Raw genomic sequence first — 115,343 nt, 5'->3', positions numbered from 1 at the left:
AGAAAATTTGTGGGACGAGGAATATGAAGAGGTTAGCGGTTATCCTGCGCCTCGAAGAGCTTATTATGTTAAAACAGAATTTCGTTTTTAACGTGCGACAATAGCAGGGGAAACTTTTTTGGAGGAAAGTTCCATAGTTAAAACAAATAAGCCAGTGAATAAAAGATCGCTAATTAAAGAATTTTTGAAAAATAAATAAGTTGGCGGATAAGTGGGTAATCCCATTGTTAGGGCTTGCCACCAACCTGCTGCGGTTTTGGCGTAGAGAGGTTCTGCAAACCAGGATATCGAGTTGGTGATAAGATAAAAGAGAGAGGATCCTAGTAAGCTTCCAGTAAAAATGGTGGCAAAAGATTTATGATATTTTACCCAGCGACCTAGCCCCCAAGCCATAACGTAGCAAAAATAAGCGGGCAACATGCTCCATGCTAAAAGTGAGGCGTGATAATAATGATTGAGCCAAAGATCAGAAATGAATAAAGCGCCGATAGGGATCATCATGGCTAAGAAACCAGGCCAATAAATCGCAGCGCAAAAACTTAGCGCCATTAAAGGAGCGAAATTAGGCCAGCCATTGAGCAAAGGCATAAAAATGCGATAAAGAGCCACAAAAAGAATTAGGAGAAAGCTAAAAGGCATAATTTAAAAAATAGCAGATTCAAGAATAGGGAGCAAGTGGGTAGTGCAGGAATGCAGAAAATGGGCGGGGAAAAAACGCTTTATCATTTGCTAAACCGGTTTAATAAAAAAACTGTTAATTTTTGAAAATTGAGCAACATTGAATTCATGAGTGATTGGACTATTGAAAAAGCGGTAGAACATTATCGAGTTCCGCGATGGGGTGGCGATTATTTTTCGATCAATGGAAAAGGAAATGTGACCGTGTCGCCATTGCGCGCTAAAGGGGCGACTTTGGATATGGTTCAGGTGATTGAAGCAGCCAAGCAAAGAGGGTTGCATTTTCCGATGGTGTTACGGTTTCAGGATTTGTTGCGGGATCGCGTGGTGGCGATTAATGAGGCGTTTCAACAGGTGATGCGGGAGCAAAAATATCCAGGTATTTATCGCGGAGTGTTCCCGATCAAGGTGAATCAGCTGTGTGAAGTCGTAGAAGAAATTTTGGAGGCGGGAAAAACGTTTCATTATGGTTTGGAAGCTGGCAGTAAACCGGAATTGGTAGCGGCGCTGGCCTTGCATCGTGATCCGGAAAGCTTGATCATTTGCAATGGCTACAAGGATGAAAGTTTTATTCGTCTGGCGTTGCTTGGGAAAAAACTGGGCAAGCAAGTGATTATTGTGATTGAGAAGCTAGAGGAGCTGGCTTTGGTGCTGAAAGTTTCTGAAAAGTTTGGGGTTAAACCGCAGCTGGGATTTCGCATTAAGTTGCAAGTCAAAGGCGCTGGCAAATGGGCTGCGTCTTCTGGAGATGATGCCAAATTCGGTTTAACCGCGCGTGATTTGGTGGAAGCTTGTGAAATTTTAAAACAGCATCAGGCCGAAGATATGTTTCAGCTATTGCATTTTCACATGGGATCACAGATGCCCGATATTCAAATCATTCGACGCGCAGTGAGCGAAGCAGCCCGCTATTACGCGAAAGTTCGACAGTTAAATTTTCCAGTAAAATTTGTCGATGTCGGTGGTGGATTGGGCATTGATTATGATGGCACGCGTAGCACTTCCGAAAGTTCGATGAATTACACGCTGGAAGAATATTGTCGAACGGTGGTTCAACAAATTGCCGAAATTTGTGAGGAGGAGAAAGTGCCTTGTCCCGATCTGGTCAGTGAAAGTGGCCGCGCAGTGGTGTCGCCACATTCAGTGTTGGTGGTGGAAGTGTTTGGCGTTTCTGAAAAGAAAGGGAGGCTAAAGAACGTCAAAAAAATTGCTAAAGATAAATTGGCACAAAATTTGGAAGTTTTATTGAAACAACTAAATCGTCGCACAAGACGCGAAGTTTGGCATGAAGCGCTTCGCATTCGCGAACAGGCTGAGACGATGTTTAGTTTGGGTTTATTGGATTTGGAAACCAAGGCGATAGTGGAAGAAAGGTTTTGGACAGTTGCGGAAGGAGTGACCGAGGCTTATCGCAACTCCCGAGTGGTGCCGGAGGAGATTCGAGAACTGCAATTTTCTTTGAGCGATCAGTACTGGTGCAATTTTTCGGTGTTTCAATCGCTTGTCGATCACTGGGCTTTAGGACAATTATTTCCCGTCATGCCGCTTCATCATTTAGAGAAAGAACCGGATCGTTGGGGAACTTTGGTGGATATTACCTGCGATTCGGATGGTAAAGTGTCTCGTTTCATCGGTAAAAATAAAGGGCAACAAACGTTGCGTTTGCATCGCTTCCAAAACCAGTCTTATTGGATCGGATTTTTTTTGGTGGGCGCTTATCAGGATGTGATGGGTGATATTCATAACCTTTTTGGTAGGGTGAATGAAGCGCACGTTTTTTTAGACGGAGACGAAGAATCCGGTTTTTATATTGAAGAAACGATCGAAGGCCGAAAAATTGGCCAGGTGCTTCAGGATGTCCAATACGATAAGCACGAGTTGGCCAGCGAATTCAAGGAGCAAGTTACCACGGCCATTCGCGAGGACCGTTTAAAACCTAGCGAAGGAATGAATTTACTGGAAATTTATGAAAAAGAGTTGGAAGAACCGACTTACTTGAAGTTTTAATATCAATTAGAATTTTTAATTGTTTCAAGCTTGCTTTATCTCATCAATAATCAAGAGTCGACCTCGTAAAAGACCTCGTAAAACACCCCGTAAAATTTTTAATTTAATAACTTCCAACGGTTAGCACTTTGAAAAAGTTAGGGTTTTTGCGGTTGTGCTGGCACAGAATTTGTCATGGGAGGAGTGTATAGCTTTCTATATTGCCTTTCCATTTCAGGGTAAATGCTTTCAAGGGCATTTTTTAATAAGTCAGGCATATTTTTTAGCGCAAGTTTTTCCTGATATTTTTTAGTAGCGGGCAAAAGCTGAATTTCCTTAGAGTCAGTATCATCAAAAGAGTTTATGAAAAGCGTTAATGCTAAATCGAACTTCTTTGAGGGATCGCTTACATTGGCGATAAGAGCTGCTCCTCCCGGTCCAAAACCTAAAGGTTGAATAAATCCAGTAGCTCCATTACTAAGTTTAATTGACCTTAATAACTGATTTTCAATTCGTTCAGTCCGCCATTTTTCATAATTTGCGAGTAATTCTTTCTGCTTATTAGGGTCTTTTGTTTGTTTAATTTTTTCTTCCTTTTCAGCTGCTTTCTTTAAAAATTTCTCTTGAGATTCTTTTTCGAGTAAAGCTAATTTCTTAACATTTTCTACAGACAAAATTGATTTATACTGATAAAGCACAGTGCAATAAGCAAAAGCACGGTCTTTTGCTTCGTAGGATCTTCCCCATAAGAAATCTCCCATTTTTTTATAATCATTACCGATTTCGTCAGAAATTTTTAACTCATCTTCATAATTAAAAAAATCTTTAGCTTGCGAAGCTGGTAAAAGAAATATTGATGTCTGGGCGCTTAAAGAAAAAATAAAATTTAAAAGCAAGAACGGAAGTAAAAGTGATTTCATAAGATTATTTAAAATTAAATTCTCTTGGCCAAAGAGAATCAACTAGTTGAATTTCAGATTTATAGACTCGGCCAGCTTCACCTAAAGTATTATAACCTGATTGAGTGCGAGCAGCTAATGTCGACCAATATGAAGGGAAAGCCCCATAAGAAAAATCATAAAGGTCAGTTAATATTCCGGTCATTTTTACCTCAATCGTTTTACCAGATAAAACCTCTACTTTAACTTTAACATGCATTGGTTTTTCATTGCTTCTTGCGTGTCCTAATGCCACTGCCAAATTAAAATCTTGAATCTTATCAAAGTTAATATCCATTGATGGCAATTGCCAGTTAAATTCAGCAACATTATTTGTGGTATTGTTAAGCGTTTGTTGCACATAACCTTTCTTCAAAATAAATTGCTCGCTCAACCAATCCTCTAATAGTTGTTCTTGGCTACATATCGCACAGAGAATTAAGGAGTTAAGCAAAAGCTTAAAAACAATTATCAAGCCTTTCATCACCTTCGACCTCTGGTTTCCTATCATCCTCAGGCTTGACCTGAGGATCCGGGGGAATAAAGAATGGATTCCCGATCGAGTCGGGAATGGCAAGAGGTTTTTTCTTAGCTATATAAAAGATAATTAAAGAACTTCGGACAGTTGTAGAGCTAGCCAGAGGATAACAGGGAAATGGAGGATGGGTAGCTTAGATTGAGTCTTAGGATGACAATATTATAAATGTTGCCCTGAGTTGATTTCTGACTATTGACTGCTGGAGTTTTCTAAAGAGTTCGTTAATCCAAGCTAATTTTAGCGAGAAAAAAGCGTGTGAAAAAATTTCTTAAGGAAAGTTAAAATTTCATTTGCCCTTCTGGGTGGCTGAGTTAAAGAAGAGGGATGGTGGAAGCGGTTTTTAGAGAGCGAAGTGTAAAATTGCGGCCTGAGATGAATGGGGCGACGCTTAATGCGGATAAATGGCCGGTTCCTTATAGTTTAGAAGCGGAGCGGGGGGTTTTAGGTTCGATGTTGCTTTCGCCCAAGGAGGCAACGGATGAAGCGTTGGAGCGTTTGGTGGAGGAGGCGTTTTATGATCCTCGGCATCAGGCGATGTTTCGCGCGATGCAGGAGATGGTGGATGCGAATGAGCCATTGGATTTGATGTTGTTGCGGGAGCGGTTAAAGAATCGGGGGCTTTTGGACGAGATTGGTGGAGATGGTTATTTGGCGCAGTTGGTGGCGGATGTGCCGACGCCGGCGAATATTTTTAGTTATATTAATTTGGTTCGAAGCAAATTTTTATTGCGTCAGGTGGTTTGTTCGTGTGCGGAATTGGTGCAAGCGGTGCAAGAGGCTCCAGATGATCCCGGACCGGTTTTGGATCAGGCGCAGGCAGCTTTTTTTAAGATTTCGGAAGATTCTACTGCTAGGGACACTCAACCTGCTAAGGATTTAGTAATGCCGGTTTTGAAGCTCATCGAGCATATGAGCACGAACAAAGGCAAGGTGATCGGGGTGCCTACGGGTTTTTATGATTTGGATTCGTTAACGGGCGGTTTGCATGGTGGGGATATGATTGTTTTTGCAGCGCGTCCTGGTGTGGGTAAAACTTCGTTTGCGTTAAATATTGCGGAGCATGCAACTTTGGAAGGTGGCAAGGCGGTTGGCATTTTTTCTTTGGAAATGTCGAGTGAGCAGCTTTTGCTTCGTATGCTGGCTTCGCGTGCTCGGGTGAATCAAAAAACGATTCGTGATGGGTTTATTTCTGACACAGAATTTAAACGAATTGCTCATGCGGCGAGTGAGATTCAAAATGCTAAGTTGTATTTAGATGAGACGGCGGGGATTTCTCTGCAGCAACTTCGCACGAAGGCGCGTCGACTCAAAAAGCGTTACGATGTTGATCTGATTATTATTGATTATTTGCAGTTGATTCAGGCGGGTGGTATTCGTCGCAATGATTCGCGTCAGGCCGATGTGGCAGAAATTTCTGGTGGCATTAAGGCGATTGCTAAAGAGTTGAAAATTCCGGTAGTGGTTTTGTGTCAGTTGAATCGTGAGCCGGAAAAACGGGGAGGGGGACAGCCCAGATTGTCCGATTTGAGGGAGTCGGGTGCGATTGAGCAGGATGCGGATATTGTCGGATTGTTGTATCGACCCGAGTTGTATCGTGATAGTGATGAGGTCGGAGGCAATGGATTGGAAGGTGAGGCTTGTCTTGATATTCAGAAGCATCGAAATGGGCCGACTCAAAAAATTGATTTAACTTTCTTGAAAGCGTTGACGCGATTTGAAAGTCGTGTTCGCAAAAAAGATGTCATGGAACCTGGAATGTGATTTTTCTCGACGAGCCGACTCACCGGGCACTGAACTTTACCCTGTCTAAAATAGAGAAAATCCTTGCAGTGTAGCCCATAACCACTTATGAAACCAACTTTCCAATTATGAGGTTACCGAAGATTTCTTGGCTAATGATTGTAGGATTGCTGTTTTTGGGGGGTATTACCCCTTTTGGAGTTTATGGCCAAGAGTCGACTAATCGTCCGCCTGCTACGATTGATGAAATAGAGGACAGTTCAGCTTCTTCTCCGACGGATTTACCAGAAGAGTCTTCCTTGCCGGAGCCAGTGTTGGATGATGCTGATGTGGACGCTGCGGCTTCTGATGCTGCAACGTCTTCGGAATCGACTGGGGATGAAGTGGTTTATCCTCCTTCTCAATCGGATGAAGAGGTATTCGGACCGCCAATTAAGGAGATTGAGATTGAATATGCTGGGCCTAAATCGGTTAGTAAGGCAGTGATTTTATCGAATATGCGGACGACGGTGGGTCAGCCTTATAGTCAAGCGGCTATTGAAGAAGATGTGCACAATCTTTATGAGACGGGCCTTTTTGTGAATTTACGTGTTTATGATGAGCCATTGGCCGATGGCGTGAAAATTATTGTCATTGTTCAACCCAAACCTTTAGTGCGCCAGGTTACTTTGGTGGGGTGGTCGGAAGTGCCTGAGGGACGGTTATTAAAAGAAGTCAAAACCAAAGCAGGCGAAGTACTCAATGAGCAACAGGTGGCTAAGGATGCGATGGCGATGCAGGCTTATTATCAAAAAAAGGGTTTTAAAGATGCGCAGGTAACTTATCAGGTCGAAACTTCGGAGGAGACAGGGCGTTGTTCCGTGACGTTTAACATCAGTGAAAGTGGACGACAATATTTGCATGGCATTCAATTTGTTGGGAATGATTCCTTTCCCGCTTCGCGTTTGAGAAAAGAATTCAAAACTAAAAAACGTGGATTGTTATCTTGGCTAACAGGAACAGGGGTGGTGAAGGAAGAGCAATTTCAGGATGATTTGATTGCGTTGAAACAGTTTTATCAAAATCAAGGTTATATCGATATGGAAATTCAAGGCGTGGAATTTCGTCGTGTAGGAGATGAAGATGTGGATGCGGTGATTAAAGTTTCTGAAGGCACTCCTTACAAAGTGGGTTCTGTTACGTTGGAAGGTTATGTGGTTTATTCCAAAGAAAAAATTCGCAATCGTATGAGCATGTTAGAGGGCTCTGTTTATTCGCCTCTCGGTTTAGAAACGGATTTGAAAGCAGTTCGCGATCTTTACGGAGAGCAAGGTTACATTGATGCCGAAGTTGTGCCGACGCGACGTCCGAGTATTGAATCGGGGCGCATGGATTTAGCCTATAATATCACCGAAGGACCTCAAGGGTTTGTGGAGCGCATTATTATTCAGGGTAACAACAAGACGAAAGATAAGGTAATTCGACGCGAATTAGCTGTTGCGCCCGGTGATGTTTATAATAGTGTGCGCGTGGATGCGAGCAAGAAGCGTTTGGAAAATTTAAATTATTTTTCGAAAGTGGATATTAGTCCGCAAGAAACAGCAATCCCAAGCCGCAAGAATATGGTGGTTACGGTGGAAGAAGAGCGCACGGGGTCGTTTACTTTTGGTGCAGGTTATAGTTCGATTGATAGCTTTATTGGTTTTGCTGAATTTAGTCAGGGGAATTTTGATATTGCGAATTGGCCTTCGTTTATTGGTGGCGGTCAAAAATTTAGGACGCGTTTGCAATATGGTGATAAACGGCAGGATTTTACTATCTCTTTTGTGGAACCGTGGTTTATGAATCAACGGCTTTCTTTTGGGGTCGATCTTTTTTATCGTAACGCCAGTTATTTTAGTTCGTATTACGATGAGCAACGGGTTGGCGGTCATTTTAAATTTGCCAAAGCTCTTAACGATTTTCTCACGGCGCGAGCGATTTATAAGATCGAAAGTATTAATTTAGATGTCAAAGGTGATGCGCCACTGTTTTTGGAGCCAGAAAACGGTTCGCGCATTCGTAATGCGATTGAGTTTGGTTTAACGCATGACACGCGTGATAGCGTTTTTCTAACGCGTAAGGGTCATCGCATTGACGGTTCATTAGAAGTTGCTGCCGGAGGCGATGTCGAACTTTATAAAATTGGGTTTGAAGCAGAACAATATTTCAGTTTGCCTTTGGATATGATTTTAAGTTTGCAAGGCAATGTTGCGGTAGTGGATAGTTTTGGTGGGGATGACGTGCCTATTTTTGATCGACTGTTTGCTGGAGGCTCGAACAGCATTCGTGGGTTTAAGTTTCGTGATGTGGGGCCTAAATATGAACCGGACAATTTCCCCGGCTTAGATGATGAGCGAGATCGTATTGATGAAATTAATCGTGAGCTAGACAAGGACAATCTTTCTGAAGAGGAAGAAGACGATCTAAATGATGAAAAAGACGATTTAAAAGATAAGATTGATGATGAAAAAGATTTTGAAGGAACACCAGTGGGTGGCAAGACCATGGCTTATGGAACGGTGGAATTAACTTTCCCCATTTTCAGTCGAGTTCGAGGAGCTGTTTTTGTGGATGCAGGTTTTGTCAATAAGGCAGCATTCGATTTTTCACCTAATAATTTTAATGTTGGCGCAGGTGTCGGGTTACGCTTAAATTTGCCCATTGGCCCATTACGTTTAGATTTAGGTATGCCGCTGGTTACCGACAAGTATAACGATGATGGACCTCAATTTCACTTTAACGTCGGCTATCAATTCTAATAGATCAAATAGGTTAATAAAATAGGTTAAAAAGATGATGAAAAAAATATTATTGGCAATAATAGGATTAGGAATGATCACTTCTTTGAGTCAGGCTCAAATGAAAGTGGGAATGGTTGATTTAAATCGCGCATTTGATGCTTATTATAAAACAGCAGAATCTAAAGCCCGTGTTAGCGAATTGGAAGCGTCTTACAAAAAAGAGCGCCAGTTAAAGATGACCGATTATCAAAAACTAGCCGATGAATATGATAAATTAAAAGATGATGCGCAAAATCCGGCTTTAGCCGAATCCGTGCAGGAAGCGAAACGTAAAGCTACTATGGAAAAAGCGAAAGAATTGCAATTGCGCGAAAAAGAAATCACGCAATTTAATAATGAACGACAAAACGAAATTCAAACCACGATGATGCGTTTGCGTGATGGAATTGTAAAAGAAATTACTAAAGTGGTACAGGATTATGCTTCGAAAAATGGTTACACATTAGTGTTCGATAAGACTGCCCAATCGATGGCTGCAGCTCCTATTATCGTTTATTCATCCGATAGTATGGATTTTACGGATTCGATTATTAAAATTTTGAATGCGAATAAGCCTTCTTCTTCCTCGAATAGTGGCGAGAAGAAAGACCAGTAGTTTGTTGTGCAAAATACAGTTTTAGAACTGGCAAAACTGGTTGAAGCGACTCTGGAAGGTGATGGCGCTCGTTTGATAACAGGTGTGGGAGGATTGGACGATGCGATGCCCGATCAACTTTCTTTTTTGGCCAATCCTAAATATAAACGCAGCGCACAAAAATCCCGTGCAGGCGCTATTTTGTTAGGTCTTAAAGAACCTTGTCCCAATGATCAGGTTTCGCTTTTGCGAGTGGAAAATCCGTCGAAAGCTTTTGCTAAAATTTGTGCCTTATACTTTCCGCTCCGACCCAAGCCCAAGGCAGAACTTCATCCGCAAGCTATCATTTCTCCTGAAGCTAAACTTGCAGCGAGTGTGACAATTCAAGCTGGTGCTGTGATTGAAGAGAATGTGGAAATTGGTGAGGGAACAGTAATCGGCGCGAATGTTTATCTTGGGCGCGAGGTAAAAATTGGGAAAAATAGTTTGATTCATCCAAATGTTACGATTTTGGAGCGTTGTCAAGTTGGTGACGAAGTAGTGATTCACAGCGGAGCTGTAATTGGTGCGGATGGATTTGGTTTTGATCTTTCACAAGGTGGTGCAGAAAAGATTCCGCAAGTGGGGATAGTTCAAATTGATAATCGGGTAGAGATCGGAGCGAATACCACAATTGATCGCGCGCGTTTTGGTAAGACTTGGATTCAAGAAGGGGTGAAAATTGATAACTTGGTTCAAATCGCTCACAACGTGGTTGTGGGTAAGCATACGATTATTGTGGCACAGGCTGGCATTTCGGGCAGCACAACATTGGGACAGCAAGTGATTGTTGCCGGACAAGTAGGAATGGTGGGGCATATTCATATTGGCGATGGGGCTGTGGTAACGGCACAAGCTGGGGTTTCCAAGGATGTGCCGGCCAAATCAATTGTTTCAGGTTATCATGCACAACCGATTCGTGAAGAGCAACGAATTGAAGCAGCAATGCGGCGTTTGCCGGAACTATTAAAACGAGTCAAAGAATTAGAAGGACTCGTTGCTCAGCTACAGAAAAAAAATTAATTTTATTAAGCTGCTGCTTCTCGTTCTGGACGATAATGCAGTTTGGGTTTAGCTTTGCCTTCCACCGCAGCACGCGTGATGACAATTTCCATAACCTCTCGATGTGAGGAGGGAATTTCAAACATGGCATCTAGCATGAGATGCTCAAAAATCGAGCGTAATGCTCGCGCGCCTGTGCCTTTCTTCAAAGCTTGTTGTGCCATACTTGCAAGCGCTTCTTTTTCGATCGTTAATTTTACCTCTTCCATCGCAAAAAGCTTAGTAAACTGTTTGACGAGAGCATTTTTAGTTTCGGTCATAATGCGAACCAGTTCTGCTTCGACCAATTCGTCCAACACCGCTGTGACAGGAAGACGGCCAATAAATTCAGGAATTAAACCGAAAGTGATTAAATCTTCAGGTTCGACTTGTTGTAATAAAGAAAGTTCTGAGGAAAAAGCAGATTGGGTATCGGGTGAGTGGTAACCTAACACTTTAGCGCCAAGACGACGGTTAACCATTTTATCTAACCCTACAAATGCGCCACCACAAATGAACAAAATATTTTCCGTGTTTACCTGAATATATTCTTGATGAGGATGTTTGCGACCGCCTTGAGGTGGAACGTTGCAAATCGTGCCTTCAAGAATTTTTAATAATCCTTGTTGCACACCCTCTCCAGAAACATCGCGGGTGATGGAAACATTTTCTGTTTTACGACCAATTTTATCAATTTCATCAATATAAACGATGCCGATCTCAGCCCTTTTCACATCGTAATTAGCATTTTGTAGGAGTCTTAAAACAATCGTCTCCACATCTTCACCTACATAGCCAGCTTCCGTAATAGCTGTGGCATCGGCAATACAAAAAGGCACATCCAAAATTTTTGCCAAAGTTTTTGCCAGTAAAGTTTTGCCCGAGCCTGTCGGGCCAATTAACAGAATATTGCTTTTTTCAATTTCCACTTCGTGATGCGCTAGAAAAGGAGAACTTTGATTTTGCGAAAAAAAGATGCGTTTATAATGGTTGTGAACCGCTACAGAAAGCACACGTTTTGCCATTTCTTGACCGATTACGTAATGATCCAGTTGTTCTTTAATTTCGATGGGCTTGGGAATATGTAGTGATGGTGTGGAAGAAACCGTTTCTTCACTTAATTCTTTGTCCAAAATATTTTTGCAAACGTGAATGCAGCTATCGCAAATGTAGACTCCAGGTCCTGCAATTAAACGCCTGACTTCGGCATGATTTTTGCCGCAAAAAGAGCAAATGGTATTGTGAGAAGCCCGGGACATTATTTCAATATAGTGGATTTTAAGCCAATTCGCAAAGGGAATCGGTAAGCACTATTAATACTAAAAGCTGATTGCTGAAAACAGAAGGCTGATCAATTAATGTCGAAAATGTCTTTCGCTAGTAAGAATCATGGCGAGGTTATGATGATTGCAAGCTTCGATAACTTCTTTGTCGCGTAGGCTGCCGCCAGGTTGGATGACAGCGGTGGCACCGGCTTTGGCGGCGGCTAGGACGCCATCGGCAAAAGGGAAGAATGCGTCGGAAGCAATGATACTATTTTTTAAGCTTAAGCCAGCATCATGTGCTTTTTGTATGGCAATTTGCGAGGCGTCGATGCGTGACATTTGGCCAGCGCCAATGCCTAGGGTGCGGTCGGTGTTGGTGTAGACGATGGCATTGGATTTGACGTGTTTTACGACGCGCCACCCAAAGTGTAATGCTTGCCATTCTTCTTCGGTGGGTTGACGACGTGTGACGACTTGCCCTTTTTCTGCGGGCAGCAATTGATTGTCGGGTTGTTGAAGCAAGAGACCGCCCAAAGTTGATTTAATTTCCCAAGGAATAGTTGGGAAAGATGAAAATTGGAGGATGCGTAGGTTTTTCTTTTCTTTTAATAGGTCAAGCGCTTCGGGTTCAAAATGGTGTGCTAGTAAGATTTCGCAAAAGATGGTGTGTATTTTTTGAGCGAGATCGCGCGTGATGGTGCGATTGAAAATGAGAATGCCGCCGAAAGGAGAAAAGGGATCTGTGGCATAGGCTTTGTCCCAAGCGTCGATGAGTTGATGAGCGCTGCCAACGCCGCAAGGGTTGGTGTGTTTCAGGATGGCGGCAGTGGGTTCGGTAAATTCGTGAATGAGTTGAAGGGCTGCATGGGTATCGAGCAGGTTGTTGTAGGAAAGTTCTTTGCCATGAAGTTGTTGAAAAGGAAATTTTCCGTAAAAAGCGGCTTTTTGATGAGGATTTTCGCCATAGCGTAAGGAGCAGGTTTGAGATAGGGCCAGATGCAGTTGGTCTGGAGGTGAGGCGGGATTGGGGGTTAAATAATTAGCGATTAGGGCGTCGTAAGCGCTTGTGTGTTGAAAAACTTTTTGTGCGAGATTTTTTCGGTATTCCAAAGTGGTGTTGCCATGAGTTTTGAGTTGGGCGGTAAGGGTAAGGTAATCTTGCGGATTGCAAATTGCGGTGACGTGTTGGAAGTTTTTTGCTGCGCTTCGTAAAAGTGCGACTCCACCGATATCAATATTTTCAATAGCTTGTTTTACGTTTTCTGGGGTGTTATGGATAATTTTTTCGAAGGGGTAAAGATTGACGATGATCAAGTCGATGGGAAGGATGTTGTGTTGTTGAGTTTGTTGTTGGTGAGTGGGATTGTCGCGTTGAAAAAGGAGGGCGGCGTGAATTTGTGGATGCAGGGTTTTGACTCGTCCATCTAACATTTCAGGAAAGCCGGTAAGAGTGGTGATTTCGATGACAGGGATGTTTTCTTTTTTTAGATATTGAGCGGTTCCGTCTGTGGCGATGAGTTCGATATTGTGTTGGACGAGCGTTTGGGCGAGCGGCAAAAGGTCGGTTTTGTCGGAAACGGAAAGAAGTGCACGTTTGACTTTCATACTTTTAATAGATTCTTTATTGTAATTTATGCAAGTTGAAGTTTATACGGGAGGTTTATTAGAAACCAATGCCTATTATTTGCCAGAAGCAGCGGTGTTGATCGATGCTCCGCAGGGAATCGTGCAGGTAGTGAAGGATCGGCAATGGAAAGTGGATTGGCTGTTTTTTACTCATGGTCATTTTGATCATAACTGGGATGGCGCTCAGGTGCAGAGGTTGACGCAATGTCGTGTGGGTTATCATCGTGCGGATGAGTCGATGTTTTTGGAGCCCGATCTTTGGAAACGTTTTGGAATCGAGGAAAAGTTTGAGACGCTTAAAGCGGATCATTATTGGCAAGAAGGAGAAAAAATTAACGCGGGCCAGTATGAATTTTCTGTTTTGCATGTGCCAGGACATTCGCCGGGGAGTGTTTGTTTTTATGAGCCGAAAAATCAAGTTTTGTTTGGTGGCGATGTTTTGTTTCGCGGCGGTGTGGGGCGATGGGATTTACCCGGAGGATCGCAAGAAATTTTGTTGTCAGGCATTCGTGAAAAGCTTTTGAGTTTGCCAGACGAGGTCAAAGTGTTTCCGGGTCATGGTCCAGAAACAACGATTGGATATGAGCGAGTGACTAATATGTATTTGCAATGAAAACCATTATCCATTGGTTTCGGCGTGATCTTCGTTTGTCAGACAATAGTTCGCTTTATCATGCGATGCAAGAAGCGGATCGGGTGATCCCTGTTTTTTGTTTAGATCGACAGGTTTTAGCTCGTGATGAATTTGGGGCAGCGAGTGTGCAATTTATGCTTGATGCTTTGGTTTCTTTGCAAAAAAATTTAGAGGCGGTGGGATCCCGTTTGATTGTGAGAAAAGGAGATTCTTTAACGGAATTAGTGAAGTTAGCCAAGGAAGTGGGAGCATCGGCGATTTATTGGAATCGTAAATATGATCCTTATACTTTGCCGCGGGATGCGGCAATTGAACGGGCATGTCACGAGCAAGGAGTTGAAACAAAAACTTTTCCTGATTTTTTAATGCAGGAACCGGGCGCTTTGAAAACCGAGCAAAATAAGCCTTATACGGTTTTTACGCCTTTTTCTAAAAAATGGTTAACGTTGCCTCGACCTAAGGTGTGGGCCAGATTTCAGGGGCAAGGAGAGGGTTTGAAATCTTTTTTTTCACAGCCTTTGCCTTTGCTGAAAGAGCTTAATTTTTCTTTGGATTATGCGATTGCGAAATCGGGCGAGCGCGAAGCACATGAAGTGTTGCGACAATTTTTAGATAAAAGGGCTTCGCATTATAGTGAAAAAAGAGATTTTCCCGCTTTAAATGCAACATCTCATCTTTCGCCTCATTTACGATTTGGCACAATCAGCGCAAGGACTGTTTATGAGTCAGTGGTGAACGAGCAAAAAAAAGTGGGTTCCGCAGCGCGTCGAAATATGGATGTTTTTTTGAAGGAGTTGATTTGGCGTGAATTTTATGTGCATGTGCTTTATTATTTTCCTCATGTGGTCAAAGGCGCATTTCGATCGGAATATGATCAGTTAAAATGGTCTGAAAATCAGGAACATTTTCAAGCGTGGTGCGATGGTAAAACGGGTTATCCGATTGTGGATGCGGCCATGCGACAACTTAATACAACGGGTTGGATGCATAATCGTTTGCGGATGATTGTGGCGATGTTTTTGACTAAAGATTTGCATATTTCTTGGCAGTGGGGCGAAAAATATTTTTTAAAAAAATTAATGGACGGCGAGTTGGCGGCTAATAATGGAGGTTGGCAATGGAGCGCCAGCACGGGAACGGATGCTGCTCCTTATTTCCGCATTTTTTCTCCTATTAGCCAAAGTCAAAAATTTGATCCGCAGGGAGAGTTTATTAAGAAGTTTGTGCCAGAGTTGGGTTCGTTATCTGCGGAAGAGATTCATGCTTCTGGAAAGAATATCAAAGATTATCCTGCTCCATTAGTAGACCATGCAGCGGAACGGGTTAAAACTTTGGAATTATTTAAGAGAATAAAATGAAATAATTCATGAATTCAGACTTTTCCTAAAGAATTTTCTATTTAAGCTGTTGACATGAGTATGCAAAATTTTGCGGCAAACTATTTTTTAATTTTTGGCATATTAACCGCGTTGGGAGGGCTTTACGGTTATCTCAAAGTAAAATCGCAAGCTTCTTTGATTGCTGGTTTAATTAGTGGTTTCATATTGTTTTTTAGTTTTTATTGGATGAGTCGCAATGCGATTGTGGCAACTGGGATTGGTTGTTTTATTAGTTTACTTTTGTTTTCCCGTTTTTTTCATGTTTGGCAACGCACTCGCAAACCCATGCCTCAAGTGCCGATGATGATTTTGAGTTTGGGTGGTCTTGGAGTTGGAGTTTTTTTGTTGTTGCGAATTGTCTGACGAAGTTGTTTTGAGTTAATGAAAGATTCATCATCTCCTGCTCCTTGTATTTTTGTTACTAATCATGTAACAGCGGATCGTTTACTATGGTTGCATCAAACGTTTAAATTGCCTATTCGCGCTTTTTTATCGGAAAGCACGGTTGTTTTAACGGCGGAGATTTGGAGGAAAAAATTAAAAACGTTTGCGACTGGTGAAAAGGGATTTGAAGAGGCTGTTCAATATTTGGATCAAGGCAGTCTTTCTTTGCCGCCTCAAGGTGCTTTAACTGATTGGAGTGGTTTATTGCGATTGCATGAAGGGCTAGAGCCATTGGTAAAACGAGCAAAATGTTCGGTGATTCCAGTCTGGATTGCCGAACAGGAAATAGAGATGGGAGAGGCGATTGCAGCAGAAATTTTTTCGGTGGCGAAGGTTCGAGAGGCGCTTTATGAATTAGGCGCGAAAGCTTACGAGAATCGTGAGGTGTTGCAGCAGTCGTTAGCACAAGCGTGTGTGCGCGGTTTGAAAAGAAAACAGTTTAAGCCGGTTGTGACTGATGCTTTTCAACAAGGTCGTCAATTGAATGGCGGTTTGTTGTTGGCATCGGCTTTGGCGTTAGCGAGTTGGATTCGCTGTCATGTTTCAGGACCGAGAGTTGGAATTGTATTGCCGCCTGGTTTGGGGGCTGTGCTGATTAATTTGGCGACTGTTTTAGCAGGTAAAGTGCCAGTAAATTTAAATTTTACTGCGGGTATGGCGAGTAATGAAATGGCCATGCGTATTGCGAATTTAAATTCCGTTTTTACAGTTGAGGCATTGGTGGAGAAGATGAAAGATTTTCCTTGGCCGGTGCAACGTTGGGATTTGTCGACGGTATTGAAAGAGATTGGAAGAGGGAGAGTGTTGTGGCGTTGGATGGTTATCATGAGCTTGGGGTGGAAGGGGGTCATGAAATTTTTTAAACTTCCTACGGAGGGCGGAGATCGGGAGGCGGCTTTGTTGTTTACGAGCGGTAGTTCGGGTGAGCCGAAAGGGGTGATATTGACGCATCGTAATTTATTGGGAAATGCGTTGCAGGTCGGAGAAATTTTGGAATTAACGTCAGAAAGTAAACTCCTCGGGTGTTTACCTATTTTTCATTCTTTTGGATTTACTGTGACACTTTGGTATCCACTTTGTTTTGGACCAGAGGTCGTGACATATGTGAGTCCTTTGGAGGTGGTGAAATTAGGCCAAGTGATTGAGCATTATGGCGTGACATTGGCGATTAGCACGCCAACTTTTTTGAGAAGTTATTTACGTCGGGTAAAGCCAGAACAGCTTAAAACGGTAAAAGTTGTTTTGACGGGAGCTGAAAAATTGCCTGTAGAGTTAGCGGAACAGTTTGAAGAGCGGTTTCATGTGCCGGTTCGAGAGGGTTACGGGTTGACGGAAACTTCGCCGGTCATTAGCACGAATTTTGTGGAGTCGGAAATGTGGAAGGAACAGTTTCTAGGGCAGACTCGCAATCGTCGTGGTAGTGTTGGACCCATGGTAGGAGGTGTCGCTGTGCGGATTCGACATCCTGAAACGGACGCGCCGATGTCTTTATTTGAGAAGGGCATGATTTGGTTTAAGGGGGTTAATATTTTCAAGGGTTACTTGAATGATCCCAAGCGAACGAATGAAGTGTTACAAGAAGGATGGCTAAAAACAGGAGATTTGGGGAGAATGGATGAAGACGGTTTTCTTTATATTGAAGGTCGATTGTCGCGCTTTTCTAAAATTGGTGGTGAAATGGTTCCCCATGGAGTGGTAGAACAACATTTGAATGAGTGTTATCACGCTAAGGAGCATGATCACCCGATTTTTACAGTCGTGGGTAGACCTCATGCGGAAAAAGGTGAGGAGTTGGTGGTGTTGAGTGTATTGGATTTGTCCGGTGCGGATTTGATCAAAAAAATGCATGAAAAAGGTTTGCCTAATTTATGGATTCCTAAAGTGGTGAAACGTGTTGAAGCGATTCCAGTTTTGGGTAGTGGGAAGCTGGATTTGAAAAAGTGCGCAGAATTGGCAAAATAAGTTTAAATTAAAAATGTCTATGATCTTAATAACAGGCGGTAGCGGTTTTGTTGGGCGTTTTGTTGTGAGGGAGCTGTTAAAGCATGGTCATTCCGTCCGAGTCGTCTCGAGAAATGCAAAAAGGTTGCAGAAACTTCCTGAATTTCGTGATGTAGATTGTTTTGAAGCGAATGTGTCGGAAAAAGATGCTTTGTTGCCTGCCATGAAAGATATCAGAGCCGTGATTCATTTGATCGGCATTATTGCGCCTAGTAAGAAAAATCGTTTTCGAACTGCTCATGTGGAAGCCACACGTGAAGTCGTAAAAGCGATGCAAGCTTCTGGTGTGAAACGCCTGATTCATATGAGCGCTTTGGGCACACGACCGCATGCGGCTTCTTGTTATCATCAGACGAAATGGGCAGGGGAAGAAGTGGTGCGTGCCAGCGGTTTAGATTGGACGATTTTTCGTCCTTCTTTAATTTATGGATCGGAAAGTGAATTCATTAAGATATTCGTTCGAATGATGAGTTTTCCGATGAATGTTTTGCAGTTGGGATGTGTGCCATGTTTTGGTGAAGGGAAAAATTTATTTCAACCGATTGCGGTTGAAAACGTGGCCCATTGTTTTGTGAGAGCTTTGACAAGGGAATTCGCAATAGGAAAAGTTTATGATCTTTGTGGTCCGACGGCCATTGCTTTTAAAGATTTGTTGATAGAAATAGCTTTGGCGAAAGGCCTCAAACCAACCTGGGTAAAATCGTTTCCCGGTTTATATCCTGTGTTGATTCCGTGGAAATGGATAACGTGTTCGAAACCGCTCATTGTTGCGACTCCTTTTGAATTGGCTTATTTCGTGGCAGGCATTGCAGAAAAAATTTTGCCCAAATCGCCAATTAGTGTGGATGCAGTGAAGATGTTGGAGGAAGATAACGTGGGTAATACGGAGAAAGCGATGAACGAATTGGGGTTGGAAGCAGAAGATTTTAAAATGGGTATTCATAGAATTTTAAAAAGCGAATGAGATCGTTTTTTTGTGGGGTGATATTGGGATTTTGTTTTTTAGCGCAAGGCGCTATGGAACCTTATACCGAACGAGGTGTTATTGATTTTGATCAGTTTTTAGAAATTTTAGCGCCTTACGGGGAATGGGAAAAAGTTGAAACCATTGGTTGGATTTACTTCCCGAAGTCAAATCAAGAAGAGAGCTGGGTTCCTTATCAGCAAGGACAATGGGTTTATACGGATTGGGGATGGTTGTGGCGAGGGCGAGAACCTTTTGCTGATATTTGCTATGAGTATGGAGGGTGGCGGCGAATTGGTGAAAGATGGGGTTGGATTCCTGATGGAAATTGGGATCCAGCTCGTGTTGAATGGCGCGCTACGGAACAATTCTGCGGTTGGAATCAGCAAGTCGAAGCAACAGGAAAAGATTGGTTTTTTATTTCAAAAACAAAATTGATTCAATCTCTTAAAAAAGAAGATTTTTTAGGATGTGAAGAGTTGGAGAAGATTTTGCCAAAAGCTCAGCCAAGTCAGCATATTTTAAAAATTGCTAATTATCGTGATTTTGTTCGAGCAGGTCTTGCGCCTAAAGAAATGGTTGCATTAACAGGACAAAATATTGTTCGTCATACGATTATGAATTTGCCTGAATGGAATGCACCTCGACCTGAACGCTATGAAGAACGTTATCTTTTTATTTATCGCCCTAAAATTGCTCAGGATAAGGACGGTATTCAGCGTCGCATTGAAAGTTGGCTGACTACAGGCGCTTCGAAAAAGAAGCGTGATTTGGATGTCATTAGTTCTACTATTATAGAGGAATCAATACAACAAACGGTGGAAGAAGTTAAAAAGAAGCGTCGCTGATATCATTGAACTACTTATTTGTTTTTAGAACGATTTTTCCAAATTGTTCACTGCGTTCCATTCGTTGAAAGGCATTATTAATTTCATCTAACGAATGTGTGCTGTCAAGAATGGGTTTGATTTGGTGTGCCGCTACGAAATGGAGCATTTCGCCAAATTCTTCTAAGTTGCCCATGGTTGTTCCGAAAAGAGATAGCTGTTTCCAGAAAATTTTTCGCATAGGAAGTTCGAGAGGGTTGCCTTGAGTGGCGCCCATGAAAACAAGTCGTCCTCCCGGGCGAAGGAGATCGATTAAATGAAGAAATGAAGCGCCACCTGTGCTGTCTAAAATAACATCGAAGCCTCGCGCCATTTCTTGTTGGAGTTGTTCATGCCAGTTGTCGTGATGGTAATTCACACCATGTGTTGCGCCGAGTTGAAGGGCGCGCTGGATTTTTTGATCGGACCCTGATGTGACATAGACATTGGCATGGGTTGCTAAAGCAAATTGAAGCGCAAATAACGCAACTCCACCTCCGACACCGGTGATTAAGATATTTTCCTGTGATTGAAGACGCGCACGGGAAAAAAGAGCGCGATAAGCGGTCAGACCGGCTAAGGGTAAAGCAGCAGCCTCTTCCCAAGAAAGATGGGGTGGTTTAAGGAAAAGATTGTCTGTAGGAATCGTGAGCCATTCGGCAAATGTGCCATTACGTGGCAAACCAAGAATTTCAAAAATACTGGATTGGGCTTGAGGATGTTTTCCCCAGTTCAGGCTGGGACAAATAATGACTTCTTGGTTGAGCCATAATGAAGCGTTTTCCGTGCGACATTCTTTGACGATTCCAGCGCCATCGGATCCTAAAATAATTGGAAATTTCAAGTTGGCATATTGACCTTTTTGAATCCAAAGATCGCGATGATTAAGAGCAGCGGTTTTGAGTTGAACGAGCGTTTCGTTGGATTGTAGTTGAGGTTCAGCGACAGATTTTATGTGAAAAGGTTGGTTGACGCCTTCGAGAACAGCAGATTTCATAGATTATAGAGTGATAAGTTGACGTTGATGTTTTTCGTAAATGGCAATTTCTTGAATGCCCAGTTCGGTCAATAGTTGAGCAAGTCGATCGTAATGTTCCGCAATTTGAAAATGGGAATGGGCATCGGAAGCTAGGGTGAAAGGAATTTTTAATTCAAGTGCTAGTCGAATAATGGTTTGATCGGGATATGGTATATTCACCGGCTTTCGCCAGCCTGCCGTGCTGACTTCCATGGCTAAATTTGCTTTTTTTATTTGTTCTAAAATCGGGCGAAAAAGTTGATCGAACGGTTGTGTAGGGAAAAACTTAAAGATTTTAATGAGGTCAAGGTGAGCTAGACAATCGATGTGGCCTTGACTAATTAAGTGATCCAAATTTTTAATATAGTAAGCGTAGACTTCATCGATGTTGCGTCGTTGAAACTCTTTTTCCTGACCAGCATGATCAAAAGCCCAGTTATCAAGAAAATGAACCGAACCTAAAACAAAATCTAAGCGATCCCAATTTTTTTCAACCCATTTTCTTCCGGCTGCGGAGTTGACAGGGTCGTTGTCTAATTCAATTCCAGCTCGGATTTTGAGATCAGGATTTTTTTCTCGAACCGTTTCGATAACGTTAAAATCTACGGCTTGATGATAGCGATCGTGATCCGTAAATGCGATATCCGTAATGCCTTTTTTTCGGCATGTTTCTGCCCAAGGTTGGAGTAAAGCCTCAGTATAAGGTTGGAGTTGATGGGCTTGAGGATGGGTATGGTAGTCGCTAAAAATTTTCATAAATCGGCTTAAAGGTAAGTGGAATTTTAAGAAAAGAAAGTTTTTCCCGTTGCCTTCTTGCAAAAGAACTTGCAGAATAGCCGCCCGTGAATTCAAGGAAATCATCTGTTAAGGGGAAGAGAGTAAAAAAAATTCATCGCGTGGTATTGAAATTAAGCGGAGAAGCTCTTCAAAGTGATGTGGAGGCGATTTGCCCTGACATTGTCAAAGCGTTGGCGGCGGAAATTAAACAAGCGCGTCAGGTTGGAGTGCAAATGGCTATTGTGGTTGGGGGTGGTAATATTTGGCGCGGTCAATTGGCTGAACAGGCTGGAATGGATCGTGTGGCGGGCGATTATATGGGCATGCTGGCAACAGTCATTAATGGTTTGGCCTTGCAAGACGCTTTGGAAAAGCAAAATGTGCAAACCCGTGTGATGTCATCGATTGATATGAAAAATGTGGCAGAGCCATTTATTCGGCGTCGCGCGATGCGTCACTTGGAAAAAGGTAGGGTCGTGATTTTTGTTGCAGGCACAGGCAATCCTTATTTTACTACTGATACGACTGCAGCTTTACGCGCTTCTGAGATTGGTGCCGATGTTTTATTGAAAGCTACAAAGGTTAACGGGGTTTATGATAAAGATCCTAAAAAATTTCCTAAAGCAAAACATTTTAGTTATATTAGTTATCAAGAAGCCTTGCAGCGGCGATTAAAAGTGATGGATTCCGCTGCTTTTTCTTTGTGTATGGACAATAAAATTCCTATTGTCATTTTTGATATGTTTAAGTCTGGCAATATTCGTCGTGCTCTTTTGGGAGAGTCGGTTGGAACATTGGTGGGCGAATAAAAATCAGGAGTAAAACGATGAAAATTCATTATTCAGTGCGACACATTACCTTAACGGGTGCGATTCGCGATTATGTAGAAGAAAAAATTGCAAGCTTGGATCGTTTTGATGAAAAAGCTCTAGGCGCGCATGTGGTTTTGTATCATGACGAAAATCATGGTGCCAAACAGTATCAGGTCAAAGTGCATGTGGGTGTTCCAGGAAATGATTTGCATGCAGAAGTGCATAGTCACGATCTTTATAGCGCGATTGATCTGGTTGTGGATAAGCTTGAGGTTCAGTTGCGTCGGCATAAGACCAAATTGCGTTCCAAACGCACGCGTGCTCAACAAAAGGCCAGACGATCAGTTCGAGGTTAATTATGAGTGTCGACGACGTGTTGTTGCAAACAGAAGAGCAGATGGAAAAGACCGTCAATTTTTTGCATCAAGAACTTGCGACAGTAAGAACGGGCAAAGCATCGCCTTCGCTAGTGGAAAATTTAGCGGTGGAAGCTTATCCGGGCACTGTTTTGAAGATGCGAGAGTTAGCGGGGTTAACGACTCCGGAACCTCGTTTATTGATGATTCAACCGTGGGACGCTGCTACAGTAGAACCGATTCGCAAGGCATTGGAAACTTCTTCTTTAGGAATCACTCCACAAGTCGATGGTAAAATTATTCGTATTCCTTTTCCTGAACTTTCCCAGCAACGACGTGAGGAGTTAGTGAAAGCAGTTCGCAAAATGACTGAAGAACAGCGCGTGGCGATTCGTCATGAGCGTCGTGAGGGATTGGACGCCTTAAAAAAATTGCAAAAGGACGGAAAAATTTCCGAGGACGACCTGGAGCAAGGCGAAAAAGAAATACAAAAATTGACCGATCAATACATTGCAAAGTTGGATCAGCAACTGGAAGTGAAAGAAAAAGATTTAATGAAGGTTTAGGTCGAGATCGGTGGGGGGAGTTGACCCGGAGATCCAATTTTTGCCCTATTTTCTTAATGAAATAGTTTTAAACACGAAAGGAAAATGTCGTTAAACGACGGATTTGCTCTTTTAAGAAAAAACACAATCAACCAAATAACCCTATGACTTAAGCTTTCTTGCCATTGTTTTGGGTCATGACTTCTTGATAAATTTTATCGCGCAATTCAGGTTTGCCTTTTAATTCTTCACGCGCTGCTTCGCGACCTTGAGCGAGTTGTTCGCCACCATAGGAGAGCCATGCTCCGCGCTTTTCGATAACACCTTTTTCAATTGCATAATCAATGAGTGCGCCTTCACGAGAAATGCCTTCGTTGTAAAGAATATCGAATTCTGCTTCGGTGAAAGGAGGGGCCACTTTGTTTTTGACCACTTTCAGTTTGGTACGATTTCCAACTACGGAGCCGTCATTGGCTTTAATTTGGCCAATGCGACGAATGTCCAGGCGCATCGAAGCATAAAACTTTAATGCTTTACCGCCAGTCGTTGTTTCGGGGCTGCCAAACATAACGCCAATTTTATCGCGAATTTGATTGGTAAAAATGCAGATGGTTTTAGCTTTGGCAATTACGGAAGTTAATTTCCGCATGGCTTGACTCATGAGTCGTGCTTGCGCGCCCATTTGCGCGTCGCCAATGGAGCCTTCCAATTCTGATTTAGGCACGAGCGCCGCTACAGAATCGATCACGAGAACATCCAGCGCATTCGATTTTAATAAAGTTTCTGCAATGGTAAGCGCTTCCTCACCCGAATCAGGTTGTGAAATAAGAAGTTCATCGGTTTTGACTCCGAGTCTTCGCGCATACGCTGTGTCAAGTGCGTGTTCCGCATCAATAAAAGCAGCAATGCCACCAGCCTTTTGAGCTTCCGCAACGACGGTGAGGGTTAACGTGGTTTTACCGGAAGATTCAGGACCATAAATTTCAATGATGCGTCCGCGAGGCAATCCACCCACGCCTAAGGCTTTATCAATCACGATGCAGCCGGTTGGAATCGTATCGACTTTCATGCGTGTATCGGTATCGCCTAAAACCATGATGGAGCCTTCGCCAAATTGTTTGGCAATGGCTTGAAGTGCTAAATCAAGATTTTTATCGCGCGCGGCTATTACTTTATTTTCGCTCGCGCCATTTTTTTCGGATGCTTTGGCCATAAAATTTCTTTCTTATTATAATTGCATTAACCCTTTTCTCAACAACTCCAACGCTTGTTGGGATGCCATATATTTAAAGGTTTCTCGTTCGGTGGCCAATAGTTTTTTCAAAATCTTTTTTTCCGTCCGGGATTGATAGCCAAAATAGCAAAGACCAACGGGTTTTTCCGGGCTACCTCCAGTAGGGCCCGCGATGCCCGTGGTGACGACTACAAAATCGGCTTGAGTCATTTGCAAAAGGTTGGCAGCCATAATTTCAGCCGTTTCTGGGCTAACAGCGCCAAATTTTTCTAAAATTTCTTTAGGCACATTAAGTTGACGTTCTTTTTCTTCGTTCGCGTAAACCACGCAACCTCCTAAAAAACATGCAGAACTTCCTGGCACATTAGTCAATCGGTGAGCGATTAAGCCGCCGGTGCACGATTCGGCTACCGCAATTCGCTTTTTTTTCTGAGTGGCAAGGGTGATGACAACTTGCTCTAAACTTTCTTGATTATAAGCATAAATGTGATCGGCGAGTTCTGTTTGGGCAGCTGCTTTCGCTCGTATGAAAGTTTCGGAATTGGGCTCACCAATTAACCTAAAATCAACTTCGCCAGGGCGCGCACAATAGCCAATTTCGATGGTGGGATCAATTTTGCGAATTTTATTTTCCAAACGCAACTGCACAGCTGATTCGCTCAGGCCCAAGGTTCGAAAAATGACGCATTCACGTTTGCTAACATGGGGAGTGAGATTTTTTAATCGAGGAATCGCATAATTTTCAAACATGGGCTTTAGTTCAGAAGGTGGGCCGGGCAAAATAAAAAGATGTTTCTCTTGATAATGTAAATAAAAACCGGGCGCGGTTCCCGTTTCATTCGGAAATACTTCCGCTTTTTCTGGCACGCGTGCCTGAGTTTTGACCAGATCGGGTAAGGGTAATTTTCGTTCAGAATAACGTTTTTTAATCGCATCCAACGTGGGTTGATGCATGAGTAATTTTTGACCAACAATTTCTGCCACAATATCCCGCGTCAAATCATCTGAAGTCGGCCCCAAACCGCCTGTAATCAAAATAATTTCTGCTCGCGCCAAACTTTCTTCAATCGCCTCTCGAATCGGCCGCCCATCTGGCACAGTCGTTTGCCGCTGAATCGACAATCCCAATTCCGCCAATTTTTGCGCCAGGTAGGGTAGGTGGGTATTCAGTATTTGTCCCAAAAGCAGTTCGGAACCAGTGTTAATGAGTTCGAGGGTCATTTATGAGGCTTATTAATCCTTAATCGCTTCAATTTTGTCAGCAAAAACATTGATTAATTTGTGGTCGGGAAGGAGAGCTTCAATATGAGGCCATAGCCGTGCAAGAAGTGAATGAAACTCTTTTTTTCTCATATTATTAAAGCGCAAGTGAACAACCCAAGGTGGAGGAAAGGAGAATATCATTCGATTAGAAAAATCAGTGTCTTTGGATACAATGACCAGTTGATGATGTTTGGCGTGCTGCCAAATTACTGTGTCTGATAGACTAGCTCCCAAGTCTGTTGAGTGAAAAACGGGTAGAGTCGGAGTAAAGGTAATTTGTTTAGGAATATTTTCATCAAGAAGAATTCCCTTCAATTGACCTCCTGTAAAGAAAAATGGTGTTTCATTAAATCTGAGGAAAGTGCGATACAAGCTAAAACATCCTCTTTGGTCAAAGAAGGATATTCTTCGAGAACATCTTCAATCGAATCACCCGAGGCCAAAAATCCTAGCACAGTTTGGACGGTAATGCGCGTGCCACGAATAGTTGGTTGGCCGTTACAAATATCTGGTTCAATAACAATCCGATCCATAATAAAAAGGTAGCAAGAAAATTTTTGTTAGGCAATACACTAGTATATCATTCATAAATGCAAATTATGGTCATTTATTTTTAAAATTTTAATAGACTAATTTTAGTCTGCCTTGTGAAATATTTTTTCAAAACTGATTCAAAAATCGCAAATCGTTTTGTTCGTAGAGTCGTAGGTCGGGGACGCCTTGAAGGATCATAGCGATGCGTTCGATGCCCATGCCAAAGGCAAAGCCGGTGTAGCGTTCGGAATCGTAGCCTACGGATTGGAAGACGTTAGGATCGACCATGCCGCAGCCGGCAATTTCTAGCCATTTTTTGCCTTTGGGATTGAGTGTGGGATGGTTGAGATCGACTTCAAAACTGGGTTCAGTGAAAGGGAAAAAGTGTGGGCGAAGTCGCATGCGTGTTTCGGGACCGAGCAGTTCTTTGAAGAAAAATTCTAAAGTGCCTTTGAGGTCTGCTAGAGATATATTTTCATTAACGACGAGACCTTCAATTTGATGAAAGCTGGTGGAGTGCGTGGCATCAATTTCGTCGCGACGATAGCAGCGGCCTGGGCAGATGATGCGCAGGGGTGGTTTTTGGTTTTGCATGACACGAATTTGCACGGGCGAAGTTTGGGTGCGAAGAAGATAACGACCTTCTTTAGGATGAGGCGGTTGGTTAATATAAAAGGTGTCTTTTTCATTACGAGCGGGATGATCAGCAGGCGTGTTTAAAGCGTCAAAATTGTTAAATTCGGTTTCGATATCGGGACCTTCTGCAAGGGCAAAACCCATGCGACGAAAGATGGCGATAACTTGATCGGTAATTTGAGTGAGTGGATGAAGTTTTCCCATGGGATAAGGGCGACCGGGTAAGGTAAGGTCTTGTTCGCCCAGGTTGGTCTGGGATTCCATTTCTTCTTTGCGATTGGCAAATAGGGTTTCGAGTTGAGTTTTGACTTCGTTGAGTTTTTTGCCAATGAGAGGTTTTTGATCGGCAGGAACGGTTTTTAGTTTTTCTAAAAGTTGAGGCAAAGCGCCTTTCTTAGATAAGTAAGTCAAACGAGCATTTTCTAAGTCGGCTGAAGTTTTGGCTTTTTGAATGGTTTCACTGGCCGTTTGTTGCAAATTATCAATTTCTTGGAGCATAATTTTTTACTGGGTTAGAGCTTGCGAGATGCTAAAGAATTAAAAATTAATTTCAATCTTATGCGAAAAAATCAACGAAAATCTTGGCAGGAAAAATTAACGGGCAATAAGCAACTCCCTAAAATTATTACTTTAACCCAAAAGCTAGAGAAACGATGGGGAAAAGGCAGGATGGTGGTGCCTTCTCCTAAAGAAGTGGATGCGGTGATGAGGCGAGTTCCTAAGGGTAAGCTCATTACCATTAATGAAATTCGTCAGAAATTAGCAAAGCAACATCGTGTCGCGCTTTGTTGTCCGGTGACAACGGGCATTTTTGCTTGGATTGCAGCTCATGCGGCGAAAGAGGCCATGGATGAGGGAAGGCAGTCGGTTACACCTTATTGGCGCACCTTGAAGACGGGCAGGTTTTTAAATGAAAAGTTTCCAGGTGGCATTCCTTTTTTGAAAAAGAAGTTGAAGGAAGAGGGACATCAAATTTTGTCCCATGGGAAAAAATGGGTGGTGGAGTAGTGAGTGGTAAATAATTGAGATTTCTAAATCCATTTGTTTTATGAATTAAAGTGGGCTAAGGTGTTGAGTGGCATGGATAGGATTGAAAATTTAAAACAGGCATTGTCGGTTTCTCCAGATAATGCGCCTTTGCTTTTGGTTTTAGGAGAGGCGGCACTGGAAGAGCTGCAGTTGGACGAAGCTCAACAAGCTTTTGAAAAGCTTTTGCAATTTGATTCTCATCGCGCGGAAGCACAATTTGGATTAGCGCGTTATATGCATTTGAGCGGCAAAATTTCGGAGGCAATTGTTCGGATGGAATCTTTAGTGCAGTCGCATCCGAACCAGGCGAAATTTCATCATTTTTTAAGTCGATTGCTTTTGATGGAAAATCAAAAGGATGTAGCCAGGGAATATTATAAAAAAGCCCGTCAATTAAATGCCCAGTTGCGGGATGAAGCATTGGAAAAGGCCTTGTCGGTTCACGAAGAGGCGATTCCTCCAGTTATCTCAAAAATTGCTCAATCGGTTGCAGCAGAAGACGAGACAGAAGAAGTCGATTTGCCTACTGAAATGGAAACACCAAAAATTGATTTTTCTCATGTGGGCGGCATGGAAACGGTAAAGGAAGAGATTCGGATGAAGATTCTTTATCCGTTAAAAAATCCTGCCTTATTCAAAGCTTATGGCAAAACGGCGGGAGGCGGTGTTTTGCTTTATGGACCGCCGGGTTGTGGCAAGACTTTGATTAGTCGCGCCACAGCTGGTGAAATTCATGCTAATTTTCTTTCGATCGGGATTCATCAAATTTTGGACATGTGGATTGGCAATAGCGAAAAAAATTTGCATCAACTCTTTGAACTCGCACGCGATCATGCGCCAACGATTTTGTTTTTTGATGAGGTCGATGCTTTAGCAGCAGATCGAGTCGATTTGAAACGAAGCGCTGGCAAAACCCTCATTAACCAATTCCTAGCAGAAATGGACGGAAGCCAAGCGAGCAACGAAGGAGTTCTCGTTTTAGGTGCGACCAATGCACCTTGGCATATTGATCCAGCGTTTCGTCGCCCGGGTCGCTTCGATCGCATTTTATTTGTACCGCCGCCTGATGAAGTCGCCCGCCAATCGATCATTGAGGTCTTGGCCCAAGGAAAACCGATTGAAGATTTGGATGCCAAAGCGCTCGCAAAAAAGACGAAAGATTTTTCGGGAGCTGATTTGAAATCTGTATTTGATGTCGCAATTGAACGCTCTTTAGCGCGCGCGATGAAAGAAAATCGTTTGGTGCCGTTGAGCACGAAAGATTTGTTGGAGACTGTCAAAACCATTAAACCCTCGACAAAAGCTTGGTTTGAAAGCGCTAAAAATTACGCGCTTTATTCGAATCAGAGCGGATTTTATGACGACGTGCTGACTTTTCTTGGCATCAAAAAGTAAATTGTGGAATTAGAAGCGCAAAAAGAATTTGAACGAAGTTTAGTTTTAATTGATCAAAAACGTTATGCTGATGCTGAAAAATATTTGCGTTTTGCTTTAGAAAAGGATTTTAATAATTCTAAAATTTACCACAATCTTGCTTATTGTCTTTTGCAACAACCGGAAAAAACCGCTGAAGCTTTTGCTGCAATTGTAAAAGCATTAGAGTTAGAACCCAATGATTTTGAGAGTCACGCTTTGGCGGCTTTAATTCTGGTGGCTCGTTATAGAAGTCTTCATTTTAAAACCGATTTTCATTCCATTCGGCTTAAAATTCGAATGAGTAATGAAGCTAAAAAAGAGGCTCAGATAGCTATCCAGCTTAATCCCCAATCTAGTTTTGCATTTTTCGCTTTAGCTTCAGTTTGCTTCGCGACCTCACACTGGACTAAGGCTGAAGAAGCAGCGCGACAGGCGCTTTTCCTTAATGCCGATTCATTGGGCGCTGCTATCAGATTAATATGGGCGTTGCGCAAGCAAAAAAAATATTCAGAAGCCAGAATATTATTGGAACATTGGTTAAGTCGATATCCTAATGATGCTAGCTTGCTCGAGGAAAAAGGACGACTTAATCTTTGTGATGAAAAGTTTTCAGAAGCTAAACATTCTTTTTTGGACGCCTTGCGTTTCAATCCTCAAAGTATTTCAGCTAAAATAGGCTTGAAACATTCTTTTTTAGTGAGATTTTTCCTATTTCAATTACTTTTTAAATGGCATAACTGGTTTTGGAGTCTCACTTTTTGGCCAAGACTTATAATGGGGATTGGAATTCTAATTTTTATTTATGTTTTGGGCGGACTTATTATTGGAATAATATTTGGCAAATTTTTTAATGGAACGCTTTAAATAATCAGTTAATTTTTTTCTCCATGTCACATCCCAATCCCAGCTATCAACGCGCTAGAGTTTTTTATGAACAAAAGCGCTATGCTGAAGCTGAGAAGTATTTTCATGAGGCGTTAAGTGTTTCTCCGCGTGATGCGACCATGCTTTATGAGTTGGCATTTTCGCAATATATGCAAAAGGGTCGTGAAAAGATTGCATTGGAAACGATTCAACGCGCAATTGCGATTGAACCGAATGAAAGTTATCATCACGCCCTGGCGGCACTTATTTTTTCGGTTTTAGGCAGGTCAAAAGAATCATTGCAAAGCGCCCAACGTGCGGTGGAGTTGGAGCCTGATAATCGTTTATCATTTGTGGCTTTGGCTTCATCTTATCTTTCATCAGAGAATTGGAAAGAGGCCGAAAAAGCGGCGCGAGAGGCATTGAGGTTGGATCCGAACAGTCCTTCGGCTTCTAGTCAATTAATTCATGCCTTACGTATGCAAGGCAAAAAAGAAGAAGCAAAATTGGTGATAGACCAGGCTTTAGCCAAAGATCCCGAGCGTATTCCGACGCGTCATAATGCTGGTTGGGCTGCTTTGCAGCGGGGAGATGTGCAAGAGGCTAAAGAGCATTTTGGGGAAACGTTGCGATTGGATCCCGAGAATCAATACGGAACCGGTGCGCGCGAAGGCTTTTTGCAAGCAATGAGGGCTCAATCCTTGCTTTACCGGATTCATCTTAAAATTAGTTTTTGGGCAGAGCGATTTAGTCAGGGACAACGAACTTGGTTGTTTATTGTTTTACCGATTATTTTAATTAAATTATTGCCTATTTTATCAGTGAATCGGTGGTCATTAACTGTTGCAGGATCTTTGATCGGACTTTATTGGCTATTTTTTTTGTGGAGGCATATTGCCGAAAGTATGGGTAATTTAATTTTATTAAAAGACCCTTCCGTCAGAAGAATTTTAAGTATTTCAGAAAAACGGATTGCAGTTTTAACAGGAACGGGATTTTTAATAGGGCCTATTTTAATTGGATTTGGGGCTTGGTTAAGTAAAGACACTTTAATCGTGAGTGGAGCTTGGCTTTTTGGATTGATTATTCCTTTAAACTTTTATTCGAATAGCGATTCGAGGATAGAAAAAGTTTTCTTAGCGATTCTTTCTATTTTTTATCTTTCGATAATTTTTGCAAGCTTGGGAGGAGTTTTTTATCGACCTAATTTAGGAACCACTGAATTAATTGCCTCGATTATTCCCATTTTTATTTTACCGGCAATTTGGAGTTGGGTAAGGCTAATCTTTTTTAGAACAAGAATTTAAAAATATTTAGCAGAGATTTTCTTAAAGCGGCTTAATTTTATTATCCGCTAATCGCACGAATTACGCGAAAAAAAAGGAAATAAAATTTAACTTTTAAAAATTTTAGTGTCCATTCGCGTCATTAGCGGGCCAAAAGCCGTTGATGATTTAGCTTAAAAGCTAAACCCCAATCGGGTGCCAGGCGGTTTTGACTTCAATGGTGTCTAAAATCCAATAAGGATTTTCGCCTTTTTCGGAATACCATTTTTCTGTGGTAAGATCATGATGAGCATAGCGTTTGAGATTAAATACGCTGCCTTCATGTAAAGTTTTATGTAGTTCCGAAACGCCAGAAACATTAACGATGGCGTTGACGTCCATGTGACTGGCTGCGTGAGAAACCAGTTCGGATCGTTTGCCGGTTAAAATATTGACGACACCACCTGGAATATCGCTGGTGCTGATAATTTCAGCAAAGGTAACGATTGGTAAAGGATAGCGCTCTGAGCCGATGAGAATGATTGTGTTGCCGCTAAGAATAGCGGTGGCCATTAGCGTAATAGCAGGCAATAGGGCGGGTAAATCTGGCAAAAATGTTGCTACGATGCCAGTGGGTTCTAAGGTGGAAAAATTAAAATGAGAAGAGGCTACCGGATTTACGGAGCCAAAGATTTGTGTGTATTTATCAGCCCATCCTGCAAAGTAGACCAAGCGATCAATACTCAGTGTGACTTCTTTTTCCGCATGGCTTCGTGTTACGCCTGTGGAACGAATCAATTCTTGAATTAATTCTTCGCGACGATTTTGCAACATTTCTGCTGTGCGATAAAGAATTTGGCTGCGTAAATAGGCGCTGTTTTTTGCCCACCCACCAAAGGCAGAGCGCGCGGCTACGACGGCGTCGCGAAAATCTTTGCGAGTTGCGCGGCAGACATTATCTAGCACTTTACCTTTTTCAGAAAGAGCGGGAATACTGTGACCACTTTCGCTGCGGACATATTTGCCGCCGATAAAAAGTTTATAAGTTTTGTGAACGTCGAGACGTTTGGGTGAAGATAATAGAGTTGCCATAAATTTTAATCTAAAGTTAAGTAGGGTAATAAACCTTGTAGGCCGCCTTCACGACCGAAACCGGATTCTTTATAACCGCCAAATGGACTGGTAGGGTCGAATTTATTATAAGTGTTTGCCCAGACTACACCGGCGCGCATTTTGTTTACGATTTTAAATATTTTACTGCCTTTATCGGTCCAGACGCCTGCGCTTAGACCATACGGAGTATTGTTAGCGCGTTCGATGGCTTCCTCTGGAGTGCGGAAGGTCATGACGCTGAGAACGGGGCCGAAGACTTCTTCGCGTGCGATGCGATGAGAAGCGGTCACATCTGTTAAAAAGGTGGGGGGATAGAAATAGCCGCGTCGTGGTAAGGGGCAAGAAGATTGCTCCAATTTTGCGCCTTCTTCCACTCCGCTTTGCACCAACTCGCGAATTTTTTCCAGTTGCGGTTTGGAATTAATCGCGCCGACATCGGTATTTTTATCGAGGGGATCTCCCACGCGCAATGTGGCGATACGATCGCGTAATTTTCGGATTACAGTAGAGTAAACGCCTTCTTGCACGAGCAAACGAGAGCCAGCACAACAAACATGGCCTTGATTAAAATAAATTCCGCCGATGATTCCTTCAACAGCTTGATCGATCGGCGCATCTTCAAAAATGATATGCGCGGCTTTTCCACCAAGCTCGAGGGTTAATTTTTTCTTTGTGCCCGCAACTTGTTTCGCAATGAGTTTACCGACTTCGGTTGAACCGGTGAAGGCTAGCTTGTTGATATCGGGATGTTCCACGATTGCTCGCCCTGTTTCGCCTGCGCCGGTGACGATGTTGACCACGCCTTCCGGTAATTCTGCTTCTTGCAGAATTTGCGCTAGATGCATCGCGGTAATCGAAGTGGTTTCAGCAGGTTTCAGGACGACGGTGTTTCCGCAAGCTAAAGCAGGCGCTAATTTCCAAGCTGCCATGAGCAGTGGAAAGTTCCAGGGAATAATTTGACCCGCAACGCCAATCGCACGGGGTGTGCGACCTGGGAAAGCGTAATTTAATTTATCGGCCCACCCAGCATAATAAAAGAAATGTGCCGCGACGAGGGGAATGTCTACATCGCGACTTTCTTTGATAGTTTTTCCGCCATCCATGGATTCCATAATGGCGAGTTCGCGCGATTTTTCCTGAACGATTCGAGCGATGCGGTAAAGATATTTGGCGCGTTCGCGTGGAGAAATTTTGCTCCAAACTTTTTCGTAAGCGCGCCGCGCGGCTATGACAGCTTGGTTCACGTCGTGGGCGTTAGCAGCGGCAATTTCGGCCAATTTATTTTCATTAGCCGGATTGATGGATTCAAAATATTTTTTGGAAGTAGGCGCAACGAATTTTCCGTTGATAAAAAGATCGTAACGTTTTTGAAGCTGAATAAAAGCGTTGGACTCGGGCGCAGGCGCGTAAGACCATTTGGCGTTAAATCGCAGTTGACGTTGATTGGGTGGCACCGGTTTAGCATCACGATGGGTAAGATGACCATTGGTCACAATCGTTGTTGCTAACGCGCGTGAACCGTTGTTAGAAGATTTTTTAGAGAGTCTACTGTTTTTCATTTTTTTATTTCGTCATTAAAATTAAGGCAAGGAGAAGTAATCGGCGCTTTGGTAGTTGCCGTCCACCACTTTGGCGATTTGCATAAGCACATCATTTAATAATGTGCTGGCGCCGAAACGGAAGAGATCAGGGGTTAACCAATCGTCGCCCAGAGTTTCATGAACCATTACGAGGTAAGCTAGAGCTTGTTTTGCATTGCGAATGCCTCCAGCCGGTTTCATGCCGATGCGAATACCTGTAGCATAAAAATAATCGCGAATGGTTTCCAGCATGACTAAGGTGACAGGAAGTGTCGCGGCAGGTGTCACTTTGCCAGTGGAAGTTTTAATAAAATCGCCACCAGCTTCAATCGCGATTTGACTGGCGAGTCGTACATTGTCATAAGTTAGAAGTTCGCCGGTTTCCAAAATGACTTTTAAATGGGTTTCACCGCAAACTTCTTTCACCGCAGCAATTTCATCAAAAACTTTTTGATGTTCGCCTGCAAGGAAAGCGCCGCGATCAATGACCATATCAATTTCGTCTGCGCCTTCTTCTTTTGCGCGACGGGTATCATCTAGTTTAATTTTGAGTGGAACTTGGCCGCTAGGAAATGAAGTGGCAACGGATGCGACATGTACACCCGAGTTGCCAAGAAAACGTTTGGCGTAACGAACTAAATTAGGATAAACGCAAACTGCAGCGCAGGAAGGCACATCATATTGCGGGTCGGCGGGTTGCATGGCTTTGCGACAAAGATAAGCCACTTTGCCTGGGGTGTCTTTGCCTTCCAGGGTGGTGAGATCCATCATGGAAACGGCCATTTTTAGTCCAGAAAGTTTTGCGGTTGTTTTAATGCTGCGTTTTGTCAAAGCAGATGCTCTTTCTTCTACCATGACTTGGTCTACGGTAGGAACAGCATATTTTAATCCTGCGGAACTAAATTGTCCGGCGTATTCAAGCAATGTCTTAGCCATAGTTTTAACGTAACGTTGCTTGGGGATAGCGTCAATATTTTTCAAAAATTAGATTTCTGAAGCGGGTTTTACTAAAAGTTGCTCGGCTTTTTTTAAGGCATCGTCTAGATCGGCAGCAACGAAATCGTGGCCCAATTTTTCGATGAAGCCTGCCTGGGTCATCATGAAATAAGGTTGCGTGTGAGGCGCACTGAGGATGACGTGATTATGTTGCGCTTTCATTTTTTCGACGAGCACTTCAAGGGCATAAAGAGCGGTGGCGTCCATCACAGTGACACGGTGCATCCGTAAAATTAATACTTTGGGGAGTTGATTTAAAGTTTGTAGCGTGTGCTCCATTTTTTCTGCGGCGCCAAAGAAAAAAGTGCCGTAGATATCATAAATCATTACACCTTCAGGAATGGTTTTGCCATGAATGGAGTGATGAGCACCTTCGGCTTCGGTTTCCGAAGTAATGTGAACAATTTGTGTGTTATCTGAAACTTTTTTAATAAAAAGCACCGCTGCCAGGATCATTCCGATTTCTACGGCAATCGTAAGGTCAAAAATAACCGTCAGAATAAACGTGGTGAGGAAAACTGCAGCATCGCTTTTCGGAATACGATGTAGGCGTTTGAATTCTTCCCATTCGCCCATGTTGTAAGCCACGCGCAAAAGAATAGCGCTCAATACTGCTAATGGCACGAATTTTGCCAAAGGCGCAGCGATTAGCATGATGAGAAGCAGGGTTAAAGCATGGATGATGCCCGCAACGGGAGATTGAGCATTGTTTTCAATGTTTGCTACGGTTCGGGCAATGGCACCTGTGGCCGGAATGCCGCCAAAGAACGGAACGGTGATGTTAGCGATGCCTTGGGCGATGAGTTCCGTGTTAGAATCATGACGATCTTGAATGATGCCATCGGCTACGACTGCTGATAGTAAGGATTCAATGGCTGCAAGTATGGCGATGGTAAAAGCTGGAGAAATAAGATTGGCCAAATGATTGAGCGACAAGTCTGGCATAGCAAATTGTGGAAAGGTGTTGGGCACTTCTCCGAAGCGCGTGCCGATGGTTTCTAAAGGAATTTTTAAAAAAACCACCGCAAAAGTTCCTAAAATCATAATAAGTAGTGAAGCAGGAATTTTGTAGGAAACGAATCGGGGGAGGATAAAAAGTAATGCAAGAGACAAGATGCCTGCGCATATCGTTGGAAGATGAGCGGTAGAAATATTTTCTGAGAGTGCTTGGATTTTTTCAAAAAAATCGGCAGGCATAGCTCCCATTTTTAGTCCAAGAAAATCTTTCACTTGAACCAGAGCAATAATGACAGCAATGCCACTAGTGAAACCGGATGTAACGGGTTGAGGAATATATTTGATGAGAGTGCCCATTTTAAGCAACCCCATGCCTACTAAGATGATGCCGGCCATAATTGTGCAGATGACAAGGTTGGCATAACCATATTTTTGGATGATGCCATAAACAATTACTACAAAGGCGCCAGTAGGTCCGCCAATTTGAACACGTGAGCCGCCAAAAAATGAGATGAGAAATCCGGCAATAATAGCGGTATAAAGCCCTTGTTCCGGTTTAACGCCTGATGCAATGCCAAAGGCAATGGCTAATGGCAAAGCGATAATGCCAACGCTTAATCCAGCTATAATATCAGTGACGAATTTTTTGAAAGAGTAGTGTTCTAGTGATTTCCATAGCGCGGGATAAAATAAATGAGTTAAAGATTTCATGGAATGATTTGCAAAATGCTAGAAGGTGTGGTTTAAAGAGGCGACCTGTGATTGAATAATTTTCATGAGGAATAGGTCAAAGTTATAGCATTAAAGATAGTATTCCATGACAGAAGACGATTTTCAATACGCAATCGAAAATACGCGTGTGATTATACCGCCGCAAAAACGGTTGGAAACGTTTGGCACGTCGGTGCTGAATTATTATTTGGTAACTGAGCCGATGGATTTAGTCAACGAGTCGCGGGTCCGCGAAGGAAAAATTGTTGCGGAACAACCTCAAATTATTACGCCCCAACATATGGCGGAGCTTTTTGTCGAAGGATTTGGCGAATGGGGCGAAAATTACGCTCGATGGATTAGTAAAAATACTAAACAAATTGCTTTTTTGAAATATGGGTTTCGCATTCGTAAATCGGAGGTGCAATTCTACGAAGTGCAAGAATCAGCTGAAAAAGTAATCGGACGATTAAAAGAGCAAGTCGAAGAAAAGAATGATCCGTTAAGCACGCTTTTAAGTGGCGTAGATGACGCTTGGGAGGTCTGCTTATTGAAATTTATGATCGATATGATTAGCTCTTCCAGTTCAGGCAATCTGGACGATTTTCGGAAGAAGGGATTTTTGTAATAACCACCGATAACACGGAGTAAAAAGTAAAAAACAGCATTGATTTATTGTCCAATAATCGCTTGGATCATGTTATGTCTGTCGCTAGACAAGAAAGTGAAGTTTGGAATTTGCTCAGTCGCTCAATTTTACCTCATGAAAAAACACTAAGGGGTAGCGTTTGGGATCAAATTGTTCCGCAGCGAAACGTTGGTTCCACTTTACCACTTACTGGCGAATTAAAGTTTTTAGGGGCGGATGGAAAACCAACCACTGAACTAAAAGTGGCTAAGATGGAGGGCGCTATCAGTGAAAAGTTTTTCAAAACAGTTTTAGATCCAGAGAAAGATAACGATAAGTTTTATGTTCAATTAACGGATCCTTCCTTAAAAGGAAAGGGAATCGTTACAGTAAAATTATCGACTGATAATGAAAATGATAAATACGATGATGACGCAACAGAAATAGAGCTTATTGAAGATAAAAATAATCCAGGAGTTTTTAAATCAAAGGCTCAAATTTTGACAAGCGATGATGTAGACGATAATTTTAAAGTAAATGGCATTAAAGATGATCAGAAAAATGATCAAACTCACAAAGTGGCTTTAGGTAGTCAAGTTAAAGTAAATTATAACGATGGTGAGTTAACAGCAGAGGCCAAGGCGCCAATCAAAAAGACTGTAGAAATTGATTTTATTATTTTAAGAGATAAGCCTGAAAGTGAGGGAGGAAAGCCCGTTATTGGGGTAGAAGAGGTTGAAAAAGATTTTGTTATAGCTCAGGAAAGATATGCTCAGCTAGGTATTGAGTTAAAAATAAAAGGAGGAGAACCTCGTATAGTCGATCCCCCTCAAGGTCTTTCCCTTAAAGGTGATAAAAATGATCTGGCAAGGATTATGACGGATTTAGGCACGAGTGACCCAAATGACTTGGAGGTTTTTTATGTTAATAGCCTTAATCCCGGTGGTTTGAATACAACAAATGGTGTAAGTGGTGGAGTGTCGCTTACTAAGCAATTCATAGAAGAAAGTATAGCTGAAGATCCAAGTTTATCGGGATCTGTTCGTTATATTAATAATTCTTTTATTAACGCTAATTTTAAAAAAGAATTTACTTTGGCTCATGAATTAGGTCACCTGCTTACCAATAACAAACACTTTGGTGAAGATTACGCAACTGATGTTTCACAAGATAAAATTACTAGAAACTTAATGAAAGACGAAACGAGTGAAACAAATAGCATAGGAGCGTCCAAACGTTTTACTACCGATCAACAAAACGTTGTTTATCAAAATTTAGGGATGCGGCCTTAATTTTTTAAACTTCGCCACAACGACGAATAAACTCCATTTTTAGCTAGTAGTTCAGGTCCGTTGCCACTTTCTACGATTTGGCCTTTTTCTAAAACATAAATATGATCGACTTGATGGATAGTCGCTAAGCGATGGGTGACGATTAAAGTGGTGCGACCTTGCATGAGACGAGTTAAAGCATCCATGATTTCTGATTCGGTTTTGGCGTCCAAAGCGCTGGTAGGCTCATCCAATAAAAGAATCGGAGCATCTTTTAAGAAGGCGCGTGCGATCCCGATGCGTTGACGTTGCCCGCCGGAAAGCCGCACGCCACGCTCTCCAACAGGGGTATCATAGCCTTGGGGGAGAGACATGATAAAGTCGTGAGCTTGAGCGGCTTGAGCGGCTTCGATGATCTGTTCCTGGGTCGCACGCAATTTTCCGTAGGCGATATTTTCGCGAACTGTGGTGCTTAAGAGAAGTGTGTCTTGCAGAACAAGGCTGATTTGTGCGCGGAGAGAGCGTTTGGTAACATCCCGAATATTATGAGCATCAATTTCAATCGTGCCTTGTTGTGGTTCATAAAAACGGGGTATGAGAGAAAGCAGAGTTGATTTTCCGGCGCCTGTGCCGCCGACGAAAGCCACTGTTTTTCCTGCTTCGATTTTGAAAGTAACATTTTGAAGCACGGGATGATTTGGCTCATAACCAAAAGCGACGTTTTCCATTTTAATATGACCTTTGATAGAAGGCAGAGGGCGTGCTTGTGGTGCATCGGGAATATCATCTTGCATATCGAGAATTTCAAAAACGCGTTGTAATCCGGCCGTAGCTCCCGCCACTGCCCAACCGGTGTAAGAAAGTTGTTCGAGCGGTTGATAAAGCATCACCAGATAAGAAGTGAAAAGCACAAAAGTGCCTATACTAATTTCGCCTGATAAAACTTGGTGGCTGCCAACATAAAAGAGACAAGCGGTGCCCAGAGCGGTGATGAATCCGACGACAAACGAAGAGCTCACATTCGTAAAAGTGAGACGCAAATTAGCGGAAAGACTCTGTTCACATTCGTGAATAAATTGTCGAACCTCATGGCGTTGGCGACCGAACGCTTGAACAATGCGCACGCTCGTTAGGCCTTCTTGCGCTTTAGCCAACACGTTGCTTTCACCTTGTTGCACGTCGATAGATTCTTGACGAATACGATTAGCAAAATAATAAATAGTCCAGATTAAGAGAGGTGTGACGGCTAATGAAACAAGCGTCAGTTTCCAGGAGCATCGCCACATGATCAGGAACATGAGAATTAAAGAAATCGCCGCGCTCAGGATAGTAATAAAACCGCGGTTATAGAGCGTTTGAATAGATTGCGTGTCGTAAGTGACGCGAAAAGTGGAATCGCCACTGCGTCGCGCGTCATGAAATTTTAAGGAAAGGTTCTGTAGTGCGCTGTAAAGATCAGCACGCAATTTTAGCAAAACGCGTAGACCGATTTTTACGAGAATCCAGGTATGAAAAAATTGAAAAAATCCCCAAATGGCTTGCAAAGCGATGACAGCAATAGCGAGCCAAAGAATAATTTGTTGCGTGTCGAATTGTGTAATATAATGAGTCAAGAAAGAAGAAACGGTGACAGAGGATTTTGTGCCGAGAACTTGATCGAGCAATAAAGCTAGAGGCCAAGGGCGTAGCAGGCTCAACGCGTTTGCGATCAACATGAGAAAGAGAGCCATGCAAGTGCCTGCCCAATGAGGACGAAAATAATTCGCGCAGCGACGTAAGAGGTTCATGTTTTCTTGGATTTGTAGGGCAACTGCTTCGGTTGCCAATTATTTATTTTGTTAGCAACCCCGAAAGTATTCGGGGTTGCCCTACAAGGGTCTTTGCTTACCAAGAAAATATTATATCATTTCTTTCGATTTAACAACAAACGAAGGCTTAAGTTTTGCCCGCGAAACATTCGCACACGGGACGAACTCGTCATTGGGCGAGCGCGAATGGACGCGAATACGGCACGAAAATTATATCGGTATGATTAGTGTGATTGAGGGGGCACCAGTATGAGGATCTTAAGCCGAGCTTTAAGGACTCAGGCTGACACCACCTCGATAGCCTGTTGTGATTGAAGGGGCTGGTGGAGGAGGATCGACCAAAACGTCAGACTTTTGAAAATTATCGATATCTTCACGGCTAAGATATTGTGCGGTATGAAATATGTCATTTTTATCGCCCTTTATCACAACCTGAGTCATAAGATGCAAAGGAAAGTCATGATGTTCGCCATTCTTAAAAATAACGTGCCCCAACTCATGGGCCAACGTAAAAGGAGTGGAATCGGGTCGAATGATAACGGCATGGGCGGCCGGTGAACCTGGCTCTTCGGTTTTGGCAAAAGATCTTCCATCGCGCGGTGTTCTTCCCTGTGCTAACCCAATATCTTTAGCTATGATGACCATGATTCCGGGTTGAGGAGCATAGTGGCTGGTAAGTCGCACAATTGAATCCATTTCTGCTTCATCCAGTCCATCTTTAAGATCGATGGAATCAGGCACTTGAAAATACTTTACGTCACCCACGTTTTTCATTTGAGTGTGAGTCTGATTCAGGCCGTCTTGCGCAAAAGCGATCTGTTTTTTGACATCTTTCTCGGTGCCCATCGGCTTTCCGTCGTGATCCAATAAAATAACAAATTGAAGCGGTAACACTTTTTTGATCGGCACTTCAGCGGCGGCGGTATAAGTTTCTCCGTTTTTTCCTCGGTAAGAGACTTCTGCTCTATCGCCGACTCCAGCCACAATCGTTTGATGGGTTTTAGGATTGGTATCAACTCTTTTATTGGGAACTAAAAGGAGTTCCTCGGAATAAAAATAACCTTCTCCTTTTGTAAGGGAATTTGTTAAGCGATTAAGCCTCACTTTTTGTAAACCTTGCCCCGTTTCAATTTCGACTTCAATAAACTCTTTATCTTTAAAAGCGGGATCGTTAGGGCCTACTTTTAATTCGACACGAAATTTATCCACAGATTTTGAAGGGTCAAATTTCCCGGCGCTGTAGATGAGTTTATCAGCGCTGACATAACCAAAATCGGCATAATCTTTAGGCATTGGGGTTCGTAAAGATGCATCAGCAAAAATTGCTTCATAAATTTCATCTTCAGACTTTCTCTGGCTTTTTAATTCGTTTATTTTTTTAGCTGCCTTTTCTAGAATAAATAAATATTTGACTCCATTAACTTCAAGACCTATTTGTTCGCGCATTTCCAAAGTTTCACGCAAATCTGCAAAAACCAGGGAAGTGAGGGTCTCATCTTTATTGTTTACGAAACGAAGCGTTGGTTTTTCGTAAGAAGTCAGTGCCTCAGTTAATTTATCTCTTGCAGCCATAAAATCGAGGAAAGTTATTCAGCTAAACGGAAAAATCAACCGATTTTTTGTAGGGAAAGGGCTGCTTTTACCACTGATTCATTGTTTTTTTGTTTAAAGAGAAAAATTGGCATTGTTCAGCGGCGGCTTCGGTAAGGGCAGCGATTCTTTTTTGGAAACGACGGCCGCGGTAGAGAAGAAAAACCATAACGAGAGCAGTGCCCGCAAAAACGTAAGCGGATTTTTCAACCAGAACCAGGAGAAGACTTAAAATAAAAATAAGAATAATGAAGCTGAAGGCAGTTAATTTGGGTTGGTAAATCACGCGCGTTAGAACTTTAGGGCCGCCATGAAATTCGTTAGCGGTTTTTATTTTTAAATGCCACCAGCGATTGCCAAAGATCAATAAATCCCAATTGCTCCAACCTACGTCGATGGAGTATTTCCAGCCTTCATCTTCGAGTAGAGTCAACATTTTATCCAGTAGCGTTTGGCGAGTTTTTCCTTGTTCATTCCAAAATGCTTGTTGACTGGGCGTGATCCAGATGACTTTGCCTTGGAGTGAGGTTTCTTTGGATGCGATAACTTTTCGAGGTGTGCATTTATGTTTGAGCCAGGTGAAATAGCGCGCCCAGGAGCGAACCCAGGGTTGGGTGAGTGCGAGATAGAGTAGTAGTAGGCGACTTAAAATGGAATCATGTTTCGGTTCTAATCTTGCACGGGCCATCCAGGAAGCACTGGCGGCTAAAGTTAATCCTAACATAATTAAGGGCAACAAACGCAGCGGCTCAATTTTCCATGAGAGTAAGAAGATGAAAAGAGTAAAGAGCATCCACTCTAAACTGCTTACGATGCCTATCCAAGCGGCTTCTTGACGCGGGTAGATGCATTGGAAAAGACCCATGCCAAATGTGCCGTGATAGATGATGGGACCCGAAAAAATATGTTCAAAACGGGGTGTGCCATAAACCGTGCCTCGCCATTTTGCTCCACCCGTAGTGCCAAAATAAATCAGATGTTTGAATCGCAACAACGCCTCGGCCTCACCATAGCCGGATTGTTGTTTGAAATAAGCTTTTACCGTAAAACGACGGTGATGCCACACTACAGCCGAAGGGCTGAAACCGATTTGGTAACCGCGTTGGATGAGGCGCCAGCAAACGTCGACATCGTCACCCGCTTTGCGATATTCTATGTCGAAACCGTCGATTTCCAAAAGTGCCCATTTCCAATACGCCATGTTACAGCCTGGAACATGTTCTGCGACGGTGTCTGAAGTCAGAACGTGACTAGGTGACCCGGGTGCCGCAGCGACGCAGGCTTGCACCCAATTGTGAGCAGGTGGAGAAATGTTGGGGCCGCCCACTGCAGCAAAATCTCCTTGGAGTAGCGTGTTCACTAAATAATAAATCCATTCACGATCTGCTATGCAGTCGGAATCGGTAAAGGCTATGATTTCACCGATTGCTGCGTGAATGCCATTGTTGCGAGCCGCGCTGAGACCGAGATTGGGTTGAATAATGTTTTTAAAATCAGGTTTATTAGCGCGTTGAGCGCGATCTGTTTCAAATTCTTGAACGAGTTGTTGCGAGTTGTCGGTGGAGCCGTCATCCACAAGAATGATTTCGTAGTTAGGGTAAGTGAGTCGATCGAGAGATTCCAAAGCGCCTTTTAGCGTTTTTCCGCCATTATAAGAGCAAACGACAATGGAAACTTTAGGCGTTTGCGGTAATGGAACGAGAGAGCTGGAATTTTTCCAAAGTTTTTGAACGGTATGATAAGCAAGTTTAGGCGAACGATCGCGAGTGACTAAACCAAATTCCCAATCGGTGATATCATGACCTCCTGTAAACCATTCGTCGGTGAAAGAAAAAAGAATCGTGCCAGCTAGACCGGAGCGAATTACGGTTTCGATGTGCCAGGTTAACATTTCGGCTTGCTCTGCTTGAGTATGGCGTTGGGTGTCCATGCCAAACTCGCCTAAGATGAGAGGTTTTTCTTCTGCGAGATTTTGTAAGCGCGCTAGATAGTTTTGAAAATCGGTTTGGCGATGGAGATAAACGTTGTAGGTTAAAAAATCGGCAAAACGCGGAATTAAATATTCTGTGGTCGGGTAGGCAGCGTAAGAAACTAGTGTGTTAGCGTCTTGATTTTTGACAATCGCGATGAGTTCATCCAGGAAATTTCGGATTTTTTTCGCTCCATACCATCGCACCATGTCGCTGGGAATTTCGTTGCCAATTAATAGTGCCATGAGAGCAGGATGATTGGCGCATTGTTCCGCGGCGCGACGAATGCGATGTTGGATGTCATGTCGCGTTTTGCGATGATCTAAAAAGGTTAAGTGTTGTTGCCAAGGAACAGTGATAAGGGCGTAAAGCTGGTTTTCCGCAAGCAAGTCCAGAAACCATCGCGGAGGGACATGGTAAAGGCGCAACGTGTTAGCGCCGAGTTGGCGAATGATTTCTAGATCACGCTTTATTTTCTCTTCGGCAGGTAAAAAGATGTCGGGCGTGTTGGAATCAGGTCGAAACGGGCCATAAGTCACACCTTGAAGGTGAAACTTTTTTTCGCCGAGAAAAAAGAATTTAGCGCGACATTCCAGTCGCTGAGTAGATGTCATAGTTACAGTTTATATGGCTGCGTCGGATTTTTAATAATCCGTGACTATAGCAAAAAAGGAAAAACCGCCAAGAAGTGAATTTCTTGCCGGTTTATCTTTTGTTACTTAACTAACTTAAGTCTTAATTAGTTTTTTTGTAAGTGATTCATAGCAATTTTCGCGATCAAAGAGTTTCTGTTCCATAAATCGTTAGGCTAGCCTTTTTCAACTCACCCGTTTTATTGTTTGGAAGAGAATCTTTGATGCTAACCTTCCAAGTGCCTTGAGAGGTTTCTCCCCAATTGTGAACGGTCATGAAGGTCCATTTGAAATGAGTGCCGGACTCGTAAATATTAATGGTCGGTTGTTTAAGTTGGCTTAGAGTGCCGGAAGGTGATGTCAGGGAAATCGAGAGATCCCATAAGGTGTCATGGCTAAGGGTAAGTGTGAAGGTGACATGTTCTACGCGAAGATTTTGTTTTATATTAAAAACGATTTCTTTTTCATTTCCTTCGGGAAGTTGTGTGATTTTTTGGTAGTCAAGGGTTGCGCTTTTTTGTGGGGAAAGATTTTTCCAACTGGCGGAGAGTTTAACGGCTTTTTCAGCATCAACTAATCCTGCACCGTAGCTGTGATTAAAATGGAAACCGGCAGCGTTATTAATCCAATCTTTATTTCTATCATCTACTTTCTTTGCAGAACGGATCAAAATTTCCTGAGCATCGCGCCAACCTAAATTAGGATTTTTTTCTAACATTAATGCAATAACTCCAGAAACAAGTGGAGTTGCCGCAGAAGTTCCACCAAAATCGAAGATGTAGTCGTTAGGTCCATCGCCGGCTTTCCCTATAAGGTCTGTTGTTGTAATGTTTAATGTAGGCGCACATACGATCAAATTAGCGCCCGGTTCGGTATCGTAAGGTAAAGCGACTTTGCCTAAAGCATTTACGCCTCCCACTGCGATGGTGTAAATAGAGTTGGCATAGCCATCGTAGTTGGCGTTATCAAGCGTGTCCCCATCGGCGTTTTCGTTGTTGCCTGCGGCCCATACAAAAATGGTGCCTAATCCTTGACGTCCTTGAATGGCGCTTTTTTTCAAAGCAGAAGAGGCTTGAGTGCCGGGTCCAATGAAGGCTTCAACAGGACCCCAGCTATTGTTTTTAATTTGGATGATATCATTTTTCCACGTAAAAGCTTTTGCTTCACCTGTATCAGTAAGGTTTTCGTCCGTACTCATGATTCGTAGACCAACCAGTTTCGCTTCTGGGGCAACGCCTGAAACGCCATTGTTATTATTTTCTTTCGCAGCCGCCAAGCCGGCAACAGAAGTGCCATGAGAATCATTTAAAGCTAAGCTAGGGTTGGGGCTATTATCTTGATCAAGAAAATCGTAGCCATTTTTAATGTCGACGTTGGGTTTTAAATCAGGATGGCTGACTTGTAATCCGTCATCGATAATGCCAATGCGGATGTTTCGTCCCAGAAGACTTCCGGGTGCGCCAAAAGGATCAGACCACACGGGCGAAACATGGCAATCAATGCCTGATGTTCCATTGTTTTGGCCTGTATTGTTTAAATACCATTGTTTGGGGAAAAGTGGATCATTAGGAAATCCGCGTTTGCTTTTTTTTCTAATGAGAAGAGGTTCTGCAGAGAGAACGAGATTGGAATTTTGTCTTAATATTTGAGTGGCACCCAAGGTATTGCCTGTTTTTGAAACAATGAAACGATGGAAGTTATCAGGCAATCCTCCGGCTGGTTTTTCAACGGTAGCGTTGAGTTGTTTTGCTAGAGGAAGGGGATCAGTGCCGGGTTTGAGTTCGACTAGAATTTCGTCGCTTAAGAGGCAACGTGTTTTTTCGTTTCTAGGTTTTCCTTTTTCGTAAAGGACAAGATAAATGTTATATTTTTTGGTGTTATCCAAGGATTGGGCATATTGGTGAAGGGTTTCCGCAGAGGCTTTAGTCGGGAAATGAGTAGCTGGAGCATGGCGAAGAGGCAGTTTGCTTTGGATGTAAATTTCATCTTTAGCGACTTCCATCGTTCGTGGATAACCAGCGTTGTCAATGATCATTTGATTGGGTGTTGTCCATAATGATGGGGAATGATTTAATTCAGCCAACGCTGAAACTAGGATAAGATAAAAAACAAAAACCATCGAAGGATAGTAAAAGTTTTTCATGCAAATAAGGTAAGTGGTTTTAAAAAAAAGCAAGTATGTTTGCTTTTTGTTAAGACGGTAAAAGAGTCAAAGATGAAATACTTAGATAAGGTGTTAAGGCGCTTTAATTTTTTTAATAAAATTTCTTGCATCTTTTTTTGTTGCGGATTAATTTTTTGTTCCAGTGACCACGACTGCCATCAAAAAGGCTAATGGAAAAGGTTTCCATAAACTCTCGGGCATGGGTTGGGTAAATATGCTTTTCGGGGTTTGGACATGGTTGGTTTTTGCTTTTCTTTATTTGCCAATTCTATTGCTGATTATTTTTTCTTTTAATAAATCCAAACTGAATATTGTTTGGACCGGCTTTACATTGGATTGGTATGTGAAGTTAATGCATAACCAACCGATTATTCGGGCTTTGCGCAATAGTTTGATTATTGCCGGTTTTACAACGGTAATTTCGGTAATATTGGGGACGGTAGGAGCGTGGTTGCTCTATCGCTATCGTTATCCTGCGATGCGCACGTTGAATACTTTGATTTTTATTCCCATGGTCATTCCGGAAATTATTATGGGGATTAGCTTATTGATTCTTTTTACCGTGGTGAGTTTTGGGTTGGGTTTTATGACGATTATTATTTCGCACGTAACGTTTTGTTTCCCTTTTGTATTGGTAGCGATTCAAGCGCGTTTGTCGGGTTTAGACCCTTTTTTAGAAGAAGCGGCGATGGATTTAGGGGCAACGCCTGTTAAAGCGTTTTGGTTGGTAATCGTGCCTTATTTATTGCCAGCGATTTTTTCGGGCACTTTGATGTCGTTTACTTTATCTTTGGATGAGTTGTTGGTGACTTATTTTGTGGCAAGTCCTTCTTCAGCGACTTTGCCGATGAAGGTTTTTGGTATGGCGAAGGTGGGATTGAATCCGATGTTGAACGCGATTTCGACAATCTTTATTTTAGGAACGGCTGTTTTAGTTTTGGTGTCGGAATACAGTAAAAAATTTAATCGATAAAATTTTATAAACCCTAACTTGGAAATGAGAAACCTAACTATGAAGAAAATGAAAAAACAAACATTAATCTGTTCGTTGCTAGCGATGATAGCATTGTCTGGCTGCGGTAAAAAAGAAGAGAACAAGATGGCCAACGAAGAAAGCGGCAAGCCGATGGCTAAAGAAATTAACCTTTTTGCCTGGTCAGAATATGTGCCGCAAGCCGTGATTGATGGGTTTACAAAAGAAACTGGCATTCGGGTTAATTACGAAACTTACTCGTCCAATGAAGAGATGTTGTCAAAACTCTTATCAGGTGCGACTTCTTATGATTTAATTCAGCCCTCTGAGTATACGATTGAGGCTTTGATGAAGCAAAATAAGCTGGCTCCTTTAGATCATTCTAAACTTCCTAATTTGGAAAATATTGGAGAGGAATATAAGAATTTAGCGCATGATCCTGGTTTAAAATATAGTGTGCCTTGGATGGTTGGTACAGTGGGCATTGTTGTCAATACAGATGTAGTAAAAGATCCGGTGAAAGGTTACAAAGATGTTTTTAGCGAGAAATATGCCGGTCGTATTGTGGCGCTAAACGATAATCGAGAATGGTCTTCTTGGGCGTTGGCCGCTATGGGTTTACCAATTAATGATGTGACACCAGAAAACTTGCAAAAAGTTCGTCCACTTTTGGCTGAATGGGTGAAGCGAGTAAAAGTGTTTGATTCTGACAGTCCTAAAACAGCTTTGTTGAACGGAGACGTTGACTTGGGTGTGGTTTGGAGTGGAGAAGCAGCGATTCTTTATAATGAAGATCAAAAGTTTGTTTATGTTTTACCAGAGGAGGGCGCCCACATGTTTGTGGATAGTCTTGCTATTCCAGCTGATGCGCCTCATCAAGAAGCGGCTCATTTGTTTATTAACTATATTTTACGTCCTGAAGTTAGCAAATTGATTTCAGATGATTTTCCTTATACTAATCCTAATTTGAAGGCGCGTGAGCTTCTTTCACCGGAACAACTCAACAATCCAGCCAGTTATCCTACAGCTCCAGGGCATTTGGAGATTTTCCGAGATATTGGAAAATCAGCTGCTGATATTGATCAGTTAATGACAGATTTGAAGAGCTCTTAAAAGAGGATAGACTATGAATTTTGCAGCTGGCGCAGACCAAGATTTTCAAGGCAGGCAAAGGCCCGCAGGTTTGATGGGATGGCTTTTAATGGCACCTATGCTTCTGTGGCTGCTTGCTTTTGTGGTAGCGCCAGCTCTGATTCTTTTAGTCTATAGTTTTTGCGAGCGCGACGCTTTGGGGCAAGTAGTTTATAAATTTAATTGGAGCAATTATACACGCGTTTTTAATCCGATTTATGTTAAAATTCTACTGCGTTCCTTGTGGTATGCTTTTCTTACCACAGTATTGTGCGTTGGGATTGGCTATCCTGTGGCTTATTACATAGGTCGTGCACGTGAGGAGGTGCGCAATAAATTGTTAATGCTAGTCATGATTCCGTTTTGGACGAGTTTTTTAATTCGCACTTATGCCTGGATTACGATTTTAAAATCGGAAGGACTTTTGAGTGGCATGTTGCAATATACACGCATTATTTCAGCGCCTTTAGAAATCCTTTATACACCCAGCGCCATTATTATTGGTTTAGTTTATAGTTATGTGCCCTTTATGATTTTGCCGATTTATGGCAGTGTTGAGCGTTTGGATAACGCTTTGATCGAAGCAGCCTGTGATTTGGGTGCTGGTCCTGCGCGGGCTTTTTCGTCGGTTATTATTCCTTTGACTCAACCGGGAATTGTGGCGGGCATTTTGTTGGTTTTCATTCCTTCAATTGGGATGTATGCGATTTCGGATTTGATGGGGGGAGCTCGCGTTCCTATGATTGGAAATGTTATCCAGAATCAATTTTTACAAGCGCGCGATTGGCCATTTGGAGCCGCTCTTGGTATGACTATTATGATTCTGTTCGTCTTAGCATTTTGGCTCAGTTCTTATCGAAAGACATCTTAACAAGCTTGTTATAAAGCATAAAAATCACTTGACTTTTGTTATGTGAAATGGAAGATTAATAAAAATGGTAGGAGGAGTTTGTGCGAATTAATGATATAGATGAGCTGTTGAAAAATTCGTCCCTTTATCGAGAATTTCTCGCGGAACGGGAGGAGATTTTAAAGCACAAATGGATTGAAAGCGAAAAAGTGGGACGCGATGTAGGCTTTGAAAAAGCGTTGATCGATTGGACCATGAAACATCGAGCACAGTGGCGTCAATCTCGGGCCTCTTTTCATTCTTCTGATGAAGATGGAAGGTAATCAGCTTTCTTGCTGATTTTTTTTATTTTTAAGCGAGTTCATTTTGCTTTTTTATTTTTTTTCTTTATGACGTCCTCATGAAGGAAGCGATTTTGGCTTTGGAAGATGGTTTTATTCTTCGAGGCAAAGCAGTGGGTTCGTTGAAACCTGCTTTAGGCGAAGTCTGTTTTAATACTGCAATGACCGGTTATGAAGAGGTGTTGACCGATCCTTCTTATAAAGGGCAAATCGTTGCTATGACTTATCCCCAAATTGGAAACTATGGCATTAACGAAGAAGATCAGGAATCGCTCCGGCCTCAAGTTAATGGCTTTGTGATGCGCGAACTTTCTCCGATGGTTTCCAATTGGCGTTCTCGTTTGTCCTTGGAGGAATATTTATTAAAAAATGATATTGCCGCTATCGAACAGGTTGATACTCGCGCATTGACCAAACATTTGCGAACGCGTGGCGCTTTGCGAGGAGTCATCACTTCCGAAAAACTTTCTGATGTCGCGGCTAGCGATTTGGCAAAAAGCTTTTCTTATGAAGGCGTGGATTTTGTGAAGGAAGTCACTACAAAACAAACTTATTTTTGGGATGAGAAGGGCGAAAAGAGTTCTGCTTGGCCGTTTCCTCAATCTTCTTTAGAACCCTTACGTTATCGTGTTGTGGCTTATGATTTTGGTATGAAACACAATATTTTGCGTTGCTTGCGACGATCTGGGTTTCAAGTCAAAGTGGTTCCCGCCAACACTTCGGCAAATGAGGTTTTGCGCGATAATCCTGATGGCATTTTTCTGTCAAACGGTCCTGGCGATCCTGCCGCGCTGACTTATGCGCATCGCAATATTCGAGATTTGATTGGGAAAAAACCGATGTTCGGCATTTGTCTGGGACATCAAATTATTTCCTACGCACTTGGCGGCAAAACGTTTAAACTTAAATTTGGTCATCGCGGCGCCAATCAACCGGTAAAAGATTTGCGAACAGGAAAGATAGCCATCACTTCGCAAAACCATGGTTTTGCTGTGGCTACGGATTCTTTGCCTTCAGAAGTAGAGGTGACACAGGTCAATTTGAACGATAACACGTGTGAAGGTCTTGCCCATCGCACTTTGAATCTTTTTTCCGTGCAATATCATCCTGAGGCCTCGCCGGGTCCTTCGGATGCGAGCTATCTTTTTCAAGAATTTGCCAAAAGAATTGAATCTTCTCAAAAATAACGCTACTTTTTTAAATTATGCCACGTCTATTGGGTCAATCCTCAGAACTAGGAGAATTAGCTTTTGATCTTGCCGATCCTGAAATCACGATCGGTCGAGCGGAAGGCAACGCGATTCGTATAAATGACGGAAGCGTGTCCAGTCGTCACGCTGTGCTTACGTTCACGGAAGATGATTATACTATTAAAGATTTAAACTCCACTAATGGCACTCGTGTAAATGGCACAAAAATTGTGCAACAAAAACTACAACGTGGCGATGTGGTTCATATCGGTAATTTGCAGTTTCAATACCAATCAGAAACTGGAGGCGCGATTCAACCGTTGCCCGAGCCTACCCAAGCGCAGCAATTTAACGTGGCTAACCAAAGCGCGCGACCAACCAATTTTGTAAATGCGGCGCCTTTTCCAAAAACTAATTCGGCAAAAGAAGAGAAAAAATATTATTCCCTTCTTACCCTAATGGGAATTTTAGCGGTGTTAGCGGTGATCGGCTGGGCGCTTCGTTTATTTATCTTAGACGTCAAATAGAATCTTGTTTATGCCGCTCGATATCAAAGCGCTTGTTAATCAGCGATTGGGGGATAATTATGAAACGCATTACCGTTATCTCAATCACACCCTTGTCAAAGTGCATCGCACCATCGGATTTGATAAAGTTTATGTACGAGCCAAAGGTGCTTATCTTTATGATAAAGAAGGTAATGAATATTTGGATTTTTTAGCCGGCTTTGGTGTATTTAATATCGGTCGCAACCACCCTGTACCGCAACAGGCTATTCGCGACGTTTTAGATCTCGATTTGCCCAATATGGTGCAAATGGATTGTGCTTTTCTCGCTGGCATTTTGGCAGAAAAACTGGTGGAACGATTTGCCAAACAAGGAGCATCGCATTTGGATGCGGTGTTTTTGTGCAACAGCGGCACCGAAGCTGTGGAAGGCGCTTTGAAATTTGCGCGCGCCGCTACAAAACGCCCTCGCATTTTGGCGTTAAAAAATTCTTATCACGGTCTTTCCTATGGTTCGCTTTCGGTGACAGGAAATCCTTATTTTCATGAGGGATTTGGTCCTTTTTTGCCCGGTTGCGAGCATGTGAATTTAGGCGATTTGAACGAGTTGGAACAAGAACTCAAAAAAGGGGATGTGGCGGCTTTTTTAATCGAATGTGTGCAAGGGAAAGGGATTAAATTTCCTAAAGACGACTATTTTCAGCAAGCGCAAGCTTTGTGTCGACAACATGGCACATTGCTTATTTGCGATGAAGTGCAATCCGGTTTGGGTCGCACAGGCAAATGGTTTGCATTTGAACATTGGAATCTTGAGCCGGATATTGTTACCCTCGCCAAAACATTGAGTGCGGGCTATGTGCCTTGTGGTGCGATTGTGACCCGCCGCGCTATTTACCAAGCCACTTTTTCACGTTTGGATCGCTGCATTGTGCATTCCACAACCTTTGGCAGAAACAATTTAGCTGCGGTTTGTGGTTTGGCTGCTTTATCCGTTTTGGAAGAAGAAAACCTGGTCGAAAATGCGGCGAAACAAGGAAAAATTCTGGAAGAGGCATTGTTGGTGTTAAAGCAAAAACATGATGTGATTTATGATATCCGAATGAAAGGGCTCATGTGCGCTATTGAATTTGGTGAACCCAAGTCGCTCATGCAAAAAATGGGTTGGAAAGCGATTCACAAAATGGACAAAGGTCTTTTCCCTCAACTCATCGTCACGCCACTTCTTACGAAACATCGTGTTATGACGCAAGTCGCCGCGAATAATTGTGATATTGTGAAGTTTTTGCCCCCACTGGTTATCGGTCAAAAAGAGATCGATTGGTTCGTGAATGCTCTGGATCACGTCCTGCTTGATCTCAGAAAATTTCCGGGCCCGCTCTGGGAAATGGGTGGTAATTTCTTCAAAGCGATGAAATCGGACATTTCGCAAAAGCCCGAGCCTATTACGGCTTAAACCGTTTCGCTTCGAATCAAATCATCCCAAGTTTCACGTTTTCTTATAAGGCGATGATTGGAATCTTTGACTAAAATTTCTGCAGGTCGGGGTCGAGAATTGTAATTGGAAGCCATGGTGAATCCATAAGCGCCTGCGCTTAATAAAGCGATGTAATCACCTTGTTTTAATTCGGGCAAGGGACGATTTTTGCAGAAGACATCGCTAGATTCGCAAATGGGGCCAACAATATCGGTAGAAACTAAAGTGGACGAGGTTTCTAAATTATCTAGTGGAACAATTTCGTGGTAAGAATCGTAAAAAGCGGGTCGCACTAAGTCGTTCATTGCGGCATCGACAATGACAAATCGTTTTTCACCGGTATTTTTTACGAAAAGAACTTGAGTAACGAGTATGCCTGCGTTGCCAGCTATATAACGGCCGGGTTCCAAAAGAATTTTTAAATTTAATTTTTTGAGTAAGGGTAAAATCGCTTGAGTGTAACGATCCGGTGTCAACAGATTGGGATGCGTTTGCCACCAGCTTTCTGCACCACTTTCTAAAGCAGGATCGTAGATAATTCCCATGCCACCACCGATATCAAAAAATTCGAGGTCATATTTTTCTTTCAAGCTTTGAATGAGGGGCAATAATTTTTCAATGGCTTGTAAAAATGGTGTGACGTCGGTGATTTGAGAGCCGATGTGAGTTTGTAAGCCGCGAATTTTAAGATGAGGAAGTTGTGAAATGCGATGGTAAAGTGCGGGGATTTCTTCAAATGCGATGCCGAATTTATTTTCATAAGTTCCGGTAGTGATTTTGCTATGGGTATCGGCTTTGACATTGGGATTGACGCGCACAGCGATCGGCGCTTTTTTTCCCAATTTTCCAGCAATTTCGTTGATGAAGTTGAGTTCTGCTTCGCTTTCGACGTTGAAGCTATAAATATTTTCCTGCAACGCAAATTCAATTTCTTCACGCGTTTTGCCGACTCCTGCGAAGTTGCATTTTTGGGGATCGCCTCCCGCTTTTTTGATGCGATAAAGTTCACCACCGCTGACGATATCAAAACCGCTACCCAGTTTTGCCAGGCAATTTAAAACGGCAAGGTTGGAGTTGGCTTTCATAGCAAAACAGATGAGGTGATCAACGGGAGCTAGCGCGCGATCCAGTTTTTGCCAATGATCTTCCAAAGTGCTTTGGGAATAGACATAAAGCGGAGTTTGATAATGTTTCACGAGATCCGCGACAGGAAGTTTTTCGATGTGAAGTTGGCCGTTTTTACGATGAAAGTGGTGCATGGGTTAAGATAGAGAATATTAAGAATTTTTTAATTTTTTTTGCCAACGCGTGATCTCTTTTTCAACGAGTTTGGGATTAGGACTGCCCAAAGTTTTTTTAGTTAAGAGCTGTTGGTATGGCGATTGGGTTAAAAGATGTTTCACTTTCAAAAAAGTGGGGTTTAGTGTTTGCCATTCTTGATCAGAAAGTTGGCGCAAGGTTTTGCCTGAGTGCAAGGCATAAGCTACAGCAGAACCGACGAGATGGTGAGCTTGGCGAAAAGGAATGCGCTGTTCAACTAAAGCATCGGCTAGATCGGTGGCTAGGAGGTTGGGATCGTGAATGGCGATTTGGCAGGGAATGGTATTGACTTTAATTTGGCTTAGCATATCCGCAAAAAGATCCAGTGACAGACGCAAGGTATCGGCAGTGTCGAAGAGTCGTTCTTTATCTTCTTGAAGGTCGCGATTGTAGGTCATGGGCAATCCTTTAAGGGTTACCAGTAGGCTCATGAGATTGCCGATCACACGGCCTGTTTTGCCGCGAGCGAGTTCGGCAATATCGGGATTTTTCTTTTGCGGCATTAAACTGGAGCCGGTTGTGAAGGTGTCGCTGAGTTGAATGAAATTGAATTCAGCACTCGACCACAAAATCAAATCTTCTGCAAGGCGCGAAAGGTGAACAGCGGTTAAGGCAGAGGCAGCAAGAAATTCAACAATAAAATCACGATCGCTTACGGCATCCATGGAGTTGGTAATCAGACGGGGTTTGCCTTGCTTATCGATAAATCCGAGTTCTTTGGCAACAAAAGTTCGGTCTAAGGGCAAGGTGCTGCCGGCTAAAGCGCCAGAACCTAGGGGACAGTAGTTAGTGATGTCGTAACTATGTTCGAGTCGACTGAAATCTCGTTTCAACATTTCGACATAAGCTAAAAAATGGTGAGCTAAAGAAACCGTTTGTGCGCGTTGTAGGTGAGTGTAACCGGGAATAAAACAGTTTTTATTTTTTTGAGCAACTGTCAGAAGTGTGTTTTGCAGGCGGCGAATGAGTTGTTGATGAGAAAGAATTTCTTCTTTCAACCAAAGTCGCATATCGGTGGCGACTTGGTCGTTGCGGCTGCGGCCTGTGTGAAGTTTTTCGCCAGCAGGTGTTCGCCGCGTCAATTCGGCTTCGATGTTCATGTGCACGTCTTCAAGTTCAGCGCGCCATTGAAATTTGTCGGTTTGGATATTGCGTTGAATGGCTAGTAAATGTTTTTGAATTTCTGACAATTCTTTAGCGGTTATAAGGCCGATTTTCTTTAGCATTTTGGCATGAGCCAGGCTGCCGCGAATATCGTGGCGATAAAGACGCGAATCAAAGGTATGGGATTGCGTGTAAGCACGCACTTTTTCATTGGGTTGGGTTGTAAAACGTCCTCCCCAGATGGTTTGCTTTTTATGGCGCATTTTAGTGCTTTATAAGCTTTTCAATAGTGGGTCAATGGATTTTAGAAAATTGAGTTCGATTCAATAGATTTTTGCCCGCTAAATACGCTAATTGACGCGAACGTTTAACTATAAATTATAACTCATTAAGAGGTTCGCCCCTCTAAAGAAAAATTAAATTGGAATAATCTAATGACTTAACGGTAAACTCTGTCGCAACGTTCCACACGATAAACGGGGACGGCGCGTCTGACTGCGGTAGAGTAACCATCGCGAAATCCTTGTCGGTAGGCGCCTGAATAGCCGTAATTGGGGTAGGCAGGGCGATAGTAAACAGGACGAGCATAATAGCTATTATAATAAGTGCGGTAAGCAGGTCGACAATGATCGTAATAATAGCCTGAAGGATAATAAGAACCAAAGGAAACATTAAAACTAACGCCTGCTTGAGTTATTTTGGGAATAAACAAGAGAGCAAAGAGAGAAAGCGTGAAAATTATTTTTTTCATAGAAATCCTTTATTTTACTTCATTATTAAGACGCGTTCTTTTTATTCTTCCTTCAATAAAATAATCTTATTTTGCAAACTTGGCAAATGATAGAGTTTTTAGTAGCGTCAAAATGCTTATGAAACGGATGTGTTTATTTTTCATTATGATGTTGGGGTTGCTACGGGTAAAAAGTTTAGCACAATTTGATTTACAACCTTTTGAAGGTTCTTTGACAAATAACTCATTGTCAGTTCCTTCTAGTGATGAAGAAGAGAAGCAAACAGAAGATTCTTATGAGCCAGAATCTTCAGGAACAACTTCTATTATATCCAAGGGAAACCGAGAGGAATCGGAAATGGCGGGTTCGTCGGATTCTGGCAAGCCTTGGGAAAAGTTGGAAGGGTGCCGTTTGATGACTGGACGCTATGGGGATGGAGATAGTTTTCACGTGTCCCATCGTGGTAAAGAATATATTTTTCGATTGTATTTTGCCGATGCTCCTGAGAGCAGTGATGACAAACCTTTTCGCGTCAAAACTCAGGCGAAATATTTTGGAATTACAGATGAACAGGTGCTCGAATCGGGTCATGAAGCAACCACTTATACTTGGAAACTTTTGCAGGGCCAAACTTTTACCGCTTATACCCAATGGCTGGATGCTCAGGGTAATAGCGCTTTGCCACGTTATTTTGCCGTTTTAATTACCAAGGATGGGAAAAATTTATCGGAATTACTGGTAGAAAATGGCTTAGCGCGAGCTTATGGGGCAGGAGCTAATATCCCGGGCGTTTTAAAGGAAATTGAATTTCGTCGACGTTTGGATGAGCTGCAAGAAAAGGCTAAAAAGAAAAAATTAGGCGCTTGGAAGCTTTCAACAAAGAGTTAAAAGCTAATAGCTATTTAGTTTTTCAACTGTTTCGCGAAGAGTTTTAACCTCGGCATTAATAGTTTCGAAAGCTTTTTGATTCCAAGGTGCTACCGAGCACAATTTTTTCTTGAAAGTGAGCAGGCGATGGAGCGGTGTTTCGAGGTCTTCTTTTTGAGCCATTTGCTTAAGGGTTTCCCAGGCGATTTCTACACATTCTCTTTGATGACAAAAGAGGAGTAAATCGTTTCCGGCTTGAATAGCGAGTCGAACAGTTTGAGCGATGCCGTATTCAAAAGAGATTGCACCCATTTCGAGATCGTCAGTTATGATGAGACCTTGATAATTCATTTTTTCGCGCAGAAGTTTCTGAATGATTTGCGGAGAAAGTGAGGAGGGCAGGTTATCTGAACTGAGTTGAGGATAAACGGCGTGGCCGATCATAATTGCGGAGGATTTAGGAGCCAGCGCTTTGAAAGGCTTGAGTTCGTTATTTTCCATTTCTGTTAAGGAACGATTAACAATCGGCAAAGAACGATGGGGATCTTTGCTGCAAAGAGAATAGCCTGGGAAATGTTTGATAGTTCCGTGTACGCCTTCTTTTTGCATGGTGTCAAGAAAAGTGCCCGCTTTTTGAATGACTTCATCTGCATTTTTTCCGTAGCACCGATTAAGAAGCGAATTTTCTGCGCTACTGTCTAAAAGAATGTCCACGACAGGAGCTAAGTTTAAGTTCAAACCGAAAAGGTTGAGTAATTGAGCGGTTAGTTTTCCGTGGCGCTCAATGAGTTCGAGTTGGTTGGCTTGGCGCAGTTGATCGGCGCTAGGTGGTTGCTCGCCGATTTCTTTTAAGCGCGAAACGCGTCCTCCTTCTTGATCGATGGTAAGAATGGGCGGTCTCTCACAAAGGGAACGAAGTTCGTCGCAAAGTTCTCGAACTTGCTGTGGGCTTTGAAGATTGCGTCCGAATAAAATAAAGCCGCCGGGTTGCACTTTTTTAATGAAATCACGATAAGTGTCATTTAATCGGGGTCCCGGAAGACCCATGGTAAGAAGTTGACCGAGTTCCAATTTCATTTGATGCGGATTCTATATCCCAACCCAAGCCAACTGTCATGGTAAAATTTGTGAGTTGCCAAGACTAAGAAATTCTTTATAGTGCGCGGCTTATGGCAAGTTCAGTTTTATTAAAGGCGAGTTCGCGCCAAGTCGCGGGCCGCAATCAGGTTAAAAAAATACGCACTCAGGGTCGTGTGCCTGCGGTTTTTTATGGTAAAAAAACGCAAGCCACCAATTTGGAAATCGATTCACGCGCATTAAATGCTTTGATTCAGCATGCGACGGGTGAAAATTTGGTAGTGGATTTGGAATTGGAACAAACCGGAGGAAGCAAAGTTAAAAAATTAGCGCTTTTGCAAGACGTGCAGCATGATCCGATTTCTGGAAATATTTTACATGTCGATTTGCATGAGATTGCGGCGGATGAAAAAATTAAAGCGCAGGTTGTGGTCGAAGCCACAGGTGAAGCGGTGGGTGTAAAAACTTATGGCGGTATTCTCGAGCACATTCTTCGCGAGTTACAGGTGGAATGTTTGCCTAAAGATTTGCCGGATCGCATTGCGGTTGATGTATCACAATTAAATGTGGGACAAACTTTGCATGTCAGCGACATTGTTGTTCCTGACGGAGTACAGATTTTGAATTCGAAAGATCTCGTTGTCTTTTCTGTAGCGGCTCCAGCGGTGGAGGAAGAAAAATCAACTGCCGAAGCAGCTGCAACACCAACTCAACCGGAAGTCATTAAGGAAAAGAAACCGGCTGAAGGTGCGGCTGCGGAATCTGGTGATGCTAAAAAGGACAAGAAATAATTTGAGGAGCCGCGTGTGATTCGCGTGGTGGTGGGATTAGGCAACCCAGGTCGCGAATATGTTACGACGCGACACAATATTGGTTTTTTAATTTTAGACCGTTGGGCGGCTCAGCACCATGCTTTTTGGAAAAAGGAATCACGTTGGCAAAGTGAGGTGACTACAGTTAATTTAGAGAGAGAAGGTTCCTTGCAAGCGATAAAATTGCTGAAACCTTTAACCTTTATGAATTTGAGTGGCGCAGCCGTAAAGTCGTTTTTGGCATGGCATCAAATTTCGGCAGAGCAAATTTTAGTGGTGGCGGATGATGTGGCTTTGCCTTTAGGCCAGTTGCGATTGCGTGCATCAGGCGGAACCGGTGGACATAACGGGTTGGCGTCAGTGGAGCAGCAGTTGCAAACCCAGAACTTTGCGCGTTTGCGTTGTGGCGTTGGGCCTTTGCCTGAAAATAAAAATTTATCGGACTATGTTTTGGAACCTTTTGCTTCTTGGGAAGGGGAGGAAATGATAAAAATGATAGAAAAAGCGGTCCAGGCTACAGAATGCGCTTGCATTTTGGGCTTGGCTACGGCTATGAACCAGTTTAATCAAATAAAAAACGAGTTATGAAGTATTACGAAGCCTTATATATATTGAATGTTCAAGGACAGGACGAAGCGGTCTCTGAAGCCATTGAAGGAATTGAAAAAGAAATTAAAAATTTAGAGGGTAAAGTGGAAGGTGTTCAAAAATTGGAGCGTCGCAAATTTGAACGGGGCGATTCCAGTTTGGATTCCGGATTTTATGTGAATGTGATTTTGCAATTAGCACCTGAAAAATTGGAAACATTGCGTTCCAAGCTGACATTGAATCCCTCAGTTTTTCGCCAAATGTATCTTATCACCTCGGCCAAGCCTGCAAAAAAGAAAGCTTCCCGAAAAAAAGCGGAAGCAGCAACTGCTTAATTAAATTATGTCTTCATTAAATAAAGTTTTTTTAATGGGCAATTTGACGCGCGATCCTGAAGTGCGTTATACACCCAAAGGAACTGCGGTCACGGATATCTCCATTGCTATCAATACGGTTTATCGAACCCAAGAAGGTGACGAAAAGGAAGAGGTCACTTATGTTGATATTGTGACTTGGGGACGACAAGCGGAGACTTGCGGTCAATATCTGACTAAAGGCGCCCCAGTTTTTGTAGAAGGCCGGTTGCAGCTAGATCAATGGGAAGATAAAGATGGCCAAAAGAAAAGTCGTTTGCGTGTTCGTGCCGAGCGAGTTCAATTTTTAGGTAGACCCCGCAATGCCGAATTTCGTGAAGGAGCAGCTGCTTCGGCTCCTGCTTCCAAAGGAGCAGCGGAAAAAGGTGCAGCAACAGCAGCGCGCTCTCCTAAATCTGCAGAAGAAGTGCATTTGGAAGAAGATGATATTCCTTTTTAATCAAGTAAAAGTATAAAAGTTATGATAGAAGTTATTTTAAAATCAAAAATTTCTGGATTAGGCGCCGAAGCTGATGTCGTGAAGGTGCGTCCAGGTTATGCGCGAAATTATTTGTTGCCACGCGGTTTTGCTTTGCCAGCGACTGCTGCTTACAAACATCAAATTGAACAATTGAAAAAAGCTAGAGCGGAACGCGAAGCCAACGAGTTAAATGAGGCAAATGAATTAGCCAAACAACTCAACAAGGTCACGCTGACTTTTCAAATGACAGCAGCAGAGGGACAAGGGAAGGTGTTTGGCTCAGTTACTAGTCAGGATATTTTAGAGCGTTTGAATAAGGAAAATATCACGCTTGAGAAAAAACAACTTCGTCTGGATCATCCTTTAAAAGAAAAAGGATCTCATACTTTGGAAGTTGTTTTACATTCCGAAGTGAAAGCGGCGTTTAAAGTGGTGTTGGAAGTGCCTAAGAATGTAGAGGATGAAGCTGATGCAGGGGCAAAAAGTAAATCGGGTTCAGCAAAGAAATCGACTGTTCGAAAAAAGAAATCAGAATCGGAAAATTCTGAAGAATAAATTGGGTATTATTTTAGAATAGCCAACACCTGTCGAAATAAGTCGGTGCCCGCTTTTTGAACGAGTTCCCAACTGATCGTTTCCACTGAAGTTACGATTATTTTATCTTGCTGCATTTCGTGAATGGCCAATTCATGGTCTAAGGGTTGGCGCGAACTGGTGGCGTCAGCGATTAAATAAACACTTTTTCCTTCTTCACGTAAATCGTATGCCGTTTGGCGTACGCAAACATGGGTTTCGCAGCCTGCAATGAGAAGGTGACGCGGTAATTCCTCAGGAAGACAGTGAAGAGCGGAAAACTCGGACTTGGCAAGCGGTTGAATAAAATTAGGAAGCGCATTTTTGATTTCTGGAATCGTAGCGCCTAATTTTTCAGGAAGTTGTTCTGTGAAAAAAATGGGAAGATGAAAAATTTTAGCGACTTCGATGAGAGCACGAGTTTTCTGAATCACTTTTTCTTTTTCATGCAAGATAGGGATTAGTTTTTCCTGTAAATCAATAATGATTAGTCCTGCTTCTTTAGGAGTCAGACGCCAGCTCATGATTTTATTATGTTCAAGAATGAGGGCGAAGCAAGGGAAATAGAATGACTTCGCGTAAGCTATCGGCGCCAGTTAGGGTGGCGACAAGTCGATCGATGCCAATGCCAATGCCTCCCGCGGGTGGCATACCATGTTCTAGGGCGGTAAGGAATTCTTCGTCGACACTTTGTTTTTCTTCGCCAGCTTGATGCATCAAACGCTCGCGTTGCACGAGAGGATCATTCAGTTCGCTATAACCCGGAGCAATTTCTTGTCCATTAATCACCAGTTCAAACACGTCGACTAGCGAAGTGTTTTGTTGATTTTGCTTTGCTAGAGGCACTAATTCTTGTGGAAGATGAGTATAAAAAACCGGATTGATTGTTTTCGCTTCTACCAATTTTTCAAAAACTTGATTGGTAACTTCAAAATCCTCTAATCCAGGAATAATTTCCACGCCTAATTCTTTCGCTTTGTTTTTGCGTTGTTCGGCGCTCAAGGTAAACCAATCGTTGCCGGCTGCTTCACAGATGGCATCGTGATAAGTTTTGCGAGGCCAAGGTCGGTTCCATTGGATGGGGCCGTCATAGTTGATGATTTGCGCAAGATGACAAATTAATTCTTCGACTAAGTTGGCCATCATTTCAAAGTCGGCATAAGCCCAATAGGCTTCTAACATGGTGAATTCGGGATTGTGTTTGCGTGAAATGCCTTCATTGCGAAAGTTGCGGTTGATTTCATAAATTTTTTCAAAACCGCCTACTAATAGTTGTTTGAGATAAAGCTCGGGTGCAATGCGTAGATAAAGATCCAGTCCCAAAGCTTTGTGATGTGTGACAAAAGGTTGTGCAGCGGCGCCGCCGGCTATGGTTTGCATCATGGGTGTTTCGACTTCCAAGAAATTGCGTTCATCAAAAAAGCGACGAATTTCACGCACTAACCGGATGCGTTTTTGAAAAATGGCGCGGGCTTCTTCATTGGTCAAAAGATCGAGATAACGCTGGCGATAACGTTGTTCGACATCTGTGAGACCATGCCATTTTTCTGGTAAAGGACGGAGGGCTTTTGTCAGAAGCTGAAATTGTTCAACTTTTAAGGATTGTTCGCCAGTTTTGGTAGTAAACAATGTGCCTTCCACGCCAAGGATATCGCCTAAGTCAAGCAGTTGAAATTGTTCCCATGGAGTTTCGCCTAAACTATTTTTTTGGAGATAAATTTGAATGCGGCCCGAGCTATCTTGCAAGTGAGCGAATTGACTTTTGCCCATATCGCGACGTGTCATTAAGCGTCCGGCAATTCTCACTTTTTTTCCTTCGACGAAATGGTTTTTACATTCTTGAGCAGAAATGGTGTTAGGAAAAGACTTGCCAAAAGGAGCTACGCCCAATTGCTCCAAGGCTTTGAGTTTGGCTAGTCGTTGTTCCAACAAAGAATGAGTTGTCATCGGTGGTGAGTGAAACGCAAAGCAAGAAACTCGTCAATGTCCTTTCATTAAAAATTAATCTTTTTGGATGAAAGATGATTATGAAATTGTCTTGTTCCCTGCCAGAAGCTACCTAGAGGTAGAGATGTCATGAAAAAAGGGGTTGATAATAATGACTTAAAACGGATTCCGCGTCATGTGGCTATTATCATGGATGGCAACGGACGTTGGGCTAAGAAGAGAGGATTGCCTCGAATTCAAGGGCATCGTCAAGGTGTGGAATCGGTTCGTGCGGTGGTTCGCGCAGCGGGAGAAGTAGGCGTGGAGTATCTAACGCTTTATGCGTTTTCGGTGGAAAATTGGTTGCGACCCAAAACAGAAGTCAAACTTCTCATGGAGTTTTTAAAACGGTTTTTGCGCGATGAATTGGCAGAGTTGCAAACGAATAACGTCAAGTTGCAAGCGATCGGGCGTTTAACAGATTTACCAAAAGATGTACAAGAGGAGTTGCATCGCACGATTCTTGCTACGAGTCGAAACACAGGGTTAACGTTGATTTTAGCGCTGAGTTATAGTGGTCGTGTCGAGCTTGTGGAAGCAGTGCGATCGATTGTGCGAGAAGTGCAAAGTGGGCATTTGGATTGGGCGCAAATTGATGAAACGGTTATTGGCCATCATCTTTATACGCGTTATTATCCCGAACCGGATTTGTTGATTCGCACGAGTGGTGAAATGCGTCTGAGCAATTTTTTGTTATGGCAGTTATCGTATACTGAGTTATATGTAACGCAAACCTTATGGCCCGATTTTCGGAAGGTGCAATTTTTAGAAGCGTTGAAGGATTTTTCAAACCGACAAAGACGTTATGGCAAGGTCTAATTTTTTAAGGCGCGCTTTTTCCACGTTGCTTTTATGGGGACTTATTTTAGGAGTCATTATTTTTGATTGGGATTGGGGATTTGGATTATTAATTCCGGCGATTGGGACGATTGCTTTAGGAGAGTTTTTTTATGCTTTACGCAATAAAGGGATTCGCAGTTTTCGAAAAACAGGAATTGTTAGCGGTCTCTTTTTTTTAATTGGTAGTTGGTTGATTTTAAGTGGGCGGGTAACTTTTTTATCGCAAGCGCTTTTCGAACTCATTTGTTTATTGATTTTTTTATTAGGCATTTTATCGCGACAAGTTTTCGATCGCTCGCAAACTACGCCTGTGTTGACAGTGGCAGTGACTTTTTTCGGTATTTTTTATGTGATTTGGCTTTTTAATTTTGTGACACGGTTGGTTTATTTTCCCGCAACAGGTCGTGAACCATTTCTCCTGCTGTATTTATTGCTAGTAACAAAGATGACAGATATTGGTGCTTATATTGGGGGAAGTTTATTTGGCCGCCATAAATTGTTGCCAGAGGTCAGCCCTAAAAAAACTTGGGAAGGTTTTATAGTGGGTGTTTTGTGTTCGGTGGGTGTGAGTTATGGTTTAATTGCTGGATTTCCAGAGCGTTTGACTTTGATTCCTAAGGAGTGGGCGATTGGCTTGGGTTTAATTATTTCTTTGGTAAGTGTGGTGGGTGATTTGGCTGAGTCGGTGATGAAACGAGACACACAGGTGAAGGATTCAGGCGGATTTATTCCGGGAATTGGCGGGGCGTTAGATTTGATCGATAGCGTTTTATTTACTGCGCCGGTGTTGTATTTATTTTTACAATTACGGGCAACACTTTAGTATGGCTGGAGTTTAAGCGGATGCAAAAGAAAGTTGTTATTTTAGGTTCCACGGGTTCCATTGGCACGAGTTCATTAAAAGTGGCTCGTGATATTCCCCATCGCATGAAAGTGGTCGGATTGGCTGGGGGGAAGAATCGTGAGTTATTATTGAAACAAGCTCAGGAGTTTTCTCCTGCTTTAATCAGTGTGATGAGTCAAGAGGATGCCCAGTGGTTGGAAAGTCGTGTGCCGAATGGGATGAAAGTAGTTTGGGGCGAGGAAGGGTTGATTCAATTAGCAGAATTGGCAGAGGCGAATTTGGTGATTGTGGCGATTGTTGGCACGGGAGGATTAAAACCTGCTTTGACGGCAGTTCGTGCGGGTAAGGATATTGCAGTGGCGAGCAAGGAGATTCTGGTAATGGCGGGGCAGGTGGTGATGCCATTGGCGAAAGCAAAAGGGGTGAAAGTTTTGCCAGTGGATTCTGAGCATAATGCGATTTTTCAATGTTTGGAGGGGCGCAAAGTAGAGGAAGTGCGACGTATTATTTTAACCGCTTCCGGCGGGCCTTTTTTGGAGACGCCTCTAGAGCATTTTCCGATGTTGACGAAAGCGCAAGCGTTAAAACATCCGACTTGGGTGATGGGACAAAAAATTACGATTGATTCGGCAACTTTATTTAATAAAGGTTTGGAGATGATTGAAGCGCGTTGGTTGTTTGATTTGCCAATGGAAAAAGTGGATGTGGTGGTGCATCAGCAAAGTATTATTCATTCGATGGTGGAGTTTGTGGATTGTTCTATTTTGGCGCAGTTAAGTTATTCGGACATGTGTTTTCCGATTCAGTATGCGGTGACTTATCCGGAGCGTTTGAAAAATAGTTTGGCACCTTTGGATTTTACCAAAGTCAGGGCGTTAACGTTTGAAGCGCCGGATGAAAAACGGTTTCCTGCGTTGCGTTTGGCGAGGCAGGCGGATGCTAAGGGGGGGACGATGCCCGCAGTTTTGAATGCAGCCAATGAAGTAGCCGTCCAACATTTTTTGGAAGAGCGGTTATCGTTTCCTGGGATTTGGGAGGTTGTAGAAAAGGTAATGGAGAGTCATAAGGAGGTTGCTTCGCCAGATTTAAAGGCTATATTGCAAGCAGATCAGGAAGCGCGAAGAATAGCGGAAGAAATTTTGAAAGAGGTGAAGTAAATTTATGATGTGGGAAGTTTTAGTGTGGATTGGCATTATTATTGCGGTTTTTTTATTGTTTGGGCTTACCATTTTTGTTCATGAATTGGGCCATTTTTTATTTGCTTTAGCCCGAGGTATGGTGGTGGAACGATTTGCGGTTGGTTTTGGCCCTCCCGTATGGAAAAAGAAAATTAAGGGTGTGGATTGGTGTGTTTGTGCGATTCCTTTTGGAGGTTACGTTTCGCTGCCACAAATGGCTCCGATGGAGATGTTGGAGGGGGAAAGTAAATTAGATAAGGGAGAGTTGCCGGTGGCTAAACCGATGGATAAAATTTGGGCGGCCTTAGGAGGGCCTTTATTTAGCGCGTTATTTGGAATTTTTTTGGCGGTGATTGTTGGTGGGGTAGGAAGGCCGATTCAAGAGTCGAGAATGACAACGGTGATTGGTTATGTGGAGCCGGATATGCCTGCGGCTAAGGCCGAAATTCCTTTGGAGCCGGGTGATAAAATTTTGGCAATTGATAATAAACCCGTTACTGATTATGCGGTGACGCCAAATAGTGTTGTGGAAGCGATTGCATTTAGTCGACGATCTAAGATTCAATTTGATGTGGAACGCATTTTACCAAATGGCGTGTCGGAATTGGTGACAACTTTGATTCAGCCTACAAAAGATGACGCAGTGGGAATTCGTCGGGTTGGTATTATGCCAGCAGTTCGATTGGTAGTGGGGGAGGTATTGGAAAATTCGCCTGCAACTATGGCAGGGTTACGGGTAGGGGATGAAATTATCCGTATTGATGGCAAGAAAGTTTATCATCCCATTCTGTTTAGTGATGTGGTAGTAAAGCATAATAACCAGCCTTTAAGCTTTAGTTATTTACGCGATGGGAAGGAGTATGATGGTGTTTTTACGCCGCAGATTCCTCAAGGCGCTACGGAGCCGTTTGTCGGGATAAGTTGGAAACAGGATTTGTTGACGATTGTGCATCCGTCGCCCATTCAGTTGGTTTTGGATAGTTTAATTTCGGTAAAAAAAACGATGGGCGCTATTACTGATCCGAATTCTGATATTAAGATTAAGCATATGAGCGGGCCGTTGGGTATTTTGATGATGTATTTGATGTTGTTGCGAGAGGATATTCGTTTGGTGTTATGGTTTAGTGTGGTGCTTAATATTAATTTGGCTATTGTGAATTTACTGCCTATTCCTGTTGTGGATGGGGGGCATATTTTATTGTCGGCGATCGAGGGTGTGATTCGTCGACCTTTACCGGCACGTTTGGTTTCGGCTTTGCAATCGGCCTTTGCGATAATTTTGATTTCTTTCATGCTTTATGTGACTTTTTTTGATGCCACACGCGGTTTGAAGATGTTTTCGGAATTGAAAAAGGCAGGGGACGAAGCTAAAAAGCAGGAAAAAATTGAATTTGTTGCAGAACCTGAACCTACCAATCCATAAAATAGATAGGCGTTAATTATGAATTATCCTCAACCGGCTTTTTTTTATCGACGCCGCAAAACTCGAGAAATTACAGTTGGTCAGGTGCGAATTGGAGGCGCTAATCCTATCGTGCGTCAGTCCATGTTAACATGTGACACGATGGATACCGATGCCTGTGTGCAGCAGACGATGGATTTGGTAAAGGTAGGGTGTCAGATCGTGCGTATTACTGCGCCAACTGTGAAAGATGCGGCGAATTTAAAAAATATTCGTGAAGAACTGAATCGACGGGGTGTTGCCGTTCCATTGGTGGCGGATATTCATTTTAAACCGGAGGCGGCTATGGAGGCAGCCCAATGGGTGGAAAAGGTGCGAATTAATCCGGGCAATTTTATCGATAAGAAAAAGTTTGTTGTTAAAGAATACACCGATGAAGTCTATGCTGAGGAAGTCGGGAGGCTGGAGGGGGCTTTTCGACCTTTGGTTGAGTTGTGTAAGCGTCGTGGGATTGCGATGCGAATCGGGACGAATCACGGCTCTTTATCGGATCGCATCATGAATCGGTTTGGTGACACGCCGTTGGGAATGGTGGAAAGCGCTTTGGAGTTTGCGCGAATCGCGCGTCATTATGATTTTCATAACTTTTTGTTTTCGATGAAGGCGTCGAATCCGAAGGTGATGATTGAGGCTTATCGTTTGTTGGTGACTAAACTGGAAGCGGAGGGGCAGGATTGGAATTATCCTATTCACACGGGCGTGACTGAAGCGGGCGAGGGAGAGGATGGTCGCATTAAGAGTGCGATTGGTATTGGCACGTTGCTTCAGGAAGGTGTAGGCGACACGATTCGTGTGAGTTTGACGGAAGATAGTCCACATGAAATTCCGGTTTGCGAAGCGTTGATTGAGCAGATTCCTGTTTTATCGAAAAATGCTATGGATGTGACGCATTTGAATATTGTTGAGAAACGCGATCCTTTTCATTTCACACGTCGTTCGACACATGTTGTTGAGCAGGAGGGCACGCGGTTTGGAGGTGAGGAATTGGTGCGTGTGGTGGTGCCACAACAGGTTTGGGATAAGGTAGCGCCACGGATTAAACCGGGTGATGATGTGAAGCCGGAGGGTATTTATGAAAAACTCGATATCGTTGAGCTTTCGCCTTTGGAAGAATTTGAAAAACCGGCTGAAGGCCAGTTAGTGACCGTGGCGGATGGGGTGGAATTGAATCCTATTGCCGCGTTTCGTTTGTTAGCAGCGCGATTGGATCAAATTGGTGCGACGAATCCTATTCTTCTTAAGGACACATTGGAGGTTTCTCAAGAAAAGCCGGATCCTGTAAAAGCATTATTGGCTGCATCCACTACGTTGGGCGCGTTGTTGTGTGATGGAATTGGGGATGCGATTTTGGTGCGACGAGAACCGGGCGCGGGCGCTTCTTTGCGTTTGGCTTATAATGTTTTGCAAGCGGCTGGATGTCGCAGTTTTAAAACGGATTATGTCGCATGTCCGAGTTGTGGGCGCACTTTATTTAATTTGCAAACGGTCACGGCGCGAATTAAAAGTCGCACGGATCACTTAAAAGGAGTGAAAATTGCGATTATGGGTTGCATTGTGAATGGTCCTGGGGAAATGGCAGATGCGGATTTTGGTTATGTGGGGGGTGCTCCGGGTAAGATTAATCTTTATGTTGGAAAAACGCCGGTAAAATTTAACATCCCTGAGGCGGAGGCGGTGGATCGTTTGGTGGATCTGATTCGTGAGCATGGCAAATGGCAGGAGCCGCTGGAAAAGCAGGAAGTGACAAATGTTTAGTTTTAACCGCAGAGGACGCTGAGGATGCAGAGAGAAATGAATTTAAATGAACTAACGCAAAAAATCTTGGGTGCGGCTATGAAAGTTCATTCTGCTCTTGGTCCTGGGTTATTAGAAAGTGCTTATGAAAAGTGTTTGCTCTACGAATTACATCAATGTGACTTAAATGTCATGACGCAGATTCCTTTGCCAATTGTCTATAAAAGTATAAAGATCGATGCGGCCTATCGCATTGATCTTCTCGTGGAAAACAAAGTGATTGTTGAAGTTAAATGTGTCAATGAGTTATTGCCTATTCATAAAGCCCAGTTGCTAACTTATTTAAAATTAAGTCAAATTTCTGTTGGATTGCTTTTAAATTTTCATGTAACTCGTTTGAAAGAGGGAATTTTACGGGTTGTTAATGAATTAAACGAAGAACCTCTGCGACCCTCAGCGTTCTCTGCGGTTAAATCTTATGAAATCATACTTTAAATTTTTGTTTTTTAGTTTGTTGTTGAGTGCAAGTTTAGCTTGTGCCGATGAATATATTGTGGTCAGCGGGGGGCCAGCGTTAAGAAAATGGGAAAAAGAGCGCAATCCAACACATGATGTTTATTGGGGGAATTTTATTAAAAGTGCTGGAATTCGTTTGCAACAAATTCAACAGGAAAAAGGTGCTGATGATTTACTGACCTGGGTGGTTTATCGACCTTCTTATCAACGACGTTCTGTAGAAGAAGGACAAGATTTAATTGGGCAGGTGGAAGCGAAAGCTCAGGAGTTGGGAGTGCGATTGATGTGGTTTGATGAGGCGGAAACTTTGATTCGTTATTTGAATGAAGGGCAAGATCGTCATCAGCAACCGATTCAGTCTTTGGATTTTTTTGGGCATAGTAATAAAGCGAATTGGATGTTTGATTATAGTAATGAAATTGATGCGTGTTCTGTGGTGTTTTTGCACACGCGAGATTTGAGTGAGTTAAAGCGAGGCATTTTTGCGCGAGATGCGAAGACTCAAAGCTGGGGTTGTCATTCGGGTGAATATTATTCTCAAAAATTTCGAGAGACGACGGGTGTGAAGATGGTGGGAGCGATTGGAAAGACCGATTATTCTTCAGGAGCTTTGCCATTTTTATCAAGTAAAAATGGAAAGTGGACGAATTAACTTAACCACAGAGTAATTAAGAGGAAAAAATGAAAAACTTTTTTTTAATTTTTGGGATGTCATTATTTGTCGTGGGTTGTGCTACGGTGCCTGATTCGCCGGATAGGCCGGATATTACCGCGGCTGAGTTAAATGCGAATCCTCCGGAGTATTGGTTAGGGCAACGTGTTTATTACACAAATTTACAGGTTTGGGGATGGGTCAAGCGTCCCGAAGAGTCTTGGGATGATGCGCGTTTAGTTCTTTTAAAAGAGGATAAATGTTTGGCACCACATCGAAGTCTTGGCAATCGCACAGCAGATCAAAATTTTCAATATCGGTTGTATGGTCGCTATTGGCAACATAAGGGCTATGAACCAGTGATGAATAAGTTGTTAGACGTTTTCGAGTTAGAGCATTATGAGTCGTTAGGACAACATGGCCCTCTCGATTTGCGTTTGCCTGTTGTCATGATTCCGCCAGCAGGGAATCGCTCTCATTCGCGCCCTTCGAATGACACCCATCGTCGAGATTACGAAGATATTTATTAAGCGCTTAGCTGTTAGCTGCTGGCTAAAACCATTTCTTTCCTGATTTACAAAGTATATACAAAATTTTACTTGTCTTTTTGCAAAAAATTGCGATCTTAATAAGAGATGAAGAACCTGAAGCAGCAACTGGGTTTCACGTTGATTGAGTTAATGGCTGTGATTGCCATTATCGCATTGTTGAGCGCTATCTCGCTGCCGGCTTTAAAAAGTGTGACAACCGTTTCAGGAAAAAAGGGGGCCATCTCGACTTTATTAAGTGGTTTTTCGCAAGCACGATCTTTGGCAATTTCACAAGGGCGACCGGTTTATATGGTTTTTGCGGACGCTTCTGCGCCAGAAAAATATCGTCACCGTTCGTTTGCGATTTATCAACAAACCGATGATGGAAAGAGTAATATTGTTGCTGTGTCGCGTTGGAATTTTTTGCCGGAAGGCACAGCGTTGCGAAATGATTCGCAATCCTTTTTTGGTTCGACACAAACGCTTAACTTTCCTGTGCCACGCGATTTTTCCGGCGGAGGTTCTATTAATTTAAAATATGTTCAATTTGATGAAATGGGAGCTGTCAGCACACCTACGGATTCCAATCAATTAGCTTTCTATGTGTTTGAAGGGTTTGTGGGCGAGGATGGTAATGAGATTTTTACTTCGAAAGCGGGACAGGTCGCGGAGCAGAGTAGAGAAGCGATTTATTTCGATGAAATTCGTGTTTCGCCTTACACTGGGTTGGCGCATTGGACACCACCGGAAAGTGTTGAAGCGGGAGCGAATCGCTAATTTTTATGAAAATAAAATGCTTTCCTTTGAAGAAAAAATTTTCCGCCTTTTCGCTCGTGGAAGTCGTGGCGGCGGTGGGAGTGGTGGCGATTGGAATTATCGCTATTTTAGGTTTGTTGCCTTCTGGCCTTAACTCGAGTCGTGACACAGCTAACGAAACTCGCGCTGCATTGATGGCCCAATCGATTTATTCGACTTTGCGCTCTCAACCATTTGATAAGGTGGAATTATTTGGAGAAGATGTGAATCTGTCTTCTCAAAATGGACCTTTGCAACTTTATAGCGATATCAATGGCAACATCACTAATGTGGAAAGCGCGGAAAGCGTTTTTTTTCTCAATTTAGATTTTAACAATAGTCCAACCAATTTTCCGACGAGCAATCCTAGTCGGGTCAATCAAGTGGCTTTAACGGTGACTTGGCTGCCTACGAATAATGTCAGCGCTTTAAAATTTGTATCATTTGTGGGGGATTTGAAATGAAAAAAATAGCCTGCCTTCGATCGCGCAAAAAAGCTTTTACCTTGTTGGAATTGCTTATTTCCATGGCAGTTTTATCGCTATTAATGGCTTTGCTTTTTCAGATTTTTGAATTATCTATGCGCACTTGGCAAAATGCCGAGCAACGCACCGATGCCTTTCGCGAAGCGCGTGCGGCTTTGCATATTATTTCGCGTGACTTGCGTAATACATTACGAGGGAATTCGCAAGTAGCTACTTTAATATTGGGTGAGAGATCGCCATCGCCCACGCCTCCGAATCAAGAAATCTATGCTTTAACCACCGTGAAGAATAACGGGGGTAAAAGTGATGTTTGTGCAGTAGGATTTTATTGTTATTGGGACGATTCTCGAGGCGCTTTTATGTTGAAACGCTACTTCCGCAATAGCGATGACACTTTTCCTCTTTTGGGTAATCCCTCTCAACTTTTTCAACCCGCACCGGCCAATCGCGATAACGCTACAGATAGTACCCTAGCCGCCTACGTGTGGGATTTTCAAGTCACAGCGCTCGACACAAACGGTGCCGTAATGAATTATCCCCTTACCGTTAAAACGAATTTGCCAGCTTCCGTGCAAGTCGAATTCAAAGCCCTTAATGCCCAAGCTACCCGGAAAATTAAAGCGCAGGGGATTGATCCTAATGGATGGTTTGAAAAGGGTTCGGAAATGTATCGCAATAGCATCCAACCTTACGTGCAACAATTTACAACGAGGATTCCATTGATAGGCCCGGAGTGAAGTGAATATGAAAAATTTACGATTAAATTTGATTGAGTTAAACTTTAAGTTTAACTTTAACTTATGAAAAAGAGATCGATCAAATATAAAGCCGTGAAAAAAGCGCCCATGTTATTGCGTGAAACCGCAGTAGAAAAAGAGATGCAGGTGCCTACCATTACTATGCTTGATTTACGGCATAATGCGGAAACCATTGTAAAGAAGGTGGAAAATGGCCAAAGCATGATTTTGACCTATCGCGGACGTCCAGCAGTGCGATTGGAGCCTGCTTTGCCTCACGTCAAAAAATCCGCTGAAAAGAGTGTTGATTTTGTTAAGAGTCTATTTGCTATGTCTGTGAGTATGGGGCCGATGACTAATGAAGAAATGGATCGTTTGATTTATGAATATTGAGATATTTGTCGACACAAGCGGGTGGATGGCGATTCTTAATGATGATGATTTGGCTCATGAATCGGCTCAAGACTGGTTAACCCAAATGTCTCCCTTAAATTTTAGTATGATTACGACAGATTATATCATTGATGAAACAGTGACCCTATTTCGATCTCGCCGTTATTCTTACTTAATAGCGCCTTTTTTTAAAAAAATATTTTCCGGCAATCCCGTGCAAATCGAATGGATTAATGAAAACCGTTTTTTCCAAGCGCGCGATTTTTTGTTTAAACACGAAGACAAAGATTATTCCTTCACCGACTGCACCAGCTTTGTTGTCATGCGAGAATTGAGATTAACCCAAGCCCTGGCCAGTGATCGCCACTTCAAACAAGCCGGCTTCAAACCTTTGTTATGTTAACCATGAAAACAAAATCCAACCCAACCTACCGCAGAAAAAAAACGGAGCAAAAAGGTTTTGCCCTCATTAGCGTGTTGCTTCTACTCGTGGTTTTAACCGTCAGCGTCACTGCTTTCCTCACCAACATGCGCATCGAACGCATCGCAGCGAGGAATATTGTGAATGTGACGCAAGCGCAAATGGCGGCAGAAGCTGGATTAGCTGAAGCTATGATTAAATTGACAGATGGATTAACTAATTATCATTATGTAACTGTAGATGAAGTTGACACTTCAAATACTAACTACCACAAGCCTTATCTATTAAAATTTCGCTATGGAACTACAAATGTAGTGGGAAGCAACTACATGTATACAGCATTGGGAAACGCAACTAATATTATTCAAGTAGCTGATGGAGTTGTAAGAGATGTTGGTTACACGTCATTATATGCTGGTGGTAATACCAATATGGAATTTCGTTATGGTTATTGGATCGATGAAGCAAACTCCAAACAAAATGCTTTAGTTGCTCAAGGTAAACCCAGAGAGTATTTAACTAATTTAAATGAATTCTCGCTCTTAAGAAAAAATGGATCATTATTTTCTCAAGCTGAACTTTTAGCAATTTCGAGTGCATCAAATTTTTTGTTAACCCCGAGTAGTATTAATCAAGTGGCTCCTGCTCAGGAAAAGGCTAATGAATATGATTATACTTTGAAATCGTATGCAAGTTATTTGACTCCCGAGGGAGGGAAGCAGATAAATATTAAAAAATTGGCTCAATATATCGATTCTTTGTCTATGAGCCAAGCTTTAGGTAATCCTCGTGCAGCATTAATTGATCAATTATTAGATGGGGTACAATCTGAAGAATGGGGTAGTGGTGATTTTTCTTATTTAAAGAAAAAGTATGGAATGGTTAAAGGGCGCCAAATTTTAGCTAATATTATAGATTATTTAGATTCTGATGTTATACCAACCACAGATAACGACCAAAATCCGAGTTATTTGGGTATAGAAGCTAAATTGGTAAATGGTGGGTTGCAGGGACACCCTTTTATTAATTTCGTGGGGACTGGAATGATTCTCAATATGGGTTCTGGTAATAATGCGGGTAAAATTAATTCTACCCGTGTAGTTTCAACATTGGGACTGGTTTATCCTTGGACGGCAAATTCTTTGGAATGGAACGTAAATTATAGCGTTGAAATATCAATTAAAGTTACCGGGAGTGCCTCTGGAGGCTCTTATGGAGATGATGCTTCGAATTATTTTTTAAAGGATTTGAATGAAAAGTTAACAGACATGCCACCAGGGTTTCCTAAGTTCTTTGTCCCATTTAGTGGGTGGAGTTTTCCTCAGCCTACATCTGGTTCCGCTAATTACGCTAATTTTAAAAGTTTTTTTCAACAAGGGAATAGTCAGGCTGTAAATTTTAATGATTTAAAATTTGAAATAGAAAAAGTCAGGCTGCTATACACTAGTACCTCTGGAATTTCAGGTTATGTTCAGATTTTGGATAGCCTTTCGGAACAACCAATTCCTGCGGAACCCCCTGAATTTATTTCACAAGGTCAATCACCGGGTTCTAGAATTTTTAAATATACGGAGAAGCCAAATAAATTAGAATATCATCTTAACAACGATCCAAGGCTAAATTATCTTTCTCAAAATTGGATTCAAAGTAAGACTGCTGAAGTGGGGACGACAACACCTGATCCTTTGACACCAATTGATTTTTCAGTCGCAATGGAAGCTGGAGATGGCATTCAAGGTGTATCTCCTAATCATCGTTGGTATGCAAATGAAAATGCCGCCAATCATTTTTATGTGGCTAGCACTAATTTTCAATCCCTTGCTGACATGGGCTATATTTTCTCTGGCGATCCTTGGAAAACTTTAAAAGTTTTTGGAGGTGAGCAAACTCCTGATTCTAATTCAGATGCTCCAATTTTAAACTATTTTCATACTGGATTGATTGATGAAATTAACGTTAATAGCCAACCTATGATAGACGGATTTATCAATGTTAATACTGCTAAAAATTTGACTTTTGAACAACTTTTTTATGGTGCTTCAAATATTGGTAATCAATACACTTACTTTGCTGATTTATTAACAAAAACTACTAGTAAGCCCTTTATTAATATAGGAAATATTTTAACTGTTCCTGGAATGAAGAATTCAGAAAAATATGATTTTCGTAAAGAGGATTTTATGCGTTTTATTGCTAATGCTTTAACTTTAAGGTCACAAAACTTTACCATTTACAGTGCAGGTGAAATAAAAAGGAAAAATACTGATCGTGCTTTATCAAAAGCATTGTTAAAGGCAGATATAGAAATAAGATTTAATCAACAAAATCAACCAGAAATTCATATAACTAGAAAAACATTTTTATGAAAAAAATTATTTATTGTATTTTTCTTTTAATAAATTGTTCAAGTATCATTTTTGCTCAAGTTGATACTAATGCCCCACCAGCCGTAAAAATGACAAAATTTAACATCGAAACAGAAGCGGCACAGGGAGGTGGAGGTAAGTGGTCTAAGTTAATTACTACTTTTTCTTCACTACCTGAATGGGCCGATGGATTAGTATTTAATTATGAAGTGCTTGTTCAGGTAGAGGATCGATTCCGAGTGTTAACGGGATTAGTTCGTTATGCCAATGTTCCGAAAGGAATTAATGAGGCTGTTTTATATCTTAGTCCTTCAGCAACTAAACGATTTGGTATTCCTGTAGCCGTAACAGTAGGAGCTTTTTATAATGATCAAGAGGTAGATGTTTTTAAATGGAGCTCTGGCACAAAAATTCCTGATGGATGGAATTTAAAGTATAATACATACAATGGTGTTTTATTAAATATTATGTATACTCCTTGGATTGCTAGTGATTACGGTAGATATCCCGATTTAATGGCAATGCAGCGTTAAATTTTTTCCCTTCATAATTTATCATATGTTTTAAATTTGAATTAAGGATGGGTGGCAGAGTGGTTGAATGCACCGGTCTTGAAAACCGGCGTCCAGTAATCCTGGACCGTGAGTTCGAATCTCACCCCATCCGCGTAGAGGATCAATTTAGCCCCAAATTTTTTGAGCTACGATAGCGAGACCTTTCAAAGTGAGTTGAGGGTCGATATGGGTGAGGAGGTGTTGGCGTTTTAATTTTTGCGCAAGAAGTTTGGCATCGCCGCCGGTAGCAATCATATGAATTTTTTTTCGAGTTTTCATTTCCTTGCGGATGGCTTGGAGAATGGCTTGAATGAGCCCTGGATAGCCGATCATGGCGCCGATTTGCATGGCTTCTTTTGTACTTTGTCCAATCGCGCGAGAAGGAGGGGAAAGTTGAATGGTAGGCAAGAGTGCAGTTTTTTCGTGAAGGTAATTGGTTAAGGCTTGAATGCCGGGAGCAATGACCCCACCGAGATAAGTATTGCGGGCGTCGATGACGTCGAAAGTGACGGCGGTGCCAAAATCGATGACAATGGCAGGCGCTAATTTTTGAGCAGCTACGGCAACGGTGTTTGCGAGACGATCGGCGCCAATGTGTTGGGGTTGTGGGTAATCAATTGCGATGTCGAGTGGACTTTTATGGGATAGAAAATGGGTGTGAGGGAAAGCGCTAGCAAAATGGTGATTTATTTTAGGAACTACGGAACTAATCATTGCATGGGAAGTTTTTAGTTTTTGGGCAAGTGTTTTACATGTTTTCCGATTCCATTGAGAGGTGGGGAGGCGATAAATTTTTTTAAGGTCTACCGTGTATTTGGTAAACGTGTTGCTGATGTCGATGAGAAGAGGAGAAAAAGATTTCACGTGTTAATGATTTCGCCAGAATTAACCCATTGCAAGTAGCCGTTGTTATCGCGAATCATGAGGCAACCATCTTCCGCAATGGTTTCTGCGCGGCCTTCGATTTTTCCTGTAGCGGTTTGGACGATGACATCGCGTTTTAAGGTCAAGCAACGCTCTTGCCATAAAGTTTGGCTCTCTTCAAAATTACCGGTGTAGAGTCTAGAAAATTGGGTGAGAATAGCGCCGGCAATTTCGGCGCGAATCCAGTGTTGTCCGGTGGCTTGCGATAAGGAAGTGGCGAGAGGTTTTATATTTTCTGAAAAGTTTTCTAGAGTGTGGTTGATGTTGAGACCGATACCAATCACCGCGGAATAGATTTGGTTGCCGTTGACTTTGGTTTCGGTAAGGATGCCTCCTAATTTTTTGTCACGAAGAAAAATATCATTAGGCCATTTGATTTGAAATTTTTCGTTGCTTAGTTTTTCCAATCCTTTAACCACAGCAGCAGCGGCGATAACGGTTAAACGATTGGTCCAAGCGATGCTCCAGTAAGGTCTGAGAAGTAATGAAAACCAGAGTCCCACACCGGCTTGGGATTCCCAAACGCGCTGTAAGCGACCGCGACCTTGAGTTTGGGATTCGGCGAAAAGAGCAAGACCTTCTTTTTCACTTTGTTCAATAAGTTGATTGACGCGATCATTGGTCGATGTGGTTTCGCGATAGACGAGGCAACGCCAAGGAATGGCAATGTTTTCTGGCAGGTAAGATTCTATATTTTCGGCGATAAGTAGGTCTGGGGAATGGAGTAAACGATAGCCATAAAAAGGTTCTTCGACGATGGGAAAGCCGCCTTGTTGTAAGGCGTGGATTTCTTGACGCACCATTTCAGGCGAGAGAGCAAGTTGATGAGCTAGGGAGTCTTCATGCCATGTTTGAGTGGGTGAAGAGCGCAGTTGACGAAGAATGAGAGAAGCCGGTTTCATAATATTTCCATCGAAAAATCGATCGCTTTAACAGAGTGAGTTAAGGCTCCTACAGAAATAAAATCAACGCCCGTTTCGGCAATGGCGCGAACTGTTTCTAGAGTGATGCCTCCCGAAGCTTCGGTTTGGCAGCGACCGGCAATTTGTTTAACAGCTTCGTGTAAAATTTTTATTGGCATGTTATCTAGTAAAATGATGTCAATGGGCAAGGTTGTAAAATGAGCGACTTGTTCTAGCGTTTCTGCTTCCATTTCAATTTTTATTTCAGGATTTTGTTTTCGAATTTGCTGAATGATAGATTTTAAATCCGATTTTCCATTTTTCAAAGCCGCGAGATGATTGTCTTTTACTAATACTTGATCATACAAACCGAAGCGATGGTTGCAGCCTCCGCCATGTTTTACGGCGGCTTTTGCCAGATGACGCCAACCGGGAAGGGTTTTGCGTGTGTCGAGAATTTTGGCGCGTGTGCCCGCAATTTTTTCCACGTAACGACGGGTTAGAGTAGCGATTCCGGAAAGATGCTGTAAAAAATTGAGTAAGGTTCGCTCTGCAGCAAGTAGAGCATGAAGCGAACCGCTGATTTGTAGAATGGTTTGGCCTGGTTCCAAAGAGTCGCCATCGTTTCGAAACCATTGAGCATGAGCATTCAAATGGAATTGACGCAATACCTCATTTGCCGGTTCTGAACCAGAGAGGATAGCTGATTCTTTAGTGAAAATGCGAGCTTGGCCTTGTCTCGTTTTAGGAATAAAAAAAGCGGTGGTGATATCCTCACTCGAACCTAAATCTTCTGCAATGGCAGTTTTTACCAAATCTGTGCAGTTCATTCGAATAGTTCAGGGAATCGAGCTCGACCCAGTTCATCAAGACGGTTGATGATTTCGCTGGAAGAGGTGAGTTGTAAAAGTTCATGGGCCAATGTTTTCATTTCTTCGTAAGAGATGGATTGGATCACGCGTTTGACACGAGGCACTTGGGCGGCGCCTGAGCTTAATTCGTCTACGCCTAAGCCAACAAGCAGTGGAACAAGAATAAAATCGCCAGCCATTTCACCGCAGAGGCCGCACCAAATTGAGTTTTCGTGAGCGGCTTGTATGATTTGTCGAATCAATCGTAAAACACCAGGATGTGTAGGTTCGTAGAGATGTGCCAAGCGTTCATTACCCCGATCAATAGCGATGGAGTATTGGATGAGGTCGTTGGTTCCGATACTGAAGAAATTGACTTCCTTGGCGAGAATATCAGCAATCAGAGCGGCGGAAGGGGTTTCGACCATGATGCCAAGCTCAATTTTTTCATCAAAAGGAATGCCTTGTTGGCGAAGTTTCTCTTTTTCTTCTTCGATGAGAGTTTTGGCTTGGAGCACTTCCGACAAACCGGAAACCATCGGCAGCATGATTTTTACATTTTTTTCAGTGCTGGCGCGTAGCATGGCGCGAAGTTGCGTGCGAAATAAATCGGGGTGCGCGAGACAAAAACGAATGGCGCGAACGCCCAAAAAAGGATTTTGATCTTCTTCAAAGTAGTCGCCCATTAATTTATCGCCGCCAATATCCAAAGTGCGCAAGATGATGGGGTAGGGTTTTACAGATTGGGCAGCTTGAAGGTAAGATTGGTATTGCGTTTCTTCGTCGGGTAAATGATCGGATTGAGTAAAAAGAAATTCGGATCGAAATAGGCCAATGCCTTCTGCGCCGCTTTCCAAGATGTCAGGTAAATCCTCTAAGATTTCAATGTTTGCGGAAAGCATGATATGTCGATTATCGAGCGTGACGGCTTTAGTTTCGCGAAGTTGCTCGAGATTTTGCACGACGGCTTCGTGTCGTGATTCCAAGGCGCCGAATTGGGCGATAGTTTCAGGGGAAGGATTAATGACTAAGACGCCATGAGTGCCATCGAGTAAAGCGAACATGCCGCTTTCCAAGGTGATTGGAGATTCTTGTAAGCCGACAATGGCAGGAATATCCATGGATCGAGCCATAATGGCCGCGTGAGAAGTTTTGCTACCGATGTAGGTCACGAAACCCATGACTTTGTCGCGTGGTAATTGAGCGGTTTCAGAAGGGGTAAGGTCGTAGGCGACGATAATGCAAGGTTCTTTAATAGCATGAATAAGTGAACCGTGATTGCCAGTAAGATTCTGAAAAACGCGACGCGAAACATCACGCACATCCGCCGCGCGTTCGCAAAGGTAAGAATCTTTTAAAGATTCCAAAGCTTCGGTGTAATGTTGAATGACATGATGATAGACAGCTTCGACGTTGAGTTTTTTTAAGGCTAATTGTTTGTGAGTGGCGCCTAAGAGGGTGGCATCTTCCAAGACGAGAAGATGCGCCTCAAAAATTTCAGCATCTTTTTCGCCTAAATTTTCGCGCACTTCTTTTTGGATATCGATAAGTTGATGCTTAGTTTTTTCTATGGCGTTGTTGAATCGAGCAATTTCATCAGTAATTTGATTTTCTTCAATAGAGTAACGCGGAATGGTAATATCATCGAAGTCGATGATAAGAAGACGCGCTTGAGCTAAGCCGGGTGAAGCGGCTAGACCTGTTACGCGAAATTCAGCTGAGGAGTTCGCGTGGGCCATAATTTTTCATCCTAATCTTCGTCGAATTTATTGATGATGAGTTGTTCAAGTTCATCTAAAGCATCTTGGGCTGCTTGTCCCAAGGCTGTTACCCGAATTTTTGAACCGCAACCTGCTGCCAACATCATGAGGCCCATGATGCTTTTGCCGTTGACTTCTTCGCCATCTTTTTCGACTAAAATATCGCAAGGGAATCGGTTTGCTGTTTTAACGAACATGGCGGCGGGTCGAGCATGCACGCCGAGTTTGTTAAGAATAGTAAATTCGCGAGCGGTCTTTTTTTCTGTGGAGGAGGTTTTGTTCATGAGGCTGGATTCGGTTTCATTAAAGCTAACAATTTTTCATTAAAGTCAACAGCAGCATTTTTTCCAATACTTTTTAATTTGGCGTCGAGTGCGGCAACTTCAATAAGTCGGGCTACGTCTCTACCAGTTTTCACCGGTATTATGACATGTGGCAAGCGAATGCCAAGAATTTCGTAATATTTTTGATCGAGACCGGTGCGGTCAATTTCATCAACCTCGTCCCACTCGGTTAATGTGGTGACAAAGTCGATGCGTTTTTCATAACGAATGCTGCCGACGCCAAAAGTTGTGCCGACATCAATGATGCCAAGGCCGCGAATTTCCATGTGATAACGGGTGAGATCCGAGGCGGTTCCAATTAATTCGCGTCCTTCAAAGCAGCGAATTTTGCAAATATCATCAGCGACGAGGCTGTAACCGCGTTCGATTAATCCCAAAACGGCTTCACTTTTTCCCACGCCACTTTTTCCACGAATTAAGACCCCAATGCCTTGAATATCGACCATGCTACCGTGTTCGCTGGTAGTGGGAGCAAAGTCGAGTTCTAGAAGAATAGTGGTTGCATTGGATAGGCGCATGGTGATTTGTGGGGAGACAAAAACGGGAATTCCATGGCGTTCGGCTTCTTGTAGAAAGATGCGTGGGGGCTTTAGTTTTCTAGCGAAAATGACGCAGGGGACTTCACTTTGAAAAAACGTTTTAACGCTAGAGCGTTGTTGGCTTGCAGGTAAGTGGTTGAGATAAGAGGTTTCGTGTTTGCCAATAATTTGGATGCGGTTTCTAGCAAAATAACGATAGAAACCGGCAAAGGCTAATCCCGGGCGATTAACGGAGCCTTCTTTGATATAGCGAGCAAGCCCAGCTTCGCCCGCAACAAGTTGCAGTTGTAAGGCGCGACCATGATTTTTGAAAAATTGGGCGACCGTGATCTTGCGTCGTTTCATGTCGGTTAGGGGTTATCCATTTTATAGTGAAAAACGAGGTCCTAAATAAAGCTCTCGACTCATGGGATCGTTAATTAAAAATTGGCTGGTTCCTTCGCGTTCGACTTTTCCTTCACAAATTAAATAGGCTCTTTGGCAAACGGTTAACGTTTCGCGCACATTATGGTCGGTGATTAATATGCCTAAGCCTTTTTTTTGCAAATCTAGGATAATGTCTTGAACATCGTTGACGGCTTTGGGATCCACTCCACTGAAAGGTTCATCTAACAAAAGAAAAGTAGGGTGCGTGATTAAAGCGCGAGCGATTTCTAAACGGCGTCGCTCACCACCACTTAACGTGAAAGCTATGCTGCGACGCACATGATTTAAACCGAGTTCGGTTAAGAGGCGATCGCAGGTGTCTTTTCTTTCTTTGGCTGAAACATGTAAAGTTTCTGCAATGGCTTTCATATTGTCTTCAACGGAAAGTTTTCGAAAGACGGAGGGTTCTTGAGAAAGATAACCCATCCCCATTCTAGCGCGGCGATGCATGGGAATTTGGGTGATGTCTTTTCCTTTAAAATAAACTGATCCTCCGCTGGGAGCTACTAATCCTACAATCATGTAAAAACTAGTAGTTTTACCCGCTCCATTGGGACCGAGTAATCCTACAATTTCTCCTGAGTCTACGGAAATATCAACGTGATTAACGACCTTGCGTTCGTCGTAACTTTTTTGCAGATCTTTTGCTTGCAAGAGTGCCATAAAATTATTGGTTGGTATTGTTATCGGATTTAGGTTTAGGAAGAAAACTGGGGTCTGTGATGACGAGGGTGGTGCGTCCTTCTACTTGTGTTTTTTGTGTGTTTCGGAAAAAGGTGATGGTTTTGCCTTCCAAGGTTTTTCCTTCTTCATGAACTTTGGGATTTCCTGTTAAAACGATGCGTGCTTCTTTTACAAAATAATTGGCTTCTTGAGACTCAGCTTTTTTATTTTTTTGGTCGATGCGAACGTTGCCTCGAGCGTGAATGCGTTCGATGCTATTGGTGTTTTCTTGAAAATAAACCGTCATTTCGTCTGCTGTCATGCGAAATGTGGGATCTTTGACCTCTACATGCCCTTTAAAGAGCGCTTCATTTTTTTCTAAATTGGCATCCATCGTATCGGAAGTGACTTCTGTGACACCATTGGTGTTAGGTGGTGTGGATGGGGAAGAAGCGGCGTAGCAGGAAAAAAAGTAAACTGTTCCAAGCAACACGATGCTGGTGGCTAAACATAATCGAAATATTTTTAGTGTTTTCATGTTACTGTGTTAATCCCTGTTCCATGTTTTGAATAAGCATAACTACATTTGAAGCCATGCGACACTGATTATTTTTTAAATTCCATACCAGACCGGTTCCATTAATTTTTAAGTTGTCCCGATAAAAGTGCACGCGTTTTTTTGAGGTCAGAATTTCTGCTTTGCGATGAAAAATGCCACTTTCGGCTTCGAATTGAAAATGGGGTTTATGTTTTTCCAAGGTTTCATAGCGCATATCTTGTATTAGAATGCGTTCGGAATCCATAATCTTTGCGCTTTCTCCTGAGAGTTGGGCGATAGTTTCGCCTTTTTCATTAAAGCGAGGAATTTTAAATCCTTTGATCACTGAACCGGGTGTCATTAAACTTATGGCGCTGTCACTTTGAGATTGATAAATAAAACTAAATAGAACCAACAGCACAGAGCTGATATTCCAGAAACTTTTGCTTTGAAACTTCCCACGGAAATTAAGCCACCACAATTTACAACTTTTCATTTTTTTAACAGTATAACTCATTTTTTGATAAGAACCAAGGATATTGTCGTTGCGAAGTCGATTCATTTTTTTTAACGTTCAACCCTTCGCCGACAGCCCTCCTATCTGTATATGCCAATACGCCCTAGCTTTGACACACTTAACACGCCTTTGATTCAGTTGCCTTTTGTCGGTGCAACGCGTTCTGCGCTTTTTGAAGTATTGGATATTTTTACGGTAGAAGATCTTTTTTTTACTAAACCAAGGCGTTATGAGGATCGAAGGTCGCATGCAACTGAGGTAGCTAGTAAACCATGGGAAGATGGAGAATGGATTGCTATACCGGTTCGTTTTCAAAGTGTAAAAATGCGACGTTTGCGAGGGGGAAGATCAATTATTGAAGTTTCTGCGAAAACGTTGAGCTATTCTTCGATGGCTTTGCAATTGCGCTGGTTTAATGTTCCTTATTTAGCCAAGCAATGGGAAGGTAAAACTGTTGAGCTCTATGTTTTTGGCAAGTTGAAACAATCTCGAAATCGTTGGGTGCTGGATATGCCGGAGTGGGAACCGATCTATGATGATGCCGAGAGGCAAGTTCATATGGAGCGCATTGTGCCGATTTATGCTTTGACCCATGGTTTGTCGCAACGCGTTTATCGCAGTATTATTTTTCGTGCGTTGAAACAATTGGATTCGCAATATCAGGAATGGTTGCCCATGGCTCGAGAAGGGAGATCGTGGCAGGAAAATCTTTGGCAGCTTCATTTTCCCGAAAATTTTGTGCATGCCGAAAAAGCGCGAAAACGCTTAGCCTTTGACGAATTTTATGTTTGGCAAAGTCTTTTGGCGTTGCGTCGTCATAAGAATAAGGTGGCTTTGGGAAAAGCGATAGCCCCGAGTTCGCAGTTCATCCCCAAGTTTCTTACTGAACTTCAATTTACGCCGACTGTAGCACAGCAACGTGTGTTTTTAGAAATTAGTGCGGATTTGAATCGAGAACATCCCATGAATCGTTTGCTGCAAGGGGATGTGGGTTCTGGGAAAACTTTGGTGGCCATTCTTGCAATTTTGCAAGCGGTAGAGGCGGGATTTACTGCGGCATTCATGGCGCCTACGGATATTCTTGCGAATCAACATTTCTTAACCTTGCGTCGACTTTTGAAAGGAATGGGATTGACGATTGGTTTGATGACAGGAAATAAAAAAACGCAATCAGGCGATTTTTTTAAGCCGCAAATTTGGGTTGGAACGCATGCTTTATTTCAGGAAAAGGTGCGCTTGGAAAATCTGGGATTAATTGTGATTGATGAGCAACATAAATTTGGTGTGGAACAACGCGCTCGTTTGCGTGCGAAAGGAGAATCGCCGCATGTTCTGGTGATGACCGCGACGCCAATACCTCGCACGCTTGGCTTAACTGTGTATGGCGATCTGGATGTTTCGGTGATTGATGAGATGCCGAAAGGTCGTGGTAAAATGATCACAGCATTGCGATCAGAAGAGGCTTTGAAAAAAATTTGGGATTTTGTATGTGTGCAGTGTAAGCAGGGGCGACAAGTTTATATTGTTTATCCGGCGATTGAAGAGGGTGATGAGAAGGTTTTGAAAACGGTTAAAAAACAGGTCGAAACTTTGCAGAAACAATTAGCCCCTTATTCCGTAGTGGCATTGCATGGAAAATTGAAAGCTCAGGAAAAAGAATTGTTAATGGAGGAATTTCGGGAGGGTAAAATTTCGGTTTTAGTTGCTACGACTGTAATTGAGGTGGGCGTGGATGTGCCCAATGCTTCAGTGATGATTATTGAAAATGCGGAACGTTTTGGTTTAGCACAATTGCATCAACTCCGGGGTCGCATTGGACGCGGACCACACACGTCTTATTGTATTTTAGTGAGTCAGGCGAAAAATGCTGAAAGTTGGGAGCGATTAAAAATTTTGGAAGAGACCCAAGATGGTTTTAAAATTGCGGAAGCCGATTTGCAGTTACGAGGAGTAGGGGATGTTTTAGGAAAACGGCAAAGTGGGGTCGCTCCATTTCGATTAGGAAATTTGGTGACGGACTGGGATTTGATTCGTAAAGCGCAAACTTTTGCGCGTGAGACAGTGGAGCAGGATCCCCGGTTGAATAATTCAGAAAATAAAGAATTGAAACGGCGCATTAAAAATTTATTGCAAGGTCAACGTCGTAAATGGGTGGATCAGGCGTGAGGTAAGTGACTGGTGATTGGTAACTCGTAACTAGAATATAAAAATTTGTTTTACGCAGAAGGTTTATTATTCTAAGAAAAAACCAGAGCCAGGGTAGCTCAGTGGTAGAGCAGGGGACTCATAAGCCCTTGGTCGGGAGTTCAAATCTCCCCTCTGGCAGGTTTTTAAATAATGGCTTTCGAGAGTTGATGTCTTTTAGCTTAGCTTTACTCCTGCAGAAAATCGTTTAAAATCAAGGTGTGAAATTAGCGCTTATTCTAAGTGTTGGATTATTTTTAAGTTGGCGGATTTGGGCGGATGAGATTGCGGTGTTTTATGCTTTGGAACGGGATTGGGATCAAATCAAGGCGCAGGCTCAATCGGTAAACGGTGCGACTAAAGTGGGGAATCGATCGATTGAAACGGTGCGGCTGGGAGCGCATCAGGTTTACGGTGTGAAAATGGGTGCGGGGGTGGTGGAGAGCGCGATTTCTGCGCAGGCGTTGTTGAGTCGGTTTCGTTGCGATTTGGCGATTTCGTTGGGTCCGATTGGGGCGTTGTTGGACGATTTGAAGGTGGGGCAATGGTGTTTGGTGACGAATGTGGTGGCTTATCAAAAAGGGACTCAAACGGGTTCGGCATTTCAACGAGGCGAGCGAGCAGAGTTTGTTTTGCCTTTTCCGAGTTGGGTGAAAGAAATGGTTTTGGAAAATGAATTGAAAAAAATTACGGTGGCTTCGGGTGAAGCGTTTATTGCTTCGGAACGGTTTAGAAATGAGTTGCGTGATAGCACGCAAGCGCAAGCCGTGGATATGAATTTATTTGGTTTGTTGTCGGTGTTGGAGAGTTATGCTGTGCCACATGTTGCGTTGCGGGTGGTTAGTGACAAGGCGGATGATGCAGCGAGTGAAGATTTTAAAAAATTTGTTGAAAGATATAAGGGAGAAGGAGGGGATCGTGTGGTGCAGTTGATTACGAATTTGCCTCCGAATCCGAATTCGCCTGATTCTTATCCTTCTCTTAAGAAACTGTTAAATGCGAAGTAAGTTATGAAACGAGTTGGTAAGCTGATCATTGCATGGGAATAAGATTTTTTTTTAAAGATTGTTTTCAGGTTTTAATAATGGGGGCTGTTGCTTGCGGTTTAGGCTTTGCTTCGGTGCAAGTTGGAAAACGTTATTTTCCCCGATGGCATCAAGCGTTGGTTGAACCGATTCAGGAAAAAAAATCGTTGGTTCACGAAATCAGTTTAACAGAATTTTTGAAATTGATGACGGATCAAAACGTGGTGATTTTGGATGCGAGGGATAGTGGATTTTATCAAATGGGGCATGTGCCTGGTGCGTTAAATTTGGCGAGGCGTCAATTTGAGGAAGGTTGGAAAAGGTTAAATCTGAAAGTGTCAGATTTGGCGGAGCGGAAGGTTGTGGTTTATTGTTCTGGAGCGGACTGTGAGGATAGTCGGATTGTTGCGGAAAAGTTATTGGGACTAGGTGTGAATCAGGTTATGGTTTTTGCGGGGGGTTGGGAAATGTGGGAGAGGTCGGGGCAGGAGGTGGAGCGGTGAAGAATCGGGAATTTTGGTGTTCGAAAGCGCTACAAGTAGTACAATTTTTTTTGGGAGTTGTTTTTTTGTTGGCAGGTGTGATGAAATTGCAAGCGCCTTGGGATTTGGTGAAGGCAATGAAGGCTTATCATTTGTTACCGGAATTTTTATTGCCGGTGTTGGCGATGGGGTTGCTTATTTTTGAAGTTTTTACGGGTTTGTTATTGGTGATGGGGCGACGGGTTGGAGCTTTGGCAGCCAGTTTTTTATTGGTCATTTTTTTGGGGGCTTTGGGATCGGCTATTTATCGGGGAATTGCGATAGAATGCAGTTGTTTTGGCGCGCTCAATTTTTTAGGAAAAACAGCGCAAGGAATGGTGGTGCGCAATAGCTTGTTGTTAGCTATCGCGCTTGGGTATTATTGGGCTGAATGGAAAAAGAAGGTTTCTACTTTCGAATCAAATTAAATGTTCGTTTCACGGTGCTGGTGGTGTTGGTGTCGTTGATGACTGCGCGCACTTCCAAGCGAACTTCGCCACTGGGTAGGTTGGATGCGATGGTGGTGCGACCGCGAGCTACTTTACCTTTTTTACGAATTTTAACTTTTTCGAAGCTGATGAAAGGATTAGGAATGGCGCTGTTGGTTAAATTGGTGCCACTGACGACGGCGTATTCAATTTTTTTGATGGTGTTGGTGCCGGTGGTGTCTACGAATTTGGCTCGGGCTCGAACGCCACGTCTGGCACGTTTTTTATAAGTTTTTCCATCGTTTTTAGGGGCGCGAATTGAGATTTCCAAACCCAGCAGATTCGGGTCAATAAAATTTTCGACGGCTCCTGGATAAATGCTAAGGACGACATTGCCGAATTGCAGTGGTCCATTGCCATCGACGGTAATAAAGTAAGTTGTGTTAGCATCGGCTTGGAAGGATGCGATTTCGTTTAAGTTGGAGCTGGTGTTATTGGCGCGTAGTATTTGTGTGAGTGCGTTGAGTGAGTTGCCGGTGTAAACGCCTAAGAGAGAGTCAAAACCTGTGCCTTCTGTTGAGACGACATAAGAGCCGTTGGTGGGGGGCGACCATTGCCACCAGATTGAAGCGCTGCCGGGGGCGGTGGGTTGAAGTTGAGGTTCGCTCGATTCTTTGGAAGCGCCAAGGGTGGTGGCGTTTGTGGTAAGTGTGGGGCCGGAAAGGGGTTGAGCATTGGCAAAATCGTCATTAATCGGGCGTTGGGCAATTTGTAGTTTGATTTGGCCTTTATTACTTTTATCAGGGCCCGTGCCGGATACTGCGATTTGGACGGTTTGGCTATTGGTTAGATTAAGATGAAGATAGCTGCGTTTAACGATGTTAGTGCCACCTAAATTGGCATCATTATTCGAGGCTAAAGTAGTAAGCATGTTGACGGCGTTTCCTTCATAAAGCGCAAGCACGGTATCGAAATCGCTGCCTAGGGTTAAAAAAGCGTAATCGCCATTAGCAGGCGCTGTCCAGGTCCACCAGACGGAGTTGGTGGTGTCAGCGAGACCCGCATGTTGAGGTTCGCCGGCTTCGACAGTGGCGTCGGTGTTGGTTAGGAGTTGAGCCGTAACCGGAAGACCTACGAGCGGGATGCGGTTTGCAAAGTTGTCATTGATTGCGCTCCAGGTCGATTGGCAGAGGCCGATAAAAAGAAGTAAAAGGCTAATTTGGATTTTCATTATTTCTTTATTATATATTTTTTCCGGTTTGGAAATACGTCATTTGACGTAGTGAGAAGATATAAACTTTTGAGTGCTGCTAAATCCATCGGCTGACGGACGAGGATGACAAGGTTGGCATTTGGCATTTTCTGTAAGGGTGAGGATGACGGATGACAAGTTTGGTAGCGAGGGGGTATTTGACAAAATTTTTTTCTATGTTTAATTCTTAAAAAGAGGAAATTTAAGGAAATTATTATGGGTAAAGGTGGTAGCAAAAGTGGTTGGAGAAGAAAACTTGGTGATGCTTGGGATAGGATTAGCGGTTCGAAGCCTAGAGAGATAGAGATCCCACCCTTTGCTGCAGAGGAATTGGAAGAGGCTCATAAGCTAGCATACGAAGCGCATGACCAGATGACTCTGGCGAAACAAAGATTTCGAGCCGATTCTACTCCAGAAAATGAAAAAGCTTTCTTAGAAGCTAATCATGCTTGTGATGAAGCATATAAAGATCTTTATGGAATTCAAGAGGCTCAAGAAGCTTATAAAAAGGCACGATTCGCTAGGCTTGCGAGCCATGTTGATAAGCCTTATTATCACGCTGCTCGTTTAGCTCAGGCTGGACATGAATTTAATAGAGGAGTTAGGGGTTTTGATTTTTCCTACATTAAGGCTTTGGCGAGCATCAGAAAAAGAATGGATAATTATTTTGGTGATCCATCATCTTCGATTGCCCCAAAAGCCCCAAAAAAAATTCATTCATCTGAAGAAATTTATTTTTGGAACGATATTTTGAGTGATGTAGGAGGAATAATATCTGATAATAAAGGTTTCATTCATTCTATGAAAGAAATGAATAAGATATCTAAAGAAGCTTTGCATCATGCTAATGAGATTGCAGCATTAAATCCTAGTAAGGCTAGTCGTGAACTTGCTGCTGAAGCTAAAGCTTTGGCTGAGTATTTTGACGAATTTTTACAGGTTACTATTAATCAGAATGAGAAATTGGAAATTTTTTCACGTGTTCTATCAGAAGAGTTAGGCAATACCCAAATAAAGCCAAATACGGATAGACTTCGTCAAGCTTGGGACGATTATCGTGAGGCGGATGCATGTTTCTATAAGTTGTTGAATAGTCTCGAATCAAGATCTAGGAATTATCTGGCAAAATCTGAAAAGATTGTTGTGGTAAGCGGTGTGGCTTACGTGAGTCAGGTTTCTGAAGAGCCAGAGCCGTCTGGTCGAGAGCATCCTTTGGGAGCGGGTGTGGTGGCTAGAGAAGCGTTAAAGAGGGGGGCTGAATTAGGAGAGGCCGCTCTTGATGTGATTGATGTAGCTGATTGTGTGGAGACTGTAGGACTTTGTTATGCCATTAACCCGGCAGTAGATGCAGCAGTTGACCACGTGGTGTTGCCTGTAGCAGAGCATGTAGTTGCTCCTGTGGTTGTACCAGTAGTAAAAACAGGCATAGCAGCGGGTGGTAAGGTGGGAGAGATGGTAGCCCCGGCTGTTGGTAAAGGAGCTGAACTAGCCAATGAACATTTGGTCAGGCCAGCTGGCGATAAACTCCGCCAAGCTTTTCAAGAACCTGCTAGGATTGCTGGTGAAGCTGCTCAGACTAAGGGTTGGGGGATGCCTAGTCCTTGGTAAAAGATTGTCGGGAATAGGTAACTGCTGAACAATGGGAGCCCCGGTTAAGCTTTAATATAATTGTCTGAAGTCCCAAAGAGCGCTAAGCGCTATCCTAAAATGTCAACTACACTCCTCATCCCGCTTTGGTGACCCGGGGATCCAGAGAAATAAAGAATGGATTCTCGATCGAGTCGGGAATGACAATGGGGTGGGAATGTGGATTCTCGGATCGAGTTCGAGGATGATATGATATGATTGAATTGGGCGACTTTACCTAAATCAAACATCCCAGCTTTGTGCGTCATAGCTAAAGCTAAATCATTAAAGAAGTGTTATTATTCAAATTTCCTGTTTGAATTTTTGGTTAAATCTCTTTTAGAGTGGGGATGTAATGATGGAGTTAAATAAGGTAGGTCGTCCGCGCAACGTGGGTTGGGCACGGGCAGCTGCTTTGCTTTATGGGGATTGGGGGACGAGCAAGGCGTATGTGATTGGGATTGGGTTTGCGCTTCTGGGTTATACGGCGTTGCCTCATTTTTTAGCGGTAGCAGCTCTGACGGCGATTGTGGGGTTGAATTATGTTTGGATTTGCAAATATTTTCCTACAGGGGGTGGGGTTTATAGTTCAGCGCAGCGATTGTCGCAAAAGCTTGCAGTGATTGGGGCGTTGATGTTGGTGGCGGATTATATTATTACCGCGTCGTTGAGTTGTTTTGAGGCGTTTCATTATTTTGGATTTGAATCGTATGAGGCGCAGCGGTTTGCGACTTTGGCGATTTTTGGTGTCGGTTTTTTAAATTTTTTTGGGCCGAAGCATACTGGTGGAATTGCGATTTGGTTGGCGGCTCCGACGTTGTTTGTGGTTATTGTTTTGTTAGTTGCGGGTTTATTTCATTTGGATGAAATTCGAATTGAGCCGATGCAAGGGGGTGCTGGACACAATTGGGCGGCTTTTGTAGGTATTATTTTGGCTTTGTCAGGGGTGGAGGCGATTGCGAGCACGACGGGGGTGATGCGTTTAGATCCGGGCAGCACGCCGGAAAAACCTTCGGTGCATCGGACGTCGAAGGTGGCTATTACGATTGTTTTGGTTGAGGTGGCGGTGGCGACGGCTTTGTTGGGTTTTTTAGCGATGGCTTTGCCGAAAGAAGCGATGACGAAGGAAGCTAATTTGTTGCGTTATATGGGCGAGTTGTGGATAGGGCCTTGGTTTGGTTGGATTGTGGGTATTGTTTTTGGATTATTATTGTTATCGGCAGTCAATACAGCAATTGGTGGGTTGATCGCGATTTTATATTTGTTAGCGCATGATGGGGAGTTGCCTAAACCGTTTACGCAGTTGAATCGTTTCGGTGTGCCATGGGTGCCATTGATTGTGGCAATGGTGGCGCCGGTGATTGTTTTGGAGTCTGCGAGTCCTGATCAAGGAGTAAAGTATTTGGCTTCGTTGTATGCCATTGGTGTCGTGGGGGCAATTTGTATTAATTTATTTTCGTGTGGAGTGAATCGCAAATTGCCCATGAAACGGTGGGAGCGAGTGGTGATGTTGATGACGTTTTTGGTTTTGTTTGGGGTGTGGGTTACGATTGCTATAACCAAACATTCTGCCACGGTTTTTATGATTTTAGTTTTAAGTATGGGCTTTTTATTGCGTTATGTGGCCCGTAAACAGGGTGTCGAAGTTTCGGTGGAACCTCAGCCAGGATTGGAGTTAGGATTAAGTTCTTCTGAGGCTGAAAAAGAAGAAGCTACCCAAGTGATGGAAGGAGGAGCGAAGATTTTAGTGGCTGCACGTGGGATGACGCCGGCGGTGCAGTTTGCCTTGGATGAAGCCAAGTTACGGGGAGCCAGTTTGTTTGTGCTTTATATTAAGCAGGTGGCAGTGACGTTGGATATTGGCGGGCGTTGGCAGGATGACGCTTATGCCGTGTCGTTTTTTAATCAGGTAAAGGGGATTGGCAATGAGGTGGCGGTGCGAACGTTGTATAGTCAGAGCAGTAATCCTTCTGAGACGATTTTAGATGTGGCATCCACATTGGGAGTGGATTTTTTGGTGATGGGTAGTTCGAATCGCGCAGCAATTATTAATTTGATTCAAGGTAATGTCATTACGCAAGTCGCGCGCCATTTGCCGACGTCGATTAAGCTAATTGTCGTGGCTTAAAGGCGGTGACCTGGAGATCTAGTCTTAATACGTTTACCTTTTAGCTATTTCGTGACGATACTAAACACTATCTAGATTAGTTGGTGATTAATAGCCGATTACTTGTCACTGGTCACGAGTTAATAATCACTAATATAAAGTTTGACCTATACTCTTTTTTTGGCAAATAGGTAGGTATGAGCCGACACTTTTTTATCTTAGTAGCGGCATTGGTAGGGAGTTGTATGGTGGTAGGAGGACAAGAGCCTCAAGATCCAATGCCTTTTTCTGATCAGGAAAATTTTGACCAGGTGCCAGGGTTTGAGATTAAACCTAATAATATTAAAATAGAATTTGTTGAAACGCCGAAACGTGGTGTGAATGCTGTGGAATTGAAACGGCCTTCGGATCCTTTAAGAGGGCCGCGTATGAAATGGTTGGAAGTTGAGGTGGAATATAGTTTGAATCCGCGATTGTCTCGGGAAGAGTTGGAGCAGCCGGGGGGCGGTTTTTTTCAGGATGTGATGGTGAAGCTTCATCTTTTAACGCCGCAGCCGCAACGGCCGCAGGATTTGGATCAGGAAGTTTTGTCGATAGAATTGCATTACGGGCCTTTGGCTTTGGGCGAAGGTTATTTTGCTTCGGCTTATTTGTCGCCGTTTCAGGTGGAAATGTATGGCGGAGAACAAGCTTTTAAGCAGTCAGCGATGGCAGCGGAAGTGTTTGTAGATGGAAAGCGAGTGTCTTGGGCGGAGACACGTCGCGCTGAGCGGGTGGCGGAAGCAGACTGGTTTTTAAAAGGTGGTAAGACAGGGGTGTTAATGCCAATTACGAAGACGCCTTGGGCGATGGATTATTGGGAACATTATCCGCCTTTAAGAGAGTCGGGTAGTGGTGGTAGTAGCGCGATGCCTCGCATGACGGCGCCTTTGCCTCGACCGGAGGTGACTACTATGATGGAGACAAACAGTCCTTAATGGCATCATTTTTTTGAAATGGTTTTGAAAATAGTCTTGGAGAAACGATGAGTAAAAGCGGTAGGGTAATTGCGATTAATTTAGGTAGCCACAGTATTAGTGTGGGTTTTTATAGTTCTACAGCGGGTGGCTTATTGTTGGAGGGGGCAGTCATTGAGACAATTGCGTTGGAAGGAGCCTCGGAAGAGGAGCGAGAGAAAGCTGTTGCCAATGTGTTGCGGCGGGTTTTGACGGGCAAGATAAGTCAAGGCACTTCGATTTATTATTGTATTTCGGGTCAATCGGTTTTTACGCGTTTTGTGAAGTTGCCTCCTTCAGCTCCTGAGCAGGTTACGCAGATGGTGCGCTTTGAAGCGCAACAGAATGTTCCTTTCCCCATGGATCAAGTGGTGTGGGATTATCAGTTAGTTCAATCGGTGAAGAATTCGGATTTGGAGGCCGTGATTGTTGCGATTAAGGCAGAGATGTTGGATCGTATCAATTCGGGGGTGAGCGCGACGGGTTGTGTTGCGGAGCGTGTAGGCGTGGGACCTTTATCGCTTTATAATGCGTTTCGTTTTAATTATCCCGATTATGAAGGTTGCACGTTGATTTTAGATATTGGCGCGAAATCGACTCAACTCATTTTTGCGGAAGATGGTAAAATTTTCATTCGTGGTGTGCCGATTGGTGGCAATCAGATTACTCAGGCGATTGCAACGGATATGCAATTGTCGTTTGCTGAAGCAGAGCAGTTGAAGCAGGAAAAAGGGTTTGTGGGGTTAGGTGGCGCTTATGCAGATCCCGATGATGCAACGGCGGCCCGCATTTCCAAGGTGATTCGCGGCATTTTAACGCGTTTGCATTCAGAAGTGTCGCGTTCGATCGTGTCTTATCGCAGTCAACAAGGGGGCAGCGCTCCGATGCGAATTTTGTTAACTGGTGGATCGAGTTTGTTGGCTTATATGGATCTTTTCTTTTCGGAAAAGTTGCGTGTGCCAATTGAATTTTTTAATCCTTTACGGAATGTGGCTGTGGCCCCTTCGATTTCGCGTGAGACGTTGGTGCGTTCGGCGGCTTGGTTGGGCGAGACGGTGGGTTTGGCGTTGCATGCAACAGGGCCTTGTCCGTTAGATATTAATTTGGTGCCGGCAAGTGTTGAGGCGTCACGAGCTTCGGGAAAAAGACGCAGTTTGCAAGTGGCATTGGCGGCGGCTTTGGTGGTTTTGTTTGGGGTGCTATGGGCGAGTCATTGGCGTAAAGGAAATATTTTGCAAGCGCAGTTAGCAACGATTTCGGGCGAGGTAGGCACTTTGGAGTCGGCGAATCGTGAGTTGAAAGCAGTGCAGACGCGATATGAGAAGGCTTTGAGTGAGGCGGAGCAGATTGATGGCTTAATTAAGATGCGTCGTTATTGGCCAGGTTTGTTGAAGGAGTTAAATACGATGATTCCTGTGGGAGTCTGGATTACTGCTTTGAAACCGGCTTTTGATGATCGGGAGTTGCCGATGGTGGTGAGTCCGATTACAGCGCCGCCCAAGCGCACTACGGGCAAGCCTCAGTCTGCTGCTGCGGATGCGACGCAGATCACGCATTTATTGATTGAGGGGTCGTATGAAAATATTAATCCGGCTGATTTGCAAACGCCGGATTTGCGAATTGATGGACAGGAAGTGATTGGTAATTTTTTGAAGAAATTTCCGCAATCTCAATTTTTTGCGATGACAGAGCAGGATATAGCCGATCCCAAGTTGGTGACGGTAGATGTGGTTTCGGTGGAAGAAAAGCGGTTGGCATTGAATTTTAAAATTAAGGCAAAGCTAAAGACGCCGATTCCTTTGGTGCCTTAAGAAAAATAGAGAAATGAGAAAAAAGTAATATGGATTGGTTTAAGAAAAATCGTGAAACTTCTCAGGCGCTGTTGGTGGCGATAGTGATTAGTGCAGTGGGCGGTTATTTTTGGTGGCATGAAGGGCAACGGGTGAGTTCGTTGAATACGGATTTGGAGTCGCAGGCGATGACGTTATCGCGTTATCGTGGGCAATCGGTGTTTCCGAGTGAGGCCAATACGAAAGTTTATCAGGAGAAGGCGCAGCAGTTGGAAAGTTATTTACAGCCGGCTATTGCTGAATTGAAGCAGGGACAAATTCAAGGCGAGGCTTTGAATCCGATCGATTTTCAAACGGAATTTCGCAATACGCGCGATCGTTTGGTGGAGATGGCGCAAAAGGCAAGAAATCCTGTTACATTACCAGAAAATTTTTCGTTTGGGTTTGGTCGCTATTTAACCAGTATTCCAGCGCCGGAGGCGACGGTGTTTTTAACGCAAGAGTTGAGAATTATTGAGCGGTTGACGCAGTTGTTATTTGAATCGGGAATTAATGAGTTAAAGAGTGTGTCGCGTTTGCCTGTGGAAGATTTGCTAACCCAAAGTTCTGGAGCGGCCGCAGCAACTCGACAACCTGTGCGTGGAAGTGAGGGGGAGTTGGGAGAGTTGTTGCCCGCTATGTCATTGGATCGCGAAGGGCTTTTTTATCGAACTCTTCCATTTGTTTTTCAATTTGTCGGAACGGATACGAGTTTGAGAAAAATTGTGGATGCTTTGAATGAAAGAGGTGGGGAAGGCCAGGAAAATGGCGCTCAGCCTTTTTGGATAGTGCGTTCTTTGGAGGTTATTAATGAACGAGGGGAACCGCCGACAGTAGAGGATTTGAAGACTAAGGGCGCAACTTCGGAAGGTCCTAAAAGTGTGGCGGCTAATTTGATTTTAGGTGAGGAGACGATTCGCATTACGATGAGAATTGATTATATTAATTGGCAGAGTGATGAAAATGTGAGTGTTAAAAAATGAATTGGGCAAAAAAAAATATTGAATGGACGTTGTTGTTTAGCGTGTTGTTAATTTTATTGGGCGTCGCCATTTTTAAAGCGTTGTCTTTTTCTACAGCTCCTCCCCAAGCGGTGGCGGAAGTGTTGGGTGGCAATGCAAAGGTCCGTGAGGATTTGGATCAATATCAAGATTTGGGAAAAGAGTTGGATCAAAATGAGGAGTGGAAGGCTGCTGAGAATGGGCATCGTTTGTTTATTTCTCGAAAGTTGGAATGGTTGGCGGATGAGCGTAAGTTGAAATTGTATCGACCTGATGAAGCGGGGGTTGATGGGATTGCGCCATTGTGGAAAGAACAGTATGGTTTTAGTCTGAGTGATCCAACCGTCGCAGATCAGGATCCCGATAAAGATGGTTTTACGAATAAGGATGAGTATTTGGGCAAGACGGATCCCTTGAAGGCGGAATCGCATCCCCCTTTTACAACGAAATTGCGTTTGACGAATTTTGAGGCGAAACCGTATTCGCTGGAGTTTACTGGGGTCAACGAAGTGGGAGGACAGACATTTTTCCAAGTCAAGCTTTCCCATCCGCGCGATCGAAGACATCGTTCCAATTCTGTGAAAAAAGGTGATAAGTTTGAAGATTGGCGAGTGGAAGAATATCGCGAGAAAAAAGGGGAACGAGAAAATCCTAAAATGCAAGGAGTGATGTTGCCTTATGATGAATCGGAGTTGGACGTGGTGAATGAGGTGACAGGCGAACGTTTAACGTTGGTAATGAAACAGGTGTCGGATGCGCCCATTTTAACGGGAACGTTGGTAGATTTATTAGAAAATAAAAATTATCCTGTAGAAAAAGCTCAAGAGATTACGTTTCGCGGAATAAATTATCGCGTGAAAAATTTGAGTGAAACCGGTGCGGAGATTATGGCTTTATCGGAAGATGGCACGGAAAAGGAAATGCTACAGATTCCAAGTCAATAATTAATTTTGAATATTTTAAAAATAAGGGAAATTAATTCTTGCATTCAAGAAAGGCTCTATTCACTATCGACTTACTTTATGAGATTGAAGGGTAGCAATCGTTTCTTTTGTCTTGGTTTTTTCTTAGGTTCCATTTTTTTGACGCAAAACATGGTTTATGCTGAAAATGCAGCAGTTGATCGCGCTTTGCAAAATGAAACAGCGCGACGACAAAAACTTTTTACTGGCAGCAAAAAAGCTTTAGTGGAAGGCGAACAGCTTTATTCCGCTAAAGAATATGTTTCTGCAGCGGATCGTTATCGTTTTGTTTTGCAGAATTTGCCGATGACAACGAATACTTTCGATCTTTATCAGGCTGCGGCTGAGGGGTTGACGATGGCTAATATGCGTTTGGCTGAGGAGGCTTTGGAAACGCGAAAATTTCAGACAGCAGGAGGCTATGTTTCTGAGGCGTTAGCTTATTCTCCTGAAGATAAGGAGTTGCAGAAACTTGCTAAGACGATTCAAAAACAATCGGGTGAGGGATTGGTAATTGAGCCCAATTCTGCAGTGACACCTGAGTTTGTGCAAGCTGTTGGAGAAGTGAAACGGCTTTTGGATTTAGGCGAAAAACAGCGCGAAACTGGGCAATATATTAAGTCAGAAGAAAACTTTAAAAAGGTTTTGGCGATTGATCCTTATAATAAGGCTGCACAGGACGGTTTGAAGCGAGTTTCTCAACTGCGTTTGAAATATGCCAAAGATGCTAAAGAGAATAGTCGTAAAGAAATGCTTTATGAAGTGACGAAAGCTTGGAGTAATCCGGTGAATCGTAATATTTTGAAGCCTCGCGAAGAGAGAAGTGTTTCTGCTGCGAGTTTGTCGAATACGGCACGTATTGAGGAAAAGTTAAACAATATTATTATTGATAAAATTAATTTTGACGAAGCATCGGTGGAAGAAGCGGTGACTTTTTTACAGGCTAAATCCAAAGAGTTAGATCCGACTGGGCAAGGTTTGAATTTTGTTTTGAAGACCACGATTGCAACTGTTTCAGATGCTGCAGAAAGTCAACCGAGCGCTGGCGAGCAGGTTTCGATTGAAACGATTGATGCGCGTCGCATTACTTTGAACTTAGAAAATTTGCCTTTGGCCGCGGTTTTGGATCTTATCGCAAAACAAGCGGATTTGATCTATAAAGTGGAGGAATATGCAGTTTTAGTGGCGCCGGCTTCAGAAAATATTGAGGCGTTATTTACTCGCACGTTCCAAGTGCCAGCGGGTTTTATTGGCGCGAAAATTGAGAGCAAGGACGGTGGCACGTTAAGTGAATCAGTCAATATTGCTCGTGAAGAAGTGAAGACAAAATTAGAAACTTATGGTGTTCAATTTCCTCCCGGCTCCTCGGCTAATTATTTGTCGAATGGAAGTTTGCTCGTAGTTCGAAATACATTGGATAATTTAGCTTTGATTGAAAGTGTGATTAGTTCGGAAAGTCAGGAAGTTCCTCAGGTTCAAATCGAAACTCGTTTTATGGAGGTGAATCAGACTGATTTGGATGAGCTTTCTTTCCGTTGGAATATTAATCGAAGAGGACGTTCTCAATCGGCTCCAACTGATACTCCTGGTTTAAGAACTTCAGCTCCTTCGGCTTCAACGGAGGTTTTGGGATTACCGGTAGATTTAGCAGTGGGAGGAAATGCTATTAATGCTAATACTTTTGATGCTTTATTAGCAGGAGCCGCTACCGCTTTTGCAGGGCCTTTAGGAACAGCGTTTCAAAGTGCGATTTCATTAAGTAAGTATAAGTTTGAATTGTTAGTTTATGCGCTTTCACAAAAAACGGGTGCTGATCTTTTAGCTGTGCCCAAAGTAGTCACTAAACCTTCTCAAGATGCTGAAATTCGTATTGCTCGCGACTTTTTTTATCCTGATCCTCAAGCTATTGAGCCACCTCAAATTGATGCGTCTATTTCACAGTTGCCGAGTGGAAATGGCTACCGTGCTGTGACTCCTTCAACTCCTTCGACTTTTAAAAATGAGCAGATCGGCGTCATTTTGACGGTCAATCCTCAACTTTATCCTGATAATCAAACGATTGATCTTCAGTTAACACCTAGAGTTGTCGATTTTGAAGGATTCATTAATTATGGAAATCCTATTAATGCTTTAGACTTGGGAACGTCTCAAGCAGTTAAAGTCGCTGATAATATTATTAACACACCTGTTTTTAATTATCGAGAGGTTAAAACGCGATTGAGTATTGAAGATGGTCAAACAGTTTTATTAGGTGGATTAATCCGGGAAGACATTCAAAAAGTTGATGATAAAATTCCTTTACTGGGCGATTTACCATTATTAGGGCGTCTTTTCCGTTCGAAAATTGATCAAAGCATTAAAAAGAATCTGTTGATTTTTGTTACCTGTAATTTGATTCGATCTGATGGAGAACTTTTTAATAAACGTAATTTTGAAGATACACAAAGCTTTGATAATAATCCTACTTTTGCTGAGGTTCCTCGTTGGGATTCGACTCAAGAGCCTCAGGAGTTGAGGATAGTAAATGAGCCTCAGGGAAGGATGAAATAAATGAAACTTTGTTATTATAAAATTTTTTGTTTCTTTTTATTAGGTATAGCACCTTTGGCTTTGCTAGGGAATGGGAATGTTGATCAGTCCGATTATATCAGCGCACAAAAAGCTTCTCAAACTGCAGTATTAAAGCGTCAACAAGCTGTGATTCGAGGAACTGCTTTACTCAGAGAGGGAAATGCTTTGTTAGAAGCGCAAGGTTATAAAGAAGCTTTAGAAAAATATCGTGCGATTGTAGCTCTTTTACCGGCTCCTTCTCCGGCGACCGCGCCGTTGCAAAATAAGGCTTATGATGGGGCAGCCGTTGCCTTGATACAATTAGCTCATGAAAATTTAAAAGCCAACCTTTTGGATGAAGCTAGAGCGAATGCTGATGAAGCGTTATCTTTTGCGCCTAAAGATTCTCGCATTCAAGCAGAGCGAGCGAGTTTGTATGCTGCGATGGGTATTGCTTTAGATCAAGAGGGTAAGCCCATGATTGAACGTGATAATCCTGCTATTACTCCGCGTTATTTAAAAGATGTGGCAGATGTGAATACTTTGTTGCAAGAGGGTGATGATTTATTGGACACGGCTCAATTTGATGAGGCAGAGAAAAAATATCAGCAAATTTTGACGATCGATCCTTTCAATAGCACGGCACGTAAGCGATTAGATAAGGTGTTAGATCATAAGTTGCGTTATGCTAAAAAAGCTCAAGAAGTAGCTCGTTTTCAAGGCATGACTGAAGTTACTGAAAAATGGGAAATGCCCATTCCCAAAGATGTGATTTCGGATTCCGGAATTTTTGCCAATGCCCCTTTAACACGTTCCAATGTAGAAAATCTTAGCAGAAAATTAAAAACGATTATTCTGCCTCAAGTAGCTTTTGATCGAGCTAGCATTTTAGATGTTATTGATTTTCTCAATGTAAAAAGTAAAGAACTCGATCCCGAAAGAAAGGGTATTAATTTTGTTTCGCGTTTAACTCCTGACTCAATGGGATCTGAGGTAACATTAAATCTTCAGAGTGTTCCTTTAGAGGAAGTCATTCGTTATGCGACGCGTTTAGCCAATTTAAAATATCAAATGGATGAGTTTTCGGTGAGTATTCTTCCTTTAACAGCGCCAACCGATCAGTTATTGACCAAAGAGTATCGTGTTAAACCAGACTTTTTTAATGTTGAAACGGGTGGAGAACAACAAGGGGGTTCTCGCACACGAAGATCTTTTAGTCGTTCTCTTATGGAAAAAGTGCAATTTGAGCGAGAAACCGATATTCGAAAAGTTTTAGAATCACGAGGTGTTACTTTTCCTGAAGGCGCTAGCGCTTCTTATTCTTCAGCGTCCAGTAAATTGACTGTTCGAAATTCTCCGGCTAATTTGGAGCTCATTGATGCCTTAGTTGGTTCTCCAACCGATATTCCTGCTCAGGTTGAAATTGAGGCCAAGTTTATCGAACTTAATCAAACCGATTTTGATGAACTTTCGATTGCAATGAACGTAGTGAAAGAGGGAAATTATACTCGTCCATCAGGTAATTTTTCCCCTCTTGATATGGATGGATTAAACCATTTTGATGGATTACGAAGTTCGGCTCATATCAAACCTAATTCAGTCGATGCTTTGCTTTCTCAAAATAACGGTATTGATGCGAGACCTATACCCAATAGCTTTAATTTTGCTGTGGGTATTGCCAAATATAATATTGATGTTTTAATCCGAACTTTAGCTCAGAAAAAATCAGTCGATCTTTTGTCAGCGCCGAAAGTGGTGGCTCGTAGTGGTGAACAAGCTACCATAAAAATTGTTCGTCGATTTTCTTATGCTGATACTTATGATGCTCCTGAATTGCCTCCTACCACATCAAGTGGTGGAGCAAATGACGTTAATAATCTTATTAGTCAACCGCCGCCTGTTATTACTCCGGCACAACCTTCTAATTTTACTGATAGAGAAGTCGGTGTTATTTTAAACGTCACCCCGGAGGTTGGTCCTGATAATCAAACGATTGATCTTAATCTTGTTCCTTTGGTCGAAGATTTTGAAGGATTTATTAATTATGGTACACCTATGACCGTAGCTGATGGGGATCAAACCTTTGTTTTAACTGAAAACGTTATTAATATGCCAGTATTTAATTCTCGACGTATTGAGACAAGTGTTCAGGTTAAAGATGGGTCCACCGTTATTTTAGGCGGTTTATTACGTGAAGATGTTCAAAAAATTAAAGATAAGATTCCCATTCTTGGCGATATTCCTCTTTTAGGTCGATTTTTTCGTTCAGATGTAGAGCAATCGATTAAAAAGAATTTGGTGATTTTTGTGACCCCTAAATTAATTACGCCAACAGGAGAATTAGTCAATCCACCTGAACCATTAGTCATACCTTCACAAAAAACTGCAAGCCGCTAAGTCTATGAAACAAAAAATCATAATTTTACTTGTTGTTTTAACATTAGTGTTTGTTAACAGTACTCAGCTTAAAGCCCAAGCTGAACGAGATATTAAAATTGTTGGAACTTATCAATGTATGATTGGACCACAACGTATTCCTATTACTTTTAATGATACTACTGGAGAAGGTTTTACTTTTGTTTTGAATGGAGGACTTTTTACTTTTACTTTAAATTTTAGCCCCCTGGGATTTCATGAAGGTCGAGTTTTGCAAGGGTTTTTATTTGTTGCGGGAAGAAAAGTTAATACGCGAGGATCCGTTTTGGTTTTACCTTTTGGAAGCACCCTAGGTTCTGGGACTAATATTATTTCTATACCAGGTGATTCTAAAAATAGGAATATTACCTTTTCATTTGGCCCCGTAGAAATTCCATTTATTCAAAGATTTTCAGCTGAATTATTAGTTGAAGGAATAATGTTTTATCAGAAAAAAGCGCCTGGAAAAATAATGAGAGGTAACGTTGAGTACACCTCTGATAACAATAATATGCGTGTGGATTTTGATAGGCAAACTGGGGTTACTATTATAAGAAGTTCTAAAACAGTCCCAGGTGTTATAGTTGAGGCAAAAAAAATCTCTACTGTTCCGAATTTTTTTGGTATTCCCACAACGAAAGTTTATCGTTAATGTCTTAAGGTTTGAAATCGCAAAAGGCTTTTACTCTTTTAGAACTTTTAATTACAATGTCTCTAATCGCATTGTTGATAGGGATTTCAATACCCACATTTTTCACGTTTCGTAAGCACATTAATACAACCAAGTGTCTCTCTCGTGCTCAACAACTTTATTCTGGAGCGCAAAAAATGTTTGATGATATGAATCCAGAAACTGCAAAATCTACGGAACAATTGTCCAGTGATATGAAATGGTGGCAAAGGCAGCTTAAAGCTTATGGTGTTCCTGATGAGGCTTGGTATGATCCGACTCAGCCCAAACATCAAGCAGGTGATCTACCAGATTTTTTTTATGGTGGAGTTTGTCCTAAAGATTTTTTTTATGCAGAGGATCGAGATCAACTTTATTTGTTTGTTGGAAAAAATCAGATATATTCTTCGGGAAATGTCGTTGTTATGGCAGATGGCACGGTAAAATTTGAAAAATTTTTCCCTGAGTAGGTTAGAGTAATCCATTGATATGGATCGGGTTTTATTTGTGGATGAAGCGGGGTTGCGCGTTGATCAATGGTTGGTTAAAAAAAATCCTGAATTAACGCGCTCTCGGATTCAACAATTAATTCGCGGTTCGTGTATTTTAGTAAATCAAAAATCGGCGAAATCTTCTATTCGAGTTCGAATAGGAGATGAGATAACGATTCATTTTCCGCCGATGCAATCTTTGAATTTGAAACCCGAAGAAATTGCATTGCAGATTTTATATGAAGATGATGAATTTCTAGCAATTAACAAACCGCAGGGTTTGGTTGTGCATCCGGCTCCTGGACATTCTGAAGGGACACTGGTTAACGCTTTGTTGCATCATTGCCGGGGCTCGCTTTCGGGGATCGGTGGTGTGGAAAGGCCAGGAATCGTTCATCGTTTGGATAAGGAAACAAGTGGCGTGTTGCTTGTTACTAAAACTGATAAAGCTCATCAGGCTTTATCACAGCAATTTAAGGATCGAAAAATTCAAAAATTTTATCAAGTTTTAGCCCAATCTTTCCCTAAGAAATCGGAAGGAGAAATTATATCAGCAATAGAGAGGCATCCCGTTCATCGAAAAAAGATGGCAGTTTCGAAAAAAGGCAAACTAGCTATTACGCGATATAAAATAATAGAGAAATTCAAGGCTGCGAGCTTTTTAGAGTGTCAAATTTTAACAGGGCGTACGCATCAAATCCGAGTTCATTTGCTTTCCATAGGATGTCCGGTGCTTGGAGATAAACTTTATGGTAAAGTTGCATCTCAAGCACCTCGGCAAATGCTGCATGCGAGACGACTTATTTTTCAGCATCCTCTTACTAAAAAAGAGATGGTAATTGAGGCGGGTTTGCCCGAAGATTTTATTCACTTACTTGAGCAACTGCGTCATGGCAAAAACTTCTGAAATTCTTTTGCAATATTTAGAGCAACGCAAAAAACGAGGAGATCGTTTTATTCGATTTTCAAGTGTTGCGGATTTTTCCAAAATAACTCCAAATCTATCCTCTATGAAAAAAGAAAATTCAGAAAAAACGCATCATGAACATCTTTCTGAAAACGATAAAAAAAAGAAACTTGAACATTTAAAAAACATTGCATTGGTCTGTCAAAAGTGTCCGCATCTTGTCAGGAGTCGCACTCAGGTTGTTTTCGGTATTGGCAATATTGATGCCCAATTGATGTTGGTTGGAGAAGCCCCTGGAGCGGATGAGGATCGTTTGGGGGAACCTTTTGTGGGGCGGGCTGGACAATTACTCAATAAAATGTTGGAAGCAATGGATTTATCGCGTGATGAAGTTTATATTTCCAATGTTTTGAAATGTCGTCCCGATATGCCGCCAGGTGCGCCAGGCAATCGTAAACCAACCATTGAAGAGATGAACACTTGTTTACCTTATCTCAAGGAGCAGATTGAACTAATTCAACCGAAAGCTATTATTGCGTTGGGTGCAACGGCGGTTACTGGTCTTTTAGGGGTCGAAGCGCCGATTGGGAAATTGCGTGGGCACTGGCTTCAATTTCAAGATATCCCAGTAATGCCAACTTATCATCCCGCTTATCTTTTAAGAAATCAGAGCAACACTGAAAAACGCAAAGTTTGGGAGGATTTACTAATGGTAATGGAAAAAATGGAAATGCCAATTAGTGAAAAGCAGCGTAATTATTTTTTGAATGCCAACCGCTAAATCTTCACATTTGCAGCAAAGTTTCCAAGCCGCTCGGGAAATGACTCGTCAACATGCTAGAAGTTTTTACTTTGCTTCCTTCGCTTTACCTAAAAAGAAAAAAGATGCTGCTTATGCTGTTTACGCTTTTTGTCGTTATGTCGATGATAGAATGGATTGCAGCACATCTTTTGAAGATCAATTGGAAGTTGCTCAGAACCTTAGAAAGATACTGAATCAATTTTATTCCAAAAATGTTCCAGAGCAATTCGATTGGGCAGACGCTTTTTATTCCACGATTCGAACTTATCGAATCCCGAAAGGCCACTTTGAAAATTTAATCAAAGGAGTAGAAATGGATGCTCAACCTTCCATTCAAATCAAGACCTGGTTAGATCTGGAGGATTATTGTTATTACGTTGCGTCAGTGGTGGGACTTATCATGAGTCACATTTTTGAAATAAAAGATCCGAACGCGAAAGAGCACGCGATTAGCCTGGGGATTGCGATGCAATTGACCAATATTTTACGTGATGTGAAAGAAGATTATGAAAACCATCGAGTTTATTTACCTGCAGAAGAATTGGAGTCGTATCAGGTCGATTTAACAAACGGTTTTACTCAGGAAAATTGGAAAAAATACGCCATTTTCTTTGCTCAACGTGCGCAAGAATATTATCTAACAAGCGAAAAAGGCATTTCTTCTTTGGCTGATGATGGTTCTCAATTTACGGTTTGGATTATGAGATATGTGTATGCTGCGATTTTGGATGAGATTGCCAAACACGACTATGATGTTTCTGTTAGGCATCATGTCTCTTTATTCAAAAAACTCCGACTTGTTTTAAAAGCTTATTGGCTTTATAAAAAGGGTTCTTGTGATTCCCGCCAATAAAAATCCTTTGTTGGACAGTCTTTTTTACCTTTATTGTCGCTGGCTTTTGCGACGTAATTTTTCAGGCATTTATGTTAAAGGTTTAGAAAACTATTCTAAATTGGAAAAAACGCATCCAGCTATTTGTTTTGCTAATCATACTAATTGGTGGGATGGTTTTTTGACTTTTTATCTAACACGATTCAATTCGCAAAAAGCGACTTTTTGTATGATGGAGGAAAAACAATTAAAATATTATCGTTTTTTCACTTGGCTGGGAATGTATTCGGTCGACACGTCCAATCCTCTTCGTGCGGCGGCTTCGGTGCGTTATACGATTCAATTATTGCAAAATCCTGAATCATTATGCTGGATTTTCCCTCAAGGAAAGACGACTTCTATCTACACTCCCATTGAAGTAAAAGAGGGAACAGCCTATTTGGCTAATAACGTGCCGCGCGCGCAACTTTTACCGGTTATTTTTCGCTATGAATTTTTGAAAGAAGAAAAACCTTTTATTTTAATTCAAATTGGCAATCCACTCGAAAAATCGCGAACGATTACGGATGAAGATATCAGTAATGCTTTAATTCGAGAGCAAAACAATCTTGAAGCGGCGTTAAGAAATCAAAATTTAGTTGGGTTTATGCCTTTGATTCCAGCACGACTTTCCCTTAATAAACGCTGGGAATGGGTGCAGCTGGCGTTTAAAGGGCGTTTGCGAGAATTTAAACGAGCGAATGATTAAGCTGGTGAAATTAAAAAATTAATGATGAACGCGATTGAATCAATTGACCTGCAATGCTCACTGCAATTTCTTGCGGACTTTGGGCTTCGATATTAATCCCTACGGGACATTGTACGCGATTAAATTGGATTTCAGTAGCTAATTTTTCGTGGAGAAAGTGATCGCGAATAATTTGAACCTTTCTCTTGCTGCCAATCATTCCTAAAAAGTCGAAAGAGTAATGAATCCAATGTCGTAGCACCAAGGCGTCATGTTTATGACCTCGAGTGACAATTACGCCAAACGTTTTTTGATGATCGGGTGGGCGAATGGTTAAAAGATTATCCCAATAATCGGTTTTAAGCTGGATTTCTTTAGTAAAATTTTCGTGACTGGCAAGGGTAGGGCGATCGTCAAAAACTGTTACAGAAAAATCTAATGAAGCCGCCAAAGGCGCCAGAGCTTTGGCAATGTGTCCTGCACCGGCAATCCATAAATGCACCGGAGGATAAGTGGTTTCTTCGTATAAAACCTTATCTTTAACCGGATTTTCTACGACAGTAAAATTTTCATCAATACCCCACCGAATTTTTTCTTCTCTTCGAGCCAGTTTTTGCCAAAGCGAAATTTCTTGGATTGCTTGCGGTAAAATAAGGCCAAAAACTTTACCACCACAAATAAGCCCATCATCCCAACCAAAATCATGATCTAGCAACAGATCAAAAGATTCAGCTTTTTGCGTTTGCAACGAAGCAATCGCCCGTTTTTGAATTTCTGCTTCCAAACAGCCACCGCCCAAAGTTCCGATGATGCGGCCATCCGGGAAAAAAAGCGCTTTAGCGCCGGGCTTTTGAGGGCTGGAACCTTTTACCCGCGTAATGATGCCTAAAACCGCAGGCTGAGCGGATTGCGACACAGTAGCAATCTGTTCAAAAAAATGAGTCATAAATTCAGCATCTTAATCCTATCATAAGATGCGCGCCTTTAACTTCGACTCAATAAGGAATTTTATCCTCTTTTTTGAGCCAATCTTGAAAAGCGCGTTGCGCTTCTTCGCGCAGTAAAGGTTCAATCTTGAGCGAACGTTTTTCCAAAGGCAGCGGAACTTCACGATAAATAAAATCATCATCAAACCCAATATCCGCAGCATCTTTGCGAGTGTTCGCGTAATAAATTTTAGCAATTCGCGCCCAATAAATCGCTGCTAAACACATGGGACACGGTTCACAACTGGTGTAAATTTCAGCGCCATCCAGAGAAAAATCTTTCACATTTTTACATGCGTCACGAATGGCAACCATTTCGGCATGAGCGGTAGGATCATTGGTGGAAGTCACTTGATTGCATCCGCGACCGATCACTTTTCCATCTTTAACAATAACCGCTCCAAACGGCCCTCCATGACCCTTACACATTCCATGATCCGCCATATGGATCGCTTCTCGCATGAATTGTTCTTTCATATAAAAGTCTAACCTAACAAAGCTAAATTTTAGAGCAAGTTGAATAAAAATATTGCATTTGAAATATAATTAATTTTAGCTTATATGTCTTTTTCATGGGACAAATCAGAAAACCTGAAGAGTCGTCTCAACAAACCGAAACCAATCGAAACTCTAATCAAACCGTTTTTCAAGCTGCTGCTGGTCCGCCCGTTTTAGAAATTCTTGATGCTGAGAAAAAGCCAACAGAGGAGCTTAACGTGGGGACCATGGAAAAATCTTTTGTTGAAGCTCATTATGTAAAAACTAAAGATGGAGTTAATCCTGGAAAAGCAACCTTTGATCCCAATAACGATGACAATAAGTTTTTTATTCGATTGAAAGATATCAATGAAAGTGGTGAAAAACAAATAAATGTTACATTATCCACTCAAAATCCAAATCCTAAATATGATGAGAAAGACAGAAAAGTTGTCTTAAACGAAACGGCAGAAGGGTCGGGGATTTTTGAGTCGAAACCCTTATTATTAACGTCTGATGCCATTGATGATGCTGTAGTTGTAAATAAAATTGAAGATAATCAATGTGATAAGAAAGTGATGCAATGCGATCAAACCTTTCAAACAATGCTGGGAGGTGAAGTTAAGGTTGATTATCCTGAAAAAAATATTTCAACCACAGCTAAAGTGCCTATTGTTAAAGAACTTGATATAACCATTAATATTCTTAAAAAAGATGGTCAAGAAGCGGCGAGCCGAGAAGATGTTGAGAGGCAAGTTGAAGAGGCTAATGAGATTTATGCATCGGTTGGGATTAAGATTAATGCCAATATTGTTTCTGTCGATGTTCCGGAGGGTGTCAATTTATCGGATGGTTTCAGCGAAAGCGATGAAAAGGTATTATTTGATAAATTAGCAACTCCAAATCCTAGAGATGTTCAGGTTTTTTATGTGGGCAAGTTTGATAAGGTGGATCCTCCTTCAAAAGATAATATAGCAGTAGCTTATGCTAAAATTTACAAGGAAGACACGATTTTAAACGATAAAAGTCCTGATGATAATCGTATTAACAATGTTGTGATGTCTGATACAAAAGTGCCTTTCGTTTTAGCTCATGAAATTGGTCATGTTTTAACGCAGGATCATCATTACCCGTATCATGCTGACAAATACTCTTGCCCGCCAAAGCCCGAAGATGCAAGAAATGTTATGGCAGTTTGTAATATTAATAGAGAATTTGATCCTGCTTCAAATGCCAAACGCTGGACTGCAGAACAGATCGATAAAATGCAAAAATCTCCCTTGCTCAAAGACCCTGAATCTGAAAAGCAAGAGCAGCAAGAACAACAAGAGGAAAGCGAAGAAAAAAAGAAAAAAATTACGGGTGTTAAGCAGAGACTTTAAGAGATTTCTTTTCTTTGTTAGATTTGTTACTTTTTGAAGTTTGCCTATTTTTCAAAGTTAAATAAATCGCTTCATTCGTAGCGGGTGAGGGAAGAGGAATTTGTTCGCCTGACTCGCTAAAGGCTGCGATAGCGTCACGAAGCGCTTCACGCACAGAAATTGCAAGCATGAGAGGTGGTTCTCCCACGGCTTTGCTGCCGTGAATGGTGTTGTGTTGTGCCGCATCGGGCAGCAGTTTCACATTAAATTCAATCGGTGCGTTGCTAATGGCAGGAATTGCATAAGTACTAGCGCATTTAGTAAGGAGCTTGCCTTTATCATCCCATTTTAATTCTTCGCAGGTTAACCAGCCCATGCCTTGAACAAACGCACCTTCGATTTGGCCACGATCCACCGCTTCGTTAAGAGAGCTTCCAACATCATGCAAAATATCGACTCGCAAAATGCGATTCATGCCCGTGTAACTATCGATTTCTACTTCCGTCACTGCTGCACCGCAGGCAAAATAAAGGAAAGGATTTCCTTTGCCCTTGCTCCAGTCCATATAAATACCGGGAGTCGCGAAGAAACCCGTGGTTGATAAACTGATGCGTTCGACATAAGCGCGTTGGGTCAGAGCGATAAAAGAAATTTTGTTGTGCGGAAATTTTTTGTCATAAACTTCGCCATCTTCAAAAATGATCCCGGACGATTTTTGCTGAAATTCTTCCTCCAACAATTTCATTGCCACGGGTGTCAAACGTTCGCGCAATATGACACAGGCATTTTTCACGGCTTGTCCATTGAGATCGGAGCCGCTGGAAGCAGCAGTAGGAGAGGTGTTTGGCACTTTATCGGTGCTTGTGTTCATCACACGAATTTGTTCGACTTTGACGCCCAGCTCTTTCACAGCGACCGCTATCATCTTAGTGTGAAGCCCTTGCCCCATTTCTGTGCCGCCGTGGTTGAGTTGCACACTGCCATCGGCATAAATCACTACAAAAGCTCCAGCCTGATTCATGTGTGTCAAAGTGAAAGAAATCCCAAATTTAACCGGCGTAATGGCAATGCCGCGTTTAAAGCGGGCATTTTCTGCATTGCGTTGTTTTAATTGTTTACGACGTTGATGAAAGTCGGAAGAGCGAATGAGTTCATGCCAAATTTTTTGCAAACGATTATCTTCGATAACTTGCCCGTAGTGCGTTGTGTTCGTTTCACCCGTGCCATGATAAAGATTTCGCTCGCGAACCGTTTCGGGAGGTAAACCTAATTGACGCGCGATGCGATCCATAATTTCTTCAATTACCAACATGCCTTGAGGACCGCCAAAACCGCGGAATGCTGTGTTGGAAGCAATATGAGTTTTCACAACACGACTGGTAGCGCGAACGTTGGGAAGGTAATAAGAGTTGTCTAAATGAAAAAGCGCACGATCGGCCACAGGTTGCGATAAATCCAAAGCCCAACCCCCATCGGCAAAAAGATCCGCCTGCAAAGCCAGTAATTTGCCTTCGTTATCAAAACCGATTTTAAATTGCGCATAAAACGGATGACGTTTTCCGCTAAGAATCATGTCTTGTTCTCGGTTGAGACGCACTCGGACGCGTTTACCAGTTTTTCGGGCAGCAATAGCAGCAAGCGCAGCGGGAGTGTTGCCTTGCGTTTCTTTTCCACCAAATCCACCGCCCATGCGCGGGCTTTGGCAGACGACTTTGTGTCGTGAAACACCCAAAACGCGAGCGACAACAATTTGAATTTCGGACGGGTGTTGCGTGGATGAACTCACAAACATTTCTCCATCTTCGCCCGGTTCGGCCCATGCCGCGTGAGTTTCGAGATAAAAATGTTCCTGACCGCCAAAATGAAAATCGCCAACTAAAGTGTTGGGCGAATTGTTTAATACTTTCTTTGCGTCGCCTCGTTCCATCACATGCGGATCAGTATGAAACATGTTTTGAGCGATTGCTTTTTTTAAATCAATTACAGGCTCCAAAGGTTCGTATTCTACTTGAACTTTTGCGGCTGCTGCGCGACAGGCTTCCTGAGTTTTTCCAACTACTAGTGCGACCAGATGACCGTGGTAAAGCGTTTCTTTGTCAGCGAGCAAAATTTCATCGTGTCGCACCGCGCCCACATCATTTTCACCTGGCACATCTTCTGCCATGAGCACGGCAACAATATCAGGCATTTGTTTTGCAAGATGAGCATCGCGTTTAATAATTCGCGCATGGGCGTAAGGCGAACAAACTGGCCAGACTTCGAGCATACCAGCAGGTTCCGCTGCATCGTCGACATAAATTGCGGTGCCAGCGACATGTTTATGACCGCTTTCATGTGGAATCGGTCGAATTGCGGGAGCTGGAATCGGCGTAATGGCATTATAATTGATGGGAAATTCTTCTTCATCGAAAAATTTTTCCAATAAACTAGGGATGAGTTCACGACGATAATCCGCAGTGCCGCGTGCATCGGTGATAGGCGTGAATTCATCTTTAATGATAGCCATTGCTTCAGTCAATGTTTCGCGATTCCACGCTTTATTAAGTAAAAACTGTTCTGTTTTTTTAGCGCGTACAGGTGTTGCTGCGACACCCCCATAAGCAAGACGCGCGGTTTTAACCTGTGCTGCATCATCCAATTCCACACGAAATGCAGCAGCCACGGTGCTAATATCCAATTCCATTCGCTTAGAGACTTTGAAGGAATTGGCGCGCCCGGGTAATTGTCTGGGAATAATAATGGATTTCAAAATTTCGCGAGGTTCTAAAGCAGTTTTGCGATAAGCCAGGAAAAATTGATCAATCGGAATTTCCCTTTCACCATCCATCGAGGCAACAATGAGACGCGCGTCTAAAGTCAATAAAACCGGTGCCATATCGCCAATAGGGGAGGCGTTTACCAGGTTTCCTCCAAGCGTGGCGCGATTGCGAATCTGGCGCGATGCAAATACGGTTAACATTTTTTGAATGGAAGGAATTTCGCCTTGTAACGTTTCCTCAATTTGGGTGAGAGTAGCTGCGGCGCCAATGTGCCATTCTTGTTTGGTAGAGGTAATCGTTTTGAGTTCCCCTACGGCTTCTGTGGAAATTAAGTAAGGATGATATTTGAAATTTTTTGCAATATCGACTCCCAGTTCTGTACCGCCTGCGATAAGTCGCGCATCGGGAAACTCATGAATCATTTGCAAAAGCTCTTTGAGAGAACTGGGACGTAAGAAAAATTGTTTCGAATTAGGCGCATATTGACCGGGCGCTAATTGTGACTCATTTTTAACGCATTCCAATCTTTCCGCAAAAGGATCAGTCACACCATTTTTAAATCGTCCTGTTAATACTTCCACTGCAGCATCGCGAATAGGTCGATAACCCGTGCAACGACATAAATTGCCGCAAAGTTGATCGTTAATTTGCCATTGTTGCTTCAGATCTTTGCGATAGTAAGCTTCAAAGAGTGACATGACAAAACCCGGCGTGCAATAACCGCATTGCGAGCCGTGATTGGCCACCATCGCTTGCTGCACCGGGTGTAAGGTTTCATGACAGGCTAATCCTTCCGAAGTGATCACTTCGCGACCCGCCAACATGGGGAGGAGCATAATGCAACTATTTACCGCACGATAAGAGGCTTCACCTTTTGCATTGCGTTCCAAAATCGCTACTGTGCACGCGCCGCAATCACCCTCAGCACAACCTTCTTTGGAGCCAATGTGACCATTTTGTCGCAAATATTGCAGAAGGGTTAAATTCGGAGATTCATCAGTAATTTGAATTTTTTTTCCGTTCAGAGTAAAATGGTAAGGTTGATGCGTAATCATAAAAGCTTATCGTTTCTTATCTTTAGCATAAGCCAGTCTAGCTGAGGATCAATGTTATTTCTTGTCTAAAAAGCGGCAGTTGACTTCATGAAAAAGCATGCTAACGAAATATTGTTTATGAAACTTGAGATTCACCCAGATTATGCGGAAACAACGATTCGTTGTTCCTGTGGCGCAACTTATCATACTCGTTCGACGAAGCGTGATTTGCATATTAGTATTTGTGCGGCTTGTCATCCTTTCTTTACTGGCCAGCAAAAATTTGTCGATACTGCGGGGCGCGTAGAAAAATTTAGTAAACGCTACGGCACGACTTTGATTGCTGGAAATAAAAAAACTAAAGCTAAGAAGTAGCTGAGATATCATTTTAGCAGGTGAGGAAGGGTTAACTTTCCTCGCCTGTTTTGTTTTTAGTAACGAAAAAATATAGTTTATGCTGGATTTAACACCTCATTTTGAACGATTGCGAAAACGGTTTCAGGAAGTGGAAGCGCAACTTTCTGAGGGAAGCGTTTTTTCTAATCCTCAAAAGGCGCAGGAGGTCACGCGGGAACATAGTCGTTTAAAAGCCGCTTTGGCTGACTATGAAGCGTTGCAAGAAGTTTCTCGCAATTTGACGGCCAATGAAAAACTTTTAGCGGATGGTGCAGAGCAAGATCCTGAGTTTCTTCAGATGTTGGAGGCGGAACAAGAGGAGTTAAAGGCGAAACATGCTCATTTAGCTTTAGCGGCTCAGGCGGCTTTATTGCCAGCCGATCCTGATGAAGAGCGAAATGTGATTGTTGAAATTCGCGCGGGCACGGGTGGCAGTGAAGCGACTTTGTTTGCTGCTGATCTTTACCGAATGTATACGCGTTATATTGAAAAAAATCCGTTCTGGAAATGGGAGGTTATGGATTTGAGTCCAGGCGAATTGGGCGGTATTCGCGAAGTGATTTTTCAAGTGTTTGGTGAAGAGGTTTACAAATATTTTCAATTTGAAAGTGGTGTGCATCGTGTGCAGCGTGTTCCTGCAACTGAAGCGCAAGGTCGTATTCACACTTCCACCGCCACGGTAGCAGTTTTGCCCGAAGCGAAGGAGGTGGATATTGTGATTCGTCCGGATGAGTTGCGTATTGAGGTGTGTCGCTCGGGAGGGCCAGGTGGGCAAGGTGTTAATACTACTGATTCAGCGGTGCAAGTTTTGCATATTCCTAGCGGTATGATTGTGCGATGTCAGGATGGACGATCCCAATTAAAAAATCGTGAAAAAGCCTTAAATGTTTTACGTTCTCGATTGTTAGAAAAGCAGCGCGCAGAAGAGGATGCCAAATATGCTGCCAATCGCAAAAGCCAAGTAGGGACGGGAG

Annotated in this window: 109 protein-coding genes and 2 tRNA genes (2 of these 111 running past the window's edge); 72 read left to right on the top strand and 39 right to left on the bottom strand. The window is 42.7% G+C overall.

Translation table 11 applies throughout. The features are described from left to right. On the top strand, window positions 1–91 hold the 3' portion of the coding sequence (locus tag K1X66_06240) for a TonB-dependent receptor (GenBank protein ID MBX7157967.1). It extends 1,706 nt beyond the left edge of the window; the window shows 91 of its 1,797 coding nt (coding positions 1,707–1,797); its start codon lies beyond the left edge, outside the window; its stop codon occupies window positions 89–91. Here the strand turns inward: K1X66_06240 and K1X66_06235 are convergent. After that, complete coding sequence (locus K1X66_06235; GenBank protein MBX7157966.1) at window positions 88–639, bottom strand: hypothetical protein; 552 nt, start codon at window positions 637–639, stop codon at window positions 88–90. The two genes, K1X66_06240 and K1X66_06235, sit on opposite strands and share 4 nt — an antisense overlap. Before the next feature lie 147 nt (window positions 640–786). Here K1X66_06235 and speA point away from each other — a divergent pair, with 147 nt between their 5' ends. Then, window positions 787–2,685, top strand: coding sequence for a biosynthetic arginine decarboxylase (gene speA / locus K1X66_06230; GenBank protein MBX7157965.1), 1,899 nt, complete (start codon window positions 787–789; stop codon window positions 2,683–2,685). Between the two features lie 137 nt (window positions 2,686–2,822). Here the strand turns inward: speA and K1X66_06225 are convergent, their stop codons facing one another. Both K1X66_06225 and K1X66_06220 read right to left on the bottom strand, forming a co-directional pair. Further along, window positions 2,823–3,584 carry a hypothetical protein gene (locus K1X66_06225; GenBank protein ID MBX7157964.1) on the bottom strand — a complete coding sequence of 254 codons (762 nt, stop codon included), beginning with the start codon at window positions 3,582–3,584 and terminating at the stop codon, window positions 2,823–2,825. 4 nt (window positions 3,585–3,588) lie between these two features. Continuing rightward, complete coding sequence (locus K1X66_06220) at window positions 3,589–4,089, bottom strand: hypothetical protein (protein MBX7157963.1); 501 nt, start codon at window positions 4,087–4,089, stop codon at window positions 3,589–3,591. Between the two features lie 375 nt (window positions 4,090–4,464). On the opposite strand from K1X66_06220, the gene dnaB reads away from it, so the two are divergent. From dnaB to lpxD, 4 genes are all read left to right on the top strand, one after another. Further along, complete coding sequence (gene dnaB, locus K1X66_06215; GenBank protein MBX7157962.1) at window positions 4,465–5,901, top strand: replicative DNA helicase; 1,437 nt, start codon at window positions 4,465–4,467, stop codon at window positions 5,899–5,901. A gap of 107 nt (window positions 5,902–6,008) precedes the next feature. Then, on the top strand, window positions 6,009–8,660 hold the full coding sequence (bamA, locus tag K1X66_06210) for an outer membrane protein assembly factor BamA (protein MBX7157961.1): 2,652 nt from the start codon (window positions 6,009–6,011) through the stop codon (window positions 8,658–8,660). Between the two features lie 34 nt (window positions 8,661–8,694). Next, window positions 8,695–9,297 (top strand): OmpH family outer membrane protein, encoded by a 603-nt coding sequence (locus K1X66_06205; protein ID MBX7157960.1) that lies wholly within the window; start codon window positions 8,695–8,697, stop codon window positions 9,295–9,297. 6 nt (window positions 9,298–9,303) lie between these two features. Beyond that, window positions 9,304–10,338 carry a UDP-3-O-(3-hydroxymyristoyl)glucosamine N-acyltransferase gene (lpxD, locus tag K1X66_06200; GenBank protein ID MBX7157959.1) on the top strand — a complete coding sequence of 345 codons (1,035 nt, stop codon included), beginning with the start codon at window positions 9,304–9,306 and terminating at the stop codon, window positions 10,336–10,338. A 5-nt stretch (window positions 10,339–10,343) separates the two neighbouring features. On the opposite strand, the gene clpX is transcribed toward lpxD, so the two are convergent. Both clpX and purH read right to left on the bottom strand, forming a co-directional pair. Next, entirely contained in the window at window positions 10,344–11,615 is a 1,272-nt protein-coding gene (gene clpX / locus K1X66_06195; GenBank protein ID MBX7157958.1) for an ATP-dependent Clp protease ATP-binding subunit ClpX, read from the bottom strand. A 96-nt stretch (window positions 11,616–11,711) separates the two neighbouring features. After that, entirely contained in the window at window positions 11,712–13,226 is a 1,515-nt protein-coding gene (gene purH / locus K1X66_06190; GenBank protein ID MBX7157957.1) for a bifunctional phosphoribosylaminoimidazolecarboxamide formyltransferase/IMP cyclohydrolase, read from the bottom strand. A gap of 28 nt (window positions 13,227–13,254) precedes the next feature. Here purH and K1X66_06185 point away from each other — a divergent pair, with 28 nt between their 5' ends. The 6 genes from K1X66_06185 to K1X66_06160 are packed head-to-tail and all read left to right on the top strand — an operon-like array spanning window position 13,255 to window position 19,517. After that, on the top strand, window positions 13,255–13,860 hold the full coding sequence (locus tag K1X66_06185) for an MBL fold metallo-hydrolase (protein MBX7157956.1): 606 nt from the start codon (window positions 13,255–13,257) through the stop codon (window positions 13,858–13,860). Next, window positions 13,857–15,239 (top strand): DNA photolyase family protein, encoded by a 1,383-nt coding sequence (locus K1X66_06180; GenBank protein ID MBX7157955.1) that lies wholly within the window; start codon window positions 13,857–13,859, stop codon window positions 15,237–15,239. Before K1X66_06185 ends, K1X66_06180 begins: the two co-directional genes overlap by 4 nt. 54 nt (window positions 15,240–15,293) lie before the next feature. Beyond that, window positions 15,294–15,623 carry a TMEM14 family protein gene (locus K1X66_06175; GenBank protein MBX7157954.1) on the top strand — a complete coding sequence of 110 codons (330 nt, stop codon included), beginning with the start codon at window positions 15,294–15,296 and terminating at the stop codon, window positions 15,621–15,623. A gap of 18 nt (window positions 15,624–15,641) precedes the next feature. Further along, window positions 15,642–17,666 carry an AMP-binding protein gene (locus tag K1X66_06170; GenBank protein ID MBX7157953.1) on the top strand — a complete coding sequence of 675 codons (2,025 nt, stop codon included), beginning with the start codon at window positions 15,642–15,644 and terminating at the stop codon, window positions 17,664–17,666. A 19-nt stretch (window positions 17,667–17,685) separates the two neighbouring features. Continuing rightward, window positions 17,686–18,669, top strand: coding sequence for a complex I NDUFA9 subunit family protein (locus K1X66_06165; protein MBX7157952.1), 984 nt, complete (start codon window positions 17,686–17,688; stop codon window positions 18,667–18,669). Then, window positions 18,666–19,517 carry a hypothetical protein gene (locus K1X66_06160; protein ID MBX7157951.1) on the top strand — a complete coding sequence of 284 codons (852 nt, stop codon included), beginning with the start codon at window positions 18,666–18,668 and terminating at the stop codon, window positions 19,515–19,517. Before K1X66_06165 ends, K1X66_06160 begins: the two co-directional genes overlap by 4 nt. A 10-nt stretch (window positions 19,518–19,527) precedes the next feature. Here the strand turns inward: K1X66_06160 and K1X66_06155 are convergent, their stop codons facing one another. Then, entirely contained in the window at window positions 19,528–20,532 is a 1,005-nt protein-coding gene (locus tag K1X66_06155; GenBank protein MBX7157950.1) for a zinc-binding dehydrogenase, read from the bottom strand. A 3-nt stretch (window positions 20,533–20,535) separates the two neighbouring features. Beyond that, window positions 20,536–21,309, bottom strand: a complete 774-nt coding sequence (locus K1X66_06150; protein ID MBX7157949.1) for a histidinol-phosphatase HisJ family protein — start codon at window positions 21,307–21,309, stop codon at window positions 20,536–20,538. Window positions 21,310–21,395: 86 nt separating this feature from the next. Here K1X66_06150 and pyrH point away from each other — a divergent pair, with 86 nt between their 5' ends. From pyrH to frr, 3 genes are read left to right on the top strand one after another with little or no spacing between them, the layout of a single operon-like run. Further along, the gene (pyrH, locus tag K1X66_06145) at window positions 21,396–22,139 is read left to right on the top strand and encodes a UMP kinase (GenBank protein ID MBX7157948.1); all 744 of its coding nucleotides are present in this window, start codon (window positions 21,396–21,398) and stop codon (window positions 22,137–22,139) included. Window positions 22,140–22,156: 17 nt separating this feature from the next. After that, the gene (raiA, locus tag K1X66_06140; GenBank protein MBX7157947.1) at window positions 22,157–22,498 is read left to right on the top strand and encodes a ribosome-associated translation inhibitor RaiA; all 342 of its coding nucleotides are present in this window, start codon (window positions 22,157–22,159) and stop codon (window positions 22,496–22,498) included. A 2-nt stretch (window positions 22,499–22,500) separates the two neighbouring features. Continuing rightward, a complete protein-coding gene (gene frr, locus K1X66_06135; GenBank protein MBX7157946.1) occupies window positions 22,501–23,064 on the top strand; it encodes a ribosome recycling factor in 564 nt (187 codons plus the stop codon). A 148-nt stretch (window positions 23,065–23,212) separates the two neighbouring features. On the opposite strand, the gene recA is transcribed toward frr, so the two are convergent. The 5 genes from recA to pheS form a co-directional block, all read right to left on the bottom strand. Beyond that, window positions 23,213–24,256 carry a recombinase RecA gene (recA, locus tag K1X66_06130; protein ID MBX7157945.1) on the bottom strand — a complete coding sequence of 348 codons (1,044 nt, stop codon included), beginning with the start codon at window positions 24,254–24,256 and terminating at the stop codon, window positions 23,213–23,215. A 15-nt stretch (window positions 24,257–24,271) separates the two neighbouring features. Beyond that, window positions 24,272–25,498: a competence/damage-inducible protein A gene (locus K1X66_06125; GenBank protein MBX7157944.1), complete on the bottom strand. Its 1,227-nt coding sequence runs from the start codon at window positions 25,496–25,498 to the stop codon at window positions 24,272–24,274. Window positions 25,499–25,510: 12 nt separating this feature from the next. Further along, a complete protein-coding gene (locus tag K1X66_06120) occupies window positions 25,511–25,855 on the bottom strand; it encodes a DUF5615 family PIN-like protein (GenBank protein ID MBX7157943.1) in 345 nt (114 codons plus the stop codon). Further along, window positions 25,852–26,073 (bottom strand): DUF433 domain-containing protein, encoded by a 222-nt coding sequence (locus tag K1X66_06115; protein MBX7157942.1) that lies wholly within the window; start codon window positions 26,071–26,073, stop codon window positions 25,852–25,854. Before K1X66_06115 ends, K1X66_06120 begins: the two co-directional genes overlap by 4 nt. 127 nt (window positions 26,074–26,200) lie before the next feature. After that, complete coding sequence (gene pheS, locus K1X66_06110) at window positions 26,201–27,208, bottom strand: phenylalanine--tRNA ligase subunit alpha (GenBank protein ID MBX7157941.1); 1,008 nt, start codon at window positions 27,206–27,208, stop codon at window positions 26,201–26,203. Between the two features lie 60 nt (window positions 27,209–27,268). Here pheS and K1X66_06105 point away from each other — a divergent pair, with 60 nt between their 5' ends. From K1X66_06105 to K1X66_06090, 4 genes are all read left to right on the top strand, one after another. Beyond that, a complete protein-coding gene (locus K1X66_06105; protein ID MBX7157940.1) occupies window positions 27,269–27,718 on the top strand; it encodes an MGMT family protein in 450 nt (149 codons plus the stop codon). A gap of 72 nt (window positions 27,719–27,790) precedes the next feature. Further along, window positions 27,791–29,134, top strand: coding sequence for an AAA family ATPase (locus K1X66_06100; GenBank protein ID MBX7157939.1), 1,344 nt, complete (start codon window positions 27,791–27,793; stop codon window positions 29,132–29,134). 3 nt (window positions 29,135–29,137) lie between these two features. After that, window positions 29,138–30,019 (top strand): tetratricopeptide repeat protein, encoded by an 882-nt coding sequence (locus K1X66_06095; protein MBX7157938.1) that lies wholly within the window; start codon window positions 29,138–29,140, stop codon window positions 30,017–30,019. 23 nt (window positions 30,020–30,042) lie between these two features. Further along, window positions 30,043–31,326, top strand: coding sequence for a tetratricopeptide repeat protein (locus K1X66_06090; protein ID MBX7157937.1), 1,284 nt, complete (start codon window positions 30,043–30,045; stop codon window positions 31,324–31,326). A 159-nt stretch (window positions 31,327–31,485) separates the two neighbouring features. Here K1X66_06090 and K1X66_06085 read toward each other — a convergent pair whose 3' ends face one another. Genes K1X66_06085 through sulP form a run of 4 tightly spaced genes read right to left on the bottom strand, consistent with a single transcriptional unit; the run spans window position 31,486 to window position 36,641 of the window. Beyond that, a complete protein-coding gene (locus K1X66_06085; GenBank protein ID MBX7157936.1) occupies window positions 31,486–32,376 on the bottom strand; it encodes an aldehyde dehydrogenase family protein in 891 nt (296 codons plus the stop codon). A gap of 5 nt (window positions 32,377–32,381) precedes the next feature. Beyond that, window positions 32,382–33,956 carry an aldehyde dehydrogenase family protein gene (locus tag K1X66_06080; GenBank protein ID MBX7157935.1) on the bottom strand — a complete coding sequence of 525 codons (1,575 nt, stop codon included), beginning with the start codon at window positions 33,954–33,956 and terminating at the stop codon, window positions 32,382–32,384. A 21-nt stretch (window positions 33,957–33,977) separates the two neighbouring features. Then, window positions 33,978–34,913, bottom strand: coding sequence for a deoxyribose-phosphate aldolase (deoC, locus tag K1X66_06075; GenBank protein ID MBX7157934.1), 936 nt, complete (start codon window positions 34,911–34,913; stop codon window positions 33,978–33,980). A 48-nt stretch (window positions 34,914–34,961) separates the two neighbouring features. Beyond that, on the bottom strand, window positions 34,962–36,641 hold the full coding sequence (sulP, locus tag K1X66_06070; GenBank protein ID MBX7157933.1) for a sulfate permease: 1,680 nt from the start codon (window positions 36,639–36,641) through the stop codon (window positions 34,962–34,964). A 106-nt stretch (window positions 36,642–36,747) separates the two neighbouring features. Between sulP and K1X66_06065 the strand changes: the two genes are divergently transcribed. Further along, the gene (locus K1X66_06065) at window positions 36,748–37,269 is read left to right on the top strand and encodes a hypothetical protein (protein ID MBX7157932.1); all 522 of its coding nucleotides are present in this window, start codon (window positions 36,748–36,750) and stop codon (window positions 37,267–37,269) included. A 74-nt stretch (window positions 37,270–37,343) separates the two neighbouring features. Beyond that, window positions 37,344–38,561 (top strand): hypothetical protein, encoded by a 1,218-nt coding sequence (locus K1X66_06060; protein ID MBX7157931.1) that lies wholly within the window; start codon window positions 37,344–37,346, stop codon window positions 38,559–38,561. Here K1X66_06060 and K1X66_06055 read toward each other — a convergent pair. From K1X66_06055 to K1X66_06040, 4 genes are all read right to left on the bottom strand, one after another. Beyond that, window positions 38,558–40,366, bottom strand: a complete 1,809-nt coding sequence (locus K1X66_06055) for an ABC transporter ATP-binding protein/permease (protein MBX7157930.1) — start codon at window positions 40,364–40,366, stop codon at window positions 38,558–38,560. The genes K1X66_06060 and K1X66_06055 overlap by 4 nt on opposite strands. A 252-nt stretch (window positions 40,367–40,618) precedes the next feature. Further along, window positions 40,619–41,920, bottom strand: a complete 1,302-nt coding sequence (locus K1X66_06050; protein MBX7157929.1) for a hypothetical protein — start codon at window positions 41,918–41,920, stop codon at window positions 40,619–40,621. A gap of 67 nt (window positions 41,921–41,987) precedes the next feature. Beyond that, window positions 41,988–44,522 (bottom strand): glycosyltransferase, encoded by a 2,535-nt coding sequence (locus K1X66_06045; protein ID MBX7157928.1) that lies wholly within the window; start codon window positions 44,520–44,522, stop codon window positions 41,988–41,990. Window positions 44,523–44,685: 163 nt separating this feature from the next. Next, window positions 44,686–46,683 (bottom strand): S8 family serine peptidase, encoded by a 1,998-nt coding sequence (locus tag K1X66_06040; protein MBX7157927.1) that lies wholly within the window; start codon window positions 46,681–46,683, stop codon window positions 44,686–44,688. Window positions 46,684–46,903: 220 nt separating this feature from the next. Here K1X66_06040 and K1X66_06035 point away from each other — a divergent pair, with 220 nt between their 5' ends. From K1X66_06035 to K1X66_06005, 7 genes are all read left to right on the top strand, one after another. Beyond that, on the top strand, window positions 46,904–47,677 hold the full coding sequence (locus tag K1X66_06035) for an ABC transporter permease (GenBank protein MBX7157926.1): 774 nt from the start codon (window positions 46,904–46,906) through the stop codon (window positions 47,675–47,677). A gap of 39 nt (window positions 47,678–47,716) precedes the next feature. After that, entirely contained in the window at window positions 47,717–48,790 is a 1,074-nt protein-coding gene (locus K1X66_06030; protein MBX7157925.1) for a spermidine/putrescine ABC transporter substrate-binding protein, read from the top strand. A gap of 13 nt (window positions 48,791–48,803) precedes the next feature. Beyond that, window positions 48,804–49,679 carry an ABC transporter permease gene (locus K1X66_06025; protein MBX7157924.1) on the top strand — a complete coding sequence of 292 codons (876 nt, stop codon included), beginning with the start codon at window positions 48,804–48,806 and terminating at the stop codon, window positions 49,677–49,679. 80 nt (window positions 49,680–49,759) lie between these two features. Next, window positions 49,760–49,981: a DUF4032 domain-containing protein gene (locus K1X66_06020; protein MBX7157923.1), complete on the top strand. Its 222-nt coding sequence runs from the start codon at window positions 49,760–49,762 to the stop codon at window positions 49,979–49,981. A gap of 77 nt (window positions 49,982–50,058) precedes the next feature. After that, on the top strand, window positions 50,059–51,186 hold the full coding sequence (gene carA / locus K1X66_06015; protein ID MBX7157922.1) for a glutamine-hydrolyzing carbamoyl-phosphate synthase small subunit: 1,128 nt from the start codon (window positions 50,059–50,061) through the stop codon (window positions 51,184–51,186). Window positions 51,187–51,203: 17 nt separating this feature from the next. After that, window positions 51,204–51,716, top strand: coding sequence for an FHA domain-containing protein (locus tag K1X66_06010; protein ID MBX7157921.1), 513 nt, complete (start codon window positions 51,204–51,206; stop codon window positions 51,714–51,716). Window positions 51,717–51,726: 10 nt separating this feature from the next. After that, window positions 51,727–53,148: an aspartate aminotransferase family protein gene (locus K1X66_06005; protein MBX7157920.1), complete on the top strand. Its 1,422-nt coding sequence runs from the start codon at window positions 51,727–51,729 to the stop codon at window positions 53,146–53,148. Here K1X66_06005 and lysA read toward each other — a convergent pair. From lysA to K1X66_05990, 3 genes are all read right to left on the bottom strand, one after another. Next, window positions 53,145–54,428: a diaminopimelate decarboxylase gene (gene lysA / locus K1X66_06000; protein MBX7157919.1), complete on the bottom strand. Its 1,284-nt coding sequence runs from the start codon at window positions 54,426–54,428 to the stop codon at window positions 53,145–53,147. The two genes, K1X66_06005 and lysA, sit on opposite strands and share 4 nt — an antisense overlap. 18 nt (window positions 54,429–54,446) lie before the next feature. Continuing rightward, window positions 54,447–55,856 (bottom strand): argininosuccinate lyase, encoded by a 1,410-nt coding sequence (gene argH, locus K1X66_05995; GenBank protein ID MBX7157918.1) that lies wholly within the window; start codon window positions 55,854–55,856, stop codon window positions 54,447–54,449. A 176-nt stretch (window positions 55,857–56,032) separates the two neighbouring features. Continuing rightward, entirely contained in the window at window positions 56,033–56,344 is a 312-nt protein-coding gene (locus K1X66_05990) for a hypothetical protein (protein MBX7157917.1), read from the bottom strand. 118 nt (window positions 56,345–56,462) lie between these two features. Between K1X66_05990 and K1X66_05985 the strand changes: the two genes are divergently transcribed. Next, entirely contained in the window at window positions 56,463–57,212 is a 750-nt protein-coding gene (locus K1X66_05985; GenBank protein MBX7157916.1) for a thermonuclease family protein, read from the top strand. 3 nt (window positions 57,213–57,215) lie between these two features. Here the strand turns inward: K1X66_05985 and nagZ are convergent, their stop codons facing one another. Further along, complete coding sequence (gene nagZ / locus K1X66_05980; GenBank protein ID MBX7157915.1) at window positions 57,216–58,268, bottom strand: beta-N-acetylhexosaminidase; 1,053 nt, start codon at window positions 58,266–58,268, stop codon at window positions 57,216–57,218. A 92-nt stretch (window positions 58,269–58,360) separates the two neighbouring features. On the opposite strand from nagZ, the gene K1X66_05975 reads away from it, so the two are divergent. From K1X66_05975 to rplI, 5 genes are read left to right on the top strand one after another with little or no spacing between them, the layout of a single operon-like run. Next, the gene (locus tag K1X66_05975) at window positions 58,361–59,059 is read left to right on the top strand and encodes a 50S ribosomal protein L25/general stress protein Ctc (GenBank protein ID MBX7157914.1); all 699 of its coding nucleotides are present in this window, start codon (window positions 58,361–58,363) and stop codon (window positions 59,057–59,059) included. A gap of 15 nt (window positions 59,060–59,074) precedes the next feature. Next, the gene (gene pth / locus K1X66_05970; protein ID MBX7157913.1) at window positions 59,075–59,668 is read left to right on the top strand and encodes an aminoacyl-tRNA hydrolase; all 594 of its coding nucleotides are present in this window, start codon (window positions 59,075–59,077) and stop codon (window positions 59,666–59,668) included. Beyond that, the gene (locus tag K1X66_05965) at window positions 59,665–60,003 is read left to right on the top strand and encodes a 30S ribosomal protein S6 (protein MBX7157912.1); all 339 of its coding nucleotides are present in this window, start codon (window positions 59,665–59,667) and stop codon (window positions 60,001–60,003) included. Before pth ends, K1X66_05965 begins: the two co-directional genes overlap by 4 nt. 7 nt (window positions 60,004–60,010) lie before the next feature. After that, window positions 60,011–60,481: a single-stranded DNA-binding protein gene (locus K1X66_05960; GenBank protein MBX7157911.1), complete on the top strand. Its 471-nt coding sequence runs from the start codon at window positions 60,011–60,013 to the stop codon at window positions 60,479–60,481. Window positions 60,482–60,502: 21 nt separating this feature from the next. Beyond that, window positions 60,503–61,057 (top strand): 50S ribosomal protein L9, encoded by a 555-nt coding sequence (rplI, locus tag K1X66_05955; protein ID MBX7157910.1) that lies wholly within the window; start codon window positions 60,503–60,505, stop codon window positions 61,055–61,057. Window positions 61,058–61,065: 8 nt separating this feature from the next. Here the strand turns inward: rplI and K1X66_05950 are convergent, their stop codons facing one another. Together K1X66_05950 and lysS are read right to left on the bottom strand one after the other, a co-directional pair. Next, window positions 61,066–61,599 carry an isochorismatase family protein gene (locus K1X66_05950; GenBank protein MBX7157909.1) on the bottom strand — a complete coding sequence of 178 codons (534 nt, stop codon included), beginning with the start codon at window positions 61,597–61,599 and terminating at the stop codon, window positions 61,066–61,068. Between the two features lie 13 nt (window positions 61,600–61,612). Beyond that, a complete protein-coding gene (gene lysS / locus K1X66_05945) occupies window positions 61,613–63,022 on the bottom strand; it encodes a lysine--tRNA ligase (protein MBX7157908.1) in 1,410 nt (469 codons plus the stop codon). 129 nt (window positions 63,023–63,151) lie between these two features. On the opposite strand from lysS, the gene K1X66_05940 reads away from it, so the two are divergent. The 16 genes from K1X66_05940 (at window position 63,152) to K1X66_05865 (ending at window position 76,680) form a co-directional block, all read left to right on the top strand. After that, window positions 63,152–63,880, top strand: a complete 729-nt coding sequence (locus K1X66_05940; GenBank protein ID MBX7157907.1) for an isoprenyl transferase — start codon at window positions 63,152–63,154, stop codon at window positions 63,878–63,880. Then, the gene (locus K1X66_05935; protein MBX7157906.1) at window positions 63,867–64,724 is read left to right on the top strand and encodes a phosphatidate cytidylyltransferase; all 858 of its coding nucleotides are present in this window, start codon (window positions 63,867–63,869) and stop codon (window positions 64,722–64,724) included. Before K1X66_05940 ends, K1X66_05935 begins: the two co-directional genes overlap by 14 nt. Before the next feature lie 20 nt (window positions 64,725–64,744). Continuing rightward, complete coding sequence (locus tag K1X66_05930) at window positions 64,745–65,902, top strand: 1-deoxy-D-xylulose-5-phosphate reductoisomerase (GenBank protein MBX7157905.1); 1,158 nt, start codon at window positions 64,745–64,747, stop codon at window positions 65,900–65,902. A gap of 4 nt (window positions 65,903–65,906) precedes the next feature. Further along, window positions 65,907–67,346 carry an RIP metalloprotease RseP gene (rseP, locus tag K1X66_05925; GenBank protein ID MBX7157904.1) on the top strand — a complete coding sequence of 480 codons (1,440 nt, stop codon included), beginning with the start codon at window positions 65,907–65,909 and terminating at the stop codon, window positions 67,344–67,346. 18 nt (window positions 67,347–67,364) lie between these two features. Then, window positions 67,365–69,140 (top strand): (E)-4-hydroxy-3-methylbut-2-enyl-diphosphate synthase, encoded by a 1,776-nt coding sequence (ispG, locus tag K1X66_05920; GenBank protein ID MBX7157903.1) that lies wholly within the window; start codon window positions 67,365–67,367, stop codon window positions 69,138–69,140. A gap of 36 nt (window positions 69,141–69,176) precedes the next feature. Then, on the top strand, window positions 69,177–69,614 hold the full coding sequence (locus K1X66_05915) for a GxxExxY protein (GenBank protein ID MBX7157902.1): 438 nt from the start codon (window positions 69,177–69,179) through the stop codon (window positions 69,612–69,614). Continuing rightward, a complete protein-coding gene (locus tag K1X66_05910; protein ID MBX7157901.1) occupies window positions 69,598–70,287 on the top strand; it encodes a hypothetical protein in 690 nt (229 codons plus the stop codon). Before K1X66_05915 ends, K1X66_05910 begins: the two co-directional genes overlap by 17 nt. Before the next feature lie 29 nt (window positions 70,288–70,316). Beyond that, entirely contained in the window at window positions 70,317–70,817 is a 501-nt protein-coding gene (locus K1X66_05905; protein MBX7157900.1) for a hypothetical protein, read from the top strand. A gap of 114 nt (window positions 70,818–70,931) precedes the next feature. Then, entirely contained in the window at window positions 70,932–71,594 is a 663-nt protein-coding gene (locus K1X66_05900) for a prepilin-type N-terminal cleavage/methylation domain-containing protein (GenBank protein ID MBX7157899.1), read from the top strand. Between the two features lie 5 nt (window positions 71,595–71,599). Beyond that, window positions 71,600–72,076 carry a Verru_Chthon cassette protein B gene (gene vccB, locus K1X66_05895; protein MBX7157898.1) on the top strand — a complete coding sequence of 159 codons (477 nt, stop codon included), beginning with the start codon at window positions 71,600–71,602 and terminating at the stop codon, window positions 72,074–72,076. Next, entirely contained in the window at window positions 72,073–72,834 is a 762-nt protein-coding gene (locus tag K1X66_05890) for a prepilin-type N-terminal cleavage/methylation domain-containing protein (protein ID MBX7157897.1), read from the top strand. Before vccB ends, K1X66_05890 begins: the two co-directional genes overlap by 4 nt. 63 nt (window positions 72,835–72,897) lie before the next feature. Then, window positions 72,898–73,227 carry a type II toxin-antitoxin system prevent-host-death family antitoxin gene (locus K1X66_05885; protein MBX7157896.1) on the top strand — a complete coding sequence of 110 codons (330 nt, stop codon included), beginning with the start codon at window positions 72,898–72,900 and terminating at the stop codon, window positions 73,225–73,227. Continuing rightward, window positions 73,217–73,630 (top strand): PIN domain-containing protein, encoded by a 414-nt coding sequence (locus tag K1X66_05880; protein MBX7157895.1) that lies wholly within the window; start codon window positions 73,217–73,219, stop codon window positions 73,628–73,630. The genes K1X66_05885 and K1X66_05880 overlap by 11 nt, the downstream gene beginning before the upstream one ends. Before the next feature lie 2 nt (window positions 73,631–73,632). Further along, window positions 73,633–76,014, top strand: coding sequence for a hypothetical protein (locus K1X66_05875; protein MBX7157894.1), 2,382 nt, complete (start codon window positions 73,633–73,635; stop codon window positions 76,012–76,014). Next, entirely contained in the window at window positions 76,011–76,547 is a 537-nt protein-coding gene (locus tag K1X66_05870) for a hypothetical protein (GenBank protein MBX7157893.1), read from the top strand. Before K1X66_05875 ends, K1X66_05870 begins: the two co-directional genes overlap by 4 nt. A gap of 45 nt (window positions 76,548–76,592) precedes the next feature. Then, window positions 76,593–76,680 (top strand) — tRNA-Ser (locus K1X66_05865). Between the two features lie 14 nt (window positions 76,681–76,694). Here the strand turns inward: K1X66_05865 and K1X66_05860 are convergent. Genes K1X66_05860 through K1X66_05820 form a run of 9 tightly spaced genes read right to left on the bottom strand, consistent with a single transcriptional unit; the run spans window position 76,695 to window position 83,876 of the window. Then, window positions 76,695–77,432, bottom strand: a complete 738-nt coding sequence (locus K1X66_05860) for a type III pantothenate kinase (protein MBX7157892.1) — start codon at window positions 77,430–77,432, stop codon at window positions 76,695–76,697. Further along, window positions 77,429–78,394 carry a biotin--[acetyl-CoA-carboxylase] ligase gene (locus K1X66_05855; GenBank protein ID MBX7157891.1) on the bottom strand — a complete coding sequence of 322 codons (966 nt, stop codon included), beginning with the start codon at window positions 78,392–78,394 and terminating at the stop codon, window positions 77,429–77,431. Before K1X66_05855 ends, K1X66_05860 begins: the two co-directional genes overlap by 4 nt. After that, window positions 78,391–79,224 carry a carboxylating nicotinate-nucleotide diphosphorylase gene (gene nadC, locus K1X66_05850; GenBank protein MBX7157890.1) on the bottom strand — a complete coding sequence of 278 codons (834 nt, stop codon included), beginning with the start codon at window positions 79,222–79,224 and terminating at the stop codon, window positions 78,391–78,393. Before nadC ends, K1X66_05855 begins: the two co-directional genes overlap by 4 nt. Then, a complete protein-coding gene (ptsP, locus tag K1X66_05845) occupies window positions 79,221–80,984 on the bottom strand; it encodes a phosphoenolpyruvate--protein phosphotransferase (protein ID MBX7157889.1) in 1,764 nt (587 codons plus the stop codon). The genes nadC and ptsP overlap by 4 nt, the downstream gene beginning before the upstream one ends. Before the next feature lie 11 nt (window positions 80,985–80,995). Then, window positions 80,996–81,289 carry an HPr family phosphocarrier protein gene (locus K1X66_05840; GenBank protein ID MBX7157888.1) on the bottom strand — a complete coding sequence of 98 codons (294 nt, stop codon included), beginning with the start codon at window positions 81,287–81,289 and terminating at the stop codon, window positions 80,996–80,998. Next, entirely contained in the window at window positions 81,286–82,233 is a 948-nt protein-coding gene (gene hprK, locus K1X66_05835; protein MBX7157887.1) for an HPr(Ser) kinase/phosphatase, read from the bottom strand. The genes K1X66_05840 and hprK overlap by 4 nt, the downstream gene beginning before the upstream one ends. Window positions 82,234–82,254: 21 nt before the next feature. Continuing rightward, window positions 82,255–82,977 carry an LPS export ABC transporter ATP-binding protein gene (gene lptB / locus K1X66_05830; protein MBX7157886.1) on the bottom strand — a complete coding sequence of 241 codons (723 nt, stop codon included), beginning with the start codon at window positions 82,975–82,977 and terminating at the stop codon, window positions 82,255–82,257. 4 nt (window positions 82,978–82,981) lie between these two features. Continuing rightward, window positions 82,982–83,515 (bottom strand): lipopolysaccharide transport periplasmic protein LptA, encoded by a 534-nt coding sequence (gene lptA, locus K1X66_05825; GenBank protein MBX7157885.1) that lies wholly within the window; start codon window positions 83,513–83,515, stop codon window positions 82,982–82,984. A gap of 1 nt (window position 83,516) precedes the next feature. Then, window positions 83,517–83,876: a hypothetical protein gene (locus K1X66_05820; GenBank protein ID MBX7157884.1), complete on the bottom strand. Its 360-nt coding sequence runs from the start codon at window positions 83,874–83,876 to the stop codon at window positions 83,517–83,519. Between the two features lie 246 nt (window positions 83,877–84,122). On the opposite strand from K1X66_05820, the gene recG reads away from it, so the two are divergent. From recG to K1X66_05795, 5 genes are all read left to right on the top strand, one after another. After that, window positions 84,123–86,198, top strand: a complete 2,076-nt coding sequence (recG, locus tag K1X66_05815; GenBank protein MBX7157883.1) for an ATP-dependent DNA helicase RecG — start codon at window positions 84,123–84,125, stop codon at window positions 86,196–86,198. A gap of 87 nt (window positions 86,199–86,285) precedes the next feature. Then, a tRNA-Met gene (locus tag K1X66_05810) sits at window positions 86,286–86,357 on the top strand. Window positions 86,358–86,437: 80 nt separating this feature from the next. Beyond that, entirely contained in the window at window positions 86,438–87,223 is a 786-nt protein-coding gene (locus K1X66_05805) for a 5'-methylthioadenosine/S-adenosylhomocysteine nucleosidase (GenBank protein ID MBX7157882.1), read from the top strand. Window positions 87,224–87,255: 32 nt separating this feature from the next. Continuing rightward, complete coding sequence (locus tag K1X66_05800; protein ID MBX7157881.1) at window positions 87,256–87,744, top strand: rhodanese-like domain-containing protein; 489 nt, start codon at window positions 87,256–87,258, stop codon at window positions 87,742–87,744. Next, window positions 87,711–88,190, top strand: coding sequence for a DoxX family protein (locus K1X66_05795; GenBank protein ID MBX7157880.1), 480 nt, complete (start codon window positions 87,711–87,713; stop codon window positions 88,188–88,190). Before K1X66_05800 ends, K1X66_05795 begins: the two co-directional genes overlap by 34 nt. On the opposite strand, the gene K1X66_05790 is transcribed toward K1X66_05795, so the two are convergent. After that, window positions 88,171–89,421: a hypothetical protein gene (locus K1X66_05790; protein MBX7157879.1), complete on the bottom strand. Its 1,251-nt coding sequence runs from the start codon at window positions 89,419–89,421 to the stop codon at window positions 88,171–88,173. The genes K1X66_05795 and K1X66_05790 overlap by 20 nt on opposite strands. A gap of 237 nt (window positions 89,422–89,658) precedes the next feature. Here K1X66_05790 and K1X66_05785 point away from each other — a divergent pair, with 237 nt between their 5' ends. From K1X66_05785 to K1X66_05720, 14 genes are all read left to right on the top strand, one after another. Beyond that, entirely contained in the window at window positions 89,659–91,050 is a 1,392-nt protein-coding gene (locus tag K1X66_05785) for a hypothetical protein (GenBank protein ID MBX7157878.1), read from the top strand. A gap of 373 nt (window positions 91,051–91,423) precedes the next feature. Then, window positions 91,424–93,196 carry an amino acid permease gene (locus tag K1X66_05780; protein ID MBX7157877.1) on the top strand — a complete coding sequence of 591 codons (1,773 nt, stop codon included), beginning with the start codon at window positions 91,424–91,426 and terminating at the stop codon, window positions 93,194–93,196. A gap of 176 nt (window positions 93,197–93,372) precedes the next feature. After that, entirely contained in the window at window positions 93,373–94,152 is a 780-nt protein-coding gene (locus K1X66_05775; protein MBX7157876.1) for a hypothetical protein, read from the top strand. Window positions 94,153–94,199: 47 nt separating this feature from the next. Further along, complete coding sequence (gene pilM, locus K1X66_05770) at window positions 94,200–95,981, top strand: pilus assembly protein PilM (protein ID MBX7157875.1); 1,782 nt, start codon at window positions 94,200–94,202, stop codon at window positions 95,979–95,981. A gap of 29 nt (window positions 95,982–96,010) precedes the next feature. Then, window positions 96,011–96,982: an Amuc_1100 family pilus-like protein gene (locus K1X66_05765; protein MBX7157874.1), complete on the top strand. Its 972-nt coding sequence runs from the start codon at window positions 96,011–96,013 to the stop codon at window positions 96,980–96,982. After that, entirely contained in the window at window positions 96,979–97,944 is a 966-nt protein-coding gene (locus tag K1X66_05760) for a hypothetical protein (protein ID MBX7157873.1), read from the top strand. The genes K1X66_05765 and K1X66_05760 overlap by 4 nt, the downstream gene beginning before the upstream one ends. 78 nt (window positions 97,945–98,022) lie before the next feature. Beyond that, the gene (locus K1X66_05755) at window positions 98,023–100,512 is read left to right on the top strand and encodes a hypothetical protein (protein ID MBX7157872.1); all 2,490 of its coding nucleotides are present in this window, start codon (window positions 98,023–98,025) and stop codon (window positions 100,510–100,512) included. Further along, window positions 100,513–102,909: a hypothetical protein gene (locus tag K1X66_05750; protein MBX7157871.1), complete on the top strand. Its 2,397-nt coding sequence runs from the start codon at window positions 100,513–100,515 to the stop codon at window positions 102,907–102,909. A 4-nt stretch (window positions 102,910–102,913) separates the two neighbouring features. Continuing rightward, a complete protein-coding gene (locus K1X66_05745) occupies window positions 102,914–103,579 on the top strand; it encodes a hypothetical protein (protein MBX7157870.1) in 666 nt (221 codons plus the stop codon). A gap of 11 nt (window positions 103,580–103,590) precedes the next feature. Beyond that, window positions 103,591–104,067 (top strand): type II secretion system GspH family protein, encoded by a 477-nt coding sequence (locus tag K1X66_05740; protein MBX7157869.1) that lies wholly within the window; start codon window positions 103,591–103,593, stop codon window positions 104,065–104,067. Window positions 104,068–104,080: 13 nt separating this feature from the next. Beyond that, the gene (locus K1X66_05735; protein MBX7157868.1) at window positions 104,081–104,995 is read left to right on the top strand and encodes an RluA family pseudouridine synthase; all 915 of its coding nucleotides are present in this window, start codon (window positions 104,081–104,083) and stop codon (window positions 104,993–104,995) included. Beyond that, window positions 104,979–105,776 (top strand): uracil-DNA glycosylase, encoded by a 798-nt coding sequence (locus K1X66_05730; protein ID MBX7157867.1) that lies wholly within the window; start codon window positions 104,979–104,981, stop codon window positions 105,774–105,776. The genes K1X66_05735 and K1X66_05730 overlap by 17 nt, the downstream gene beginning before the upstream one ends. Further along, window positions 105,763–106,650, top strand: a complete 888-nt coding sequence (locus K1X66_05725) for a phytoene/squalene synthase family protein (GenBank protein MBX7157866.1) — start codon at window positions 105,763–105,765, stop codon at window positions 106,648–106,650. Before K1X66_05730 ends, K1X66_05725 begins: the two co-directional genes overlap by 14 nt. Then, on the top strand, window positions 106,634–107,377 hold the full coding sequence (locus tag K1X66_05720; protein ID MBX7157865.1) for a lysophospholipid acyltransferase family protein: 744 nt from the start codon (window positions 106,634–106,636) through the stop codon (window positions 107,375–107,377). The genes K1X66_05725 and K1X66_05720 overlap by 17 nt, the downstream gene beginning before the upstream one ends. A gap of 10 nt (window positions 107,378–107,387) precedes the next feature. Here the strand turns inward: K1X66_05720 and K1X66_05715 are convergent, their stop codons facing one another. Both K1X66_05715 and K1X66_05710 read right to left on the bottom strand, forming a co-directional pair. Then, window positions 107,388–108,302 (bottom strand): XdhC family protein, encoded by a 915-nt coding sequence (locus K1X66_05715; GenBank protein ID MBX7157864.1) that lies wholly within the window; start codon window positions 108,300–108,302, stop codon window positions 107,388–107,390. Between the two features lie 49 nt (window positions 108,303–108,351). After that, complete coding sequence (locus K1X66_05710; protein ID MBX7157863.1) at window positions 108,352–108,819, bottom strand: nucleoside deaminase; 468 nt, start codon at window positions 108,817–108,819, stop codon at window positions 108,352–108,354. Between the two features lie 95 nt (window positions 108,820–108,914). Here K1X66_05710 and K1X66_05705 point away from each other — a divergent pair, with 95 nt between their 5' ends. Then, window positions 108,915–110,201, top strand: a complete 1,287-nt coding sequence (locus K1X66_05705) for a hypothetical protein (protein MBX7157862.1) — start codon at window positions 108,915–108,917, stop codon at window positions 110,199–110,201. Here the strand turns inward: K1X66_05705 and xdhB are convergent. Further along, the gene (gene xdhB / locus K1X66_05700) at window positions 110,185–113,994 is read right to left on the bottom strand and encodes a xanthine dehydrogenase molybdopterin binding subunit (protein ID MBX7157861.1); all 3,810 of its coding nucleotides are present in this window, start codon (window positions 113,992–113,994) and stop codon (window positions 110,185–110,187) included. The genes K1X66_05705 and xdhB overlap by 17 nt on opposite strands. Window positions 113,995–114,111: 117 nt before the next feature. Here xdhB and rpmE point away from each other — a divergent pair, with 117 nt between their 5' ends. Continuing rightward, complete coding sequence (gene rpmE / locus K1X66_05695; protein MBX7157860.1) at window positions 114,112–114,348, top strand: 50S ribosomal protein L31; 237 nt, start codon at window positions 114,112–114,114, stop codon at window positions 114,346–114,348. Window positions 114,349–114,430: 82 nt separating this feature from the next. Next, window positions 114,431–115,343, top strand: the 5' portion of a protein-coding gene (prfA, locus tag K1X66_05690; protein MBX7157859.1) for a peptide chain release factor 1. Its footprint extends 170 nt past the window's final position; the window shows 913 of its 1,083 coding nt (coding positions 1–913); its start codon is at window positions 114,431–114,433; the stop codon falls past the right edge of the window.

The sequence above is a fragment of the Verrucomicrobiia bacterium genome, from assembly GCA_019694135.1.
GTDB lineage: Bacteria > Verrucomicrobiota > Verrucomicrobiia > JADLBR01 > JAIBCM01 > JAIBCM01.
The sequence above is the reverse complement of the archived record's forward strand: the minus strand, read 5'-3'. Positions and strand labels throughout refer to the sequence as shown.

Coding starts and splice junctions, on each gene's coding strand:
- K1X66_06235 (MBX7157966.1), bottom strand. CDS start 639: ATGCCTTTTAGCTTTCTCCTAATTCTTTTTGTGGCTCTTTATCGCATT.
- speA (MBX7157965.1), top strand. CDS start 787: ATGAGTGATTGGACTATTGAAAAAGCGGTAGAACATTATCGAGTTCCG.
- K1X66_06225 (MBX7157964.1), bottom strand. CDS start 3,584: ATGAAATCACTTTTACTTCCGTTCTTGCTTTTAAATTTTATTTTTTCT.
- dnaB (MBX7157962.1), top strand. CDS start 4,465: ATGGTGGAAGCGGTTTTTAGAGAGCGAAGTGTAAAATTGCGGCCTGAG.
- bamA (MBX7157961.1), top strand. CDS start 6,009: ATGAGGTTACCGAAGATTTCTTGGCTAATGATTGTAGGATTGCTGTTT.
- K1X66_06205 (MBX7157960.1), top strand. CDS start 8,695: ATGATGAAAAAAATATTATTGGCAATAATAGGATTAGGAATGATCACT.
- clpX (MBX7157958.1), bottom strand. CDS start 11,615: ATGTCCCGGGCTTCTCACAATACCATTTGCTCTTTTTGCGGCAAAAAT.
- purH (MBX7157957.1), bottom strand. CDS start 13,226: ATGAAAGTCAAACGTGCACTTCTTTCCGTTTCCGACAAAACCGACCTT.
- K1X66_06185 (MBX7157956.1), top strand. CDS start 13,255: ATGCAAGTTGAAGTTTATACGGGAGGTTTATTAGAAACCAATGCCTAT.
- K1X66_06180 (MBX7157955.1), top strand. CDS start 13,857: ATGAAAACCATTATCCATTGGTTTCGGCGTGATCTTCGTTTGTCAGAC.
- K1X66_06175 (MBX7157954.1), top strand. CDS start 15,294: ATGAGTATGCAAAATTTTGCGGCAAACTATTTTTTAATTTTTGGCATA.
- K1X66_06170 (MBX7157953.1), top strand. CDS start 15,642: ATGAAAGATTCATCATCTCCTGCTCCTTGTATTTTTGTTACTAATCAT.
- K1X66_06165 (MBX7157952.1), top strand. CDS start 17,686: ATGATCTTAATAACAGGCGGTAGCGGTTTTGTTGGGCGTTTTGTTGTG.
- K1X66_06160 (MBX7157951.1), top strand. CDS start 18,666: ATGAGATCGTTTTTTTGTGGGGTGATATTGGGATTTTGTTTTTTAGCG.
- K1X66_06155 (MBX7157950.1), bottom strand. CDS start 20,532: ATGAAATCTGCTGTTCTCGAAGGCGTCAACCAACCTTTTCACATAAAA.
- K1X66_06150 (MBX7157949.1), bottom strand. CDS start 21,309: ATGAAAATTTTTAGCGACTACCATACCCATCCTCAAGCCCATCAACTC.
- raiA (MBX7157947.1), top strand. CDS start 22,157: ATGAAAATTCATTATTCAGTGCGACACATTACCTTAACGGGTGCGATT.
- frr (MBX7157946.1), top strand. CDS start 22,501: ATGAGTGTCGACGACGTGTTGTTGCAAACAGAAGAGCAGATGGAAAAG.
- recA (MBX7157945.1), bottom strand. CDS start 24,256: ATGGCCAAAGCATCCGAAAAAAATGGCGCGAGCGAAAATAAAGTAATA.
- K1X66_06125 (MBX7157944.1), bottom strand. CDS start 25,498: ATGACCCTCGAACTCATTAACACTGGTTCCGAACTGCTTTTGGGACAA.
- K1X66_06115 (MBX7157942.1), bottom strand. CDS start 26,073: ATGGATCGGATTGTTATTGAACCAGATATTTGTAACGGCCAACCAACT.
- pheS (MBX7157941.1), bottom strand. CDS start 27,208: ATGCTCCAAGAAATTGATAATTTGCAACAAACGGCCAGTGAAACCATT.
- K1X66_06105 (MBX7157940.1), top strand. CDS start 27,269: ATGCGAAAAAATCAACGAAAATCTTGGCAGGAAAAATTAACGGGCAAT.
- K1X66_06100 (MBX7157939.1), top strand. CDS start 27,791: ATGGATAGGATTGAAAATTTAAAACAGGCATTGTCGGTTTCTCCAGAT.
- K1X66_06090 (MBX7157937.1), top strand. CDS start 30,043: ATGTCACATCCCAATCCCAGCTATCAACGCGCTAGAGTTTTTTATGAA.
- K1X66_06085 (MBX7157936.1), bottom strand. CDS start 32,376: ATGGCAACTCTATTATCTTCACCCAAACGTCTCGACGTTCACAAAACT.
- K1X66_06080 (MBX7157935.1), bottom strand. CDS start 33,956: ATGAAAAACAGTAGACTCTCTAAAAAATCTTCTAACAACGGTTCACGC.
- deoC (MBX7157934.1), bottom strand. CDS start 34,913: ATGGCTAAGACATTGCTTGAATACGCCGGACAATTTAGTTCCGCAGGA.
- sulP (MBX7157933.1), bottom strand. CDS start 36,641: ATGAAATCTTTAACTCATTTATTTTATCCCGCGCTATGGAAATCACTA.
- K1X66_06065 (MBX7157932.1), top strand. CDS start 36,748: ATGACAGAAGACGATTTTCAATACGCAATCGAAAATACGCGTGTGATT.
- K1X66_06060 (MBX7157931.1), top strand. CDS start 37,344: ATGTCTGTCGCTAGACAAGAAAGTGAAGTTTGGAATTTGCTCAGTCGC.
- K1X66_06050 (MBX7157929.1), bottom strand. CDS start 41,920: ATGGCTGCAAGAGATAAATTAACTGAGGCACTGACTTCTTACGAAAAA.
- K1X66_06045 (MBX7157928.1), bottom strand. CDS start 44,522: ATGACATCTACTCAGCGACTGGAATGTCGCGCTAAATTCTTTTTTCTC.
- K1X66_06040 (MBX7157927.1), bottom strand. CDS start 46,683: ATGAAAAACTTTTACTATCCTTCGATGGTTTTTGTTTTTTATCTTATC.
- K1X66_06035 (MBX7157926.1), top strand. CDS start 46,904: ATGGGTTGGGTAAATATGCTTTTCGGGGTTTGGACATGGTTGGTTTTT.
- K1X66_06030 (MBX7157925.1), top strand. CDS start 47,717: ATGAAGAAAATGAAAAAACAAACATTAATCTGTTCGTTGCTAGCGATG.
- K1X66_06025 (MBX7157924.1), top strand. CDS start 48,804: ATGAATTTTGCAGCTGGCGCAGACCAAGATTTTCAAGGCAGGCAAAGG.
- carA (MBX7157922.1), top strand. CDS start 50,059: ATGAAGGAAGCGATTTTGGCTTTGGAAGATGGTTTTATTCTTCGAGGC.
- K1X66_06010 (MBX7157921.1), top strand. CDS start 51,204: ATGCCACGTCTATTGGGTCAATCCTCAGAACTAGGAGAATTAGCTTTT.
- K1X66_06005 (MBX7157920.1), top strand. CDS start 51,727: ATGCCGCTCGATATCAAAGCGCTTGTTAATCAGCGATTGGGGGATAAT.
- lysA (MBX7157919.1), bottom strand. CDS start 54,428: ATGCACCACTTTCATCGTAAAAACGGCCAACTTCACATCGAAAAACTT.
- argH (MBX7157918.1), bottom strand. CDS start 55,856: ATGCGCCATAAAAAGCAAACCATCTGGGGAGGACGTTTTACAACCCAA.
- K1X66_05990 (MBX7157917.1), bottom strand. CDS start 56,344: ATGAAAAAAATAATTTTCACGCTTTCTCTCTTTGCTCTCTTGTTTATT.
- K1X66_05985 (MBX7157916.1), top strand. CDS start 56,463: ATGAAACGGATGTGTTTATTTTTCATTATGATGTTGGGGTTGCTACGG.
- nagZ (MBX7157915.1), bottom strand. CDS start 58,268: ATGAAATTGGAACTCGGTCAACTTCTTACCATGGGTCTTCCGGGACCC.
- K1X66_05975 (MBX7157914.1), top strand. CDS start 58,361: ATGGCAAGTTCAGTTTTATTAAAGGCGAGTTCGCGCCAAGTCGCGGGC.
- K1X66_05965 (MBX7157912.1), top strand. CDS start 59,665: ATGAAGTATTACGAAGCCTTATATATATTGAATGTTCAAGGACAGGAC.
- K1X66_05960 (MBX7157911.1), top strand. CDS start 60,011: ATGTCTTCATTAAATAAAGTTTTTTTAATGGGCAATTTGACGCGCGAT.
- rplI (MBX7157910.1), top strand. CDS start 60,503: ATGATAGAAGTTATTTTAAAATCAAAAATTTCTGGATTAGGCGCCGAA.
- K1X66_05950 (MBX7157909.1), bottom strand. CDS start 61,599: ATGAGCTGGCGTCTGACTCCTAAAGAAGCAGGACTAATCATTATTGAT.
- lysS (MBX7157908.1), bottom strand. CDS start 63,022: ATGACAACTCATTCTTTGTTGGAACAACGACTAGCCAAACTCAAAGCC.
- K1X66_05940 (MBX7157907.1), top strand. CDS start 63,152: ATGAAAAAAGGGGTTGATAATAATGACTTAAAACGGATTCCGCGTCAT.
- K1X66_05935 (MBX7157906.1), top strand. CDS start 63,867: ATGGCAAGGTCTAATTTTTTAAGGCGCGCTTTTTCCACGTTGCTTTTA.
- K1X66_05930 (MBX7157905.1), top strand. CDS start 64,745: ATGCAAAAGAAAGTTGTTATTTTAGGTTCCACGGGTTCCATTGGCACG.
- rseP (MBX7157904.1), top strand. CDS start 65,907: ATGATGTGGGAAGTTTTAGTGTGGATTGGCATTATTATTGCGGTTTTT.
- ispG (MBX7157903.1), top strand. CDS start 67,365: ATGAATTATCCTCAACCGGCTTTTTTTTATCGACGCCGCAAAACTCGA.
- K1X66_05915 (MBX7157902.1), top strand. CDS start 69,177: ATGAATTTAAATGAACTAACGCAAAAAATCTTGGGTGCGGCTATGAAA.
- K1X66_05910 (MBX7157901.1), top strand. CDS start 69,598: ATGAAATCATACTTTAAATTTTTGTTTTTTAGTTTGTTGTTGAGTGCA.
- K1X66_05905 (MBX7157900.1), top strand. CDS start 70,317: ATGAAAAACTTTTTTTTAATTTTTGGGATGTCATTATTTGTCGTGGGT.
- vccB (MBX7157898.1), top strand. CDS start 71,600: ATGAAAATAAAATGCTTTCCTTTGAAGAAAAAATTTTCCGCCTTTTCG.
- K1X66_05890 (MBX7157897.1), top strand. CDS start 72,073: ATGAAAAAAATAGCCTGCCTTCGATCGCGCAAAAAAGCTTTTACCTTG.
- K1X66_05885 (MBX7157896.1), top strand. CDS start 72,898: ATGAAAAAGAGATCGATCAAATATAAAGCCGTGAAAAAAGCGCCCATG.
- K1X66_05880 (MBX7157895.1), top strand. CDS start 73,217: ATGAATATTGAGATATTTGTCGACACAAGCGGGTGGATGGCGATTCTT.
- K1X66_05875 (MBX7157894.1), top strand. CDS start 73,633: ATGAAAACAAAATCCAACCCAACCTACCGCAGAAAAAAAACGGAGCAA.
- K1X66_05870 (MBX7157893.1), top strand. CDS start 76,011: ATGAAAAAAATTATTTATTGTATTTTTCTTTTAATAAATTGTTCAAGT.
- K1X66_05855 (MBX7157891.1), bottom strand. CDS start 78,394: ATGAAACCGGCTTCTCTCATTCTTCGTCAACTGCGCTCTTCACCCACT.
- nadC (MBX7157890.1), bottom strand. CDS start 79,224: ATGAACTGCACAGATTTGGTAAAAACTGCCATTGCAGAAGATTTAGGT.
- ptsP (MBX7157889.1), bottom strand. CDS start 80,984: ATGGCCCACGCGAACTCCTCAGCTGAATTTCGCGTAACAGGTCTAGCC.
- K1X66_05840 (MBX7157888.1), bottom strand. CDS start 81,289: ATGAACAAAACCTCCTCCACAGAAAAAAAGACCGCTCGCGAATTTACT.
- hprK (MBX7157887.1), bottom strand. CDS start 82,233: ATGAAACGACGCAAGATCACGGTCGCCCAATTTTTCAAAAATCATGGT.
- lptB (MBX7157886.1), bottom strand. CDS start 82,977: ATGGCACTCTTGCAAGCAAAAGATCTGCAAAAAAGTTACGACGAACGC.
- lptA (MBX7157885.1), bottom strand. CDS start 83,515: ATGAAAACACTAAAAATATTTCGATTATGTTTAGCCACCAGCATCGTG.
- K1X66_05820 (MBX7157884.1), bottom strand. CDS start 83,876: ATGACACCCGGTTCAGTGATCAAAGGATTTAAAATTCCTCGCTTTAAT.
- recG (MBX7157883.1), top strand. CDS start 84,123: ATGCCAATACGCCCTAGCTTTGACACACTTAACACGCCTTTGATTCAG.
- K1X66_05800 (MBX7157881.1), top strand. CDS start 87,256: ATGGGAATAAGATTTTTTTTTAAAGATTGTTTTCAGGTTTTAATAATG.
- K1X66_05790 (MBX7157879.1), bottom strand. CDS start 89,421: ATGAAAATCCAAATTAGCCTTTTACTTCTTTTTATCGGCCTCTGCCAA.
- K1X66_05785 (MBX7157878.1), top strand. CDS start 89,659: ATGGGTAAAGGTGGTAGCAAAAGTGGTTGGAGAAGAAAACTTGGTGAT.
- K1X66_05780 (MBX7157877.1), top strand. CDS start 91,424: ATGATGGAGTTAAATAAGGTAGGTCGTCCGCGCAACGTGGGTTGGGCA.
- K1X66_05775 (MBX7157876.1), top strand. CDS start 93,373: ATGAGCCGACACTTTTTTATCTTAGTAGCGGCATTGGTAGGGAGTTGT.
- pilM (MBX7157875.1), top strand. CDS start 94,200: ATGAGTAAAAGCGGTAGGGTAATTGCGATTAATTTAGGTAGCCACAGT.
- K1X66_05765 (MBX7157874.1), top strand. CDS start 96,011: ATGGATTGGTTTAAGAAAAATCGTGAAACTTCTCAGGCGCTGTTGGTG.
- K1X66_05760 (MBX7157873.1), top strand. CDS start 96,979: ATGAATTGGGCAAAAAAAAATATTGAATGGACGTTGTTGTTTAGCGTG.
- K1X66_05755 (MBX7157872.1), top strand. CDS start 98,023: ATGAGATTGAAGGGTAGCAATCGTTTCTTTTGTCTTGGTTTTTTCTTA.
- K1X66_05750 (MBX7157871.1), top strand. CDS start 100,513: ATGAAACTTTGTTATTATAAAATTTTTTGTTTCTTTTTATTAGGTATA.
- K1X66_05745 (MBX7157870.1), top strand. CDS start 102,914: ATGAAACAAAAAATCATAATTTTACTTGTTGTTTTAACATTAGTGTTT.
- K1X66_05730 (MBX7157867.1), top strand. CDS start 104,979: ATGGCAAAAACTTCTGAAATTCTTTTGCAATATTTAGAGCAACGCAAA.
- K1X66_05725 (MBX7157866.1), top strand. CDS start 105,763: ATGCCAACCGCTAAATCTTCACATTTGCAGCAAAGTTTCCAAGCCGCT.
- K1X66_05715 (MBX7157864.1), bottom strand. CDS start 108,302: ATGACTCATTTTTTTGAACAGATTGCTACTGTGTCGCAATCCGCTCAG.
- K1X66_05710 (MBX7157863.1), bottom strand. CDS start 108,819: ATGAAAGAACAATTCATGCGAGAAGCGATCCATATGGCGGATCATGGA.
- K1X66_05705 (MBX7157862.1), top strand. CDS start 108,915: ATGGGACAAATCAGAAAACCTGAAGAGTCGTCTCAACAAACCGAAACC.
- xdhB (MBX7157861.1), bottom strand. CDS start 113,994: ATGATTACGCATCAACCTTACCATTTTACTCTGAACGGAAAAAAAATT.
- rpmE (MBX7157860.1), top strand. CDS start 114,112: ATGAAACTTGAGATTCACCCAGATTATGCGGAAACAACGATTCGTTGT.